The 115343-nt window shown below is 46.2% G+C and carries 94 protein-coding genes and 1 other annotated feature (1 of these 95 only partly in view); of the genes, 49 read left to right on the top strand and 45 right to left on the bottom strand.

Annotation, left to right across the window (positions count from 1 at the left end; all coding sequences use genetic code 11):
- Window positions 1-345 precede the first annotated feature (345 nt).
- Window positions 346-786 (top strand): hypothetical protein, encoded by a 441-nt coding sequence (locus L5L98_RS05480; protein ID WP_131523165.1) that lies wholly within the window; start codon window positions 346-348, stop codon window positions 784-786.
- A gap of 98 nt (window positions 787-884) precedes the next feature.
- Here the strand turns inward: L5L98_RS05480 and L5L98_RS05475 are convergent, their stop codons facing one another.
- Together L5L98_RS05475 and L5L98_RS05470 are read right to left on the bottom strand one after the other, a co-directional pair.
- A complete protein-coding gene (locus L5L98_RS05475; RefSeq protein WP_219251542.1) occupies window positions 885-1556 on the bottom strand; it encodes an RluA family pseudouridine synthase in 672 nt (223 codons plus the stop codon).
- A 75-nt stretch (window positions 1557-1631) separates the two neighbouring features.
- Window positions 1632-2255 (bottom strand): ACP phosphodiesterase, encoded by a 624-nt coding sequence (locus tag L5L98_RS05470; protein WP_219253881.1) that lies wholly within the window; start codon window positions 2253-2255, stop codon window positions 1632-1634.
- A 207-nt stretch (window positions 2256-2462) separates the two neighbouring features.
- On the opposite strand from L5L98_RS05470, the gene L5L98_RS05465 reads away from it, so the two are divergent.
- The 10 genes from L5L98_RS05465 to L5L98_RS05420 all read left to right on the top strand — a co-directional run bounded on the left by L5L98_RS05465 (window position 2463) and on the right by L5L98_RS05420 (window position 10940).
- Entirely contained in the window at window positions 2463-2672 is a 210-nt protein-coding gene (locus tag L5L98_RS05465) for a hypothetical protein (protein WP_263139167.1), read from the top strand.
- Window positions 2673-2734: 62 nt separating this feature from the next.
- Window positions 2735-3772, top strand: a complete 1038-nt coding sequence (queA, locus tag L5L98_RS05460) for a tRNA preQ1(34) S-adenosylmethionine ribosyltransferase-isomerase QueA (RefSeq protein ID WP_198572755.1) — start codon at window positions 2735-2737, stop codon at window positions 3770-3772.
- Window positions 3773-3933: 161 nt separating this feature from the next.
- On the top strand, window positions 3934-5058 hold the full coding sequence (tgt, locus tag L5L98_RS05455; RefSeq protein WP_006082277.1) for a tRNA guanosine(34) transglycosylase Tgt: 1125 nt from the start codon (window positions 3934-3936) through the stop codon (window positions 5056-5058).
- A 27-nt stretch (window positions 5059-5085) separates the two neighbouring features.
- Window positions 5086-5418 (top strand): preprotein translocase subunit YajC, encoded by a 333-nt coding sequence (gene yajC / locus L5L98_RS05450; RefSeq protein ID WP_007649452.1) that lies wholly within the window; start codon window positions 5086-5088, stop codon window positions 5416-5418.
- Between the two features lie 17 nt (window positions 5419-5435).
- Window positions 5436-7286 (top strand): protein translocase subunit SecD, encoded by a 1851-nt coding sequence (secD, locus tag L5L98_RS05445; RefSeq protein ID WP_028761073.1) that lies wholly within the window; start codon window positions 5436-5438, stop codon window positions 7284-7286.
- A 12-nt stretch (window positions 7287-7298) separates the two neighbouring features.
- Window positions 7299-8246: a protein translocase subunit SecF gene (gene secF, locus L5L98_RS05440; protein WP_028761072.1), complete on the top strand. Its 948-nt coding sequence runs from the start codon at window positions 7299-7301 to the stop codon at window positions 8244-8246.
- A gap of 235 nt (window positions 8247-8481) precedes the next feature.
- Window positions 8482-8799 (top strand): DUF2007 domain-containing protein, encoded by a 318-nt coding sequence (locus L5L98_RS05435; RefSeq protein ID WP_028761071.1) that lies wholly within the window; start codon window positions 8482-8484, stop codon window positions 8797-8799.
- A 128-nt stretch (window positions 8800-8927) separates the two neighbouring features.
- Window positions 8928-9287 (top strand): rhodanese-like domain-containing protein, encoded by a 360-nt coding sequence (locus L5L98_RS05430; protein WP_028761070.1) that lies wholly within the window; start codon window positions 8928-8930, stop codon window positions 9285-9287.
- A 19-nt stretch (window positions 9288-9306) separates the two neighbouring features.
- The gene (locus L5L98_RS05425; RefSeq protein WP_263139160.1) at window positions 9307-10218 is read left to right on the top strand and encodes a bifunctional precorrin-2 dehydrogenase/sirohydrochlorin ferrochelatase; all 912 of its coding nucleotides are present in this window, start codon (window positions 9307-9309) and stop codon (window positions 10216-10218) included.
- 176 nt (window positions 10219-10394) lie between these two features.
- Window positions 10395-10940 carry a YaeQ family protein gene (locus L5L98_RS05420; RefSeq protein ID WP_113941666.1) on the top strand — a complete coding sequence of 182 codons (546 nt, stop codon included), beginning with the start codon at window positions 10395-10397 and terminating at the stop codon, window positions 10938-10940.
- Between the two features lie 83 nt (window positions 10941-11023).
- Here the strand turns inward: L5L98_RS05420 and L5L98_RS05415 are convergent, their stop codons facing one another.
- Together L5L98_RS05415 and L5L98_RS22435 are read right to left on the bottom strand one after the other, a co-directional pair.
- The gene (locus tag L5L98_RS05415) at window positions 11024-13480 is read right to left on the bottom strand and encodes a S8 family serine peptidase (protein ID WP_263139156.1); all 2457 of its coding nucleotides are present in this window, start codon (window positions 13478-13480) and stop codon (window positions 11024-11026) included.
- A gap of 842 nt (window positions 13481-14322) precedes the next feature.
- Window positions 14323-14427, bottom strand: a complete 105-nt coding sequence (locus tag L5L98_RS22435; protein ID WP_371135015.1) for a hypothetical protein — start codon at window positions 14425-14427, stop codon at window positions 14323-14325.
- Between the two features lie 363 nt (window positions 14428-14790).
- Between L5L98_RS22435 and L5L98_RS05410 the strand changes: the two genes are divergently transcribed.
- Window positions 14791-16953 carry an alkyl/aryl-sulfatase gene (locus tag L5L98_RS05410; protein ID WP_263139154.1) on the top strand — a complete coding sequence of 721 codons (2163 nt, stop codon included), beginning with the start codon at window positions 14791-14793 and terminating at the stop codon, window positions 16951-16953.
- Between the two features lie 383 nt (window positions 16954-17336).
- Here L5L98_RS05410 and L5L98_RS05405 read toward each other — a convergent pair whose 3' ends face one another.
- From L5L98_RS05405 to L5L98_RS05330, 16 genes are all read right to left on the bottom strand, one after another.
- Window positions 17337-17753 (bottom strand): rhodanese-like domain-containing protein, encoded by a 417-nt coding sequence (locus L5L98_RS05405; RefSeq protein ID WP_028761065.1) that lies wholly within the window; start codon window positions 17751-17753, stop codon window positions 17337-17339.
- Window positions 17754-17862: 109 nt separating this feature from the next.
- Window positions 17863-18075, bottom strand: a complete 213-nt coding sequence (locus L5L98_RS05400; RefSeq protein WP_006082265.1) for a DUF2892 domain-containing protein — start codon at window positions 18073-18075, stop codon at window positions 17863-17865.
- A gap of 55 nt (window positions 18076-18130) precedes the next feature.
- The gene (locus L5L98_RS05395; protein WP_263139142.1) at window positions 18131-21361 is read right to left on the bottom strand and encodes an efflux RND transporter permease subunit; all 3231 of its coding nucleotides are present in this window, start codon (window positions 21359-21361) and stop codon (window positions 18131-18133) included.
- Window positions 21362-21397: 36 nt separating this feature from the next.
- Window positions 21398-22411, bottom strand: a complete 1014-nt coding sequence (locus L5L98_RS05390) for an efflux RND transporter periplasmic adaptor subunit (RefSeq protein ID WP_263139141.1) — start codon at window positions 22409-22411, stop codon at window positions 21398-21400.
- A 176-nt stretch (window positions 22412-22587) separates the two neighbouring features.
- A complete protein-coding gene (locus L5L98_RS05385; RefSeq protein ID WP_028761062.1) occupies window positions 22588-23304 on the bottom strand; it encodes an SIMPL domain-containing protein in 717 nt (238 codons plus the stop codon).
- A 143-nt stretch (window positions 23305-23447) separates the two neighbouring features.
- A complete protein-coding gene (locus L5L98_RS05380; RefSeq protein WP_173244012.1) occupies window positions 23448-23834 on the bottom strand; it encodes a VOC family protein in 387 nt (128 codons plus the stop codon).
- Window positions 23835-23936: 102 nt separating this feature from the next.
- Window positions 23937-25253, bottom strand: coding sequence for an OmpP1/FadL family transporter (locus L5L98_RS05375; protein ID WP_263139139.1), 1317 nt, complete (start codon window positions 25251-25253; stop codon window positions 23937-23939).
- Window positions 25254-25606: 353 nt separating this feature from the next.
- Window positions 25607-27058 carry a sodium/proline symporter PutP gene (gene putP, locus L5L98_RS05370; RefSeq protein WP_263139137.1) on the bottom strand — a complete coding sequence of 484 codons (1452 nt, stop codon included), beginning with the start codon at window positions 27056-27058 and terminating at the stop codon, window positions 25607-25609.
- A 157-nt stretch (window positions 27059-27215) separates the two neighbouring features.
- Complete coding sequence (locus L5L98_RS05365) at window positions 27216-27920, bottom strand: DUF3379 domain-containing protein (RefSeq protein WP_263139136.1); 705 nt, start codon at window positions 27918-27920, stop codon at window positions 27216-27218.
- Window positions 27913-28476: a sigma-70 family RNA polymerase sigma factor gene (locus L5L98_RS05360; RefSeq protein WP_173244017.1), complete on the bottom strand. Its 564-nt coding sequence runs from the start codon at window positions 28474-28476 to the stop codon at window positions 27913-27915. Before L5L98_RS05360 ends, L5L98_RS05365 begins: the two co-directional genes overlap by 8 nt.
- 72 nt (window positions 28477-28548) lie before the next feature.
- Complete coding sequence (locus L5L98_RS05355; RefSeq protein WP_263139134.1) at window positions 28549-30270, bottom strand: BatD family protein; 1722 nt, start codon at window positions 30268-30270, stop codon at window positions 28549-28551.
- Entirely contained in the window at window positions 30264-32324 is a 2061-nt protein-coding gene (locus L5L98_RS05350) for a VWA domain-containing protein (RefSeq protein WP_263139133.1), read from the bottom strand. Before L5L98_RS05350 ends, L5L98_RS05355 begins: the two co-directional genes overlap by 7 nt.
- Window positions 32324-33343 (bottom strand): vWA domain-containing protein, encoded by a 1020-nt coding sequence (locus L5L98_RS05345; RefSeq protein ID WP_131525283.1) that lies wholly within the window; start codon window positions 33341-33343, stop codon window positions 32324-32326. Before L5L98_RS05345 ends, L5L98_RS05350 begins: the two co-directional genes overlap by 1 nt.
- Window positions 33337-33981: a DUF4381 domain-containing protein gene (locus L5L98_RS05340; RefSeq protein WP_263139131.1), complete on the bottom strand. Its 645-nt coding sequence runs from the start codon at window positions 33979-33981 to the stop codon at window positions 33337-33339. Before L5L98_RS05340 ends, L5L98_RS05345 begins: the two co-directional genes overlap by 7 nt.
- 2 nt (window positions 33982-33983) lie before the next feature.
- Window positions 33984-34937 carry a DUF58 domain-containing protein gene (locus tag L5L98_RS05335; RefSeq protein WP_263139128.1) on the bottom strand — a complete coding sequence of 318 codons (954 nt, stop codon included), beginning with the start codon at window positions 34935-34937 and terminating at the stop codon, window positions 33984-33986.
- 24 nt (window positions 34938-34961) lie between these two features.
- The gene (locus tag L5L98_RS05330; RefSeq protein WP_028761051.1) at window positions 34962-35918 is read right to left on the bottom strand and encodes an AAA family ATPase; all 957 of its coding nucleotides are present in this window, start codon (window positions 35916-35918) and stop codon (window positions 34962-34964) included.
- Window positions 35919-36180: 262 nt separating this feature from the next.
- On the opposite strand from L5L98_RS05330, the gene fadI reads away from it, so the two are divergent.
- From fadI to L5L98_RS05315, 3 genes are all read left to right on the top strand, one after another.
- Entirely contained in the window at window positions 36181-37491 is a 1311-nt protein-coding gene (gene fadI / locus L5L98_RS05325; RefSeq protein ID WP_014610833.1) for an acetyl-CoA C-acyltransferase FadI, read from the top strand.
- Window positions 37492-37496: 5 nt separating this feature from the next.
- Complete coding sequence (gene fadJ, locus L5L98_RS05320) at window positions 37497-39623, top strand: fatty acid oxidation complex subunit alpha FadJ (protein WP_263139118.1); 2127 nt, start codon at window positions 37497-37499, stop codon at window positions 39621-39623.
- A gap of 379 nt (window positions 39624-40002) precedes the next feature.
- Window positions 40003-40203: a hypothetical protein gene (locus L5L98_RS05315; RefSeq protein WP_263139116.1), complete on the top strand. Its 201-nt coding sequence runs from the start codon at window positions 40003-40005 to the stop codon at window positions 40201-40203.
- A gap of 385 nt (window positions 40204-40588) precedes the next feature.
- Here the strand turns inward: L5L98_RS05315 and L5L98_RS05310 are convergent, their stop codons facing one another.
- The 3 genes from L5L98_RS05310 to L5L98_RS05300 form a co-directional block, all read right to left on the bottom strand.
- Window positions 40589-40996 (bottom strand): hypothetical protein, encoded by a 408-nt coding sequence (locus tag L5L98_RS05310; RefSeq protein ID WP_198572770.1) that lies wholly within the window; start codon window positions 40994-40996, stop codon window positions 40589-40591.
- A gap of 109 nt (window positions 40997-41105) precedes the next feature.
- Window positions 41106-45338 carry an EAL domain-containing protein gene (locus L5L98_RS05305; RefSeq protein ID WP_263139113.1) on the bottom strand — a complete coding sequence of 1411 codons (4233 nt, stop codon included), beginning with the start codon at window positions 45336-45338 and terminating at the stop codon, window positions 41106-41108.
- 284 nt (window positions 45339-45622) lie between these two features.
- On the bottom strand, window positions 45623-48412 hold the full coding sequence (locus L5L98_RS05300; RefSeq protein ID WP_263139110.1) for an insulinase family protein: 2790 nt from the start codon (window positions 48410-48412) through the stop codon (window positions 45623-45625).
- 169 nt (window positions 48413-48581) lie between these two features.
- On the opposite strand from L5L98_RS05300, the gene sixA reads away from it, so the two are divergent.
- Window positions 48582-49052, top strand: a complete 471-nt coding sequence (gene sixA, locus L5L98_RS05295; protein ID WP_028761045.1) for a phosphohistidine phosphatase SixA — start codon at window positions 48582-48584, stop codon at window positions 49050-49052.
- 99 nt (window positions 49053-49151) lie between these two features.
- On the opposite strand, the gene smrB is transcribed toward sixA, so the two are convergent.
- A complete protein-coding gene (gene smrB, locus L5L98_RS05290; protein ID WP_263139107.1) occupies window positions 49152-49682 on the bottom strand; it encodes an endonuclease SmrB in 531 nt (176 codons plus the stop codon).
- 80 nt (window positions 49683-49762) lie between these two features.
- On the opposite strand from smrB, the gene prmB reads away from it, so the two are divergent.
- The 6 genes from prmB (at window position 49763) to L5L98_RS05260 (ending at window position 55460) form a co-directional block, all read left to right on the top strand.
- Window positions 49763-50707: a 50S ribosomal protein L3 N(5)-glutamine methyltransferase gene (gene prmB / locus L5L98_RS05285; protein WP_011788895.1), complete on the top strand. Its 945-nt coding sequence runs from the start codon at window positions 49763-49765 to the stop codon at window positions 50705-50707.
- A gap of 124 nt (window positions 50708-50831) precedes the next feature.
- A complete protein-coding gene (gene aroC / locus L5L98_RS05280) occupies window positions 50832-51926 on the top strand; it encodes a chorismate synthase (RefSeq protein ID WP_028761043.1) in 1095 nt (364 codons plus the stop codon).
- A 66-nt stretch (window positions 51927-51992) separates the two neighbouring features.
- Window positions 51993-53168 carry an MFS transporter gene (locus L5L98_RS05275; RefSeq protein ID WP_263139105.1) on the top strand — a complete coding sequence of 392 codons (1176 nt, stop codon included), beginning with the start codon at window positions 51993-51995 and terminating at the stop codon, window positions 53166-53168.
- 61 nt (window positions 53169-53229) lie between these two features.
- Window positions 53230-54408 carry an ATP-NAD kinase family protein gene (locus L5L98_RS05270; RefSeq protein ID WP_131523505.1) on the top strand — a complete coding sequence of 393 codons (1179 nt, stop codon included), beginning with the start codon at window positions 53230-53232 and terminating at the stop codon, window positions 54406-54408.
- 4 nt (window positions 54409-54412) lie between these two features.
- A complete protein-coding gene (locus tag L5L98_RS05265) occupies window positions 54413-54697 on the top strand; it encodes a YfcL family protein (RefSeq protein ID WP_263139102.1) in 285 nt (94 codons plus the stop codon).
- The gene (locus L5L98_RS05260) at window positions 54687-55460 is read left to right on the top strand and encodes an RNA methyltransferase (protein WP_198572776.1); all 774 of its coding nucleotides are present in this window, start codon (window positions 54687-54689) and stop codon (window positions 55458-55460) included. The genes L5L98_RS05265 and L5L98_RS05260 overlap by 11 nt, the downstream gene beginning before the upstream one ends.
- Before the next feature lie 96 nt (window positions 55461-55556).
- Here the strand turns inward: L5L98_RS05260 and mnmC are convergent, their stop codons facing one another.
- The gene (gene mnmC, locus L5L98_RS05255; protein WP_263139099.1) at window positions 55557-57599 is read right to left on the bottom strand and encodes an FAD-dependent 5-carboxymethylaminomethyl-2-thiouridine(34) oxidoreductase MnmC; all 2043 of its coding nucleotides are present in this window, start codon (window positions 57597-57599) and stop codon (window positions 55557-55559) included.
- Window positions 57600-57737: 138 nt separating this feature from the next.
- On the opposite strand from mnmC, the gene fabB reads away from it, so the two are divergent.
- The 9 genes from fabB (at window position 57738) to purF (ending at window position 70020) form a co-directional block, all read left to right on the top strand.
- Window positions 57738-58949: a beta-ketoacyl-ACP synthase I gene (gene fabB, locus L5L98_RS05250; protein WP_168824238.1), complete on the top strand. Its 1212-nt coding sequence runs from the start codon at window positions 57738-57740 to the stop codon at window positions 58947-58949.
- Between the two features lie 160 nt (window positions 58950-59109).
- Window positions 59110-60240 carry a 4-phosphoerythronate dehydrogenase gene (locus tag L5L98_RS05245; protein ID WP_263139095.1) on the top strand — a complete coding sequence of 377 codons (1131 nt, stop codon included), beginning with the start codon at window positions 59110-59112 and terminating at the stop codon, window positions 60238-60240.
- A 2-nt stretch (window positions 60241-60242) separates the two neighbouring features.
- On the top strand, window positions 60243-61259 hold the full coding sequence (locus tag L5L98_RS05240; protein WP_263139092.1) for an aspartate-semialdehyde dehydrogenase: 1017 nt from the start codon (window positions 60243-60245) through the stop codon (window positions 61257-61259).
- Window positions 61260-61436: 177 nt separating this feature from the next.
- Window positions 61437-64874, top strand: coding sequence for a FimV/HubP family polar landmark protein (locus L5L98_RS05235; protein ID WP_263139089.1), 3438 nt, complete (start codon window positions 61437-61439; stop codon window positions 64872-64874).
- A gap of 102 nt (window positions 64875-64976) precedes the next feature.
- Window positions 64977-65762 (top strand): tRNA pseudouridine(38-40) synthase TruA, encoded by a 786-nt coding sequence (truA, locus tag L5L98_RS05230; protein ID WP_028761033.1) that lies wholly within the window; start codon window positions 64977-64979, stop codon window positions 65760-65762.
- Between the two features lie 44 nt (window positions 65763-65806).
- Window positions 65807-67078 (top strand): bifunctional tetrahydrofolate synthase/dihydrofolate synthase, encoded by a 1272-nt coding sequence (gene folC, locus L5L98_RS05225; RefSeq protein WP_263139085.1) that lies wholly within the window; start codon window positions 65807-65809, stop codon window positions 67076-67078.
- Complete coding sequence (locus L5L98_RS05220; protein WP_028761031.1) at window positions 67071-67844, top strand: SPOR domain-containing protein; 774 nt, start codon at window positions 67071-67073, stop codon at window positions 67842-67844. Before folC ends, L5L98_RS05220 begins: the two co-directional genes overlap by 8 nt.
- A gap of 115 nt (window positions 67845-67959) precedes the next feature.
- On the top strand, window positions 67960-68448 hold the full coding sequence (locus L5L98_RS05215) for a CvpA family protein (protein ID WP_028761030.1): 489 nt from the start codon (window positions 67960-67962) through the stop codon (window positions 68446-68448).
- A gap of 57 nt (window positions 68449-68505) precedes the next feature.
- Entirely contained in the window at window positions 68506-70020 is a 1515-nt protein-coding gene (gene purF / locus L5L98_RS05210) for an amidophosphoribosyltransferase (protein WP_028761029.1), read from the top strand.
- A gap of 126 nt (window positions 70021-70146) precedes the next feature.
- Here purF and L5L98_RS05205 read toward each other — a convergent pair whose 3' ends face one another.
- Window positions 70147-71625, bottom strand: a complete 1479-nt coding sequence (locus L5L98_RS05205; RefSeq protein WP_173244059.1) for an alanine/glycine:cation symporter family protein — start codon at window positions 71623-71625, stop codon at window positions 70147-70149.
- Window positions 71626-71892: 267 nt separating this feature from the next.
- Complete coding sequence (locus L5L98_RS05200) at window positions 71893-72180, bottom strand: hypothetical protein (protein ID WP_173244062.1); 288 nt, start codon at window positions 72178-72180, stop codon at window positions 71893-71895.
- A 166-nt stretch (window positions 72181-72346) separates the two neighbouring features.
- Between L5L98_RS05200 and L5L98_RS05195 the strand changes: the two genes are divergently transcribed.
- Window positions 72347-74446, top strand: a complete 2100-nt coding sequence (locus tag L5L98_RS05195; RefSeq protein WP_263139074.1) for a DNA topoisomerase III — start codon at window positions 72347-72349, stop codon at window positions 74444-74446.
- A 210-nt stretch (window positions 74447-74656) separates the two neighbouring features.
- Here the strand turns inward: L5L98_RS05195 and L5L98_RS05190 are convergent, their stop codons facing one another.
- On the bottom strand, window positions 74657-75946 hold the full coding sequence (locus tag L5L98_RS05190) for an alpha/beta hydrolase (RefSeq protein WP_263139072.1): 1290 nt from the start codon (window positions 75944-75946) through the stop codon (window positions 74657-74659).
- 255 nt (window positions 75947-76201) lie between these two features.
- Here L5L98_RS05190 and L5L98_RS05185 point away from each other — a divergent pair, with 255 nt between their 5' ends.
- From L5L98_RS05185 to L5L98_RS05140, 10 genes are all read left to right on the top strand, one after another.
- On the top strand, window positions 76202-76846 hold the full coding sequence (locus L5L98_RS05185; RefSeq protein WP_113940724.1) for an MBL fold metallo-hydrolase: 645 nt from the start codon (window positions 76202-76204) through the stop codon (window positions 76844-76846).
- A 145-nt stretch (window positions 76847-76991) separates the two neighbouring features.
- A complete protein-coding gene (locus tag L5L98_RS05180; RefSeq protein ID WP_028761018.1) occupies window positions 76992-78731 on the top strand; it encodes a methyl-accepting chemotaxis protein in 1740 nt (579 codons plus the stop codon).
- A 323-nt stretch (window positions 78732-79054) separates the two neighbouring features.
- Window positions 79055-80071, top strand: a complete 1017-nt coding sequence (locus L5L98_RS05175; protein WP_263139069.1) for an XdhC family protein — start codon at window positions 79055-79057, stop codon at window positions 80069-80071.
- The gene (locus tag L5L98_RS05170) at window positions 80071-80838 is read left to right on the top strand and encodes a nucleotidyltransferase family protein (RefSeq protein ID WP_411569204.1); all 768 of its coding nucleotides are present in this window, start codon (window positions 80071-80073) and stop codon (window positions 80836-80838) included. Before L5L98_RS05175 ends, L5L98_RS05170 begins: the two co-directional genes overlap by 1 nt.
- A gap of 3 nt (window positions 80839-80841) precedes the next feature.
- Complete coding sequence (locus tag L5L98_RS05165; protein ID WP_263139066.1) at window positions 80842-81345, top strand: (2Fe-2S)-binding protein; 504 nt, start codon at window positions 80842-80844, stop codon at window positions 81343-81345.
- Between the two features lies 1 nt (window position 81346).
- Window positions 81347-83593: a xanthine dehydrogenase family protein molybdopterin-binding subunit gene (locus L5L98_RS05160; protein ID WP_263139065.1), complete on the top strand. Its 2247-nt coding sequence runs from the start codon at window positions 81347-81349 to the stop codon at window positions 83591-83593.
- Window positions 83594-83853: 260 nt separating this feature from the next.
- Window positions 83854-84345, top strand: a complete 492-nt coding sequence (locus L5L98_RS05155; protein WP_113940728.1) for a DUF1097 domain-containing protein — start codon at window positions 83854-83856, stop codon at window positions 84343-84345.
- Window positions 84346-84449: 104 nt separating this feature from the next.
- A complete protein-coding gene (locus tag L5L98_RS05150) occupies window positions 84450-85901 on the top strand; it encodes a methyl-accepting chemotaxis protein (RefSeq protein ID WP_263139063.1) in 1452 nt (483 codons plus the stop codon).
- 485 nt (window positions 85902-86386) lie between these two features.
- A complete protein-coding gene (locus L5L98_RS05145) occupies window positions 86387-86755 on the top strand; it encodes an SMI1/KNR4 family protein (RefSeq protein ID WP_028761011.1) in 369 nt (122 codons plus the stop codon).
- Between the two features lie 187 nt (window positions 86756-86942).
- Window positions 86943-87368 carry an SMI1/KNR4 family protein gene (locus L5L98_RS05140; RefSeq protein ID WP_131523523.1) on the top strand — a complete coding sequence of 142 codons (426 nt, stop codon included), beginning with the start codon at window positions 86943-86945 and terminating at the stop codon, window positions 87366-87368.
- A gap of 992 nt (window positions 87369-88360) precedes the next feature.
- Here the strand turns inward: L5L98_RS05140 and xthA are convergent.
- The 16 genes from xthA to L5L98_RS05060 all read right to left on the bottom strand — a co-directional run bounded on the left by xthA (window position 88361) and on the right by L5L98_RS05060 (window position 106638).
- Window positions 88361-89173 (bottom strand): exodeoxyribonuclease III, encoded by an 813-nt coding sequence (gene xthA, locus L5L98_RS05135; RefSeq protein ID WP_028761009.1) that lies wholly within the window; start codon window positions 89171-89173, stop codon window positions 88361-88363.
- Window positions 89173-89472 (bottom strand): YciI family protein, encoded by a 300-nt coding sequence (locus L5L98_RS05130; RefSeq protein ID WP_028761008.1) that lies wholly within the window; start codon window positions 89470-89472, stop codon window positions 89173-89175. The genes xthA and L5L98_RS05130 overlap by 1 nt, the downstream gene beginning before the upstream one ends.
- Window positions 89472-90017, bottom strand: coding sequence for a septation protein A (locus L5L98_RS05125; RefSeq protein WP_028761007.1), 546 nt, complete (start codon window positions 90015-90017; stop codon window positions 89472-89474). Before L5L98_RS05125 ends, L5L98_RS05130 begins: the two co-directional genes overlap by 1 nt.
- Window positions 90018-90130: 113 nt before the next feature.
- Window positions 90131-91201: a siderophore-iron reductase FhuF gene (fhuF, locus tag L5L98_RS05120; protein ID WP_263139057.1), complete on the bottom strand. Its 1071-nt coding sequence runs from the start codon at window positions 91199-91201 to the stop codon at window positions 90131-90133.
- Window positions 91202-91324: 123 nt separating this feature from the next.
- Window positions 91325-93556 carry a TonB-dependent siderophore receptor gene (locus L5L98_RS05115; protein ID WP_263139055.1) on the bottom strand — a complete coding sequence of 744 codons (2232 nt, stop codon included), beginning with the start codon at window positions 93554-93556 and terminating at the stop codon, window positions 91325-91327.
- Between the two features lie 96 nt (window positions 93557-93652).
- Window positions 93653-95581 (bottom strand): IucA/IucC family protein, encoded by a 1929-nt coding sequence (locus L5L98_RS05110; RefSeq protein WP_263139052.1) that lies wholly within the window; start codon window positions 95579-95581, stop codon window positions 93653-93655.
- 9 nt (window positions 95582-95590) lie between these two features.
- Window positions 95591-96346 carry a GNAT family N-acetyltransferase gene (locus L5L98_RS05105; protein ID WP_263139051.1) on the bottom strand — a complete coding sequence of 252 codons (756 nt, stop codon included), beginning with the start codon at window positions 96344-96346 and terminating at the stop codon, window positions 95591-95593.
- A 2-nt stretch (window positions 96347-96348) separates the two neighbouring features.
- On the bottom strand, window positions 96349-97863 hold the full coding sequence (locus tag L5L98_RS05100) for a lysine N(6)-hydroxylase/L-ornithine N(5)-oxygenase family protein (RefSeq protein ID WP_173496381.1): 1515 nt from the start codon (window positions 97861-97863) through the stop codon (window positions 96349-96351).
- 732 nt (window positions 97864-98595) lie between these two features.
- Entirely contained in the window at window positions 98596-98880 is a 285-nt protein-coding gene (locus L5L98_RS05095) for a DUF2798 domain-containing protein (protein WP_263139049.1), read from the bottom strand.
- Window positions 98881-98951: 71 nt separating this feature from the next.
- Complete coding sequence (locus tag L5L98_RS05090) at window positions 98952-99383, bottom strand: glycerate kinase (RefSeq protein WP_105252115.1); 432 nt, start codon at window positions 99381-99383, stop codon at window positions 98952-98954.
- Window positions 99384-99629: 246 nt separating this feature from the next.
- Window positions 99630-100451 (bottom strand): tryptophan synthase subunit alpha, encoded by an 822-nt coding sequence (gene trpA / locus L5L98_RS05085; RefSeq protein ID WP_263139047.1) that lies wholly within the window; start codon window positions 100449-100451, stop codon window positions 99630-99632.
- A 5-nt stretch (window positions 100452-100456) separates the two neighbouring features.
- The gene (gene trpB / locus L5L98_RS05080) at window positions 100457-101647 is read right to left on the bottom strand and encodes a tryptophan synthase subunit beta (protein ID WP_263139046.1); all 1191 of its coding nucleotides are present in this window, start codon (window positions 101645-101647) and stop codon (window positions 100457-100459) included.
- 177 nt (window positions 101648-101824) lie between these two features.
- Complete coding sequence (gene trpCF / locus L5L98_RS05075) at window positions 101825-103303, bottom strand: bifunctional indole-3-glycerol-phosphate synthase TrpC/phosphoribosylanthranilate isomerase TrpF (protein ID WP_263139044.1); 1479 nt, start codon at window positions 103301-103303, stop codon at window positions 101825-101827.
- Between the two features lie 6 nt (window positions 103304-103309).
- Window positions 103310-104356: an anthranilate phosphoribosyltransferase gene (gene trpD, locus L5L98_RS05070; RefSeq protein WP_263139042.1), complete on the bottom strand. Its 1047-nt coding sequence runs from the start codon at window positions 104354-104356 to the stop codon at window positions 103310-103312.
- Complete coding sequence (locus L5L98_RS05065) at window positions 104353-104955, bottom strand: aminodeoxychorismate/anthranilate synthase component II (RefSeq protein WP_263139041.1); 603 nt, start codon at window positions 104953-104955, stop codon at window positions 104353-104355. Before L5L98_RS05065 ends, trpD begins: the two co-directional genes overlap by 4 nt.
- Window positions 104956-104964: 9 nt before the next feature.
- Complete coding sequence (locus L5L98_RS05060; RefSeq protein WP_263139039.1) at window positions 104965-106638, bottom strand: anthranilate synthase component 1; 1674 nt, start codon at window positions 106636-106638, stop codon at window positions 104965-104967.
- Window positions 106639-106735: 97 nt separating this feature from the next.
- Window positions 106736-106843: a sequence feature (Trp leader region), on the bottom strand.
- A 211-nt stretch (window positions 106844-107054) separates the two neighbouring features.
- Here L5L98_RS05060 and rnm point away from each other — a divergent pair.
- From rnm to L5L98_RS05030, 6 genes are all read left to right on the top strand, one after another.
- Complete coding sequence (gene rnm, locus L5L98_RS05055; protein ID WP_113940744.1) at window positions 107055-107915, top strand: RNase RNM; 861 nt, start codon at window positions 107055-107057, stop codon at window positions 107913-107915.
- Entirely contained in the window at window positions 107912-108532 is a 621-nt protein-coding gene (locus L5L98_RS05050) for an L-threonylcarbamoyladenylate synthase (protein ID WP_028760994.1), read from the top strand. Before rnm ends, L5L98_RS05050 begins: the two co-directional genes overlap by 4 nt.
- Window positions 108533-108691: 159 nt before the next feature.
- Complete coding sequence (locus L5L98_RS05045) at window positions 108692-109480, top strand: segregation and condensation protein A (RefSeq protein ID WP_263139035.1); 789 nt, start codon at window positions 108692-108694, stop codon at window positions 109478-109480.
- 3 nt (window positions 109481-109483) lie between these two features.
- Window positions 109484-110077: an SMC-Scp complex subunit ScpB gene (scpB, locus tag L5L98_RS05040; RefSeq protein WP_263139034.1), complete on the top strand. Its 594-nt coding sequence runs from the start codon at window positions 109484-109486 to the stop codon at window positions 110075-110077.
- Window positions 110074-110949, top strand: coding sequence for a 23S rRNA pseudouridine(2605) synthase RluB (rluB, locus tag L5L98_RS05035; RefSeq protein ID WP_028760991.1), 876 nt, complete (start codon window positions 110074-110076; stop codon window positions 110947-110949). The genes scpB and rluB overlap by 4 nt, the downstream gene beginning before the upstream one ends.
- A 101-nt stretch (window positions 110950-111050) precedes the next feature.
- Entirely contained in the window at window positions 111051-112016 is a 966-nt protein-coding gene (locus tag L5L98_RS05030; protein WP_028760990.1) for a hypothetical protein, read from the top strand.
- Window positions 112017-112162: 146 nt separating this feature from the next.
- On the opposite strand, the gene L5L98_RS05025 is transcribed toward L5L98_RS05030, so the two are convergent.
- Window positions 112163-112900, bottom strand: a complete 738-nt coding sequence (locus L5L98_RS05025) for a YciK family oxidoreductase (protein ID WP_263139030.1) — start codon at window positions 112898-112900, stop codon at window positions 112163-112165.
- 262 nt (window positions 112901-113162) lie between these two features.
- On the opposite strand from L5L98_RS05025, the gene L5L98_RS05020 reads away from it, so the two are divergent.
- Window positions 113163-115343 carry the 5' portion of a VolA/Pla-1 family phospholipase gene (locus L5L98_RS05020; RefSeq protein ID WP_263139027.1) on the top strand. 303 nt of this gene lie beyond the right edge of the window, so only the first 2181 of its 2484 coding nucleotides appear in the window; it begins with the start codon at window positions 113163-113165; its stop codon lies beyond the right edge, outside the window.

The raw sequence follows: 115343 nt of genomic DNA, 5'->3' as shown, positions 1-115343 counted from the left end.
TCCTGCTTTATTTTTGTTTTGTAGGGATATTGAAATATCACTTGGTCTTATTTGTGCGGTAATTCACTTATGGGTTATATCAGAAACCCTATTAAAATTGGCAATAAAAGATGTAACAAACTCATTCATCTAGGAAGATAAGTCTTTTAGCTGCCTTTACTTTAGCGATAAGTAAATAGTGATAAAGATCGCGTTTTTATTTTTAGATTGAGCTACACTGCCGATTAATTAGTCAAAGGTATTTATCTTTTATATTTTAAATATTTAGCAAATTTAAATTAACCAAAAAATTACATTTGACGGGCGATTTGAAGTAATTTGCTGCTGTGGGGAGTAAAGAGTTAAATGGGTTCTATGCTTAATGTACTACCACAACTGACATTCACTTTAGGTGATTGGGTATTGCATAAGGATATCAGGATGTCTGGGATTGAAAAACGCCGTCGCCTTCATTGGCGGGAGACAGATATGCAAAATCGTGAAATTATAGGTCGTTGGTTAGATGGGCGTCCTTTATTGGGTGACAAAATTACCCTCTATAAAGAAGACGATAAATATTTTTTAGAAACTTGGTTTAGCGATGGCTGCCATAGTTTAGATGAAGTCTATATGACGCAAACCCCTGAGGGCCATAAGCTAGAGGATGTTGGTGGCAATTTCTTTGGTGAATTCTTTATCGTGACATCGTCGCAGCAATTACAATTTTGTAATGAGCAGGGCTGCTATTTCCAAGCGGAAAAATTAGCGGCTGATGTCGATTTTGGTCAAGGTATACGCGTCGCTTAAACGACGACAGTCGAATCAGTAAATAACTAAGGTCGCACGATAGCTAAGAGCTAAGTCGCGACCTTTTGCTTTTATGGAATTGTAACGAGTGGCTTAAGTTATTCAGTAAATGGATGTTTGCTGCTAAAAAACAGCGATTTACCCGAATAGGGATGGGTCAAACTTAAGCTTTGTGCATGTAAACATAAACGCGGTTTGGCCTTGATAACCTCGGCATCACCATAAAACTCATCACCCAAAATCGCATGGCCTAGGGCAAGCATATGCACACGCAATTGATGGGTGCGGCCTGTTTCTGGCGAAAGCTCGACTAAGGTGCTGTTTTCTCGGCGCTCTAATACACGGTAGTGAGTGAGGGCGCTTTTGCCGCCAGTCTCTCCCGCCTGTAGCGTTTTTTGATAGGGCGGATGTTCAGTGTCTGGCACTATCGCGAGGTCAATAATCCCCTGATCTTGCAGCACATGTCCCATCACTTCGGCAATATAGACTTTCTTACTCTGTCTATCTTGAAACTGTGTTTTTAAATGCGACTCCGCTTTTTTATTACGGGCGAACACCATAATGCCCGAGGTCGCGCAGTCGAGCCTATGCACTAAAATCGTTTCTGGATAAAGGGCTTGTAAGCGGGTTAACGCGCAATCGAAGGTGTGAGCTGCTCGACCCGGATTAGATAATAATCCCGAAGGTTTATTGATGATAATCAGATCTCTATCTTTATAGCGTATGTCTAGCCAAGGAACAGCTGGGGGTTGGTAATCAAATATCTGCATCTTGTCCTCATTTTTGCACGGCCATACTAGCAAAATTTACGCAGGCACACAGCATAATCTCATGCTTGCTTATTCTTAGAGGGGGGAGGGCAAATATTCTGCAGGCGTCTTACGGCTCCAAATACGGGTATAAGCCATTAGTTGCGGATAAAAAGTGCGGAACGCGGTTTCGATTTCTATCTGCATTTTATTGACGACTTTATGGGCATCTTTAAACAGTGCGGCTTGCGGATGCTGTTTGGCCACTTGTGCTAAGGCTTGTTGTAATCCTTTTTCGGTGGTGTAGCTGCCTAGCCAATCGGCGCTGCGCATTGTGGGCAAGAGTGTAAATAATGCCTCTGGATGGTATGGATCAACGCCTTGCGTGGCGAAAGCATCTAACGCGTCATAGGCCTTGCTGCTGAATTCATCCAAGGGTTGGTGGTGATATTCTTCCCAATAGTAAGCTAAATAGTGATCGAAACTCACCGCCATGAGTTCTGCTGCTATGCTTCTTAAGGGCGCAGGGAAAGCTTCCATTAATTCAATCGTCAATTCATGGCTGGCGCAGAGGGTATTAATCTCTTGGTTTAGCCATAAAGCTTGGCGTAACTCCATTGGGGCTTGCGCAATTGGCGCTTGAATATAGTTACCTGCTACGTTGGCAGCAAGGTGGGTTTTACTGATGTCGGCGAGATGTAAGTGTGTAAGAAAGTTCATTATTTGTGCTTGGTTAACCACGTCGGTTCACGGTATCATGCACAAGCGCGCTTAGGAAAGCGCCGAAGCTAAAAATGCAGTATTTTTTCACTTTTTATTGATAATAACATTTGATTCGCCGTGAATAATTATGGCTGACTTAAACGTTGACATAGTAATCGATAAGGGAAAGTGAAATAAAATCAATAACCTTTTTTAGGATCATGGATGATGTGGAACTGGTTCACCAAAATGCTTGGTAAAGACGAGCAGCAGAAGCGCAAAAAAGTGCTAATAGAAATCCCCTTTGAACAACACCGTTTCAGCATGGATGACTTTAGTCGCTCGCGGCTAAAATTCGATGCCGATGACAATCAGCCCCAAGATGGCATCAATCCAGTGGAACCCGAGCAAGAAGTGGGCACTGGCAATAAGTAATCTTGATCTTATTGGCCTCTAACCATAGACTAGCCGCCGTTCTAAGCTATCTAGAGGCCAATATGCGCGTTGCAGACTTTTCTTTCGATCTCCCCGATGAGCTGATCGCTCGTTATCCTATGGCGCAGCGTAATGCATCTCGTCTGTTAACCTTAGACGGCAACTCTGGCGCGTTAGGCGACAAACAGTTTACCGATTTGCTGGGGATGATTAATCCCGGTGATTTAATGGTGTTCAACAATACCCGAGTGATCCCCGCGCGCATGTTTGGTCAAAAGGCCAGTGGTGGCAAGTTAGAAATTTTAGTTGAGCGTATGCTTGATGATAAGCGCATCCTCGCCCATGTTCGCAGCTCTAAATCCCCGAAAGTGGATTCGTTAATCCATCTCGACGGTGGCTATCAAATGAAGATGGTCGCCCGCCACGATACCTTGTTTGAACTTGAGTTGTTATCAGAGTTAACCATCTTAGAAGTGCTTGAAGCAGTAGGGCACATGCCTTTGCCTCCTTATATCGATAGACCCGATGAAGATGCCGACAAAGAGCGCTATCAAACCGTGTATAACCAAAACCCTGGTGCAGTTGCTGCGCCAACGGCGGGTTTGCATTTTGACGATGCCATGCTTGATGCATTAAAAGCCAAGGGCGTGAATGTCGCGTTTGTGACCTTGCATGTGGGCGCGGGAACATTTCAGCCAGTGCGTGTCGATACTATTCTTGAACACAAGATGCATTCCGAGTGGGCGAATGTGCCGCAGGATGTGGTTGATTTAATCGCGCAAACCAAAGCTGCGGGTAAACGTGTGGTGGCCGTAGGGACGACGTCAGTGCGCTCCTTAGAAAGTGCGGCACGCGCAAGCCTTGGCGAGCTCAAAGCTTTTAGCGGCGATACCGATATCTTTATTTACCCAGGTTATGAATTCCAAGTGGTCGATGCTATGGTGACAAATTTTCATCTACCTGAATCAACTTTGATCATGTTAGTGAGTGCTTTTGCCGGTTTTGATCATGTTATGGCGGCGTATCAACATGCTATCACGCAAAAATATCGCTTCTTTAGCTATGGCGATGCGATGTTTGTGACGAAAAAAGCCCACTAGACCAAGATTTTGTTTTAAAATAGCCGCCCAAAGTGAGATGGTGCGGCAATTTTTTTCGTTAAAAGATTGAACCTTTTAACGCTGTCCCCATCTCTATTGTTAATCAAAATGGCATTAGCCATTAAAAATGTAGTCAGACTGTTTATCTGGCGAGGTGAATTATGAAATTTGAATTAGACACTACCGACGGGCGTGCGCGCCGTGGTCGGTTAATTTTTGATCGTGGCACAGTAGAAACCCCCGCTTTTATGCCGGTAGGAACCTACGGCACAGTGAAAGGCATGACACCGGAAGAAGTACGTGCCACTGGCGCGGATATTTTGCTCGGTAACACTTTCCATTTATGGTTGCGCCCAGGCGAAGAAATCATGCGTAAGCACGGTGACTTGCATGACTTTATGAACTGGCAGCGTCCTATTTTAACGGACTCGGGCGGTTTCCAAGTGTTTAGTCTTGGCGATATCCGTAAGATCACCGAAGAAGGTGTGCATTTCCGTTCGCCTATAAATGGTGAGAAAATCTTCTTAGATCCTGAAAAATCAATGCAAATTCAAGATGCATTGGGCAGTGATGTGGTGATGATTTTTGACGAATGTACCCCGTATCCTGCCACTGAAGATGAAGCGCGCAAGTCAATGCAGATGTCTTTGCGTTGGGCAAGACGTTCGCGTGATGAATTTGACCGTTTAGAGAACCCTAACTCACTCTTCGGTATTATTCAGGGCGGTGTGTATGAAGATTTACGCGACGAAAGCTTAAAAGGCTTAGTCGATATTGGTTTCGACGGTTATGCCGTCGGTGGTTTGGCCGTAGGTGAGCCTAAAGCAGATATGCATCGCATTCTTGAGCATATTTGCCCGCAAATTCCTGCAGACAAACCTCGCTATCTGATGGGGGTCGGTAAACCAGAAGATTTAGTTGAAGGTGTACGTCGTGGTGTTGACATGTTTGACTGTGTGATGCCAACCCGTAATGCCCGCAACGGTCATCTGTTTACGAGTGAAGGTGTGATCAAAATACGCAATGCGCGTCATAGAGATGACACGTCACCACTTGATACTAAGTGTGATTGTTATACCTGTAAAAATTATTCACGGGCGTATCTTTACCACTTAGATCGTTGTAATGAGATTCTGGGTGCGCGTTTAAACACCATTCACAACTTGAGATACTATCAAATGTTAATGGAAGGTTTGCGCGGTGCGATTGAGACGGGTACATTAGACGCCTTTGTGGCGGACTTCTATACCAGTCAAGGTCGCGAAGTACCAGAGTTAGTCGATTGATTTTTTGCTAATAAGAAGAGAAAAACTATGTTTATTTCAAATGCATATGCAAGCGCTGCCGGCGCACCACAAGGTGGCGGCACGATGGAACTGATTTTCATGCTGGCGATTTTCGGCCTGATTTTCTATTTCATGATTTTCCGTCCGCAATCAAAACGCGTTAAAGAGCACAAAAATCTAATGTCTTCATTAGGCAAAGGCGATGAAGTGTTAACCAGTGGTGGGATTTTAGGCAAGATTGCAAAAATCAGCGACGAAAGCGATTACGTGTTACTGAGCTTGAACGACACAACACAAATCACGATCAAAAAAGACTATATTGCAGCTGTATTGCCTAAGGGCTCTATCCAGTCGTTGTAAGCCAAGAGGGCTCAGGCGTGTTAAATAAATACCCAATGTGGAAAAACATTATGGTGATGCTCGTCATCGCCATAGGTTGTTTCTATGCCGTACCTAACCTTTTTGGTGAAGATCACGCGGTGCAAGTGGTGGCGACTCGAGGTGCTGAAGTAACAGCATCTACCCAAGCCAGTGTGAACGAGCTGTTAGCCAGTAAGAGCATTGCGGTAAAGCGCTCTGAGCTTGAAAAAGGTCAGTTGTTGGTCCGTTTGCAAAATGCGGATCAACAGCTACTGGCTAAAGAACTGATTGCTGACAGCTTAGGTGATAAGTTTACTGTGGCACTTAACTTAGCGCCTGCGACGCCTAAGTGGCTCGAGTCCATGGGCGGTAGCCCAATGAAGCTTGGTCTTGACCTTCGCGGTGGTGTGCATTTCCTCATGGAAGTGGACATGGGCGAAGCGATTCGTAAGATGGAAGAAGCTAAAGTCGCTGATTTCCGTTCACAATTACGTGAAGAAACCATTCGTTATGCTGGTATTCGTGTTAATGCCACTGGAATTGAAATCAAGTTCCGTGATGCTGAAAACTTAGCGACTGCCGAGCGTTTTCTTAAGACTCGCAATCAAGATATGGTGTTCACCGATGCTAGCCGTGGCGAAGATTTCGCGCTGCAAGCTGTGATGAGTGAAGCTTATCTAAAGCAGATTAAAGAAGAAGCACTGCAACAAAACATTACTACCATTCGTAACCGTGTTAACGAGTTAGGTGTGGCTGAGCCTGTAGTACAACGTCAAGGCGCCGAGCGCATTATCGTTGAGCTGCCAGGTGTGCAAGATACGGCTCGTGCTAAGGAAATCTTAGGTGCAACCGCATCAATTGAATTCCACATGGTGGATGACAAAGCCGATCCGAATGCTGCGCAATCAGGCCGTGTACCTGCGGGTTCTGAAGTGTATCAGCGCCGCGAAGGTGGCACTGTGATATTGAAGAAAGAAGTGATGTTGACGGGTGATCATATCACTGGCGCACAACCTAGCTTTGACCAGTACAGTCGTCCTCAGGTCAGTATCAACCTCGACGCTAAAGGCGGTACCATTTTCTCTGACGTGACCAAAGACAACATAGGCAAGCCTATGGCGACTTTGTTCATCGAGTATAAAGACAGTGGTGAACGCAATGCCGATGGCAGCGTTAAGATGCTGAAAATTGAAGAAGTAATTTCGGTTGCTACTATTCAAGCACGTTTAGGCCGTAACTTTGTGATCACTGGCTTAAGTCATGGTGAAGCACAAAACCTTGCGCTATTACTGCGTGCGGGTGCCTTGATTGCCCCTGTATCAATTGTTGAAGAACGTACCATTGGTCCAAGCTTAGGTGCTGAAAACATTCAAAGCGGTGTGCAAGCTATGGTATGGGGTATGGCAGTTGTCTTACTCTTTATGTTGGTTTACTACCGTAGCTTTGGGCTTATTGCTAACCTGGCTTTAACCGCAAACTTAGTCATGGTTGTGGGCGTTATGTCTATGATCCCTGGCGCTGTGTTAACCCTACCCGGTATTGCCGGTATGGTGTTGACGGTCGGTATGGCGGTTGACGGCAACGTGCTGATTTATGAGCGTATTCGTGAAGAGCTTCGTGCAGGACGTAGCGTACAGCAGGCAATCCATGAAGGTTATGGTAATGCTTTCTCAACTATCGCCGATGCGAACATCACCACCTTCATCACTGCGCTCATTTTGTTTGCCGTAGGTACTGGTGCGATTAAAGGCTTCGCTGTGACCTTAATGATAGGTATTGCGACTTCTATGTTTACCGCCATCGTGGGTACTCGCTCAATCGTTAACGCGATTTGGGGTGGTAAGCGCGTGAAGACTCTGTCTATCTAAGGGGAAGTGACAATGATTGAAGTTTTATCCTTAAAACATACAGTAAACTTCCTCCGCCATGCACTGCCTATTAGCATTATGTCGGCAGTGTTAGTGCTGGGCTCGCTGGTATCGCTCGCAACTAATGGCGTTAACTGGGGTCTTGATTTCACTGGCGGTACTGTTGTTGAAATGGAGTTTACTCAGCCGGTTGATTTGAATGCGCTGCGTGTGCAACTGACGACGCCAGATTCCGAAGGTGCGATCGTGCAAAACTTCGGTTCTAGCCGTGACGTACTTGTACGTTTACAGGTGAAAGAAGGCGTTAAGAGTGATGTGCAGGTTAAGTCTATCATGGAAGCCGCGCAGAAAGTTGACCCACAAGTGCAGCAGAAGCGTGTTGAGTTTGTTGGCCCACAAGTGGGTAAAGAACTGGCAGAGCAAGGTGCATTGGCGGTATTAGTTGCGCTGATTTGTATCATGATCTATGTGTCGTTTCGTTTCGAATGGCGCTTAGCGTTTGGTTCTGTAGCGGCACTGGCGCACGATGTCATCGTGACCTTAGGGGTGTTTTCGTTATTTCAATTGGAATTTGACTTGACCGTATTGGCGGGCTTGTTGACTGTGGTGGGTTACTCACTTAACGATACTATCGTGGTATTTGACCGTATCCGTGAGAACTTCCTTAAGCTGCGTAAGAGCGATCCTGAAGAAATAGTTAACATTTCAATCAGTCAAACTATGAGCCGTACCATTATTACAACGGGCACGACTTTGGTGACTGTTGTGGCCTTGTTCCTTAAGGGCGGCACTATGATCCATGGCTTTGCGACTGCATTGCTGTTGGGGATTTTTGTGGGTACTTATTCCTCTATCTATGTGGCGAGCTTCTTGGCCGTTAAACTGGGTATCAATCGTGAACACATGATGCCAGTTGAGATTGAGAAAGAAGGCGCAGATCAACCTCCTATGATGCCTTAAAGGTTAATTTGGAGTTAAAAAGCCACCGACGAGGTGGCTTTTTTTGCATCAATTTTTTGAGGCGTATCTGACATTCTGCTAGCAAACTCACAAAGTTATAGTCAGTTATGCTGTAAAAAGTGAATGTTAATTTATTTAACAACTGATGTAAAAATCAGCGCTCGACAGCCTCGGCTATTTAGCAGTAGGATGTCGGCAACCCATATTCTAGAGAGTTGTAGCCGTAGGATGTCGCATGGAAGAACGTAAAGTGTTAGTTGCTGGTGGTAATTTATTGCAGGCCCACACATGGAAAGGTTTATTGGAGGCCTGTGGCATTCATGTTGAACTCAGAGGTGAAGCGTTATTAGGCGGCATTGGTGAACTCCCTACTGGGATGCAAAACGTCGAGTTATGGGTAGGTGAGTCCCAATACGCGTCGGCACAAGTTCAATTGAATGCGTTGGATGTTGAAAGTCCGCAATGGCAGTGTGTGCAATGCCATGAGACTAATGAAGGCAGTTTTGAGCTTTGCTGGCAATGTAGCTCAGAGCGCAGCGAGAGCCACAACTAGTCTTTCACTGGCAACTTTCTCAGCTTTGCGGTGAGGCTGAAAGATTGCGTCTGCAGGATGAGAAGATTACACTTTGCTGATAAGCTGACATTCATTATGTCATTCAATATCTTATCTAGGAGTTAGTGATGCAGCATCCCAATGCATTTTCCGCCCTTGTTGACGCTATTCTGCCTAATATCACCGAAGTGACAATCGAAGCTTATCAGGCCGATGACCGCTGGCACCTTGTTGATGTGCGTGAGGATCGTGAGTGGCTGCAAGATCATTTACCCCAAGCGAAACATTTAAGCAGGGGTATTTTAGAGCGTGATATTGAAGCGCGTTTTCCCGATAAAAATACCCCCATATTACTCTACTGCGCGGGTGGTGCGCGCTCCGCCTTGGCTGCTCATAATCTGCAACTTATGGGTTACACCCACGTTGCCTCTATGATTGGTGGCTATAAGGGCTGGATACAGCGTCAACTACCAGTGGTGCAGGACTAAGCGTTCAGGATCTCATCTAATGCAATATTTCCCCTTGTTTGTCGATACGGTTAACTTAAATGTCCTGCTGGTGGGCGCGGGCGATGTGGCGAGCCGTAAGTTAGCACTGCTGACACGTACTGAAGCCAATATCCACGTGGTAGCGCCAGAGGTGAACCCTGAGGTGCAACGTTATGCAGATGCTGGCCGCATTTTGTTATCCCAGCGTGAAGTCGTCCATGCCGACATTCAAAATTATGATTTGGTGTATTTAGCTACGGCAAACGACAGTCTTAATGCCGAGTTAGCGACCTTAGCTACCGCGCGTGGTATCTGGGTTAATGCTGTTGATAATCCCGCCTTTTGCCGCTTCATCACTCCTTCTATTGTGGATCGAGGTCGTTTAATGGTCGCGATCAGCACTGCGGGCGCTGCACCGGTATTTGCACGCACGATTCGCTCGCGTTTAGAATCTAGCCTACCGCAGTCACTCAAACCGTTATTCGATTTTGTCGCCGATAGACGCGTCGAAGTACAAGATAAACTCGATTCAACCTCGAAACGCCGCTTATTTTGGGAGCGTTTTTTCGATACCAATGGCGACCGTTTCGATAGTCGTACCACCGAGCATTACCATAATGCGTTTAATAACTTAGTCAGCCGCGGCGAAATCCTTTTGTTGGATGATGCAACGTCTGTGGACTTATTGCCGCTCGCCGCCATGCCATTATTACAGCGCCTCGATTGGATATACAGCCAAGGGGATTTGAGCGTCGAACTCACTGAACTTGTTCGCCGCGACGCAGATCGCGGTTTTTTACCCGCATTCAGTGAATTGAGTCAACAGTATGAGCTGGGTACGCGCATGCTACTGGTAGCGGATACGCAAAAAATCAGCTTGTTGAAAGCCCATTTTCCCATGGCTAAACATCTGCGACCCGGAGCGATTTAATTTCTTACCGATTCAGCCTTGGGTTCGATTTAACCTTCTGTTCGATTGCACGTTTTGTTCGATTTCATGGGCGTATTCTATTGTTCGTTTGAGCTAATGCCGAGTCTCAGGTAGACTCGGCAGCCTTATTTTAGGATTTCGCTGTTTCAGGATTTCACTCTGCATTTAGGATGACTATGGCCCTCAAGGCGACCGTGTTTAAAGTCAATTTACAGATAGCCGATATGGATCGGAATTATTACCAAGACCATCAATTGACGCTTGCCCAGCATCCTTCCGAAACCGATGGCCGCATGATGGTGCGTTTACTCGCGTTTATTGTGAATGCCAGCGAAACCTTAAGTTTTAGTAAAGGTCTGTGCGTCGATGACGAGCCAGAGCTATGGGACAAAACCCTATCCGGTGAAATTGATCTGTGGGTTGAGTTTGGTCAGGCCGATGAAAAATGGCTGCGAAAGGCCAGCGGCCGTGCCAAAGTCGTGCAGCTTTTTACCTATGGTGGTCGCAGTGTACCGATTTGGTGGAAACAGAATCAGCAAGCGTTAGAGCGTTATCAGAATTTAAAAGTGTGGAATATTGCCGAAGAGTCCGTCACGGCGATGGAAGCCTTTGTTGGGCGTAATATGGCATTGCAAGTTTCGATTAGTGAAGGCCAAATTTGGTTATCGGATAATGAAACCAGCGTGTTGATTGAACCTGAAATCCTCAAAGATATTGAATAACATGTTTTGTAAAAAAAGAGCCTGCAATTGCAGGCTCTTTCCGTTTATCACTTTTAAGTATCAGTAAGAGTATCGATTTTGATTTATTTGAAGCTCAGTTCCCAGCTATCGATATAACCAGCATCACCACGGCCACTGTCTACGGCTTTTAACTTCCATACGCCGTTCGAATTCGCACCTGTCATATCTGCGGTATAGCTCTTATTGATATTGTCTGCACCAAGACCTGTGTTGTTATGCAGGGTAACCGTTTTTCCTGAAGGGCTGATCAGCTGCACTTTTAAGTCACCAATGTAAGGGTGGACTATGTTCACGACTGCAGTCACAGTACCTGAATCACCTGTGCGAGTAACCGTGATTGGGCTAGTGATCCCCGCCGCTTTGTTATCAGGAATATTATAGTTATCAGTATTGCTATAGCTCGTTGGCGTACCGCCGCCATTAGACGCTGTGTAGCTCGCCGTTAACGACACACCAGTGAAAGCCGAATCGCCTTTCACCATGGCATAGTAAGTGCCTGATTGTACGTTGGTGATTGGACAAGACTCACTATTGCCACTTTTATACGGACGGCAATCGTAATTAGTGGTGGTTGGCGCCGCGCCATATTGCACATACAAGTCCGCATCACCTGTGCCACCGTTCATCACAAAGCCTAGGTTAGTTGCATCTGCTGGAACTTCAAATGAAAAATGTAATTCTTCACCTGTTGCGCCTGCTAAACCTGTTTTCGCCACACCGTTCACGAGAACACTATCGCCCGGTTCGGTTGGATCGACAGGACCCGTTGGACCAGTACAAGATGCGTCTAGGAAGGCTTTTGCTGCAACTGCATTAACTAAACCATAGCCATAGTAGTTGTCACGACCCGCAGTACCAAGATCTTCGGCTGTCATTTTCAATGCGTTACGGACTTGCGCCGCACTACATTCTGGGTGGTAGCTCCACACTAAGGTCGCAACACCTGACACATGCGGTGTCGCCATAGATGTACCGTTGTAGTACTCGTAATCTTTATTGCCTTGGTTGCTGACAGTGACTGTGGCGCCCAGTTGATTGCGCAGTGCTAAGCCTGTTGCACGATCAACAGATACAGAAACCATATTGATTTCGTTGTTAGCATCCACAAGGAAGGGGTTTTGTAAGCCGGGTAATGCCGCGTTACTGTAAACAATCGTCGCACTGGCACCCGCATTCTTACAGGCTTTAGCTGCGTTAATTTCAGGGTAGCTAGTGCCTTGATTACCAACACGTTCCACTAAACAAATCTTATTGGTCATGTTGCCGCAGTTGAAGCTTGTGCCGCTAACGGTACATTCTGCCAAAGTTGCAGTGCTGGTACCGTTAAATGGTGCGGGGACATAGCTGCCACCAGAGGATATCAGGCGATTGTGCGGCACGACACCTGAGTCAAAGTAAGACTGACTGCCGATAGTGATATCGGCTAAACGGCCTTCGCCACGGGTAACAGTCGATAGAACGGCTTCACCAGGGCCTGATATTTCCACTTGGTTAGTGTATTGGGAGAATGCTGAGTGGTCTTTATGGTTATCCACAGAGGCGACAGACATGACGCCATCGTAGGATGCTGGGTAGCTGTGAGTGCTATTCCCCGCGTTACCCGCAGCAGCAATCAGGAGAACACCATTATTATAGTGGGCGGCCAGAGCGTTACGCTCAGTGGTACTAGAACCTGAACCACCTAAACTCATAGTGACAACATTGGCGCCGTTGGTGACACAAGTGTCTACGGCAGCGACTAAGGATGAAGAGTAGCCCCAGCCAGATTCATTAAACACTTTGATCACATGAATATTGGCATTTTGATTTGGCATAACGCCGATCACGCCATCATTGTTGGCAATCGCCGCAATCGTCCCCGCAACGTGGGTACCGTGGGCGTTATTATTGCCCGGCTCAAACCAGTTACCCGTGCCTGAGTTATTGGTCCCTGTGACATTATTGCCACCTAAGTCGCTGTGACTACGGTCGTAGCCTGAGTCGATAATACAAATAGTGCGGTTGCCCGCTTGGCTGTCGCTTAGCTGGGTTGCTCCCACAAAAGTTTGGCCCCAAGGCGTACTTTCACTTAGAAAGCGGCGTGGCATATCTTCTTCGACATATTCCACATCAGCACGAGTTTTTAAGGCATTGATCCCTTTGGCATCGAGTTTCACCGAGTAACTGTTACTGCGGCCGATACGCTTCATTTCCTTCGCTTGTACTTTATTTAATGCGGTATGTTGGGCACTGATTTCAGCCATTTGTGGCTGATAATTCATTGTGGTTGGTAGCGTATCTGTTGTCGCGTCATTGAGTGACTGCAGATCACTCGTTGATTGCACACTATTGGCTGACATGATGGCCGCGGCATCAGTGTTTTTAAACTTCACAATGTAACGCTTTGGCAGTGGGGAGGTTTGTGCTTGTAATGCTGCGGCAAAACCTGGGGCTTGTGGTGCTGCTTGTACACCGGCTGAGATCGCAATAGCTAAGCTTGAAAGGCTTAACGCTATTTTAGTGGTTCTGTTGATTGTCATGTTCTTCTTCCATGGTCAATTTAGTGTTAATCATTATTATTTTATGTTTCATAAGAATAACTACGACTCAGATGCTACTCGGTTAGTGAATTTATCTGCGACCACAGTATTTGTAAATGATTTGTTAACAGTATGGCGGTTGGTAAGTATTTAGATTTAATAGGCATTTATAGTGCATATAAATTCAAATTGTAACGAGTTGTAACCAAATTCTATTAAAATATTTGTTTTTTTATGTGATAAACGTGAATAAGTGAATGCGAATTTACGACTTCATATACGGGTTTTTGATTGATTTTGCTGTTAGCAATGCATTGAAATTTATATATATATTTTTTTGTAATTAAAAATAACAAAAACAAACTTTAAGTTTTCATCATAATGATAAGATTTTCTCAAGTGATTGATTATGCGAAATTGTTGCAAAAGACTGTCAATAGGGTGGCAGTTGCCAATGGATTGACGACGGCTAATATCTCGGTCAGTTTGAAATAACTGGATTGCAACATTGTACTTTAAAGTACGTTGGTAAGACGTTTAGCTATTTGGGCTTTATGTACCGTGTTACTAAGTATTTTTGAATATCAATATTTTGCATAGGTAATCTTAGGTATTTTGAGATCCACAATCGTCCGTTATAGCACTGCTCTATTATTTGTTTGTTATGGCTAATAAGTTCATTTAATCGTTATAAGACTTCTGAAAGTGATAAAACGGTGGATGAATATCACTGCTTAGTGGCATAGCAAAAAAATTAAATTTCCAAGCTTATGATACAGATGATTCCGTAACAAATAGATTAATGTGTTGAGCACAACTTTTTGCGTATTGAGAGCCATATTTTATTTATGGATAAGGAAGGTTAAGTATTGTATGGCCACTTCAGTTTCCATCGTTTCAGGATGATACTCGTGGTGAACGTTAATAATTTTTTTGATCCAATGCAGGTAGTTTTTTCAGTTCTAATCTCTAATCCTGCATACGCATTTATTCTTGAATTAGGTGTAGAAACGGGTTTTTTATATTCATGATATCCGATTTTTTATACTGTTTATTTGCGCTAAATTAATGACTTTGATCAAGTTTCAAAGGAAAAAATAAAAATACTAGTGCACCTGTGCCATCCTTACATTCGATTAACATTTATGACAAATAACTTATGTTTTACAGCTTGAAACAATAGGTTTGGAACCCGCACATGCGCGTTTTGTCGGATGTTATATTTTAGGAAGCTGATAACTAATATGTAGTTAAAAATACGCATTTTTACTGGCCTTAAAGACTGCATAGGTCTCATGGGATAAACGCGTATGAGTACTTTACAAGATGTCTGCTTGCTATTTTACTCTTCAAACTTGAAAGGAAATCATATGCGACATAAAAATGTGTTTAGCCTGTTTTTGGTCGGAACGCTCTTTATCTGCGGTGACACTTTAGCAGCAGGTGGCGGAGGCGTGCTGGTAGACCCTGGTGCCATGGAAGGTAAGCATTTCGATCCCAAAGGTAAAATGCCGTCGACGTTTACGGTCGAACTGCAGAATGGCCTACGCAAGACCCTGCCTTTTGAAGATAAGCGTGATTTCGAGGAAGCCAAGAAGGGCTTCATTGTCGCGCCATCCTATAAGCAAATTATGGCCGAGGCTGGCAACGTGGCTTGGGATATGGGTAGTTACGAATACCTACTGCAGGGTAAGGATTTCGATAGCATCCACCCTTCGTTGCAACGCCAGGCCATCTTGAACATGGCTTATGGCCTTTATGAGGTGGTTCCGGGCAAGATTTATCAGGTCCGTGGTTTCGATCTTGCCAACATCAGTTTTATCAAGGGCGACACGGGTTGGATCGTGTTTGATCCGCTGACAGCGAAGGAAACTGCCGCAGCAGCGTTGAAGTTAATCAACGAAAAACTCGGTCCTCGGCCAGTAGTCGCGGTGATCTATTCGCACTCACATCTGGACCATTACGGTGGTGTACGCGGTGTAATTGACGAGGCTGATGTCAAGAGTGGCAAGGTGCAAGTGATCGCGCCGAGTGGCTTTATGGAACATGCTGTTTCCGAGAACGTTTACGCAGGCAATGCAATGATCCGCCGTTCATTCTTTCAATACGGCGTGCTACTTCCACGTAGCCCGTTTGGTCATGTTGATCAATCAATTGGGAAAAATACCGCTTCGGGTAATACAGGTCTAATTCAACCGTCACGCTATATAGAAAAAGACTTCGAGACGCTGACCGTCGATGGGGTCATTATGGAGTTCCAAAGTACTCCTGGCACCGAAGCGCCTGCTGAAATGAATACTTGGTTCCCGCAGCTAAAAGCGTTTTGGGCTGCAGAGAACATCACCGGTACCATACACAATATTTACACCCTGCGTGGCGCATTAGTGCGTGATGCACTGGCTTGGTCCAAGCACATCAATGTGGCACTGTATCGTTACGGTATTGAGGCCGAATACATGTTCGCTGCACATAGTTGGCCACGTTGGGGTAACGGACGCATACAGGAAATAATGCGCACCCAGCGTGATGCTTATGGTCACCTTAACAACAACGTACTGCACCATGCGAACAAAGGTGTGACGATAAACGAAATCCACAACGTCTATAAACAACCTAAGAGCCTGCAAGTACAGTGGGCGGCCCATAGCTACCACGGTTCTATCGAGCATAACAGCCGTGCTGTGATGAACAGGTACCTTGGTTACTGGGATGCAAACCCCGCGACTCTGATGCCGCTTTCACCCAGAGAATCAGCACCGCTTTATGTCGAGATGATGGGTGGCGCTAAGAAGATAATGACTAAGGGTAAGCAACTGCAGGATCAGGGCAAGTATTTCGAAGCTGTTGAGATCCTCAATAAATTAGTCTATGCCGAACCTGAGAATGTTTCTGCCAAAGACTTGTTGGCAGATGTCTATGAGCAGATAGGCTATCAGAAGGAAAGCCCGAGCGTGCGTAACAGCTTCCTGGCTGCAGCCTATGAACTGCGCCATGGTCTGCCAAGTGGTGTACCACCCAAATCTAGCGGTCCGGATACCATTCGCGGTATGACCACCGAGCTTTGGTTGAATTTTATGGGTATCAGCATGGATAGCACCAAAGTGGAGGGAGTCAAGGCAGTCATTAATCTGATCACGCCTGATAATGGTGAGATGTTTATCGTTGAGCTAAGCAATTCAACACTGACGAACATCAAGGGACAGTTGGCTAAGAATCCGGATCTGACTATTAGAGTCAACCGTGTAGACCTAGAAACCGTTATGGGGGGGAAAGCAACATTTGACCAGTTGATTAAGGAAGGTAAAGCTAAGCTTGAAGGTGACCGCAAGCCGTTTGATTTGCTGCGGAGTTCTTTGGTTAGATTTACTCCTAGTTTTGAACTATTGCCTGGTACCAAGGCAGTTAAACCTCATCAAGATCTTGTTAAAGACCCGTTTGAAGTTCAAGAGCCCGGTAATACTTCGGGGGGCTAATGCGTCTTTTCTCTCATCCTTTTGCAAGAATGTAGAGCGTTGAGGTTCACTTCCCCTGCTTACAATAGGTTGCAGCGGTGTCAATACGCCAGTGCTGCAACCTTAAGGTGATTTATTTTTGTGCCAACTGCAGGTTAACGACATCTTTTTGTGTTTTTAAATCTGCCACTCATTTTTAGGATGGATTATGTGTCTCTTCAAAAATGATTGTGGGTAGGTGCTTACTTATTTACCTCTGCTTAATTTCGATATTCTATTTAGACAATAAAAAAGCGCCCTAGGGCGCTTTTAGCCGTTAAGCCTTGAATGGCTAGAGCGAGGTGAGAGTACTAAAGTGATTTATCTTTACTTCCCCACACTAGAGCCAATTTGATGGTAGTAAATTACTTAGCGGGTGTTTTTTGCGCCTCAATTAAGGTGGAGTAACCGCCACCATTATAGGTTTGGGTGTATCCGGCAGCGACTAAGGCTTCGGTCGCAATACTGCTACGACGACCGCTGCGGCAATACAAGACGACGGGAGCATCTTTGGCGATGCCACGCTTAGCAAACTCCTCTGTCACTTGCTCAAAGGGAATATTGACCGCATTCGCTAAATGACCTTCGGCAAATTCTTCAGGCGTTCTAACATCGAGCACCATAGCGCCTGCGGCAATTTTATCCCATGCTATTGCAGGATCTTGGTCGGCGGCGCTGGCTATCATGGGCATTAGCAGTAGTGGCATGAGTACCAGTGATTGTAAGCTTAATAGGGCTAAGCGCATTAGGCTTTGGCCACGGGTTACGAGGTTGTGGGTCACTTTATCTCTCCTTGACGGCTTTTTGGCACGCTTGTATTAGGCCAAGCGTGTACTTGCTCACCTAACTCTTATCTCTTATTTTAACTCTTAAGCAGTGACTGTATGTGGCTTAGCTTTGTTTAGCAATTTCAGCCTCTGATTTTACACCCAATTTTCGTAAAACCATGGCGGCAGGACAAAAACCGGTAAAAGCACTTTGGAATAGGTTAGCGCCAACAAATGCGGTTAACCACAGAAAGTTGTGGTGCACATAGGCGGTTAACACCAGTGACAGTAACACCATAAATCCGGCAAAAGCCATAATACTGCGTTCTAATGACATACCTTACTCCTTGAAGCCATCTTGGTGATGGCCTTTGTTGTGGTTAATTTTGTGTTTATATCTGAACAGTATTCATACGGTTTTTCATGGCCGTGTAGTACAGCACAGGGATGACAACTAAGGTCAGTATGGTCGAGATAAAAATACCAAAGATCAGACTGATCGCTAAGCCATTGAAAATCGGATCATCAAGAATAAACAATGCCCCTATCATGGCTGCAAATGCAGTCAGCATGATAGGTTTAGCTCGCACGGCGCCAGAGTGGATCACTGCCCGCTCAAAGGGCACGCCGGATGCGGTTTCTTGATTAATAAAATCGACCAATAATATCGAGTTACGCACAATAATCCCCGCCAGCGCTATCATGCCTATCATGGACGTCGCGGTGAATTGTGCTCCGAGCAGGGCATGTCCAGGCATTACGCCAATCACAGTCAGTGGAATTGGCGCCATGATGATAAGCGGCACCAGATACGATCTAAACTGCGCGACCACCAATAAATAAATCGCAATCATACCGACCGCATAGGCGATACCCATGTCTCTAAAGGTTTCGTAGGTGATCTTCCATTCGCCATCCCAGAGCACGGTGACTGAGTCTAACCCTGTGGGTTGGTGAATATAATGCTGATCAAACCCTAAGCCATCGACGCCATCGATTTTGCCCGCCATATCGAACATGCCGTAGAGCGGGCTGTCCAGTGGTCCCGACATATCGGCGACAACCATGATCATAGGGATCATATTCTTATGGATAATCGGTGCATCGATTTTGCCGCGTTTGATGGTTACCAGCTCAGACACAGGCACGGATTGCCCCGTTTGGCTCAGTAACTTCATATTCAGCACTTGATCTAAATCGACTTTCGCGCCTTCGTTTAATTGCAGGCGGATCGGTATCGGTTGTTTTTGCTGGGCTTGATGTAAATAACTCACATCTTTGCCGCCAACGGAGGTGGCAATCAAGTCGACAATATTGCTGTAGGGCACGGCCATCAGGCTGGCTTTACTGCGGTCGATCATCACTTGCCATTTTTGCTGGGCTGCGGGCAAGAAAATATCGATATCGACCACATCTTTGGTTTCATGGAACAGCGCCTGCATCTCGTAAGCGGCTTGCTCGCGGATTGCGGGGCTTGGGCCATACACTTCTGCAACCAGCGGCGACCACACTGGTGGTCCTGGTGGCACTTCAACCACTTTGATATTGGCTTGATATTGCTCGCCAATTTGCTGCAGTTCGTCTCGCACCGATACCGCTATGCTGTGGCTGTCGCGCTTGCGGTGTTTCTTATCCACTAGGTTCACTTGGATGTCGCCAAGCTCTTGGCTGTGACGCAGGAAATAGTGGCGCACTAAGCCGTTAAAGTTCATTGGCGCGTTAGTGCCCGCATACAATTGCAGATGCTCGACCTCAGGGACGGTTGTTAGGTAGCGACTCAAATCCTGCAATACTCTTTGTGTTTGCTCTACGGGAGTGCCTTCTGGCATGTCCACCATCACTTGAAACTCGGACTTATTATCGAAGGGCAGCATTTTAAGCACCACGAGCTGACCGACAGGGAGCGCGACGGCGATGCCGATTAACACAAATACGCCGGCAGCCAGTCCCACTCTTGCCTTACGGGCATTTTTACCCAGCAGGAAAGGACCAATTAAGTGAGTAAAGAGGCGCACCATCTTAGTTTCAGCTTCATCCTCGTGCGAGGCTTGGGCAGTATCGTGTTGGTCATTATGTTTCAGCAGTTTACGACTGAGCCAAGGAGTGACCACAAATGCCACAACGAGGGAAATTAACATGCCCATACTGGCGTTGATGGGGATCGGGCTCATGTAAGGCCCCATTAAGCCCGATACAAAAGCCATCGGCAGCAAGGCTGCGATAACTGTAAATGTCGCCAGAATCGTCGGGCCGCCGACTTCATCGACCGCCACTGGGATAAGCTCGCTGAAGGACTTTTTGCCGAGCGCCATATGCCGGTGGATGTTTTCTACTACGACTATGGCATCGTCGACCAAGATGCCGATGGAGAAAATCAAGGCGAACAAGGACACGCGGTTTAAGGTAAATCCCCACGCCCAAGAGGCGAAAAGGGTGATCGCTAGTGTGATAATAATGGCTACACCCACGACTAAGGATTCGCGTGCGCCCATGGTTAAAAAGACCAGTACGACTACGGCGCTGGTGGCAAAAATCAGTTTTAAAATAAGGGTGTTAGATTTATCCGCCGCGGTTTCGCCATAGTTACGTGACACTGTGACTTCGACATTTGCTGGGATCAACACATTGTCGACTTTAGCTATCCGCTCAATCACACTGTCGGCGATGTCGACGGCATTTTGGCCTGCTTGTTTACCAATTGCGATTGTGACGGCGGGATAAATGTCGGTTTTATCTGCGTGCCAAACGCTCTGTTTCGGGATATCACTTTTTAAGCTGATTTCAGCAATATCCGCCAAATAAATCGGAATATTTTTGCCTTGTTTATCTTGATAGACACTGACGACTAATTGCTTGAGATCGTCGATGGATTGTAAAAACTGCCCAGCCTGAACTTTAATCTCTTGATTGCCTTGCACTAAGGATGCAGGCATAGAGACCATATTATTGTCATTCAGACTTTGTCTTAACTTATCGTAGGTCAGATTAAAGCTGTTCATCTTGGCGGGATCGATACGTATGTTGGCCACCATATCGTGCTGGCCAACGGTATCGATTTCGCGAGTGCCTGGAATACGCTTAATTTCGGTTTCTAATCCAAGGGCGACATGGGTTAGCTGCTCAGCAGACACTTGCCTGTCCTTAGACCACAAGGTCAAACTGACAATGGGCACATCATCGATGCCGCGGGGTTTAATTAGCGGATCGCCCACGCCAGCGCCCCTTGGCAATTTATCCATATTGGAATAAATCTGGTTGTATAAGCTGACGATGGCATCATTGCGCGCAACGCCGACCTTAAAGATGACGATGATCAGCGCGCCATCGGGTTGGGAGAACGAGTACAGAGTATCTATGCCTTTGATTTCGGAGATTACTTGTTCCGCTGGCAGAGTAACTAAGTTTTCAACTTCCGTGGGTGTCGCACCGGGAAAAGGGATAAACACATCGGCAAAGGTGACATCAATTTGTGGCTCTTCTTCTTTTGGTGTCACCAAAATGGCGAATAAGCCAAGTAAGAGCCCGAGAAGTGCTAATAGTGGCGTGATGGCGCTATTTTGAAAGGCAGCGGCAATTCGTCCGGAAATCCCAAGTGTGGTTTGTGGTACTGGAGCATGTTTCATAAAACAACCTCGACAAAGCTTAAGTCGCTAGGGAATTTATTGCTTCTTGCTGAACAACACTTGGTAGGCATCAAGGGCAACCTTGTCACCCGACTTCAGGCCCGCCAGCACTTCGACCTCGCCATCTAAGGGACTAGCGACACGGACTTGGGTGAGTACAAATTCTTCGCCTTTTTTAAGGTAAACGCTGCTCAGTTCGTTCATTGTCAGTAGTGCTGAGGTGGGCAGTTGGATTTTTTCTCGCTCGCCATTTTTAAAGGAAGCCTTTGCCCACGTGCCTGGTTGAAGATTGGCTTCATTTTCTGGCAGATTAATGCGCACTTGATAACTGTGGCTGACGGGATCGGCAAAGCTAAAAATAGTGAGATCGGTTGAGGTTAACTCGCGCCCATCACTTAAACGGACGAGAAATTCGGGGGAATTTTTAAGTTGGTTAATGTAACGCTGTGGTACTTGGGTAATGGCGCGCATTTGACTCGCGGAAAACCCTGAAAGTAGTGCTTGTCCTGGGCTTACGGTTTCGCCAAGTTCGACAAAACGCTCTGTGACTATGCCACTAAAAGGCGCTGAAACGACAGTGTATTTTAAGGATTCGTTGGCTTTGATGACACGGGCTTGTGCTGCACTGACGGCTTGCTCTGTTGCTTTAGCATTGGCGGTGGCTTCATCCATCGCGCCCTTAGAAATCGCGCCTTGGGGAAATAGCTCTTTATAACGTTTGTATTGTGCCTGAGCTTCGACATTTAAAGCCTTCGCTTTGGCTAGATCAGCCTCAAAGCTTGCCAGTTCAGCGCCTTGCTCTTTACTGGTAATTTCCAGTAGGGCGGCTCCTTCGGGGACGACATCGTTAACATCGTAGTTGAGTTTGACAATACGACCAGAGGTTTGCGCCGATACCGTCGCTGCTTTTACTGCTTCAATGGTGGCGTCTAAGGTGACCCAATTCGGATAGGGTTTATTTAAGACTTCGATGGTTTCGACTGAGGCTGCCTGAGCTTGAGTACTGGAAAGTGCCAGCAGTAAGAAAAAAGCACGAGAAATTGATGTCATAACTTATATCACCCCAGATGTAATTTATGAGAAAATTCTAATGGAGTTGTTTTCAATAGGCAATCAATATTTATTAGAAAAATTTAATGTAGTGTTTTTACCTAATTTAGGAATAAGGAATAAGGCCTATAGCGCCTTATTCCTCATGCTTCAGAGCTTCAAATTAAGCCTAAAATTTAGTCATTTAAATAATAGGTTAGTGTGGAAACGATGCGAATTTGTTTAATGTAAGGCGTGCTGCTGTCGCGGTCTGAAATGGTGAACTGGCCTTGACTCGCACTTTTAATTTTTCCGAGGCGAGAATCCGAATCCTTAGCAAATTTTTCAGCCACTTCGCGGGCATTTTGAGTCGCTTCTTGCACCATGATAGGTTTGACTGAGTTGAGATCGGTAAACAGAAACTCAGTGCGATTATCATAATCTTGGCTAGCGATCGCTATACCTTCTTTTACTAAGTTAATCATTTGCTTACGGGTGTTCAGCATGAGATCAATCTGTGGGGTATAAACCGATAGGTTCACTTTTGCCGAGTAACGGTATCTGACGTTAGGATCGACATAACCTTGGGCTTGGCGATCTTCAATTGAAGGCAAAGAGACAGTAATTTCGCTGTCGCTAAAGCCTTGTTCCTTTAAAAACGCCACAACACGATCGGTTTTTTGCTGAACCGTCTCATAGAGTTTAGGCAGATTGTTATCGACCTCAGTGAAATTGATTGGCCAAATTGCCACATTGGCTTTGACTTCTTTTTCCGCTAAGCCCTTTACCGTGACAGTGCGTTCCATGGCTTTCATTTGCAATAGTGCTGAGCTTGCTGTCTGGCCTACATAAACAAGTCCAGCGCAAAGGAAACCACCTAACAGCAGGGCAGGAAGGATGTTACTTTTTTCCATAAAAAGAATCTCTTGATTAGATGAACTCAGTCTACGATACCGAATAAACCTCAGTCATGCACTGGGTTTATTCGGAATAGATGCCGCTTAAGGCAGAGGAGATTATGTTGAGAGATGAGTTTTGAAATATCTGTTTAAAGCATTTATTTTTCAGGAGGGATGGCGCTTGGCTGCCATAATTCGACTTTATTGCCATCAGGGTCAATAAACCAGCCAAAGCGGCCAAATTCTGAATCTTCAATACCACCAATCGGTTGACCGCCACCTTGCTCTACTTGTAGGAGTGCTTGCTCTAAATCGTCAACGACAAAGTTGAACATAAACCCTTTATCTGAGGGGGCGAAATAGTCCGTGCTATGGGCGAAAGGAGTCCAAACATGGTAGCCAAGAGTTGATTTATCTGTGTGATAAAACGCGGCGCCTCCCCAGTTTTCAATAGGGACTTGAAGATGGGTTTTGTACCAAGTTGCCAAGGCAACGGGATCGACACTTTTAAAGAAAATTCCACCGAGTCCAATGACTTTAGCCATAGCCGTAGCTGCATTTACAGGAGTATGAATTAACTTTAGGCAATAAATGCTTAAGATACAAAAAAGCCGCAAAAAATGCGGCTTTGGTGTTAGGAATTTATCTTAGAACTGGTAGCTGTATTGAACTGAGTAGTACATACCACTTGATTCAGTAATCGCATTAACAGGGCCTGCGATTGCGCTGTTTTCGATCAGGTGAACTTCTTCACCTTTAATATAAGCGATACCAAAGTCAACCGTGTTTTGTGGGTTGATGTGGTAGCTCATACCCGCTGTATACCAGTTACGGTCAGAGTCTGGGAATGAAATAGAGCTGATTTCGTCCACAACGCCTTGGTCATGCATATAACCCGCGCGCACGGTGAATTGTTCGTTGATTGTGTAAGTGCCACCTAGGCTGAATAACCATGAATCTTTCCATTGGTATTCTTTCAGAGCAACGTCGCCAGCTTGCAGTTGAGTACCTGCACCCGCTTGACCTGGAATAATAGTGGCTACGCCATCTTTAGCCGTGATTTGTTCAAAGTTGCTCCACTGGGTGTACTGCGCAGTGTAGTGCACTGCAAACTTAGGTGTGAGCTGATGGAAACCAGCAACTTGGAAAATATCCGCAAGGGGTACGTCTAAGCTGTCAAAGCTTGTCGCTAGTGCTGTTTTTGAACCTAAACCAACGGCAGATAGATCTTTAGTGCTGATCGTGTTGATATCACCTTTAACATTCACTGTTGGGCTGAAACGGTAGCTGATACCGAAACGATTGTCTTTATCTAACTCAATTGTGGCACCCACAATACCACCAAACGCCCAACCGTCAGCGTCGACGTCAACCAGAGGTGTCGCGCCCATGTTACGGGTTAAACGACCTTCACCGTAAATGGCATCAATACCAGCACCGATACTGAACATGTCATTAATACGGTATGAAAGGCTGGTGTTAAAGTTAACCGTTGTTACTTCTGTTTCGCCAAGCAGATCATAAGGTGCTTGTGAGCCTGCTGGTAAACTCTTTGAAAGTGAGCTGGCATCGGTACCGGTACCAAAGTTAGAGAAAGCGGCAAAACCTACGGCGAACTTATCGTCGATTGGGTGGATGTAGAAAATATTAGGGATAATTTTAGAGCTACCCGCGTCATCGATGCTGCCTAAGTCTACGCCACCGGCCTTAAAGTTAACGTCTTTAACATCAACAGTAATATCGGCATAAGTTAAGCCGAAGGAGATCGCATCTTTATCGAATAATGCCATAGCAGCAGGGTTACGTGATAACACAGAAGCGTTATCGGCAATAACCGCATCACCCGCAAATGCACGGCCCATACCAGTTGCTGATTGGCTGTTTAGTTGAAAACCTGAAGCTAAGGTTTGTGTGCTTGCTAATGCCACAGAAACGGCAATGAGTGTCTTGTTGAATGTTTTCATTATTATTCTCTCTATTTTTTATAAGTATTGGATTTTTATTCGGTCCTAGTCCGCCGAAAGTATTTAAATCCATTTATTAGTCTCCGGCATCTTATGGATTCAATGTACCCTCAACAAGTCCGACCAGAAGCTAAATATGTTAATTTTCAGTTAATTAAAAGTCTTTAAAACAAGAGTGATACTTTAGTATGCTTGAATGGTCTGGCCAGATGCTTGATATGAAGGGCTTTGGGTGCTGCTATGGGTTTCAATTGAAGTTAACGGTTTGTAATGGTGTGTAGGGTATTTAAAAGGATACAAAATGTAAAAAGCGCACACTTGTGCGCTTTTAAACATATGGAAGCATATCTAGATTAGAGTGCAGACTTAAATTGTTCGAACTCTGTCGTTATTTTTTCACTTGGAGCAGAGAATTTACTGACTAAAATACCCGCAATAGTCGCGAATATAAACCCAGGAAGGATTTCGTAGACTTCAAAAATGCCACCAGTGAGTTGCTTCCAAATCACCACAGTTAATGCACCGACAATAATAGTGGCGATAGCGCCATTACGGCTATATTGCTTCCAAAACAAGGATAACAAGACTACGGGACCAAAGGCCGCACCAAAGCCTGCCCAAGCATAACTCACTAGGCTGAGTACGCTACTTTCAGGATTGAGTGCTATCACACCTGCAATCACAGCGATAGCGAGTACACCTAAACGACCTACCATCATTAGCTCGCGATCATCGGCTTTTGGGCGCAACCATTTACGGTAGAAATCTTCGGTGATGACACTTGAGCAGACTAAGAGTTGTGAGTCGATAGTACTCATGATTGCCGATAAAATAGCGGCGATTAATAGCCCACCAATCCATGGGTTAAACGCTGCTTGAGCTAAATGGATAAACACTGTTTCAGAATTGGCTAATGGCTCTTTGGCGAAATAGAGCGAGCCTGCGATACCTGTGGCTAACGCGCCAATGAGAGATAACACCATCCAGCTCATGGCAATACGGCGTGACAAGGGCAGGGCATCGGCACTGCCTATCGCCATAAAACGCGACAAAATATGTGGCTGACCAAAATAACCTAGGCCCCATGCGAGCAAAGATAACATGCCGATGGCAGTGGTTTTGTCATTGACCAATGCCAACATTGCGGGATCAATCGTTTCAATACCTGCATGGCTTTCGGGGTGAGCGAAAACGGCGAAAGGGACAATCAATAGGGCGATGAGCATTAAACTACCTTGGAAAAAGTCAGTCCAACACACGGCAAAGAAACCGCCAATAAAGGTGTAACCGACTATGATGGCCGAGCCAATCACGAGGGCTGCGGTGTAATCAAGCCCAAAGACTTTCTCAAATAAAATCGCGCCACCGACCATGCCAGAGGAGGCATAGAAAGTAAAAAACACCAGAATAGTGATTGCGGAAACGAGTTTGAGATAGCCTTGGGTATCGTGGAAACGTTTCTCGAAAAAATCCGGTAAAGTGAGGGCGTTATCTGCGAGTTGGGTATAAATGCGCAGTCGTTTGGCAACAAATAACCAGTTTAGCCAAGCACCAATAATTAATCCTACGCCAATCCAGGCTGCACCTAAGCCGCTTAAGTAAACTGCGCCGGGTAGCCCCAGTAACAGCCAACCTGACATGTCAGATGCACCCACGCTGAGTGCGGTCACTGCGGGGCCCATTTTGCGGCCACCTAAAATATAATCATCAACAGTATCGGTAGCACGGTAAGCCCAAAAACCTATGCCCATCATCAATACTAAGTAACCAACAAATGTGATTAAAATCGGGGTTTCAATCGTCATCTTGCCTTTTCCCATCTTTTTATTATTAAAAGTGGCAAGCATGCTACCAGATGTTTGAACGTGCGCCCATTAGCAGATGTAAGTGTGATTGAAATCTAACCTCCGATAACATGAAAATATCGGAGATTGATTTTTAAATGCAATTTATAACAATAGCTTAAATAAATATATTCTTGATTTCGTCTTTTATATAGCGAAGGTCAGCTTGATCCTCACCTATGAGCAAAATAAATGCATCGGGCGTTTCAAAGCCCATTCCTTGATATTTACCGTCGGCGAAGGTTTTATCCAACACCATACGTTTCTCGAGTGGCACGATAAAGAGCGTCACCTTACTTTGCTCGCCCTGAAGTACTAAGTGCAGGCTTTTTACCCCTTGAAAATCGCAATAAGAGGTGTAATACACTTTGCCCGGTTGTTGGGTAAATTTGGCATTGCCAAAGTCTTTTATCGACGCAAGCTGGGCATTGACTTGACTAAAATTGACATTTTGATCGACATGCAAGGCAATATCTTCATGGTAGACATGGGCCAGTGCATGTTCAGCCAAATCAATAGGCCCTAAGCGTAATAGGCTGAAGCAGATGCCTACCACAAACGCAACCGAGGCAGCCATGGCCACTAAAAAAAACGTTTGCCGGCGCTGTTTATGGTGCTGTTGTAACTGCTGACGCAAAATGAGTTTGTCGGCGAGATCCTCAGCCACATCCACTTTTAATGCATTGCTCAGTTTGGCATCAAGGTTTTTAAGCTCATTGATTAGGGCTTGGTTTTCTGGCTTGGCATTGATCTGCGCCAGAAAGTCAGCATCTTGATTATGAGGATCTTCATAAGCTTGACGTCTAAATTTAAGCTCATCCATTGGATTGACCTCTCACATCATTCTTCTCAAGTAATTCTTTCAATTGGCTCCTCGCCCGAAATAAACGCGTCATTACGGTGTTGCGATTGAGCTCCATCAGCTCGGCGATTTCATCGCCGCTAAAGCCACCAATGAGCTGGAGTAAGAGTGGTTCGCGGTATTCGATATCCAGCTTGCCAATTTGTCGACGGATCAGATATTGCTCGGTCTGCTCTTCACTGCTATTGGAGATATTGTCTTCCAATGTATCTTGCTCAACGTCGGAATAATCGAACTGTTTACGCTCGAAACGCCGCGCATTTTCACGCCTAAGAATCGTGATCAGCCAAGCTTTCGCCGCTTTATCATCCTTGAGGGAATCCAAAGCGCGCCACGCCCGCAAGAAGGTTTCTTGGGTAATGTCTTCAGCCACGTGTTTATCGCCGCATAACCAATAGGCGTAGCGGAAAATGTCTGCATGTAGCGCCTTGACTAGGCTGTTGTATCGTCGTTGTTTACTTAGCATGTCAGAAGAGACCGCGGGCTCGACGGATTTCTTACGCCAGTTAGCAAACATTTTTATTTTTTCGGCTTGTTGGCTGAATGTTTAGCATAGTTGAGCTCGCTTCTCTCTCATTAAATCCTTAATTTACTTAGGATTCAGTGGGCTTAATGGCGCTGATTTAGGTGCGGAATGTTTATGCTCACAAGCCTTAACCGCGTTAAGTAAGGCGGTACATTCGGCGCTTAAGTGGCTATTTGTATTGTTAGAATTCGCACTGCTCGTATTAGCACTGTCAGTATGGTGGCTCTTATCGGCCTTCGCACTGTAGGCTTTGATTTGCAGTTGCTGTATCGCTGCTGCCAGTTGTGGTGACTGCTCAGCAATCTTATCTAATGTCATAGGCGTTTGCTGTAACTCACTGAAATATCGCTGCAATTGCAACATAATTCGACTCACATCGCCACTGGCGCAGGCTTGCTCTAATCCTTTCAAGCCGGAGGCAGTCACTGATTGTGCTGAACTGATTGAAGAGTTTACTGAAATTTGGGCGGCCGTTTGATTTTTTAAGGCGCGGCGCCAAGCGACTAAGGTGATAATCCAAGCGACTAGAGTGACCAGCCATAGAGCAGCAAAAACCATGGTTAGCCAAGACCAGCCCTTATCGGCCGCGGAGTTGGTTTCCCATGTTGGTTGAGCTGGCGTATCACTGACAGCACCACCTTCAACGATTATGGTACGCGCGGGCAGCGTTGCAGTTTCTTGACGTTTAAGGCGCGGATTCCACCAAGGCACTTTGATTTCGGGCAAGGTAAAGGTGCCTGCTTTGCTGGGAACGATTGCCGAAGTAATACTGTACTGCGAAACAATTTGTGCATCGCGCACAAAGGTCTGCCGCTGAGGTTTTTCTGGGTATGACTTAAGCTCATCGGGCAGAGTTTGCACTATATCAGGCAGACTATTTTCATCGGCATTGGAAGCCAACAGTGTAATAGTGCGGGTGATAGGGCTACCGACGGTAAACTTTTTAATATCCTCAGGGAAGTTTTCTTTTAGCGCTACTAAATCGGCAACCAGCCATTGGCCTTGGAAGCTTGTTGGTGCAGGATTCACTTGAACTGTCAGTGAGGGCGCGCCTGCTTGCATTGGGCGGCTTTCATTAAAGCCAAACATGCCGCCGCGGCGTTGGGATTCTACCAGCACATCGCCAGCAAAGGTTGCACCTTTGATATTCACTTGGCCGGGCAAATCGGGAATGATGCCATAGGTGCGTTCAATCACGCGGTAACGTCGGCCATCGACTATCTCTGAACCATCCCTATCTTCTCCGATTTGTTTGATCTGTGCGCCTTCGATTACTGGTGCACTCAATACGCCCCTTTGTAATTCTACCGCCAGATAGAGTTTCACTTTGTAGGTAATGAGCTGCCCAACATAGGCTTCGTCGGTCGAGACTTTGGCGTCAATGAACAGATTGTTCATTTGCGCGGGCTGGCTACCAGTTTCGACCACTTTGAGTGGAATAGGCGATGAGCTGACGCCGTCAATACTAAAGGCTGGAATGGTTAACTGGCCTTGTTGTTTTGGCGCGAGCAGTACTTGCCAGCGGGTTTCTTTGACCGCATCGAAGTTCATGATTTGCGTGCTGCGGCTCACGCTAGTACGGCCGACAATAAAATCTTTCAGTAGGGCGGATGTGTCTAGCTTACCGGTATCGACTTCGTCATCGACACTGATGTTGAGCACAAAGTATTCGCCCTCCATCACTGGGTTGCGATCGACCGAGGCCTCAATTTTGCTAAGTGCAAAGGCGGGATGGGCTACTCCGATGGCAAGGAGTAGCAGGATAAAAAATTGTCTCGTCACCACTGTTCGTTATCCTTTGATATTTGGCCATTTTGACGGCGTTTTTGATATTCCAACTGCATCTTGTTGCGCAGTAACACTTGCGGGTCTTCACTCACGCCCCTCAGTGCTCGTTGCATTTCTGCGGGCAGTGGCTCGCTATTGGTTGGCGGTGCCTCGACCGATTCACTCATAGCAGCCTCTTGTTTATCTTGCGCATTTTGCTCAGGAGCTTCTTTGGCGGCAACGCTTTGCTTTTCTTGTTTTGCTGACTTTTGCTCTTCAGCATCGGCTTTAGCCTGCGCTTGCATCTTAGCTTCATTTTCTACAGGTGAATTGTCTACCGGCTCATTTTCCTGCGCATCCTGCTCGCCATTTTGCTGCTTGGCTTCATCCTGCTGATCCTGAGCATTGCCATTTTGCTTATCTTGCTCAGACTGTTGCTCATCCGTTTTTTGCTGCTCAGGGCTTTGATCCGCGTCGTCATTGTCCTGTTGATCCTGAGATTCTTGTCCCGCTTGATCTTGCTTATCTTTCTGAGCGGTATCTTGGTCAGATTGCTGTTTATCCTGCGATTTTTGGTCACCGGATTGTTGGTCGCCAGACTGCTGATCACCTGATTTGGGATCACCGGACTGCTGATCCCCTTGTTGATCTTGGTTCTTATCCTGTTGCTCGTTTTTACCTTGCTGTTGTTGCTGTTCCTGCAATAACTTTTCAGCAAGTTCAAGGTTGGCCTTCGCCGCAGGGAAATCAGCTTGTTTCTCAAGCGCGGCTTGATAGCGCTCCTTGGCCTTATCGGGTTTACCGAGTTGCATCAACGCATTGCCTTGATTGTAGAGGCCTTGGGCTGAGCTATCTTGCTCGAAGGTTTTTAGTGCTTGCGCAAAATCACCAGCTTTATATTGGGCGCTGCCACGCCATTGGGGCGACTCAAACTGCTTAGCGGCGTTTGCGTAATCTTGGGATTGATAGGCCTGCATCGCTTGTTGATCTGTGGTTTTCCACACATTGTCCCAGGCATTGTCCCATACACTGGCATGGGCTGGCTGAGGCACAGCCGCGAGCAGTAAGCTGCCAGCAAGAGTGACAAATCCAACACTGGCCACGATTCCTTGTCTAAAGCTGAAAAGGGCGGGTAGCAGTAATAATAAGGCGAGGTAAGGACCGAGATCCTGCCAAGTTTCACCATCAAGATCTGTGGCTTTCGCATCGCCAGCATCGCTTAACCATTGCTGTAATTGGGCGAGATCATTACCGTCGGTGCGATTCTGGATCAGAACGCCTTTGTTATTCACGGCCAGTTTTTGTAGCAGAGCGAAATCAGTGCTGGCCACAACGACTTCGTTGCTGCTGTCGCGTTGTAATTGTCCATCGGGTAGACGGATTGGCGCACCTTGGCTAGTGCCAAAAGCGACGACGGCGAGGCGATATTGGGTGCCACTTAATGCCGAGTTAGCCTCATCAAACTGGGCAGCAGTTATGCCATCTGTCATCAGGATAATATCACCGCGAATATGCCCACCCTGAGCCAGTAGCATTTTAGCTTGGGTCAAGCCTGCCGCTAAGTTTGAACCACGAACGGGCATAATCTCAGGACTTAACGTCGGCAGTAAATTGAGTAATGTGCCGGTATCACGGGTTAATGGGCTGATAGTAAAGGCATCGCCGGCAAAGGCGACTAAACCAGTTTCACCTTCTTTAAGATTACGCAGAAGATCCGTTGCCCTAAATTTTGCTTGGGTTAACCGATTCGGCGCAAGATCGGTGGCGAACATAGATACGGACATGTCCATCACCAGTACGCGGCCTTGCTCGGCGGCAAACACAGGTAAGGATTGTTTATTCACGGCAGGTCCGGCGAGTGCCAAGGTTGCAATCAACCAAGTGAAGGCTAATAAATGCAACGGACGGCGGGATTTTTTATTACCTTGGGTGACCAATACCTTGGCTAAGTGCGGCGCAATATAACGATTCCAAGCGCTGTGGCTCTCGTGTTGCCGCCATAAACTCAACAAGGCTAAGGCTAGCGGTACTAGTGCGAGTAGCCATTCGGGACGAATAAAATGTAGGCTCATTATTTGATGTTCCCCTGTGAAGTGGTTGCGACAGAGGGTTTAACGCGGCGCGCTGCAAACAGTGGCAATTGACCTAAGGCAATCCACAGACTCGTCAGTAATGCCAGTGCCAGCGGCCAATAGAACAGATCTGCCTGCGGACGATAGCTTAATTGATCGCGACTCACAGGTTCGAGTTTATCGATTTCTTGGTAAATCTGGTCTAGCTCTTGGCTGTTACGGGCGCGAAAATAACGGCCGTGGGTGACGTCGGCGATATGTTTAAGTTGGTTTTCATCCAGATCCATCGAAGGATTAACCCGCTCGCGGCCAAAGAGTGTACGGCGCTCCATTACATCTGCGCCCACACCAACCGTATAAATAGTAACTTTACGATTAGCGGCAATTTGCGCTGCTTGCTCTGGTTCTATATTACCCGCGTTGTTAGAGCCGTCGGTCAATAAAATCAACACTCTATTACTCTCGTCCATTTTATCGAAGCGTTTTACCGCTAGAGCGATAGCTTCACCTATGGCGGTTTGCTTACCGACTAAGCCAATTTGTGCTTCTTTTAAAAATTGCGCCACTGAACGTCTATCTTGGGTGAGCGGCGCCTGTAAATAGGCGTGATCGGCAAAGAGGATCAAGCCGATACGATCACCCTTGCGGCGCTCGATAAAGTCACTGACGACGTGCTGAATTAAAGTGAAACGATCGACGGTTTTGCCATTCACCACCATGTCTTCAATCTGCATACTGCCGGATAAATCCACCGCCATCATCAAATCGCGGCCTTGGCTTGGCAGTTCGATAGGTTCACCAAGCCATTGAGGACGAGCAATAGCGAGCACTAACAGGCACCACATCAGCCAGTAGCGTTTGCGACTTTGGCGCGTGTTGGCCGCTAAGCTTTGTTTACCCGTTTGGCTTATTCCGGGTAATTGCAGCCGGCCACCATCCACTTGTACTGTGTGTTGGCGCCAAAAAATCAAAGGTAAAGGCAATAATATCAATAGCCAAGGCCATGCAATTGTTAACATTGTTCCTCCGCTTTTTCAGTGTCAGTTTGCTGGGTTGGCGCTTGGCTTTTAGCTCGAGCGTCGCCACTAGCTTGAACGTAGCCCTTAGCTAAAACAAGAGTCGGCTCAGGCGTACTCAGTTTTGCTTTCGATGCCAACCAAGCCTGCGCCAGTTGATGTAATTCATTGGCTTCAGCTAAGGTCAATGGCGTTGCCTGATGGCGTTTTGCTAATAAGGGGCCGATACGTTGGCGTTTATGCTCAGGTAAATAGCTGTCTAACCAAGCCGCCCAAGCTTCACCATCTAAAGAGGCTATCGCTTCTCTGCTGAGGTAACTCATGGCGGTGCGCTTTAATAGGCTGTTGACGTCAGAGGCATAGGAAGTCGCTTGTTTATCGAGCTGATTGAGTAACTGCTTCGCGGCTTTTTTCGGCGCTAAGTAACGGGCGCGTTTTCTTAGCCAGATAACTAAGAGTGTGATGAGGGCAATCACAAGTGCTAAAACCAGCCAATAACCGATTGCCCAAGGCCAAGCGCCGATCGGTTCGGGATGAATAATATCCTGCAGTTGTGCAAGGGCTGGATTTGGCGCCGTAGAAGGCATAGGTACTGTTGCCTGTGGATTTGCTATTTCTGAATTCACTGTTGCTGGATCCATAGTTAACGCAATAATTCCAATTGGTGGGCTAGGGGAGCACCCGCATCTATGAGCTGGGTGCGTACGCGCAGTTGTTGCATCATGGCGATAAAGTCCTTTTGCTGACGCAACTGAATGTCGAGCCAAGCCTGATAACTGTGGCGGGTAAGCACTAAGTCCTCATCCCCATCCCGTACCGGCAAATTAAAGTTGTGCGGTAACGGCAGTGTGCCTTGACGCAGAGGATCGGTAATAAGATAGGCACCCACATCGCAATGACGCTTAAGCTCGGTGAGGGGCGCGATACATTGGGGACTAAAATGGCTGCCATCTGTCACTATCCAAACTAAGGAGCCGGGTTTGGCGATACGTTGTAATCGCTGACAGGCACGCAGGATATGGTCAGGATCGCGCTGGCCAGTGCCAACATGATTGAGCTGATTTTCGTGCACACGGCGCAGGCCTGAGATCAATTGCAATATGCCCTGACGACGGCTGCGGGGTTTGAGCTCTAAATGCTCAGACTCGCATGCGATCAAGGCGCCGAGCCGATCGCCATGGTTAATCGCATTCCAACCTAAGGTGGCCGCAAGGTGTCCTGCTTGCACCGATTGCAGCAATAAACTCGAACCAAAATAGAGGCTTTGGCTCAAGTCGATTAACAATAAAATAGGGCGCTCACGTTCTTCGACAAATAACTTAGTGTGAGTTGTGCCCGTACGAGCGGTAACGCGCCAATCAATGGTGCGCACATCGTCGCCCTGTTGGTAGTGGCGCACCTCGGCAAACTCCATACCGCGGCCTTTGATTAAGCTGCTGCGATGGCCCGCTAAATTAGCGCGGGCACGGCTATAACGCTCAGGCATAGCACGGGCGATATTTTGGCACGCCAGCAGCTCTTGCTCGGTTAAATACAAGCCATCGGCAAAAAGCGGCAAGCCATCGACCGAGGCTGAGAGTCGCGCTGTGTCACTCATCTTATTTCACCTTTATCTTCACCGTTAAGGTACTGCAACTTGACTTAAGATGTGGTTGATCACGTGATCGCGGCTGACACCTTCGGCCTGTGCTTGGTAGCTAAGTAGCAATCTGTGTCTTAACACGTTCGGTGCGACGGCTTGAATGTCTTCTGGTGAAACAAAGTCTCGCTCGTGCAGCCAAGCACGGGCGCGGGCGCAGCGTTCTAATGAAATAGTTGCGCGCGGGCTGACGCCGTACTCAAGCCACTTAGCTAAGTCTTCGCTGTAACGTAAAGGCTCACGGGTCGCCATCACGATTTCGACTATGTACTTTTCGAGCGGCTCGGCAAGATAGATTTCCATGGCTTCGTCACGGGCGGCAAACACATCTGCTTGTGCAATCGGCTCAGTGGTTGGCAATTCGTGGGTCAGCGCTTCTTTGCGGGATTGACGCAGAATTTCGATTTCAGTCTCGCCGCTTGGGTAATCAAGGTTTAAGTGCATCAGAAAACGGTCAAGCTGTGCTTCGGGCAGCGGATAAGTGCCTTCGTTCTCTAATGGGTTTTGGGTGGCCATTACTAAAAACAGCGGTGGAAGTTTATAGCTGTGCTTACCAACTGTGACTTGGCCTTCGGCCATGGCTTCTAATAAGGCTGACTGAACTTTGGCTGGGGCACGGTTAATTTCGTCCGCCAAGATTAAATTGTGGAAAATCGGTCCGGCTTCAAATTCGAAGGTGCCAGTTTGCGAGCGATAGATATCTGTACCGGTTAAGTCGGCGGGCAGTAGATCTGGGGTAAATTGAATGCGGTGAAAATCGCCCTCAACCCCGTCACATAAGGCTTTCACTGCACGGGTTTTTGCCAGTCCCGGAGGTCCTTCAACTAATAAGTGGCCATTGGCAATTAAGGCAATGAGCAGATTTTCGGTCAATACTGGCTGCCCTAAAACAACCTTATTTAGGTAAGTGCGTAATGCGTGGAAGCGACTCAAAGGCATGATGCTACTCGTTTTATTATGTTGAAAATACGTGTGTGGGCTATAGACAACAGCTATGGTAAAGAATTCCCTTAGGGTTTGGCTAGTGTTAAAAAAACAAACAGGTGTTTAAAACTTGCTGACAAGAAGTTAGAATCAGATCACACTTTAATGGTCAGACCTGTTATTGGGCGTTTTTCGCCGTAAAACAATGGGTCAAACACGGAAATCGATAGCGCCGCCTGAAATCTCTCAGCGATTGCGCACATAAAGAGGGTGACAAATGAGTGATAGACAACAGGTTACGAACGCCAAGGGTGAACGTATCGCCATAGTAGCGGGTTTAAGAACGCCCTTTGCAAAGCAAGCCACGGCATTCCACGGTGTATCGGCGCTCGATATGGGCAAAATGGTGGTCAATGAATTATTGGCGCGCTCTGAACTCGATCCTAAGCTGATTGAGCAATTAGTCTATGGACAAGTCGTGCAAATGCCGGCTGCACCTAACATTGCCCGTGAAATCGTACTCGGTACTGGCATGAATGTGTCGACCGATGCCTATAGTGTCACTCGCGCCTGTGCAACTAGCTTTCAATCTGCTGTCAACGTGGCCGAATCTATCATGACAGGCAATATCGAAATCGGTATTGCGGGCGGCGCCGACTCTTCCTCTGTATTGCCTATCGGTGTATCGAAAAAATTAGCCCATGCGTTAGTCGATCTGAATAAAGCCCGTAGTTTTGGGCAAAAATTACAAATTTTCCGTCGTTTAGGTTTAAAGGATTTATTACCTGTGCCGCCTGCGGTGGCAGAGTACTCAACGGGCTTGTCTATGGGACAAACCGCCGAGCAGATGGCAAAAACCTACAATATTAGTCGCGCCGATCAAGATGCCTTAGCACATCGCTCACATACCTTAGCGAGTGAAACTTGGGCTTCCGGCCATTTGCGTGACGAAGTTATGGTCGCGCATATACCGCCGTATAAGCAGTTTATCGATCGTGATAACAATATCCGCGAAAACTCAGTATTGGAGTCATATGCTAAGTTGCGTCCTGCATTCGACAAACAACATGGTACTGTGACGGCGGCCAATAGTACGCCACTGACTGACGGTGCCTCAGCGATTATCCTGATGAGTGAAGGTCGAGCCAAAGCCTTAGGTTATCAACCTATTGGTTACATTAAGAGTTACGCCTTTAGCGCCATTGATGTGTGGCAAGATATGCTGATGGGGCCATCCTACGCGACGCCACTGGCGTTAAAACGTGCCGGAATGGAATTAGAAGATCTTACCCTGATTGAAATGCACGAAGCCTTTGCGGCACAGACATTAGCGAATATGCAGATGTTTGCTTCGAAAAAATTTGCCGAAGAAAAACTCGGCCGCAACCGCGCGATTGGCGAAATCGACATGAGCAAGTTTAACGTGCTCGGTGGCTCGCTCGCTTATGGTCATCCTTTTGCGGCAACGGGAACCCGTTTAATCACCCAAGTGTGTCGTGAGCTTAAGCGCCGTGGTGGTGGAACTGGCTTAACGACGGCCTGTGCGGCCGGTGGTTTGGGTGTGGCTATGATAGTGGAAGTGGAGTAATCGGCATGGAAAAGACCTTTAATTTAACCCGCCGCGACGACGGCATTGCCATTTTGACTATGGATGTTCCTGGCGAAACCATGAACACCCTAAAAGCACAGTTTGGCCCTGAAATCAGTGAGATTCTGGCTGAGATTAAAAGCGATCCTCATATTCGTGGGCTCGTGCTGATCTCGGGCAAGAAAGATTCTTTCGTCGCGGGCGCGGACATTTCTATGCTCGATGCCTGTAAAACGGCGGGCGATGCCAAAGCCTTATCCCAGCAAGGGCATGTGGTTTTTAATGAGTTAGAAGCCTTAAAAATTCCTGTAGTTGCGGCAATCCATGGTGCCTGTTTAGGTGGTGGTTTAGAGTTAGCCTTAGCCTGCCATCAAAGGTTATGTAGCGACGATGGTAAAACCATGCTCGGCGTACCGGAAGTTCAACTTGGCTTATTACCTGGCGGCGGTGGGACTCAACGTTTGCCTCGTTTAGTCGGCATTACCACCGCCTTAGACATGATGTTGACCGGTAAACAAATCCGTCCTAAACAAGCCTTGAAAATGGGCTTAGTGAATGATGTTGTACCGCAGACCATTTTGCTGCAAACCGCAGTTGAGATGGTGCTTGCTGGTAAACGTGCACCGAAACCTGTTAAAAAGTCACTCGTTAATCAAGTGCTTGAAGGCACGAGCTTTGGCCGTAACATTATTTTCGATCAAGCGACTAAACAAGTCGAAAAGAAAACCCAAGGTAATTATCCAGCACCAGCCAAAATTATTGACTGCGTGCGTCAAGGGATTGCGAAGGGGATGCAAAAAGGGCTAGAAGTCGAAGCGAGTCACTTTGCCGAATTAGTGGTATCAAAAGAATCTGCAGCGCTGCGCAGTATTTTCTTCGCCACCACAGAAATGAAGAAAGAAACCGGCGCTGAGGGTGCTACGCCGCGTAAAGTGAAGAAAGCGGTGATCTTAGGTGGCGGTTTAATGGGCGGAGGCATCGCCTCTGTGACTACCACTAAGGCTAAAATCCCCGTTCGCGTCAAAGACATCAGTGAAAAAGGTTTAAGCAATGCATTAGCCTACGCTTATAAGTTGTTGGATAAAGGGGTAAAGCGCCGCCATATGACGCCTGCTGCCCGTGACAACTTAATGGCGCTGATGACTACAACCACGGAGTATAAAGGCGTTAAAGATGCCGACATCGTTGTGGAAGCGGTATTTGAAGACTTAGCGCTTAAGCATCAAATGGTGAAAGACATTGAGCGTGAGTGTGGTGAGCACACGATTTTTGCGTCAAACACCTCATCTTTACCTATTAGCCAAATCGCCGAGGCGGCGACGCGTCCTGAAAATGTGATTGGTCTGCATTATTTCTCGCCAGTGGAAAAAATGCCGCTGGTGGAAGTGATTGCCCATGCTAAAACGTCGCCAGAAACCATTGCGACTACTGTCGTATTTGCCCGTAAGCAAGGTAAAACACCGATAGTGGTGCAGGATGGTGCGGGTTTCTACGTGAACCGTATTCTGGCTCTGTATATGAATGAGGCCGCGCAATTACTACTCGAAGGCCAAAGTGTTGAGCATTTGGATAAAGCTTTAGTGAAATTTGGCTTCCCTGTGGGACCTATTACTTTGCTCGACGAAGTGGGTATCGACGTGGGCGCAAAAATTTCACCGATCCTTGAGAAAGAATTGGGTGAACGTTTTAAAGCGCCAGCGGCATTCGACAAGCTTTTAGGTGACGATCGTAAAGGCCGCAAAAATGGCAAAGGCTTTTATCAATACGGCCAAAAAGACTCTAGCAAGAAAGCGAAAGTCGTCGATGAGAGTGTTTATGGCGTGTTAGGTATTAAGCCTGGCACCAATAAAGATGTAAAAGCGGTTGCTGAGCGTTGTGTCGTACAAATGCTCAATGAAGCGGTGCGTTGTTTAGATGATGGTATTATTGCATCGCCAAGAGATGGCGATATTGGCGCCATTTTTGGTATTGGCTTCCCGCCATTCCTCGGTGGCCCATTCCATTATATTGACACTTTAGGCGCCGCGAACTTAGTGCGAATTCTTGAAGGTTATCAAAGTCAATTCGGTAACAGATTCGAACCTTGTGAGCGCTTAAAAACCATGGCTCAAGAAAACGCGAACTTTTTCTAAGTTTCAGTGAATCTAAGTCATAGTTAATCTAGGTCTTAGTTAATCAAAATTGAACAAAAAAGCGGCAGTTTGTTGCCGCTTTTTTTATTGCCACAAGGCATGCTTTTGCCTAAAAAATGTTCACATTGGGGATGTGGATCTTGTATAATCCGAGCCCTTTATCGAGACTTCGGTGTTACCTGTTCTGTACTGAGAGCGTAGCGATGAATGAGTGTTGCTCGTTTATGCATAGTGCGGAAAACTTTTTATCCTGCCGTTAAAATGACGTATTTAACATGTGCATCAATCACCAAGACTACGCGAGTAGCATTCGCATTTTGATGAGGAATTAATTTCTCTACCTTTATGATTTATTTAGTTGTTTTTAAAGAGGTGGTTTGTGGTTTTGCTGGTTATCTTTATCGCATTAATCTCGGCTTGGTACTTCGGCTTAGCTGCATTTACCGCAGGTCTTACTGTTAAGCATTGGGTGCTGCTGGGTTTTGTGCTCGGGCCTCTGGCTTATCCGCTCTTTACGACACACCGCCATTTAGCTTTGAGGAAAATCCGTTGTAGTGAGGAAGAGATATTAAATAGCTAATTTATCAATCTGTTATGTAATTTACATGGCTACATGGCTACATGGCTACGTGGCTACATGGCTACATGGCTACGTGGCTACATGGCTACATGGCTACATGGCTACATGGCTATATGGCTATTAGTACTTTTTATATTCACTTAAAACTAAAGGGAGCCAATGCTCCCTTTATTGTTTCTAAGCCGCGCTAGCTTAATTAACTATCACTGTACATGAGTTAGACTCATGGCTACAGAACTTAAATTAGTTCCACCAACCTTTTGCTGAAATCACTTCAAGGTGATTCAAGCCTTCAGGCAACTTAACTTTTTTACGCGCTGGCTTGGATAAACCGAGTGCTTTTTTGATTGAATTCAGCATTTTAGCTCCTTAATAAAAATTTTTATTAAGCAAAAGTTGTTTCGGTAAAACGAACATTTGGTACCGCAGCAACATCAATTGATTTGAAGCGAACATTTGGTACTGCAGCAACTTCAGTTTGTTTGAAGCGAACGTTTGGTACCGCAGCAACTTCAGTTTGTTTGAAGCGGACATTTGGTACAGCAGCAACTTCAGTTTGTTTGAAGCGAACATTTGGTACAGCAGCAACTTCAGTTTGTTTGAAGCGAACGTTTGGTACGGCAGCAACTTCAGTTTGTTTGAAGCGAACGTTTGGTACGGCAGCAACTTCAGTTTGTTTGAAGCGAACATTTGGTACTGCTGAGAAGGTATCTATGCTATCTAAGGAAGTAAGATTGCTTACAGCAGCAAGCGATGATGTTAATGCTACAACAGTTAATATTCCTTTAATCATTCTAATTATCTCTCAGGGTAGTTAATATTGATTTATTATTGACACTAATAGCGCTGTTGCACTTGTTGTGCCAATGTTGTAAATCAAAATCAAATTGAGAGTTAAATGATTAAGTAATGTTGCTATTAGTGTTTGGCTTTACCATGTCTTCTTGAAGTAGCTGAGTAAATTCGGTCTCTTTTATGGCCTTGCTAAAAATATAGCCTTGAATTTCTTCACAGTTAAGTGCCCGTAAAATGTTCAATTGTGCTGCTTGTTCTACGCCTTCACCCACAACAGAAAGCCCCATGTTATGGGCGATGGTGATAATAGAATCGACCATTTTGAGATCGCGATCAGATTTATCTATATCGTCAACAAAGGCTTTGTCAATTTTTAAAGTATGAATAGGAAAGCGTTTTAAGTATGAAAGGGACGAGTACCCAGTGCCGAAATCATCGAGTGCTAAACTGACGCCCATTTTAGCCAATTGCTGCATGACAATAATTGCCGTTTCAGGCTGTTTAATGACGGTGCCCTCAGTTATTTCTAATTCAAGATGACATGCAGGTAGTTTGGTGAGTCTTAAAATTGACTCTATTCGTTGTTGAATATCGGGCAGAGCAAATTGACGTGACGATAAATTGACGGCGACTCTGCCGCTGAATATGCCTTGTTCACGCCATTTTTGCGCTGCGAAACAAGCCTTGCGTAAGACAATTTCACCAATTTCAACAATCAAACCGTTTTCTTCAGCAAGTGGAATAAAGTCATTGGGGGGAATTAAACCATGTACTGGATGATTTAATCTGACTAAAGCCTCCATGCCTGCAATTTTACCGCTTTTAAGATCAACCTTAGGTTGATAATAAACTTCAAATAGATCATCTTTTAAGCCTTCACGGATAAGATTTTCTATTTCTAATTGCCTAATTGCATGTTGGTTCAAGGACTCAGAATAAAACTGGTAGCAATTACCTCCCGCAGACTTAGCATGGTACATAGCAATGTCAGCCTTTCTCAGTAATGCTTGCTCGCTTTGTTCATCTTCTGGGAACAGCACGATACCAATACTTAATCCTAGGACTAGTTGTTCATTGCTAACGTCAAATGCAGGTTTTAGCCCTTCAATAATACGGTTAGCTATTGCTGCACTGGCGCTTATATCTGAACCCTTGTCTAATACAATGGCGAATTCATCTCCGCCTAGACGATAAATACTGGTATTTTTAGGAAGTAAGGACTTAATGCGGGTAGCAACGAGCTTTAATAAAGTATCCCCAATTTGATGGCCTAGGGAATCATTAATACGTTTAAAATTATCAAGATCAAGCACCATAAGCGCATGAGCTATTTCTCGATTCACTAGGTTATTTAAGGTCACTTGTAAGTTGGAGCGATTAGGTAGTCCGGTTAAGAGATCGTTATTGGTTAATTTTCTAAGTTCTTCTTCTTGCTGCTTACGTCTTGATATATCAGAAAAAACACCGACATAGTGTGATAATTCGCCTAACTCATCATAGATCGCATCGATAGTGAGTTCCATATGGAAGTGACTGTCATCTCCTCTGGCTGCTTCGACTTCATTTGCCCAGCGACCTTGCTGTTTTAACATGGTTCTAATTTGGATGGAGAAGGTTTCTGGATATAAATCAAATGTGAGTAAGTTGCCAATAAAATCAGTTCGATTACGCAATGAAATTTTACAGCAAGCTTCGTTGACTTCGACAAAACGGTATTCGTTGTCGAGGATAAACATACCTTCCGAAATGTTTTCAATTGCTTTTTCAAAGAGTTTTAGTTGTTCTTCCTTTTGTTTAAACTGACTAATATTTTTAATCGTTCCAGTCATTCGCAGGGCATTATCTTTGTCATCCCTCTCTACAATTTTGGCACGGTCTAAGATCCATACCCAATTGTCGTCTTTGCCTTTTACCCTATATGCGGCTTCAAAATGATCTGTTTCACCATAAAAATGCTTATTAAGCGCTTCACGGACACGTTCTTGATCCATAGGATGTATATTACTCTCTTCATCCGATTTTCCAGAACGATGCCCATCACGGGGAAATTCAAGAGCTCCCCAGATATTGGAGCGAAAAATATTGCCAGTTTCTATGTCCCAGTCCCACATTTCATCACCACTTCCCCAAAGGGAAAGTTTTAATCTTTCTTCGCTGAGCGCTATTTGGCGTTGCACTTCTCTTTTTCGTAATACAGCTTTAATAATAAAAAAAGTTATTAGCAATGTAGTTATGAAGTAAATTAATTTTGCCCAATAAGATAGCCACCATGGAGGCGATATATAAATGTTAAGGGAATTTACTGGACCTTTTGCTCCGGTGACAGGGTTTTCACCAAATACATTAAAAATATAATGACCAGGTGAGAGGTTTGTGTAGGTTGCAGAGTTTGTACCTTTTGCAGTAATCCATGTATCAGATAGGCCATTTAGGTTGTAAAAGTACTCAATATGTTTATGACTTGACTTCGGAGAGTTGAACTTCAATGTAAATGGATAGTCTGAATATTTTAATTCAATCATTTTTGATTTTGATATACTTTTTTCTAGTGGGTTATCGCCTATATTAACCGTTTTGTTAAATACTAAAAGCTCACTGATATTGGTGTTTATAACATTGTTTTCAATGTAAGATATTGCATTAGCTTTATTTATGGCACTAATGCCAGTTATTCCACCAAAAAAGAAACTGCCATTCCAGAATATCCCACTCTGATTATTGTATTCTTCTTGACTACCATAGTCAGTCGTTAGTGTTAGTAATTTCCCATTTCTGCTTAAAATCAATTCATTTATGGAAGATGCCATAAAGTCATTACTATTATCAATTGCGATTGAGTAAATTGGTTTGTTTGAGTTATAAATTTTATTGATTTCTAACGTTTCTTTATTAGTCGAATAGATTGAAGTTCTAGTTCCAAAAAGATATTCATTTGGTGTCTCAGTTATGCAATAAACAAAATCATCATCAAAAATTGTTTTTTCGTTGCCGTTAGTATCTATACTTACCAGTCCACCTTGAGTAGCAAGTAGAAGTGTGCCATCCAGAGTCTGTTGAATTTGGAATATTGGGTGCTTATTCTTTAGTGATAGTTTACGAATGTTTTTTCTATTTAGTAGATCAATTATGTATATGTCAGACTTACTTGTTCCTACAATTAACTCGGTTCTTTTTTGGTTTTTAAATAGAGTGACAATGCTATCGCTTAATATTGTTGTTTTTAAATCCCCATTAAACTCATAAAGGCCATTGTTACCTCCGATGATAAAAGAGTCTCTGTTTCTTATAATATATTTAGGTCCTGATATTTCTGTGTCTATTCTATCCTCGAAGATAAAGTTTGAATTATATATTTCTACTTCACTACTATCATCAGATGTCACAATTCGTTCATTGTCTAATAAGCTTATTGACCAGATATTTCCGATAGGGTTTATTAGGGACTTTACAACATTGCTGCTGTCTCTGATTAGAATGAATCCCATATTTAATGAAGGAATTATTGTATAGTTATTCGTCCTGTAGGCTTGAATTTGATTAGTGATTTCTTTCTTTTCTAATACATAACCTTTTGATGTTACCTCTGATGATTCAAGGTTTGTTTGTATTACTTGACCATCAATCACGGCTAGACCTGTATACTCACCAGCAAGAAATTTCGGTATGTCTTCTGATATTTTTTTATAAATACCATCTGATGTTAAAATATAAACTCCACTTTTGCCTTTTACTATGTCTACAGATTGTAGGGATAAAATAGTAGTTGTTGAATCTTCGTGATAATGAATAATTTTACCATCATGATTTCTTACAATGTAGCCGTTATTAGTCTTAATTGCTTTCTTTATGAAGCTAAAGCTTTCATCTTGATATGTTTTTATTATTTCTAAATTATCTTTTCTAATATCAATGATCTTATTTTTAGTACCTATAGTATAAATTTCACCATTGTCATTTATAGACCATATGGCTTCATTTATTTGTTCCTGTTTTTTGAAGGATTCAAGTTCTGAGTCGTAAATATTTAAACCATTGTCAGTTCCAACTAACATTGTTTTATTGTCAAATAATAGGCTTTGAATAAATGAACTAGATAGACCAGAGTGATCATGTGCAAAAAAATGCTTAAATTCTTCACCGTCGAATCGATTTAATCCGTTCAAAGTACCAATCCAGATGTAACCATCATTATCTTCAATGACCGATGTGACTGTACTCTGGGATAGGCCTTCTGGGACGCCATAAGACTCAGTTTTTAAAGCTATTGGTAATTGTTGCGCTTCTGCGGTCGATAGGGAAATAGCTAGAAGAAAGAAAATTCTCAAGAGTGCTTTAGGCATAGTGTTTGTTCTTATTATCCGAGGATGCCATGAAACAATTGTGTTACATCACTTTTCCAGAAAGTGAGCGGTTTGTCAAAGTGGAGTCTGCAGAAAATCCTTTTAACAGCATGTAGATGCAGTAAAATTGTTCGGTGCTGAAGTGGTAGAACATAGGCTAGCCATGTTTTACATCAGGATTACGCCCAACACTGAAAGATACGACTATAGTTGGACTGATTTGTAGCGGTTCTGTTTGTTTACCTAACTTTGCTCACAAATGTGTGAGCAAAAGTGTTTTTTGTTTAGAAATTAAACTTTTCTGCCGTTTGCTTAAAAACTTTAAGATCCGTGATCATTTTGTCTGACATCAGCGCGGCTTGGGTTCTGTGTTGTTCACCTGTGCTAAATAACACTAAGCGATCGCTGTGCTTAGTACGCATTTTACGCATCATGAATTTGAGTAAATCAGTGCGGGTGAGCTTAGTGATTTCGTCTACGACGAGTTCTCTTTGATTAAATTGATAATCTCTATTGCCGACACTGACCCAATAACGTTGACTGCGAGTTTTGAGGTTCGCGTCGTGCTCCATGATTTGATTAATCAGACCTACCTTTGTGCTTTCCCATTCTTCGTTGGTGATTTGCATCACTGCATAATTAAAGTCGGCAATAAACTCGTCGATGGCCTCTAATAAATGCAGTGGCCCAGTTGTAGGTGACTGAATATAGAAAATAAGTCCAGGATGACGATTGAGCGGCAGGTAACCTGTGCCTACCATATAGCCCAACTGTTTTTCAGTACGCAGCTCATGGAAGAAGGTGGACGACATAGTGTGATTCAGTAAGCTAAATAGCGCCATTTTTTCAGGTGTTGCCACGGCAGATTGGTAATACACAATAATTGCGCTATCTTGATGATCTATTGCGAGCTCTCTCAGTAACGTGCCTTGGCCTGTTAAATTCACTAATTCTCTGGTGGACTCTGCACTCGGCGTCGAAACTAAAGATAAAATGTGCTCTAAACGTTTGCCGAGAGCTTGTGCTTCAGAGACTAACCAATCCCCATAGACTAACCCTTCAAGGTAGATCTTTTCGTAGAAGGCGCGTACATGGTTATGTAAATCTTCTAGGCTAATATCTTCCAACATTTGTGCCATGCGTGCTGGTTCATAACTGCTTTTTTGCAGAGTAACAGTCAGGCTAGTAAATAATTGTGAAATCGGTTTAGCCTGTGTCTGATTCTGCCAACTGCGCAGTAGCTGAGATTTTATGAGGGCAAAGCGCTCTTCGGTAAAATTGCGCTCTCTGGCTTTATGGATTAATAGCGCTAATAACGTTTCTTGATTGCCGGTAAAGCCCGATAAATGCAGTGTAATTCCGCCTTGATGCGGATAAATGTTATAGCTTAATCCAGCAACTTCGGCCTGATAGGTTGGCTCGGTTAGATAATCGAGTAGCATTTCAACATATAAGCGGGTGAGGGCGGCATGCCTTGGCGTTTTACTTGCCTGCTCTGAATCTAGCGATAAATACATGTGACCTTTTGGCACATTAAACTCATCATCTTTCTTATGCCAAATGCGGTATCCAGTTGATTCTGCAACTATCACTGGCACGTCAACATCGCTCTTATCCGGACGGGCAATCGAGTCGGCGACAATAAAAGGATTTGCAGCCGGTAGCTGTAATTCAGGGCGAATATTGTTCACTTGCCAACGAGCGAGGGACTGTGGCGCAATTGGGCGGACTTTGTACGGTGTGTGATACCAGTTAGCTTTACGATCGGTTTTAACCGATTGGGCGATAAGCTGCAGGCGCATATTCTGTGGCACCATGAGCTCAAGTAGCTCAATGGTTTCAGGGATATCCAGCCCATCCATCCGATAATCGCCAAAGACCAAGTCTTCGATCTCATAGTGATGCATATTGATGCTGAGATGGCTGGCTAAATCGAGTGATTTAACTTGCTCTTGATAACGAAACGCCATTTTGAGCAGGTTTGCACGCTCCAAATAACGCCATTCATCTAAGCCTTGGGTTTTGATAAGTTCAATATACTCAAAACAGCAGCTGATAATTTCATCGAGATTGCCTAGCCCTTTATCGGTTAACTGTAAACCGATACTGTAATCCTTGAAGTTATAACCATTTACACCGCCGCCCGCAGACAAGTTGTTCACTAATCCTTGTTCTTTCAGATACGACAACAGACTGCCATGACTCTCATTGCCTAAAATATGGCTGATATAAGTCAAAGGCTTACGTTTGTAGTAGTGATCAATTCCTGGGAAATTAAAACTGATGCTTAAGCGTTTTTGCTCCTTAAGCGGCACAATATCGATTTGCCTCAACAGTTCTTTTTCTGAAAATAGTGGTACTTGAGGATAGTTTTTCACTAAGTTCAAGTTTCGGATCCCACTAAAATAGTGGCAGGCTAAATCTTGTAATTCATCAAGGGAAAGCGGAGCGACTAAGCACAAGGTCATTAAGTTGGCGCTGTAATGGCTTTGATAGAAATCGAGTAATTCACTACGTACCTGTGCCTGTTCTCCGCCTAAGGTGACTAAGTTACCCACGGAAAATTTCGAAAATGGATGCCGTGGGTTGACTGTCTCTTTGAGTACTTGATAGGTCCGACGGATATCATCTTTTAGCTTTAAACTAAATTCAGATTCAATAGCTTGGCGTTCTCTATCGACTAAATCTAAATCAAATTTTGGGGCGATAAAAAATTGGCTGAATCTGTCTAAGGAGTCGGCAAACACTTCTTCATTGATGGTGAAAAAGAAGTTAGTGTGCTCTGTGCCCGTCCAAGCGTTATTGCTGCCGCCATGCTGATTAATAAAGGCGTGATACTCGCCTGAGTCTGGGAATTTCTCAGTACCTAGAAAGAGCATATGCTCTAAAAAGTGCGCCATGCCGGGTCTATCTGCGGGATCATCAAAATGACCCACGCCTACAGCCATAGATGCGGCAGCTTGGCTAGCATCTTGATCTTCAACCAATAACACCCTGAGCGCATTATCTAATACAAGATAACGATACTGGCGGTGATCATTTGGACTTTTATATATGGACTGAGAGGCTTGCAAAGAGACACTCCGGTAACGATAGCTTGTTATATATTGATAGTCTTAATGGTTTTTAGCAAATATCTCTTGTGTTTATCGACTAAAGATTAAGTCTTGTGAGGTTTGTTGAAACGGATTTTAGGGCTACAATTGGGATAAAACAAAAACAAGTTTGAGTCGCGAGAGAAGTATGCAGCTATTTTTGATGAGACATGGTGACGCCGGATTTAATGCTCAGTCTGATAGAGACAGAACACTGACCGATGTTGGAAGGCACCATACTGTGTTGATGAGCAACTGGCTAGCTCGTAGTGTGGCTGATTTCGATCTTGTTTTAGTTAGTCCTTACTTACGAGCACAGCAAACGTGGCAGGAACTGAGTCAGCATTTTCCTGAGCCGCGTAAGTGGTTAGTCGCCGATGATCTTGTGCCTTCTGGCGATCCCGCCAATGTAGCCGCCTTGGTTGTGGCTTATGCTGAGTTATACAAGGCGGATAAAGTACTCGTGATTGCTCACATGCCGTTACTGGGCTACTTAGTCAGTGAGTTAGTGGCTGGCGTTGAGCCGCCATTATTCGCGACGTCAGGCATTACGCTCATTGATAAACATGCCGAGCAAGCCTCAATCGTGTGGCAGCACGCCCCGCATAGTATTAGCTAATCTAGGTTTATATCTCTTTTACAAAACAAACGGCCCACATTAAATGGGCCGTTTGTTTTCAGCTAAATAGGAAATGTTAAAGCCTAAGCCGATAGCGAGCTAACGTCTATGCGGTTGCTCACCAATATCAATCAGCACTAATAACGCCGCATCGCCGCCCCATTCTTTAGGGGCCTGATGGAAAGCCTTCACCATAGGATGCTGCACTAACCACATGGGAACTTGTTGTTTCAATATACCACTGCCATAACCATGCATAATGCAGCAGCACAGACTCTGTTGTTTGACGCAGGCTTGAATCAATGCTGCTAGCTCAAGTTTGGCTTCTGATTGGCGATAGCCGTGTAAATCCAGCAGTAAATCTGGCTGGTAATCGCCACGTCTGAGGCGTTTGAGTTCTAAACTGTCAACACCTTCTTCTAACCAACGCATCGGCCCTTGTACAGGCAGTAGTGGTTGATAAGTATCTGAGAAATAACTGTTAGCATGCAGTTGCTGCTCTTTCAGTTCTATTACCTGTTTGGTTTTTAAGGGCATGCGAAAGTGTCGCTTATTTTGGGTGATGGGTTTAATACCATCGATAAGCGCTGAGAACATCGCCAAGCCTTCTTTGTCGTCGTCTTTATTCATGGCGGGTATTCTATTGAATCCTATGAACTCTGAATAGAGTTCAGTTACAATGTTTGCGAACATACTAGCGGGAGCACGTTTTGGATAAGATCTTTGTAGATGAAGCTGTGACAGAATTACGTACTATTGGCGATATGTTACGTTGGGCCGTGAGCCGTTTTAACGATGCCAATGTGTATTATGGTCATGGTACTGATAATGCGTGGGATGAAGCCATCGCCTTAGTTTTCCATGCCTTACACTTACCCGAAGAAATCGGTCAGCAAGTGATTTTAAGTAACTTGACCAGCAGTGAAAAGCATAAAATTGTCGAGTTGATCATTCGTCGGGTGAGAGAGCGCTTACCTGTGCCTTACTTGACCAACAAAGCGCGTTTTGCTGGGCTTGAATTTTACGTCGATGAGCGCGTGTTAGTGCCACGTTCACCGATTGCCGAAATGATCGCTAATCGTTTTAGCCCTTGGTTATATAACAAGCCAGTTACACGTATTTTAGATTTATGTACTGGCAGCGCTTGTATCGCGATTGCCTGTGCCTATGAATTTGAAGACGCCGAAGTCGATGCGCTGGATATCAGCGAAGATGCCTTAGATGTGGCGCAAATCAATATCGAAACCTTAGGTGTGATGGACAGAGTATTCCCGATGCAATCGGATCTGTTTTCGGCCATTCCAGAAGGGCCTCAGTATGATTTGATTGTTTCAAACCCACCTTATGTGGATGCCGAAGACATTGGCGACATGCCAGATGAATATCACCATGAGCCTGCCATCGGTTTAGCCTCAGGTCGCGACGGGTTAGATTTAACCAAACGCATACTGGCCAATGCCGCGCAATACCTAACACCAACGGGTTTGCTCGTAGTCGAAGTCGGTAATTCTATGGTGCATTTGATTGAGCAGTTTCCAGAAGTGCCATTCACTTGGATTAACTTTGAAAATGGCGGCGATGGTGTATTTGTATTGACCCGCGATCAACTGGTCGAAAATCAGTCAGTGTTCGGCATTTATCGCGACGCACAATAGCCTAAGATAGCAAATTAGGTTGAGACTTTTCCCGCTGCCAGTTAGGCTTGCAGCGGGAAAATAAATTGTCCAGTACTCGCTGGGCGCGGAGCGATGAACAAATAACCTAAGGTGTACAAAGCGGATGTCTGGAAACAGTATTGGTCAAAATTTTGTAGTGACGACGTTTGGTGAGAGTCACGGTGTTGCACTGGGTTGCATTATTGATGGTTGCCCTCCTGGGCTTGAATTAACCGAAGCCGATATGCAGCATGATCTTGACCGCCGTCGTCCTGGGACATCCCGATATACCACGGCACGCCGTGAGCCCGATGAAGTGCGGATTTTATCCGGCGTCTTCGAAGGTAAAACTACGGGCACCTCGATTGGACTCTTGATTGAAAATACCGATCAACGCAGTCAAGATTACTCTAATATCAAAGATTTATTTCGCCCTGGGCACGCCGATTATACCTACCAGCAAAAGTACGGTATGCGTGACTACCGCGGTGGTGGCCGCTCTTCAGCCCGTGAAACTGCGATGCGGGTTGCGGCGGGTGCTGTGGCTAAAAAGTATTTAAAGCAAGTTCACGGTATCGAGATCTACGGCTATATGTCGCAGCTGGGTCCTATTTGTGCGCAGACCATTGATCTTGACCAAATCGAGCAAAATGCCTTTTTCTTCCCCGATGCTAGCAAGCTTGAAGCGCTCGATGAATACATGCGAGAGCTGAAAAAATCCGGTGACTCGATTGGCGCGAAAATCTCCGTTATCGCGACAGGTGTGCCAGTGGGTTTAGGTGAGCCAGTATTTGATAGACTCGATGCCGATATCGCCCACGCGCTGATGGGTATTAATGCCGTCAAAGGTGTTGAGATTGGTGATGGTTTTGGTGTCGTGACGCAAAAGGGCTCCGAAGGGCGTGACTTAATGTCGCCGCAAGGCTTTGAATCTAACCATGCGGGCGGTGTGCTCGGTGGGATTTCGTCGGGTCAGCCGATTATTGCCCATATTGCGTTAAAACCCACCTCCAGCATCAGCGTGCCAGGTCAAAGTATGACGGCACAAGGTGAAATGGCTGAAGTGGTCACTAAAGGTCGTCACGATCCTTGTGTTGGGATCCGCGCGGTACCGATTGCCGAAGCTATGCTTGCCATTGTGTTGATGGATCACTTGCTAAGACACAGAGCGCAAAATCAGGATGTGCGTAGTCATACGCCAGTGCTTGGTATGCGATAAGTCGCATGAAATAGCTGGTATGCGATAACGATACAATGAGTGGCATGAGATAAATGGAATGCGTTAATGTCAACTTCTTCTAGCACAAGCCGGCAATTGCGCTGGCTTTGTGCCTGCTATTTTTTCTTCTTTTCTATTCTCGGCACTATGGTCCCTTATCTTGGGGTCTTCTTCGAAAATCGCGGTTTTAATCCTCAAGAAATTGGCTTTTTACTCGCCATCCTGATGGCGACGCGCATCGTTGCGCCGAATGTGTGGGCTAAAGTGGCTGACCGAACGGGGATGCGTGCCGAGCTGATCAAAATGGGCGCAGGGGCCGCCGCGCTGGCGTATTTGAGTTTCTTCTACCATGGTGGTTTTGTGTATATGGCGCTGAGTTTGGCCTTATATACCTTCTTTTGGAATGCAATCCTCGCCCAGCTTGAAGTGATCACCTTAGAAACCTTAGGCGAGAATGCCAGCCGCTACGGTCAAATTCGCAGTTGGGGTAGTGTCGGTTATATTTGTCTTGTTGTCGGTGCGGGCTTTGCCATTGGTCAGTGGGGCACAGAAGTGCTGCCTTATATTGGTTTGTCATTATTTATTGGCATGTTAGCCAGTGCGTTGCCATTACCTGCAAATCGTTTAGTGCGTGACACCAGTCAAGTGCGGCCGCCATTGCAATGGAATCGGGCGATTATTTGGTTCTTAGTCTCGGCCATGTTGCTGCAAATGAGCGCGGGACCTTTCTACGGCTTCTTCGTCTTATATTTAAAGCAAGCAGGTTACTCCGAATCCTCGGCGGGCATATTTGTCGCCCTTGGCGCTATGGCCGAGATCGTGATGTTTATGTTCGCGCCGCGTTTACTCGGCCGCTATGGCGTGAATACCTTATTGATTGTCAGCATCGGCATGACTTGCTTGCGTTGGTTATTGGTTGCCTTTGGGGTAGATAGCGTGTTGTGGCTTGGTTTTAGCCAATTATTACATGCCTTTACCTTTGGCTTAACCCATGCGGCATCGATTCAATTTGTGCATAAACATTTCGATGCGAGTCACAGAAGCCAAGGTCAAGCCCTATACGCCAGTTTAAGTTTTGGGGTTGGCGGCGCGCTCGGTACTTGGATTTGCGGCTATATTTGGGGCGATGGTAGTGGGGCGGTTTGGTCTTGGGTATTTGCCGCAGTATGCGCCTTTGCCGCTATGCTGGCGGTATTCTTTATCCCTAAGGATAAACCGAGTGTTTCAGCCCATACGGCCTAGTCATATCCATTAAGATAAAAGTATAAAAAAAATCAAAAGATTGCGTTAAGTGAGGTAAAGGGTGATTCGGTTTCGTTTAGGGTTAGTTATCAATCCATTAGCTGGCTTAGGTGGCAGTGTTGGCCTTAAGGGCAGCGATGGCGTTGCTGAAGAAGCGCTCGCCTTAGGCGCTGAACCCAAAGCCGCCTTGCGTATGATGCAGGCCCTCGAGGTTATCCGTGATTATAGTGATGACATTGAAGTCATTACTGCTTCAGGCATCATGGGTGAAGACGCCGCTAAAACACTCGGTTTTACCACGCGAGTGGTGTATCAAACTCCGGATAAAACTCAGGCACTGGATACGCAGGCCGTTGTGCGTGCGCTGCTGGATGAACCGCTGGATTTACTCCTTTTTGCCGGTGGCGATGGCACGGCCCGCGATGTTTACTCCGTATTTGAACAAGCCACTATCGACGACAAACTCCCCGTACTCGGCGTGCCTGCTGGGGTGAAAATTCATTCCGGCGTTTACGGTATTACGCCCCATGCGTCTGGCATGGTGGTCAAGATGTTGCTCGATGGCGAACTTGTCAGTTTGATGTCCGCCGATGTGATGGATATCGACGAAGTGGCTTTTCGCCAAGGCACAGTGCGCGCTAAACGATTTGGTGAGCTCTTAGTGCCCGCCGAGCCGCGTTATGTACAAGCGGTGAAGATGGGCGGCAAGGAAGTCGATGAACTCGTGCTGGCCGATATCGCCGCCGATGTGATCAATCAAATGGAGGATGAATTGTACATCATGGGCTCTGGCAGTACGGTTGCCTTTGTGATGGAAGAGTTAGCTCTGGATAATACCCTACTCGGTGTTGATCTTATTCAAAATAAAAGTTTAGTCGGCAGTGACTTAACCGCGAATGAATTACTCGAACTGACCCAAGATAAGCCGACTAAGTTGGTGATTACCTTAATTGGTGGCCAAGGCCATATCTTAGGGCGTGGTAATCAACAGTTGTCGCCCGAGCTGATTCGGCGCATCGGAAAAGACAATATTATTATCCTTGCCACAAAAACTAAGCTAAAAGCACTTGATGGACGACCACTAATTGTGGATAGTGGCGACCCTAAATTAGATAGCGAGCTTGGCGGCTATTATAAAGTGACGACGGGCTACCATGATTACGTCATGTATCAGGTGGCCAATCCAGATTTATTGGTCGCAGCAGATGTGTCGGCCAATCCAGTATTAATGGAGAGTTAGACCCATGTTAGAGCATTACGAAGACGCATTAGAACAGTGGATCGCCAGCGTTGTTAGTCATGGTGATGACGATGCTTTGTTTGCCTGTGGCTACTTACAGGGCCATGTGGCCGTAGTGTTGTCACAATTGGAAGCACAGGGTGAAACGGATCTTGATGCTTTAATGCTAAAAATGACCGACTGTCTAGCACTCGCGCGCCAAGAATTAAACGATGCCGATTATGCCTTGGTTGAACAGGCATGGGCACAGCTGAAGGCAAAGATTATAGGCGAATTGGATGTTGCCTAGCTCCCAGCCGATGACTGACAACGAGCACGTGACTAATACCGAAGTAACGAGTGTAGAAATGCCGAGTGCTGAATTAGCCTGTGAGCAAACGCTCGATGCCAGCGCGGTATTTATCGGTTTAGTGAATCCTAAAACGCCCGTTAACGTCGGTGGCATTATGCGCGCATCGGGTTGTTATGGCGTCGATGGCGTATTTTACACTGGCAGGCGCTACGAGTTAGCCGCGCGTTCGGGTGCAGTGCAATACCATGTCGATACTAAAGATGCTGGCGAGCGCATTCCGCTCACTGGCGTCACTTCATTGTTAGCCGCGGTTCCGGCGGACACTCAGCTTATCTGTGTCGATTTGGTGGTGGGCGCGACGCCGCTGCCGGATTTTGTTCATCCCGCGAAAGCCTTTTATGTGTTTGGTCCTGAAGATGGCACCATTGGCCAAGAGATTATCGATAAAGCCGATGCCGTAGTGTATGTGCCTACGGTCGGGTGTATGAATCTTGCGGCTTCGGTCAATGTGTTGCTATACGACAGATTGGCTAAATCCCACCGTGAGGCTGCAAGCCTGACATCGAGCCTAGTATCTGGTCTACCTTCGAACTTAAGCGGCGATGCGCTCATCCGTCAGAGTCGTGATAACAACAATCGTACTCGGGTGAAAGGGCCCAGAGCGCCGCGAAAACCTCGACATGTTGAATCCAGTAGTGTCGGGTCTAGCAGCCTTGAACCTAGCAGCATTGATAACGCGATAGCCATCACAGCAGCTTAATTGGTTTAAAAATAACATTTTTAAAAAGGGATTAAGCCATGGCTTAATCCCTTTTTTATAGCGCTCAAAAACGTTATTTTTCTAGCGATTGATTGCCTAGAGCGCTTTGCCCTTGAGCAATTTTCGCAGCCACATACGATTAGGGTTGAGTTTACACAGAGTAGCTTTATCGAGTGGTATTGGCTCGCCGCAAAGCTGCGCCGCGAGACATTCGGCGGCCAATGGCCCAGAACTTAACCCCCGTGAGCCTAACCCACCGAGAATATACAGCCCTTGATGCACCGGCGCTGGCGTGGTTTGCCAGTAGTGACGACTCTCTTTCGTGAGTTGATGTTGCGCATAATCCTTAATAATTTGCGCCACATCGGGTGCGCAGCCCATCATAGGGAAATGATCCCGCGTCACCATACGCACGCCAACACGGGCATTGTTGCCACTCATGTCGATATCTTCAAGCCAAGGCTGATTGGGATAACTCTCGTGCATTTTGGCGAGGTTTTCTTGTTGCTCCTGCGGGCAAAAATCTAGATGCTTAGGTTCTTTAACGTAACTCGCGCCAAGGCAGTGGAGTCCTTCGTGACTCGGGGTTAAATAACCGTTGGCGCACAGCACAGTCGCGAGCTGACTCAATTGAAATTGAGCGGGCACATGGCTGACTTGGCCGCGAAAAGGGCTAATTTGTAATTTGTTGCTGGCATCAAATTGCGTGAGCGCTGCGCCATTGGCGAGCACAACTTGCGCAAAGGGGCCAAAGCGATGCTTAGCGGTGATTAAATACCAACCTTCACTTTGATGCTCAATTTCAAGGATCTCAGTCTCCAAATGGAGTTTGACCTCAGAAAGCTGCTGCGCTTTTTGTATTGCGGCTTCGGCATATTCGTAGGGACAAACCCAGCCAGCCAGCGGATAGAAAAAGCCTGATTTGTCAATATTAATGTTCGCAAGAGAATTAGCCTGCTGCGCATCGACTCGATAGGCAATTTCACTTGGCCAGTTCTGGCTTTGAATAATTTTATCGAGTCGTAATTGGCTGCGTTCATCGTGGGCAGTTTGCAATACCCCGCAAAAATCATGGGAAATCGGCGTTTGATTTGGGGCGGGGACAGATGTCAGCGCCTGTACTCGACGGCGGCTAAATAAAAATGCCTGCTGGAAGAAGCGGCTTAATTCATCATTTTCCGGTGTCAGCAGTGGATAAATCGCTCCTTGGCGGTTGCCCGAGGCGCCTTGGCCAAGCTTGGCATCTTTACAAAAGAGCTGCGTACTTTGGCCGCGTTCCGCCAAAGACAGCACCAAATGCGCCGAGGCTAACCCGCCGCCTATGATGGCAATCGAGCTGGGCGGCACCGAGGGTAAGATTGCAGCCATAGGATTAAAGGCATAGGCTTTAGCGTCTTGCTGGCGTAAGACGTGGCGCTCGTGTAACAAAATGGCATCAGGCTGATGGTTTGTCTGTATTGCAGCGCAGGTAAAATCCCTCTCCTCAAAGCCGCAGGCTTGGAAACGGCTCACAGGAGTTTCGCTTAATCCGCTTGATTCGTTTAATCCAATAGTTGCCACAGTGGCGCCATCGTCACTGAGTTTTGCCATCTGCCAATGGATCTGCTGATTTAACCCATTTTGTAGATGGGGCAATACCAGCCAGTGCTGAACGGGGTGAAGCGGAGAATGGATGAGTGAACAGAGCTGGGATTGAATATCACCAAAGTGCAGGTCGATTGTGATACGACCATCATCAAAAATTAATCTCTGACAACCTATAATAGCCGTCGGCTCTGTATGAAGTAAGCGTTGGGCAAGTGGCTCAAGTTCAGGCACTTTGGTTAAACAGGCGGATTGATCCCAAAGTAATTTAAGTTCGTAAGCATTAATCGGATTGGGTTCGAATACGTTAAGGAGTAATCGTTGGTTAGGGTTCGTCTGAGTGCGCCACCAAGATAAGAGTTCAAGCCCGTTACCTAAACCAATTTGCCCTAATACTAAGAGTTTTTGCTGTGAATGAGCCTCAAATACCCGCTGCTGATAAATGCTCAATTTGCTGAGATAGTGTGCATCAGTGTGAGCTGTTGCGGGATAAAGGTTGATTAATTGCGGGTAATCGCGCTTAATTTGGCAAGGTTTATTGGGCTCTGCAGTCAAAGAAATTTACTCTCGGTCTCATAATTGGCATTATTTTACTCGCCTTTATGGAAAGCTGACCACTTAATTGAGTCAAAACAGATACTATTGGCTCAGCGAAAAGTAGGTACTGACATGTACACAATGGATAGCAATAAAATGAAAAGAGTCGTGATCACCGGAATGGGTGTTGTTTCAAGTATCGGTAATAACAAGCAAGAAGTGACCGAGTCACTGAAAGCGGGCCGCAGTGGTATTACGCATTCAGCTCAGTTTGAAGAGATGCAATTACGTAGCCATGTATGGGGTGACATCAAGTTAAACCCTGCTGAGCATATCGATCGTAAGGCATTGCGTTTTATGGGTGATGCGGCAGCTTATGCCTACATTGCTATGCAAGAAGCGGTTGCCGATGCCAATTTAACTGAAGAGCAGTATTCAGATCCGCGCGTAGGTTTGATTGTGGGTACAGGCGGCGCATCATCGTCTAACCAAGTACAATCTGCCGATACATTGCGTGAAAAAGGCGTTAAACGCGTAGGTCCGTATATTGTGCCTCGCATCATGTCGAGCACGGCCAGCGCTTGTTTAGCCACGCCATTTAAAATTAAAGGCATGAATTATTCTATCAGTTCAGCCTGTGCAACCAGCGCCCACTGTATTGGTCACGCCGTTGAACTTATCCAAATGGGTAAGCAAGACATGGTGTTTGCCGGTGGTGCTGAAGAAGTGGATTGGACACTGACCATGGGCTTCGACGCTATGGGCGCACTGTCAACCAAGTACAATGCCACACCCGAAAAAGCCTCTCGTACCTATGATGCAGACCGTGATGGTTTTGTGATTTCTGGCGGCGGCGGTATTTTAGTGGTTGAAGAGTTAGAGCATGCTCTGGCTCGCGGCGCAAAAATTTACGCTGAAGTGATTGGTTATGGCGCGTCTTCAGACGGTTATGACATGGTGGCGCCATCGGGTGAAGGCGCTGTGCGTTGTATGCAAATGGCGATGATGGATGTCGATACCCCAATCGATTACATCAACACTCACGGCACTTCAACGCCAGTGGGCGACGTGCGTGAATTAGAAGCGCTACGTGAAGTTTTCAAAGACAAGTGCCCACCGATTGCATCGACTAAGTCTATGACAGGTCATGCATTAGGCGCCGCAGGCGTACATGAAGCGATTTACAGCTTAATCATGATGGAAAACAGCTTTATTGCCCCAAGCATCAATATCGAAAATCTGGACGAAGCGGCGAAAGATATGCCTATCGTGCGTGAGTATCGTGATGCTGAGCTGACTACAGTCATGAGTAACAGCTTTGGTTTTGGCGGTACAAACGCCACGTTAGTGATGCGCAAATTCAAATAAGTTTGTTTATCAAACACGATAGAAGGGAAGCTTAGGCTTCCCTTTTTTATGGGCGTTTTTTGTAAACCTGTTGCATCGACAAGGATTTATCCCATTAGTCTTGTTAGAATACCGAGCATCTTGATGCCTTCCATTCCCACTTTTTTTAGATCAGGTGCCCATGAAGATTTTAGTCGATGAAAATATGCCCTATGTTGAACCGCTATTTGGCGATCTCGGGGAAATTATTCCTGTTAATGGCCGCACGTTAACCGCAGCGCAAGTGCGCGATGCCGATGTGTTATTAGTGCGCTCAGTCACCAAAGTGAATGCCGAGTTGCTCTCGGACAATCATCAACTGAAGTTTGTCGGCAGTGCCACTATAGGCACAGATCATGTGGATTTAGCCTACCTTGCCGAGCGTAATATCCCCTTCTCTAATGCGCCAGGTTGCAATGCGACTGCGGTTGGGGAGTTTGCTTTTATCGCTATGCTGGAGTTGGCGCAGCGCTTTAATTCGCCGCTTAAGGGCAAGGTCGTCGGCATAGTGGGCGCGGGTAACACTGGCACTGCAACGGCAAAATGTTTGCAAGCCTATGGTATTAAAGTACTGCTTAACGATCCCATTAAAGCTGCAGAGGGCGATCCGCGTAGTTTTGTGAGCTTAGAAACCATCATGGCGCAGGCCGATATCATCAGTTTGCATGTGCCCATCACGCGAACGGGAGAGCATAAAACCAAACATTTATTCGATGAGGCGCACTTAAAGGCGCTCAAACCCAATACTTGGTTAGTGAATTGCTGCCGCGGTGATGTGATAGATAACAAAGCACTTATCAGAGTTAAACGCCAGCGTGATGATCTTAAACTTGTACTCGATGTGTGGGAAGGCGAGCCAACACCGATGCCTGAACTGGTGCCACTGGCTGAATTTGCCACGCCGCATATTGCAGGTTACAGCTTAGAAGGTAAGGCGCGCGGCACTTTTATGCTCTATCAAAAGCTGTGTCAGTTACTTAATATTGCTGCCGATAAAAGTCTGCTGGATCTCTTGCCAAGCTTTAACATTAAGGCGGTCGAACTTGCGACCGCGCCGAATGAAAAAGCGTTATTACAGCTCGCGCGTTTTGTCTATGATTTGCGCGATGATGACAAGATGTTCAGAAATACATTCTTAAATGAGAATGGCTTCGACACTATGAGAAAAAATCACCAACATAGACGCGAATTTAGTGTATTGGCGCTGGCTTATGACGGTCAATCTGAGGTAGATTGGTTGTCCAATTTAGGTTTTTCAGGAGTCGGTCAGTAGCTATGTCACAGGAATTTAATGTTGTCGTTTTAGGTGCATCGGGCGCAGTGGGTCAAACTATGATAGAGATCCTCGAAGAGCGTAATTTCCCGGTTGCCAATTTGTACCCTTTAGCCAGTAGCCGCAGCGCCGGTGAAACGGTCAGCTTTCATGGCAAACAAATTACCATTCTCGACGTAGAAACCTTCGATTGGACCCAAGCTCAAATTGGTTTCTTTTCTGCAGGTGGTGATGTTTCCGCCCAATGGGCACCGATTGCCGCTGAAGCAGGCTGTGTTGTGATTGATAACACCTCTCACTTTAGATACGACATCGATATTCCTTTGGTTGTACCTGAAGTGAATCCGCATGCTATCGCTGATTTCCGCAATCGCAATATCATTGCTAACCCAAATTGCTCAACGATTCAAATGCTGGTGGCACTTAAGCCTATTTATGATGCCTATGGTATCAGCCGCATTAATGTGGCAACGTACCAGTCAGTATCGGGCACAGGTAAAAAAGCCATTGAAGAATTAGCGCATCAGTGCACTAAATTACTGCAAGGTTTACCTGCTGACGCTGAAGTCTATCCAAAACAAATTGCTTTTAACGTATTGCCACAAATCGATAAATTTATGGATAACGGCTATACCAAAGAAGAAATGAAAATGGTCTGGGAAACCCAGAAGATTTTCGGTGACGATGAGATTTTAGTGAATGCGACCGCCGTACGTGTGCCTGTGTTTTATGGTCACTCAGAAGCCATTAATATCGAAACTCGTCAGCCTGTTGATGCCGAAGACGTTAAAGCTTTACTGCGTAATGCCGAAGGAGTGGTATTGTTTGAATCCGATGATGATTATCCAACAGCAGTGACAGATGCCGCAGGAACCGATCCGGTTTATGTGGGTCGCATTCGTAAGGATATTTCTCATTCTCACGGGATTAATTTGTGGGTCGTGTCAGACAATATTCGTAAAGGTGCAGCCTTGAACAGTGTGCAAATTGCCGAGATCTTAGTGAGAGATTATTACTAAGCATTAGATTGCATTTGATGCCCATTGAAAAGCCTGCTGTCAGCAGGCTTTTTTTGTTTTACAATTGTGAACAGTAGCAGGGCGGGGATTTCTGGTTTATAGTAATCTCAATAAATACAATTGCCTAAAGCCTGTTATCAGTGAGATAACTTTATAGCGCTTCAAAGGGAAGGATTGATGAAATTTCGCACTTCGTATCTTGTGGGTCTAATGGCCACTGTTTTAGCTGTTTCTTCTACCGCTTATTTTATTGAACCCGCCGTTGCTGCAGATACACCAAGATTAAAACCCTTAAAAATCATGGGGCCAGACGGACAGATCCGTCAAGTTAACCATCAATATGGTCCAACGACATCGAAAGACACTTTTTGGAGCATAGCGCAAAAAGTCCGTCCTGATGCCAGTGTTAGCGTCTATCAGGTGATGGCCGCCTTATACGATGCTAACCCTCATGCGTTTAACTCTGCCAGTTATAACAGTTTAGAACGCGGTATGATCCTGCTCATTCCGTCTAAAGAAGTCATGCTGTCGATCCCCAATCGTATGGCGATAGCCAGAGCAGAGCAAAGTGATAGACAATCTCGGGCTCCGGCGAAAGCAGCATCTAAACCGCCAGCTAAGGTGACGACAGCAAAAGCGCCAGTCACGGCTCCTGCGGTGATTGTTGAAACGAAAGTGACACCACCTAAAGCGGTTGTTGAAACACCTGTTCCAGAAAAGCCCAAGATGCTGAGTTCAGATGTGACGGCGCGGTTAGAAGCGGCAGAAAGCAAAAATCTGTCATTAACCGATGAATTAGCCCGCACTCAAGATCAACTGTCAGTGCGCACTTCAGATGTTGAAGCGCTAAAAGTTAAAGTTGAAGAATTAAATCAACGGATTGCTGTGCTGGAAGAAACACTTCAAGCCAGTAAACTACAAAACCAAGCCTTGAAAGCCGAAGTTGAAGCTGCGCAAGTGCCAGAGACGACAGCTGTTGAAGCTGAAGTAGAGGCAGAGGCACCGATTGAGCCCGATGACTTGTGGCGCAATATCCTTAATAGTCCTGTGTTATTGATTGCCGCGGCTGTGATCCCTGCCTTGTTCTTACTGCTTGCTGTGTTCTGGTTCCTGCGCCGTAAACGCAATAAAGAACGTCGTGAAATGCAGACACAAGAAGCGGTTATGGCCGCCAGTGCCGCTGGGATTGCAGGTACCGCCATCATGGATATGGATGATGACGATTTAGACGATATGGCGGTACATTTAGATTCTGATCATGCGGACTCCATCGATAGTCTTCTTGATATGGGCAGTGTCGATTTACAACCTGAGCAAGATTTGACTGACTCCCACGATCAGATGGATATCGCGTCAGAGATGTTTGTCGATCCCGGTACGACTGCCGAACCTGAGGTTGAAGACGAAGGGCAATCTCTTGATGATCTGTGGGCCGAAGCCATGGGCGATCAGGAAGAGGATATTGTTGAGGAGAAACCTAAATCTGGCAATATTCTTGAGGAAGCCGATCTTGATGCACTATTAGCGGGCCTAGGTTCTGACGACAGCACTTCTGAAGACAGCACCGAAGCCGAAGAGGATTTAAGTGAATTAGAGCGTAACTTTGCGAACGATTTAGCTCAAGAAGATGACAGTAATGATGTTACTTCTAAGCTGAATGATGTTGAAGTCGCAGACACTAAACCTGCCGATGAAGCCATCGCGGATGACGATGATCTTGATGCATTACTTGCCGAGTTTAGTGTTCCTGCAGAAGATACTGAGATTGCACAAGCGCCTGCACCAGACGTTGTTGCGTCTGATGATGAAGATCTCAGTGCTGCCATCGCGGCAGAACTCGGTGATGAGCTAGATGATGAACTTAGCGGAGAAGACATTGATGATATCGATGCCTTATTAGCTGATTTCGATAAACCAACGCCAGCCGCTGAACCTGAAGTCGAGCCTGATCTTGGCGCTGAAATTGCTGCTGAACTAGATGCGGAGCTTAATGAACTGGGCGTAGAAGACACCGATGACATCGATGCCCTGTTAGCCGATTTCGATAAACCAGTAGAACCTGAAGTTGAACCTGATCTCGGTGCTGAAATTGCCGCAGAGCTAGACACTGAGCTTAATGAACTGGGCGTAGAAGATACCGACGACATTGACGCCCTGTTAGCCGATTTCGATAAACCAGCAGAACCTGAAGTTGAACCCGACCTCGGCGCTGAAATTGCCGCAGAGTTAAACGCTGAGCTTGATGAGCTGGGTGTGGAAGATACCGATGATATTGATGCTCTGTTAGCGGATTTTGATAAACCGACGCCAGCGGTTGAACCTGAAGTCGAGCCCGATATTCGTGCTGAAATTGCCGCTGAGTTAGACGATGAGCTTAATGAATTAGGCGTAGAAGAATCCGATGATATTGATTCACTACTGGCGAGTTTTGATGCTGAGCCTGAACTCAAAGTCGATGCCGAAGATGATGATATCAGTGCAGAAATCGCAGCAGAATTAGAAGCTTCGTTACCGGAAGACATAAAAGGTGAAGCGTCAGGTGATGATGATTTAGATGCACTCTTAGCTGAGTTTGATGTGCCGGAGCAATTGGATGCCGATGAAGATGAATTCGACTTCGATATGGAAACGGCGCAGCTCGATTCAGAAGACAATTCAGTTGACGAAGATAATTTACTTAAAGGCATTGGTGCGGCTCACTCTATCGATGGCACCGATGATACTTTTACATTAGTCGAGGAATTGAGTGACGATAACGACGCAGATGTATTAGCGACGGCCGCAGTCACTTTGGCCGCTGCTGCAGCCGCGGCCAGTGTTAAAGAAAAAGAATCTTCTTTCTTTAATGATTTAAAAGCCAATAAGAGCAAAGATCCCCATGTGCTCGATTGGGACTCAGAGCTAGATTTTGCGCCTAAGGCTAAGCCTGCGGCAACGCAAGCAGATGTAACGGCTAATGATGTTGAGCCTAACAAAGATGCCACAGCGGTCGATTATGCTTCTCAAGAGAAGCCCATTAAGGCTACGCGTAACGATATTGATTTTAGTGAAGATTTTAAACTTGATATCAAAGAAGACGCGGATGATTTGGACCTTGAGCAAGGGCTAGACTTAAGTGACGATAATGTGCTCGCCGCTTTTACAGCCAATACAGATTATGACGATGAAGATGTGTTGACGTCGGAAGACAGTTTCTCTCTGGTCGATGATCATAATCTTACCGTCGATGAAGCCTTGGCTGCACTCGATGCCCAGGAGTCGCGAAAAGCGCAGAAAAAGTTTGTTCCTGACCATGATTTAACCAGTTTTCAAAATGAAAACGGTTTTATCGACATCGACAAGTTGCTGAATGATGCCGATGAAGAGGGGGCTGATACCGATTTGTATTCGGAAGTTGACGTTGAGATGAGTGATGTCGGTGCCTTAATCGGTGATGCCGCGATGATCGATGTTGATGATGAAGAAAACTCAGTCAACGCTAAGCTGGATTTAGCGCGTGCTTATATCGAAATTGACGACAGCGACAGTGCGAAAGCCCTGCTCAAAGAAGTGCAAATTGACGGTAACGAGCGCCAGCAGGATGAAGCTGGACGTTTGCTCAAAGAGATTAGTTAATCCCGGTTGAGAGTGTTTCAATCTAACGGCGCCTTCAGCGCCGTTTTTTTTATGGGCTGCTGTGATAAAATGCGCCGCTAAATCAATTGTGAGGATAAGTGGATGCGGATTGCATTAGGTATTGAATATGACGGTAATGGTTATTTTGGCTGGCAACGTCAGGCCGAAGTCGATTCAGTACAAGGGCAATTAGAACGGGCGTTATCGATAGTGGCCAATGAGCCTATCGGCGTCTTCTGCGCTGGCCGTACCGATGCGGGCGTGCATGCCACAGGCCAAGTGGTCCATTTTGAAACCAATGCTATTCGTAATGAAGGCGCATGGACCTTAGGGGTGAATGCTAATTTGCCCGACAATATTGCCGTTCGTTGGGTCAAAGAAGTCGACGACAGTTTCCATGCGCGCTTTTCGGCCACCGCCAGACGCTACCGCTATGTGATTTATAATCACACTTTTCGGCCTGGGATTTTACGCCATGGTGTAAGCCATTATCACGGCAATATCGATGCTGACAAAATGCACCAAGCGGCACAGGCACTCTTGGGTGAGCAGGATTTTACCAGCTTTCGCGCTGTCCAGTGTCAGTCGAAAACACCGTTTCGTAATGTGCATTGCGTTAATGTCACGCGCCAAGGTATGTATGTGATTGTTGATATCGCTGCGAATGCTTTCTTGCATCACATGGTGCGCAATATTGTCGGTTCATTGTTAGAAATCGGTCTAGGTAATCAGCCACTGACTTGGATGGGCGATTTGCTCGCGTTAAAAGACAGAAACCAAGCCGCAGCAACGGCTAAACCCCATGGACTCTATTTAGTTGATGTGACTTATCCAGAACAATATCAATTACCTAAGCTCGCCCTTGGGCCATTATTCATGTTGGATTGAAAAGATCTTATTTGAGAGATAATCGAATACGAGGATATACGGACATGCTTACAGTACCAGCGTCAAATGCAGCATTGGAACAGTGGTTGGATTATTTGCTATCTATACATCCAATCGAAATCGATATGGGGTTAACCCGTGTCTCTAAGGTCGCGCAAACCCTTGGTCTTTTGGATTTAGGTCAAACCAAGATAGTGACAGTGGCGGGGACGAACGGCAAAGGCACCACCTGCGCCATGCTCGAAAATATTCTGCGCTTATCGGGTTTGACTGTGGGCGTATACAGTTCGCCACACATGCTGAAGTACAACGAGCGAGTGCGTATCAATGGTAGCGATGTCAGTGATAGCGGTTTTGTTACGGCATTTGAGCAAATTGAAGCCGCGCGCGGCGATATTTCTCTGACCTTTTTTGAGTACGCTACGCTTGCAGGCTTGATACTCTTTAAAACCGCTCAGCTTGATGTGGTTATCTTAGAAGTCGGTTTAGGTGGACGGTTAGATGCCACCAATATTATCGATGCCGACATTAGCGTACTGACGTCGGTCGATTTAGACCATGAAAGTTATCTCGGTAATACCCGTGAGCTTGTGGGCCGTGAAAAGGCGGGCATTTTCCGCCGTGGTAAACCTGCCATTGTCGGTGAACCCAACTTGCCACACACTGTCAATGATGTCGCCAATGAGGTTGGCGCCATCTTGTATCGCGTCGGTAACGAATTCAGTTATCAAGCCCATGGCAATCTGTGGGATTTTCAAGGTCAAGTGCTCAAACTGCACGATTTAGCGTTACCAACTTTGCCATTACCTAATGCGGCGACTGTATTGGCAGTGATTGAGCAGGGCTGGCCGGATATCACGCCTTCAATTATTGCTGAGGGTATTAGCACGGCTCGGTTAACGGGTCGATTAGAGCGGGTGAGTGAGCAGCCGTTAGTGTTACTCGATGTTGCCCATAATCCCCATGCGGCGCGGTTTTTGGTACAACAGTTAGCGCCAATCGTTGTGGGTAAGCGCGTGTTCGCCCTTTGCGGCATGCTGAAGGATAAAGATATTGCAGGTGTGTTGCCTGTGATCAATCCACTGATCGACACTTGGTATTTGGTCAGTCTGCACGGTGAGCGTGGCGCGAGTTCGGCCATGCTACGCAAAACATTAGCCACTGAGGCTGCTGCATTTGAGTTTGAGGACATATCTGAGGCTTGGTCTGCATTAAAAGCGCAAATTAACCCAGATGATGTGGTAATTGTGTTTGGCTCCTTTTACACTGTGGCAGGTTTTAAGTCTCAATTTATGCAGGAAGTCAGTTTTGTCTAGCCAGTTTCATAATCGTTTAGTCGGCACTGTGGTGCTGGTTGCGCTTGGGGTAATTTTTTTGCCGGATATTTTGGATGGCAAAAAAGATCGCCAAGAAGAGCAGTTTTCCGAAATTCCTTTGCGCCCGACCGTGATTGAGCAGCAAAAAGCCGACGATGATATGTTTGAAGTCTTGTCAGCCGAGGATGCTGCCGCGCTGAATGGGACTGAGGTCGCCTTAGCCGAAATGCCAGTTAATGCTGACAATGAAAAGTCTGCCGTTGCGCCAGTAATCGAAGTCGCAAAGCAAGATGTTAAGAAAGACGTTAAGCCTGATGTTAAAAAAGCAGAGCCTAAGCCTGAAACGAAACCTGAAGCTAAAAAAGAGCCGCCTAAAGCCACTGTAAAAACTGAGCCGGCTAAAAAAGCGGACGCTAAAGCGACTACTGTGGCTAAGGCTGAAAAGCCTAAAGCAGAAACGCCCAAAGCCAGTGCAGCCAAAGAGGATGCCGTTAAAGTGGTCAGCCGTGACAGCTTGAAAAGTGGCTTTACCTTGCAGCTTGGCAGTTTTAACAACGCAACGAATGTTAAAGCCTTGGTTGCACAGCTGCGTAAGAGTGGTTTTAAAGCGTACACTATTCCTGAAAACCCTAAAGATGGCGTATTAACTAAAGTGTTTGTCGGACCCGATGTGTCTGAGGCAAAGCTGAAGAAAGTACAAGTTGAGGTGGAAAACCTTACACGTCTCAAGGGCTGGATTGTTCCTTTTAATCCCTTAGAATCTTAATGGTGATACAACACTCGAGACTGAAAATGATTTATTTACCTCACTAGGGGTGAGAATCGTTTCAGTCTCTGGTAGAATCGCGCCGTCTTAAAGCCCATGTCGGAAAGCCATCTCAATGGTTTGGATTGATTACGCTATCATATTCGTCATCGGATTATCGACTCTTATCAGTCTGATCCGTGGATTTGCCAAAGAAGCCATGTCCTTAGTGGTATGGTTTGCGGCTTTCTTTGTTGCCAGCCAATTTTACCAAGATCTTGCCGTTCACTTAACACAAATGAACGATGAGATGCTGCGTAATGGCGTTTCTATTGCCATCCTCTTTATTACCACTTTGGTACTCGGTGCCTTAGTTAACTATATTCTCGGACAACTTGTTGTCAAAACCGGATTATCTGGCACTGACAGGCTTTTGGGCTTGTGCTTCGGTGCTATTCGAGGCGCGCTTATTGTGAGCGCCTTGTTGTTTTTCATGGATGCTTTTACAGGCTCTCCCAACTCCCAATGGTGGAAAGATTCTGTGCTAGTACCCGAATTTGGCGTTGTTATTCAATGGTTTTTTGACTATTTGGAAAATACCTCCAGCTTTGTACCCAAACTATAAGAAAGAAAATAAAATAATCCTAAGTGATAGAACATCTTACAATGAGGAAGCTTACCCATGTGTGGTATCGTCGGAATAGTTGGCCAATCATCGGTTAATCAGACCATTTATGATGCACTGACAGTGTTGCAGCACAGAGGTCAGGATGCGGCAGGTATTGTGACCATTGATCGTGGTGCTTTCAGACTACGTAAAGCCAATGGTTTGGTTAAAGACGTTTTTGAAGTCAAACATATGCAACGCCTACAAGGTAATGCTGGTATTGGCCATGTGCGTTATCCAACTGCGGGCAGTTCAAGCGCATCTGAAGCGCAGCCTTTCTATGTTAACTCGCCATTTGGGATCTCATTAGCCCATAACGGTAACTTAACCAACACAGTCGAATTAGCCGAAGGACTGATCAAAAAGCGTCGTCATGTTAACACCACTTCGGATTCTGAAGTCTTGTTAAACCTGTTGGCCGACGAACTGCAAAAAACCACGAGTTTAACCCTGACGTCGGAAGAAGTGTTCGATGCGGTCGCTAACGTACACCAACAAGCTCGTGGCGCCTACGCGGTTGTTGCCATGATTATTGGTCAAGGCTTAGTTGCGTTCCGTGACCCATTTGGTATTCGTCCTTTAGTATTAGGTAAGCACGAAACCGCCACTGGCACTGAATACATGGTGGCTTCTGAAAGCGTGGCACTCGATGCTGTTGGCTTTGAAGTGATGCGTGATGTGGCACCGGGTGAAGCGATTTATGTTTCAATTGACGGTCAGCTGTATACCCGTCAATGTGCAGCCGAGCCTAGCTATGCACCTTGTATCTTCGAATTCGTCTATTTTGCCCGTCCAGATTCGACGATCGACAAAGTGTCTGTATATGCAAGTCGCGTCAACATGGGCGCTAAGCTTGGCGAGAAGATTAAGAAAGAATGGTACGATCACGATATCGACGTGGTTATTCCTATTCCTGAAACCTCTTGCGATATCGCGCTGGAGATTGCCCGTTGCATGGACTTACCGTACCGCCAAGGTTTTGTGAAAAACCGTTATATTGGCCGTACCTTCATCATGCCTGGTCAACAGGAGCGTAAGAAGTCAGTGCGTCGTAAGTTGAATGCGATTAACACTGAGTTCAAAGGCAAAAATGTCTTGCTGGTGGACGACTCTATCGTTCGCGGTACGACCTCAGAGCAAATCATCGAAATGGCCCGTGAAGCAGGTGCTAAGAAAGTGTACTTTGCCTCTGCCGCACCGGAAATTCGTTTCCCGAACGTGTACGGTATTGACATGCCAACGTCGAATGAGCTTATTGCACACGGTCGTGATGCCGATGAAATCGCCAAGTTAATTGGTGCTGATGGCATTATTTTCCAAGACTTACCCGATTTAATTGAAGCGGTAAGAATGGAGAATCCTGCAATTAAACGTTTCGAAACGTCCGTATTTGATGGTCACTACATCACGAACGACGTTGACCAAGCGTATTTAGATCACTTGACGCAACTGCGTAATGATGATGCTAAAGCCGATCGAAATAAAGATATCGGCACTAACTTAGAGCTGCATAACGTCTGTCACCCATAAAGATTGTGGGTCATTCAGTATCGTAAATTTTGTGTTATTTTTGTTCTAAACGATACAAAAAAGCCAGTGAGAAATCACTGGCTTTTTAATGGCTTATATTTGCTTAACGGATCATCGTGATAACGTCTACGTATTTATGCGTTGTGTTGTTTCAGTCATTACATTTTCTTCAGCGTGTTTACGTTCAACCCAGTAATCCGCATTTTTAATACCCAGTTTTACCGGGTCAAAAAGTGGCTCTATGCCGAGTGCTTGCTGTGATTCATAATCTTTTAGGCAAGTGAATGCGGTTTTCCTTAATAGAATAATGGCAATAATATTGAGCCATGCCATGAGTCCAACACCAATGTCACCCATTCCCCAAGCCATATCAGCCGTTTTAACTGTGCCGTATACGGTTGAGCCAATGATCACGACTTTGAGAACGACCATGAACCAAGGATGATTTACTTTACGGTTGATATAGGCAATGTTGGTCTCGGCAATGTAGTAATAAGCCACTATGGTCGTAAAGGCGAAGAAGAAGAGTGCGATAGCCACAAAGATATTGCCAAATCCTGGCATCATACTTTCCATTGCCGTTTGTACGTAGCCTGGTCCTGCAGCGACTCCGGCAATGCCGGTATAGAGCGCCGCACCGTCTGGGCCCTGAACATTATACAGTCCTGTAATAAGCAGCATGAAACCAGTTGCAGAGCAAACGAATAAGGTGTCGATATACACAGAAAAAGCTTGAACTAACCCTTGTTTGGCTGGATGGCTTACCGCCGCTGCAGATGAGGCATGTGGCGCTGTACCTTGACCCGCTTCGTTGGAGTAAATACCCCGCTTTACCCCCCACATGATGGCTAAGCCTAAAATGGCACCAAAACCCGCATCAAAGCCAAAGGCACTTTTGATAATTAACCATAAAATACCCGGTAGCTGGCCAATATTTAGCGCTATGATGACACAAGCCACTATGATGTAACCCAGTGCCATAAAGGGGACGACGGCACTGGCAAAGTGAGCGATACGTTTTACACCGCCAAAAATGATAAAGCCAAGAAGCATAGCCAGTATGGCTGCAGTCACATTAGGATCTATGTTGAAAGCGGTTTTTAAACTTGAACCTATCGAGTTAGCTTGTACGCCCGGCAGCAGGATCCCGCAAGCAAATATGGTCGCAATTGCAAATACCCATGCATACCATTTCATGCCTAAGCCTTTTTCAATATAAAAAGCAGGCCCACCACGATACTCGCCATTGATTTTTTCTTTATAGACTTGACCTAAGGTAGATTCAACGAAGGCGGAGCTGGCACCGAGAAAGGCAACCATCCACATCCAAAATAAAGCGCCAGGACCACCAAAGGTGATTGCTGTGGCGACCCCTGCAATGTTACCTGTACCGACTCGACCCGCTAATGTCATCGCGAGTGCTTGAAAAGACGACACTCCCGCATCAGTACTCTTACCATCAAACATCAGGCGGATCATTTCTGGCAGATGGCGCAGCTGTAAAAATCGAGTGCGAAGGGAGAAATAGAGCCCGACACCTAGGCAAAGAAAAATAAGTGCAGGGCTCCAAATTACACTATTGATCGCGTTGACAATCTCATTCATAGACTCCGATTCCTTTATTGTGTTGTTTTAGCAGAGTTTTTAGGTTTACGGTTATTCAACAGATGTTGAGTTAGGACATTCACTTTTGATTAAGACATTTTTTGTAAATATCCAAGATACTCAACATAACTATTTTTTAGGGAGCTTCATAGTTAAAATGTTAAATATTTGAAATCAATGTGTTTTGAAATTGAGTTTTAGCATGGATAAATAGAGCAGAGGGGCGAGTTAACTCGAAATACGGTAGTGATTTATTATGAATGTCAGTTATCCCATTACCCAAAGTAGCATCCACACGCCGAATAAGCTGCTTAAGCTATGGCGCGTGATTTGATGGCTGAGTAATAGAGATAAACTCACAGCAATAGGAATGACGAGAATGAATCCCCATGCTAACGGCATATCGATGATTTTCATTTGTCCCAGCCAGGTACTGGTGAGCATGCTTAATGCGAGTAACATTAAGCTATGGAATATCAATAACTGATTGAATCTTAATATTAATGCTGGAGTTATTGTCATTGCTTGTCGCGCATTTATTGCAAATTGTCTCATAGTTACTCCTTAGTCATTTAATGTATCTTATGCCTTGTTGAGAATCATTCGCAATTAAATTTACACTTAAGCTTTGACATTTAAGCACGGTTTACTACAGAAATTTGCACTCAACAGGCGTTTGGGCTAAATTATACTGTAATTATATCCAGTGTTTGGTGTTTGTATGATCCTTTATATCGCAGAAAAACCTAGCCTAGGGCGGGCCATTGCCGATGTATTGCCTAAACCCCATAAAAAAGGCGATGGATTTATCGAAGCCGCCAATGGCGATTGTGTGTCTTGGTGCGTTGGTCACTTGCTCGAGCAAGCAGAACCTGATGCCTATAATCCCGAATTTAAGTCTTGGAAATTCGAGCATTTGCCAATAGTGCCAGACAAGTGGCAACTAAAACCTAAGGCTGCGACCCGCAGCCAACTCACAGTGCTAAAACGATTAGTCAAACAAGCCAACACGCTGGTTAACGCGGGCGATCCCGACCGCGAAGGGCAGTTACTCGTGGATGAAGTGATTGCCTATCTTGGCGTGACGGGGGACAAGCTACATCAAACCCAGCGTTTACTGATCAGTGACTTAAACCCACAAGCTGTAAAACGGGCTCTAACGCAGCTACGCAGCAATCGCGAGTTTATTCCTTTATCCACATCGGCCTTAGCTCGCAGTCGTGCCGATTGGCTCTATGGCATGAATATGACGCGTGCGTACACCATCCAAGGTAAAAAGGTCGGTTATCAAGGCGTGTTATCCGTCGGCCGAGTACAAACGCCATTGCTTGGGCTAGTGGTGCGCCGTGATGAAGAGATTGCCCACTTTCAATCTAAGCCTTTTTATGAAGTACTGGCGCATTTGGCGACCGAGAAGCAAGAAACCTTCAGCGCCAAGTGGCAACCTAGCGAAGCTTGTCAGCCTTATATGGATGAAGAAGGACGAGTGTTAGTGAGAGGGTTAGCGCAAAATGTGGTGAGTCGCATCAGTGATAAACCCGCTTTAGTCACTCAATTAGTGGCTAAGGACAAGAAACAGAATCCACCATTGCCCTACAGCTTATCCGCGTTACAAATTGATGCGGCGAAACGGTTTGGCATGAGTGCTAAGGATGTGCTCGATACCTGCCAAAGTTTGTATGAACGTCATAAACTCATTACTTACCCACGCTCCGACAGTCGTTATTTACCCGTTGAGCAACATAACCTTGCGCCTTCGGTACTTAAGGCGATAAGTGACGGTGCTGCTGAGTTATTGCAAGGTGCTGATGCCCCCGAGCCCCGTCTTAAATCTAAAGCATGGGATGATAAAAAAGTGGACGCCCATCACGCAATCGTCCCCACAGAGAAGACGGCTAACTTATCTAGCTTGAGTCAGCGTGAGAGGCAGTTATATCTTCATGTTGCTCGCCAGTACATAGCACAGTTTTATCCGGCTTATTGTTACAGTGAAACCACTGTGCAAGTGACAATCGAGGGTGGCTTATTTAATACCAAGGCGCGTCAGGATAAATCCCTCGGCTGGAAGCAACTCTTTGCCCGCCAAGAGCCAAATGGCAGTAAGGCGAGTGGCAACAAGTCGACGGAAGAAAGCACAGGTAAGGACGATGAGGAGAATGACGAGTTTATCGGCCAATTACCGCCTTTGAAATTGGGACAGGCTTTGCATTGTACTCGAGGCGAATTGTTGGAGAAAAATACTCAACCACCAAAGGCCTTTAACGATGCCACTTTACTCGGTGCTATGACGGGTATTAGCCGTTATGTGACCGATCCTGAGATCCGTAAAATTCTTAAAGAAACCGACGGATTAGGTACAGAGGCCACCCGTGCAGGTATTATCGAATTGCTGTTCAAACGCGGTTTTTTACAACGCTTAGGTAAATCTATTGTCTCGACAGACGTGGGGAAAGGATTGATTAACAGCTTGCCCGCGAGTGCGACTACGCCAGATATGACAGCGCTTTGGGAAGCGAGCTTGAACGGCATTTGCCATAAAGAAACCTCTTATCAAGCCTTTATGCAGCCACTGCTCGGCACCTTATCCACGCTTATCCAGAATGCAGGCGCACAACTGCCAACCGCGCTTAATGGTTTACAAGGCCAAGGTTATCGTAAAACGGCAAGTAATAAATCCGGTTATCGTAAGTCGCCTTACCGCAAAGCCTCGAGCTCGGCAAAACGGGCAGGCACTGCAAGTACAGCTAAAAGCAGTGTGAAGAAGTCAGTGGCTAGTGCTGGCGCAAGGAGTCGAACACGCAAAATGGCTACAGAGGTTTAATCGTCACGAGTGCGTTGTGATTCTGTTGTAGGGGATATTCGACCTTAAGCTATAACGTTTTCATAGCACTGAATTTGGGCAAAAAAAAGAGTAAACCAAAACGGTTTACTCATACGGAAATAGGTCGTTAAAGCTTGCCAAAATCACTCAACTGATGAGGAGCAGGCATATAATCCCAGCATTAACTTAATTAGCCCTTAAAGCTCATATTTATCTTAGGGTGTCGCCTCGGTTTAAGCTGATGAGCTTATCCAGTATGCGTTCTCCATCCATGCGGATGCCGTTATGTTCATATTCTGATGTTAACCAATACTTTAGCCTGCCAACTTGTTTTGTAGTTTCTAAACTGTATTGCATCTCTACAAACATATCTTCACTGTAAATGGCCGCTGCAACAGGGATTCGGTTTTGTGCCAGTTGCTCTAGATTGTAAAGTGCTGGCCAATCTGATTTATGGGCGAGGATTTCTGCCGCAGCTTTAAGCGGCACTAAGTGACTAAATTGGTCAAACATCCATGGGTATATCATCTCACCTGTGAATAAAAACGGTTTACCTTGTTGATAGTTAAAGGCGGGGAATTGCTGTCTAACCCTGTGTGCAGACCATTGTGAAGCTGAGTGTTGGCAGTAAATGGCCTCATGCAACAGGGCAAAAATTGGGTTAGTGTTGTAATCGAGCATTTGACCGAAATGATTTAAAAATAACGGATTGACTACTGCCCCTGAAGCCGTGTTGATCAAGGCTTGTTCAAGCAAATAATAAACCGATTCAGGCCCTTGCTCCATTCCAATATTAATACCTAGCAGTTGCAACATTTCAACCGTGAGGCGTTCACCCGTTGCCAAATACACTTCATTTTCAAGCAAATGTTTTGCTAAGCGAGTGACGAGATGTTGAGCATCGTGGAAGCGTTGGAAAAATTGTTTATTCTTCGCCAGTACGCGTTGATAAGTCGCAAGATAGACGTCGTCGCTGCTACGGGTTAATGATGGTATGCCACCCGTGATATAGGCTTCACTGACGCCTTGAGGGGCGGCGCTTAAATAATGTAACACGCAAAATCCCCCGAAACTTTGGCCGAGAATCGCCCACTTATCGGCGGGACAAAGCTGGGCACGAATCGTTTCGGCATCACGAATGATATTGTCAGCCCTGAAATGGCTTAGGTAATCCGCTTGAGCTGCGGGATCTAAGTGTTGCAGGCTTTGGTAATTAATCGGTGTTGATAAGCCTGTGCCACGTTGATCGAGTAATAACACCCGATATTCTTTTAATGCGCGGCGGATCCAGCCGCTGTTGCTGGCGGGACGCATGGCCGCAAATCCAGGGCCGCCTTGAAAAAATACGATATAAGGTAGTTTTTTATCTTTGTTTTCTGGGCTACAGAGTTCTCTGGCAAACACTTGGATTTGCTCTGCAATTGGATTTTGATAGTTGAGGGGCAAGGTAAAAGTGTGTTTCTTCGCCAGCACTCCGGCGAGAATAATATCGGGTTTCATCAAACAACCTTAATGGCAGAGGATCATGTTATTGTGATTGGCAGATTGTATACCCAAATAAGCTGAAGATGCAGTAACCTAGGCTACCTGAAACGCGTATCTTCAGCTAACTTGGGTATAGACAAAATAGTTTATGTCGTAAGCTAGGATTATTTGATTAGCTTTTGGTGAAGATCAATTTTTTGGATATAAATTTGAGCCATGATGAGTTTCTTAGCGTAATCTATCGCTTATGGATAACACGAGATTGAAGCTATGAAGTATCAGATTATTCCAGTGACACCTTTTCAGCAAAATTGCAGCTTGATCTGGTGTGAAAAAACCAAGTGTGCTGCGGTCGTGGATCCCGGCGGGAATATTGACAGGATCCAAAACGAAGTGGCGAAACTTGGACTCGTCCTCGAAAAAATCCTCCTTACCCATGGGCATATCGATCATGTCGGTGGTGCAAAAGCCTTAGCGAAAGCCGCCAATGTGCCGATTATTGGCCCGCATATTGCCGATAAATTCTGGATTGATAACTTACCTAAGCAAAGCCAAAATTTTGGTTTTCCCCATTGTGATGCCTTTGAACCGGATCAATATCTGCAGGATGGTGATATTGTTAAAGTGGGCGAGCAAAGTTTATCTGTGCTGCATTGCCCTGGGCATACGCCGGGACACATTGCACTTTTCTCTGCCCAATCTAAGTTGGCGTGGGTGGGGGATATTTTGTTTCGAAGTTCTATCGGTCGCACCGATTTCCCCCAATCAAATCATCAGGATTTAATTCACTCGATCACCGAAAAACTGTGGCCCTTAGGTGCCGAGGTTGAATTCATTCCTGGGCATGGTCCTATGTCGACCTTTGGCGAAGAGCGCGAGCATAACCCCTTTGTCGCGGACCAACTTTTACTGTAATTGAGACGCCATTCAGCATTGCTTGATTTGTGAGCGATAATCACTCGCAAATCAAATGATTATTTCAGCTAATAAACCAACCTTTTTTATGTTTTCTGTTTTTCCTTCTAGACTTAAAGCAGTTCTTCCGTCTACTGGGGTAAGTATGAAAACAAAAACAATGATGAGCGTGGTCTTTTCGACCATAGTCGCGAGTGCCGTGATTTCTGCGGTATTGAGCTTCAATGTTAAGTCTAAAATCGATCTCTTTAATGATGCGGCTAGCGTCCGATATCAGTCCTATCAAGTTGCCGATGAGTTAAGACAAAGTTCCGATGACCTAACGCGTCTCGCTCGAACTTACGCTGTTACGGGTGATGAAAAATACGAAAAAATGTATATGGATATTTTGGCTATCCGTAATGGTGAGAAGTCTAGACCTGAAAAATATCATCAGATTTACTGGGATTTGGTGCTGAGCTATGGCGATAAGCCAAAACCCGACGGTGCTAGCATTGCGATAAACACACAAATGAAGTCCCTCGGTTTTTCTGATGAAGAATTCCGTTACCTTGAACAAGCTCAGCAAAACTCAGATGCGTTAGTCGCCCTCGAAGTGAAAGCCATGAATGCCGTCAAAGGTATTTTTATGGACCCCAACACCCAAACTTACACGATCAAAGGTGAGCCTAACTTAACTATGGCGAGGGAGTTATTACATAGCGACCAATACCACAGAGAAAAAGCTAAGATCATGCAGCCGATTGATGAGTTTTTTACAGCATTGGATAAACGTACCGATGGTGATGTGAATAACCGACTCGATTCCCTGCATGCAGCATTAAACTGGTCCCAACTGGTGTTATTTATCGTGATTTTAGCCGCCGTTGGCGGATTTATTATCGTTAAGAGCAGGATTGTGACTCCCTTAGTGCAGACCTGTGTTGAATTGCTCGATATTCAGCGCTCTAAAAATCTTGCGCGGCGGATCTCTGTTACGACTCAGGGGGAAATTGGTGAAATCGTTAATCAAATCAACTTGTTTATCTCTTCCCTTGCCAGTTCATTATCGACAACGGATGGTATTGCAAAAGAGGTGGCTGATTTAGCGAAGCAAACTAAAGCATCAATTCAAATTTCGCGTGAAAGCTCAAATCGAGTGGCGAGAGAACTGGACGCCAGCGCCAGTGCGATGGAAGAAATGACCACGACCTTAGTACATGTGAGTGAGAGCACCTCGAATGCTGAAAGCCGCGCCGCCGAAAATGAAACGCATGTCACTGTAGGTAAACAGACAGTATCGGAAGCGTTGAAAGCCATGTCGGTATTAGAAACTGAGTTTAGGAATACTCAGGACTCTATGTCACACCTAGTGAACGAAAGTACCCAAGTCAGCAATGTGTTGAGTGTGATTAAGGCGATTGCTGAGCAGACGAATTTGCTGGCACTGAATGCCGCGATTGAAGCCGCACGGGCCGGTGAGCAAGGACGAGGCTTCGCTGTGGTAGCTGATGAGGTTCGATCATTAGCCCAGCGCACTCAAGATTCCACCAAGGAAATCGATGATATTGTCGCAAGCCTTCAAAGCCGTACCAATCAAGTGGGTACATCTGTGACTCAAGCGGCGACGCTAATGCAAAAGGCGGGGGTAGAACTGCAACGTATCGTGGCAGTATTTGAGGATATTCGCCATAGTACGGAAGCGATTCATGGGATCAATACTCAGGTTGCCGCTTCAACTGAAGAACAATCCTTGGTTTCTAAAGAAATCGCTTCGAGCATGATGGTGATCCGCGATAATTCCCGTGAAGTATCACAGATTATCGAACAGATTGAATCGACATCCATTAGTCTAGACAACCAATCCCAGATACTGCGCACTAAGGCGGGCGAATACCAGTTTTAGATAAATGTGATTGATTTGCGAATAAACGCTACTCAAGACATGGACGTCAATTCTTACTCTTTAGCTTCCCCTGAACATATTTTATGCTTCAACGCTTTTTGAAATCTATTACTCCTTTCAATACGCACACGCCTTTGCTAACTTGGTTGTCCATATGTTTAATGCGAGCGTTTGACGAAGCGGTTTTATTTGCTGATAAAACTTGCGTCAAGCTTTGATGACAAATAGTCGTCGATAGCTGCGTTATTAACGGTTGATAGTTTCAATAGCGATAAGCGCATTAAATTTTTTTAAATCTCTCTAACCCAATGGAGTCCTTGCGGATGGATCACCAAATCGAAGATTTACTAGAGCATTGGCTACCACTGGCGGATGACGCTTGGGTGCTTGCGGTGATCACCAAAATTCAAGGTTCGGCCTATCGCAAACCTGGCGCCATGATGTTGTTCCATGAGTTTGGTCAAGGCGTGGGTATGTTAAGTGGCGGCTGTTTAGAAGCCGATTTACGCCGCCATGCTCAAAATGCCATGCAGACTAAGCAAGTCATGTGTGTCACCTATGATGCAAGCGATGAGTCCGATGCCAGCTATCGACTCGGTTGTGGTGGCATAGTAGATATCATGTTGATCCCTCTGCTAAAAGAGAATCATGATCTTGGCTTAGTTGAGCTAGTGCAGGCATTTCGCCACGGTCGGTCGGGTTTTTACCAATTGCCTTTAGTCAAAGCGGGGACGGATGCGCGCCAGTATCACGCTGCGTTTTATTCTGAGGAGTTGACGCCGTTCCCCGCCAGCGATTTTGTTCGCACGGGCGTCTTCACCCAAGACGCGGGAGAATCACTGATTATTCCCTTGAGACCAAGATTCCATCTTGGGATCTTTGGCGGTGGTATCGATGCTAAGCCCGTTGCCGCCATGGCCCACACTTTAGGTTGGCTAGTGACTGTTTTTGATGGTCGTACCGCCTATGCCAGAGCGGCGGATTTCCCCCATGCCCATATAGTGAAACTGACCGCGGGGGAATTAACCGCGAATCATATCGCTCAATTGGATTGTGCCGTGGTGATGAACCATAACTTGGGCTTAGATGCTGCGGCATTAAAGGTCATTCAAGCGCATCCGCTAGCCTATATCGCCTTGCTTGGTCCTGCCCATCGACGGGATAAAGTGCTTGGAATGGCAGGGCTCAGTGCTGAATCTTTTACTGGGGTATTTTCTGCTCCCGCGGGGCTTGCCCTTGGCGGCGAGTTACCGAGTGCCGTTGCGTTAAGTATTTTGGCCCAGTGCCACGGGGTGCTCCATGGCGCAACCTTAAAACATCTCGATGAGATAATGCGTTGATGATGTTGCCGCCAGTGCAAAAGCCTTCTGTACTAATGTCTTCAGCACCAAAGTCGGCAGCGCTAACGTTGACAGAGCAAACGCCACTTTCATCCAAGCGGCTGCTGATTGTGGTACTTGCGGCCGGCGAGAGTAAGCGCTTTGACGGGGTAAAGTTAGCGCAACTTCTACCATCACATAGCGCTACGGAAATTCGCGAACAAACCATCATTAACACTCATGTTGAGCGTTTACAGCAGCTTAGTTACCAAGATTTAGGTTTGGATCGCCAAGACACTCATTCGCTCCAGCATACGCCTTTGTTAATCATACTCGGTGCTCACCAGCACATATTGCAGCCATTATTAGTCGAGCTTCATTCCCGCCAACCCTTTGATATTTTAGTTAATCCACAGTGGCAAACAGGCTTGGCATCCTCAGTGAGTTTGGCGGCAAGCTATGCCAAGGAGCAGGGCTTTGATGCCATGCTGCTGACATTGGCAGACCAAGTGGCCTTGAGTGCAGACGATTATCGACAACTGATTTTGACATGGCATGAAACCGGTAAAGACGTTGCCGCCCATTATTTGGATGATTTAGGCGTACCTGCTATTTTTAATGCCTCTACATTACCGCAGTTCACTCACTTGAGTGGTGATCGCGGGGCAAAATCGATTCTAAAACAACAAGCACAGCGGGGAGCGTTAGTCGCTATAACACTACCCCGCGCCGCAATTGATATTGATACCCAAGCCGATCTTGCGTCGTGGTTGGCACTTAAGGAGTGAGTTATGGCAGAAGTATTATCAACCACTGCAGTTATCAAGGAAGCCAGTACCGCCGCTTCCATCCAAACACTTTTCATCAACGGTAAATCATTTACCTTAGATGCCGATCCTAAGATGCCAATCCTGTGGGCGTTACGGGATATTTTAGGGCTCACGGGCACTAAATATGGTTGTGGTGCAGGGTTATGCGGTGCTTGCACTGTGCATTTAGACGGCCAACCTGTGCGCGCCTGTTTAACCAGTTTGGGGCAGGCACAAGGAAAACGTCTGACAACAATTGAAGGGCTGGATAATCAAAAGCTTAAAAATGCTTGGGCCGAACATAACGTGCCCCAGTGCGGCTATTGCCAAGCGGGACAACTGATGTCGGCTGCGGCGTTAGTGGCGCAGCATCCGAAACCTTCTGCAGAACAAATCAACTCGGCCATGTCGGGTAATCTCTGCCGCTGTGGAACCTATCCTAGGATCAAAGCTGCACTGCAAAACTATGCCAAACAGGAGGGCTAATATGAGTACTTTTACTGCCGTAGAAAATATCAGCCGCCGCGACGTGCTAAAACTGTTTGGCGCAGTGGGTGGCGGATTAGCATTAGGGGCGAGCGGACTAACATGGAGCCCCATGGCGCTGGCGCAGGATAAAGAAGCGCGGTTGAATCTGTTTATTGCCATTGGTGAAGACGACAAAGTGTACCTCACTTGCCATCGCTCCGAGATGGGACAGGGGATCAGAACCGGCATTCTGCAAGTCTTAGCCGAAGAGTTAGAAGCGGATTGGGATAAAATTGTCCCTATTCAAGGTTTAGCTGATAAACGTTATGCCAGCCAAAACACCGACGGTAGCCGCAGTATTCGCGAAAATTACGACCGCATGCGCCAGATGGGGGCGATGGCAAGAACCATGCTAGAACAGGCTGCCGCCGCACGTTGGAAAGTTCCCGTGAGCGAGGTGCATACCGCCAGCCATAAAGTGCTGCATGCTAAAACGGGCCGCTCGGCCAAGTTTGGCGAGTTAGCGTTAGCCGCATCAGAGCAGCCAGTACCTGCAGTTGAGTCATTAACCTTTAAAGACGTTAAAGATTTCAAGCAGATTGGTGCATCACGTCAAATCGTTGATATGGATGCCATGTTAAGTGGCAGCGCGATTTATGGTTACGATATCAAACTCGATGGCATGCTTTACGCCAGCATAATACGCCCGCCGGTGCTCGGGAGCGATGTGGCAAGCTTGGACGATACCGCAGCGCGTCAAGTGGCTGGGGTAGTGGATGTGTATCGTTTGCCAGCCGCTAAGGGCGCTCCCGCGTTTCAGGCTTTGGGCGGCGTAGCTGTTATCGCCACAAACACTTGGAGTGCCCTCGAAGGGCGCAAAGCCTTAAAAGTCACTTGGACTCAGGCCGACAACAGTCAGCATGATTCAAGTCTTTATTTGAAGTCACTGGTCGAGCGGGTACAGCAAAGCGGTAATGTCGTGCGTCAAGCTGGTGATGAAATCAAAAACTGGCCCGAGGCGAATACGTTAAAAGCGGTTTATACCGTGCCTTATTTAATTCATTCCTCTATTGAGCCGCCCGTTGCCACCGCCCATGTGACTGAAAAGGGCTGTGAAATCTGGGCATCGACCCAAACGCCGCAAAGTACCCAGCAAAATGTGGCCGCAGCGCTAGGTATGGAAGAAGATGCGATTAAAGTGAATGTCACCCTATTGGGTGGTGGTTTTGGGCGTAAATCTAAACCTGATTTTAGCGTTGAAGCCGCACTATTATCGAAGCAATTCAAGCGTCCAATTAAGGTGAGTTGGAGCCGCGAAGATGAAATTCAAAACGGTTATTACCATGCTATCAGCGCCCAGTCCTATCAGGCACTGTTTGATGCCAATAACAAACCGACCGCGCTTTTAGCCCGTACCGGATTTCCATCCATTAGCTCGACCTTTGCCGAAGGGGTGGAATATCCCTCTGGCGGTGAGTTGGATTTAGGCTTTGTGGATGTGCCCTTTGCTTTGCCAAATTTAAGATACGAAGCGGTAAAAGCGCAGGCGCATAGCCGTATTGGTTGGATGCGCTCTGTGTGTAATATTCAGCACGGTTTTAGTGTCGGCAGTTTTGTCGATGAAATGGCTCATCGTTCTCAGGTTTCTTGCCCTGCAATGTGGCGTAGCCTTTTAGGTGAAGCAAGGCGTGAGACCTTTACCGACCAACAGTTCACCTACGGCAACTATGGCGAAGAGTTCAATCGTCACCCTGTGGACGTCAGTCGCTATTTTGGGGTAATCGACGCGGTCGAAAAAGCCCAAGCTAAGGCGCCCAAGGCGGGTAAAAATCAGGGCTGGGGTTTTGCCGTACACCGCAGTTTTGTGAGTTATGTCGCCGTGGCCATGCTGGTGGAAGTGAGTGAGGATAAACAGCTTAAAGTGCTGAATGCCATCGCTGCTATCGATGCGGGCACGATAGTTAACCCAGATAGGGTAAAAGCACAGACAGAAGGTGCGATTGTATTTGGCCTGAGTTTAGCCTTGATGGGTGAAATCACTTACAAAGAGGGCAAAGTGCAGCAATCGAATTTCCACGATTATCCTTTGCTGCGACTTCCCCAAACCCCCGATATGGAGATCATCATTATTGCATCCGATGCGCCGCCCGCAGGCGTGGGTGAGCCGGGTGTGCCGCCCGTTGCCCCGAGTTTAACCAATGCGATTTTTGCGGCGACGGGGCAGAGGATCCGCGATCTTCCCGTGAATAAACTATTGCGAGTGTAAGTGTCGGCAAGAGGGTTAACTGAAAGCCGTTTGAACAAAAAAGCGCCTAATAAGCGCTTTTTTCGTTTTTTTACCACAAAAAATTTGCTTGTTAGCGATTTTACGGGCATTAATGCCGAAAATTAGCAATAGATCAGGTTTTTGTTACTAAAATAGAGGTAATTTAACCAATATGTTTACCCAAGCCACCTCAAAATATACATTTTAGAGCGCCCAAGGGTATTAAACTTCCGTGAATAGAATTACTAAAGGGGTCATCCATGGAAAATCGTTGGCAAGTCGCTATTTCTGCCGGCCTATTGGCGGCTATTTGGTGTGGCGTCGCAGATGCTTTTCATCTGGTCACTTGGATCGGCTTTTTAGGTTGTAGCACTTTTTTTGCTCAACCTAAGGCTGGCTTTCAGGGCGTGATGATGGCGTGGTGCACAAACCTGTCCGGTGTATTTTGGGCTTGGCTCATTATCTCGGGTAGCAGCTTTTTTATTTCGCCCGTATTTGGGTATATTTTTACCGGCATAGCCACTTCGGCCATGTGTTTACAGGCAAGTTATCAAAAGCTTAGCTTTATTCCCGGCGCATTTATTGGCTGTTGCACTACCTTTGCTATGGCGGGTGATGTGGCCAATGTCGTGCCGTCGTTGATCATTGGTGGCTTATTAGGTTTTAGCATGAGCCTGTTAACGGGGCAGTTGGTTACTCTGACACAAAAGTGGTCTGCCGCCACACGTAACCAAGTTGCTAGCACGGATTAGCATAATACCTGCTCAGATCTTATGACTGACATAGTTGTCGTGACAATCTGAGCTATACTGCTGATTTAGTGCCAAATAGTATTTTGTTCTTAGGAATTATCAAGATGAAACAAATCCAGTTTCGTACCATTGATGCCATATTGATCAAGTTCAGTCTCAACGGAAAGTTTTGGGTAGTGTGTTCTATGGTGGCGCTGATCACGGCCGCCGTGGCGCTTGTCAACTATCAACATGCGCACCGTAACCTTGAGCAGGCCTCAATCGCTCGGGTTCAAGCTAGCGTCGATACCTTAGCGCAAGTTGCAACGGCGCAAAAGCTACAAGCTGACGCCTTATCTCAATTTGCCAGCCAATACGGGTTAACTGTAACTTCAAGGCAAAGTGATGCGCAGCGTCAAGGGGATAAAGTGACGGTCAGCGCCAGTGTGTCAGGTCAAGCCTTACAACTGACGCAGAATGTCCATGAGTGGGAAGCCGATGCGCGTAGCGATGCTAACTTTATGTTCTGGTTAGCGTTAGTGGGTTTGTTGCCTTTATTCCAACTGAGTTACTGGATTTCGACTTCACTCGGTGGTGGATTATGGGACATGTACTTAGCCATCAAACGCTTAGCCGATGGTGATTTGAGCTTTAGATTAAACTTCTTTGGTACTGACGATTTCAGTTTGATTGCTCGGGAAATCGATCGCTGCGCCGACAATATGAGTGAAATGGTGTCAGCCATTGGCAAAAATGCACAGACCTTATCATTGGCATCCGATGAATTTAATCAACAGGCGGCCACCAGTGATAAACTGATTGGGTTCCAACATCAATTCCTCGATTCCGTTGCCGTGGCGATGGCACAAATGACCTCAGCGATTGAAGAAGTCTCTGTTAATGCGAGTAATACTTCGTTGCAAACCAAGGAAAATTCAAGCCAAATGTTGGCCAGTCGTGGGCGTATTAGCCATACAGTGGAAAGCATTGGTTTACTCTCAACTAAGATTGGTGCGGCGTTTTCATCGGTGGAACAATTGTCTAAGGATGCGGCGAGTATCGATGCTGTAGTCACAACCATTAACAGTATTTCCCAGCAAACCAATTTGTTAGCCTTAAATGCGGCCATTGAAGCGGCCCGTGCCGGTGAGCAAGGTCGTGGCTTTGCTGTGGTAGCCGATGAAGTGCGTACCTTAGCGGGTCGAACTCAACAGGCCACGGTAGAAATTCAGGCCATGATTGAAGGCTTACAATCTGGCACGACTCGTTTATCTAGCATTACCATGGAGATAGTCGATCAGGCCGATGAAGGTCGCAGTGCGATTATCGCCGTCGGTGATGATGTTCAAGGTATGGCGCAATCGGTCAATGCGGTATTTGATATGAGCAGCCAAATTGCCGCCTCGGCGGAAGAGCAGAGTGTCGCCGCGCGGGATATTGCCGGACAATTGAATGAAATCCGCCATCAGTCGGAAACTATCAAACAAACAGCCCAGCGCAGTGTGACCTTAGCCAATGATCTGCACCATGCCTCGGTCGAGTTAGATGGCATTTTAAAGCAGTACCGCACGAGTTAATGTGTCACCTTTAATGTGAGTCGTCGGCATGGGGTGTTGAGCAATAACGCCCGATACTGAGTCTCATGTTAAGTAGTAACGTATCATCAGACAATGGCGGAAATCGTAGATTTCCGCCATTTTAATTTGGAAGTACCCAAAGAACTATTTAGTTATATTGTCCCATTCTGTTCTATCAGCGTGACATTATCTAAATTGACGGTCATAGATTTCAGGGGAGAAAGTTATGTCTGAAAATGTCCTTTTTGCGGAGGGTATTTCACTGTGGTTGGCGGTGGAAATCTGTGTTTTGTAAAAATAGAATTTGGGGAAATTGATGGTTTCTATATGGCTGATTGTGTTAACCTTTATCGGAAATATTTAAGAAAAATATCAAGCAATTTTAAATTGTTTGTTGATGATAAACGTTCACCAGAGTATCACTTGTTCGCCTCGGTCAATTAAAATTGGCTTGGGACGCCGCTTAACGTTAGGCAACAATAATTATGAATAACGATCCATTTCGAAACCCGACAGATACCGAAATAGCTAGCGCAGAAAGCAAACTGGGCATCAGTTTTCATGACGACTACCGATCATTTTTGAAGTCTGGCAGCGATGTTGCAAACGCTACCTTTGAGCCTGCGGTAATTTTACCCGGCTCTGGCCATCTTGATATCTTTGACATTGCTGAAACAGCCTGGAATGTCATGGGTCTTCCAAGAGACCTTTTGCCATTCATCGAGGATAATGGCGACTATTTCTGCATAGCAAAGACGGGTGAGATAATTTATTGGTCTCACAACGGCAGCACTAAGGAAGAATGGCCGAATCTTTCTGCATGGCACAAGCAGGTTTGTGTAGACCTTGAGTAACTGTGATAGCCTAAATAGTGGTTCAAATCGTTCGCTCCGCTCTCAGTGATGGGTTAAAGCCTGCCCCTTAGCCAAACGTTAACCCATACAAGCATTTAAAGCGGGACTGCTAACAGTTTGCTCGACTTCGCTTCGCTACACAATTTTAGCAAACGATTATCAGCCCCTTAAATGGGCGTTAAGCATTATGAGCAAATATCGAGATAAATTCGAATATCCGGAAAATCCAGCAAGTGCTGAAGAAATTCAGGCTCTTGAGAAATGGTTAGGAACAGATCTTCCGAGTGAGTATAAGAAGTTCTTGCTTGAAACTAATGGGGCAGAAACTCCGATTGGCGTGCAAGAACCAGATGACTCAGTTGTGCTCTGGAGCGCTAAAGAGATATCCGAATTAACAGAAGCCTATTGCTACGAGCAATACTTGCCTGGGTTGGTTGCTATTGGTTCAGATGGTGGGGGAGAGTCAATTGTCTTCGATACCACACATAATATAAGTTCAGAAGACTGGCCAGTTTATAGGGTACCTTTCGGCGATTTAACGAAAGAGTCTATGGTATTGTTGGCGGAAAATTTCAATGAGTGGGTTTCCAGTGGTTATTCGCTCAAGTTCTAAAATGTTTAACAAGGCCAGTCAATCTGACCTCCGTAAACTGTCTTCTTTTTTGCAAAAAGACGTAAAAAAGCTTCCAACTCACTCCGGCAGTTGCTGGCGGCGTTATGTTTAAAGCGGTAGTAATTAGAAAGAGGGCATCAATATGTCAGGAGAGCGAATATCGGGTGATGGAGAACGAGAACGATGTCCTGTACATGGGCATACGAGAAGGCTATCTAGCAAAGAAATTAATGAGATTAAGCACGCTGTAGAAGTTGCTAACTCACAAGCTAAACGTAAGGGAGTTACACCTAAAGATCCTCAAATTGGTCTTTTCAGTTGTAAATGTAATTGCTTCTATGTGAAAGTTGAATAATGGTCCATCAATATGTTGATAGTATTATCAGAATGCGAACATAACAAATTGTTGTATCTGAAATTTTTCCGTTCCTTCTTTTTTGTTTGATAACACAAAAGCTTCTACTCCAAAAATGCAGCTGAGCAAGGCGTTACACCATAGAAATTTCTATGCGAAATTCACTTGTTATAGCTGATGACCTAATACGCTTTTGTCCCAAAGCATGCTACCTATTTCTTTAAAAACAAACAGGTTTCGCCAATGCTAAACAGGTGAGCCTTGGTGATTTGTGAGACGACCGTCTGCCCCATGGCCGCTCTTTGGCGTCCATGCCATCGCGGCATTTGTGAATCCTTTCACATCAGATGGGGCGGTCGAGCATCCACGGATGGACTGGCTGCGAGTCGACGAGCAAATACCATGGCAAGCATGTGTGAGTGGATATCTGCAAACGCTAAACTCCTCACAACTAAAATTATTGGTCCCCAAACACTCGTCTTCAAGACATATCTGTCCAAAAGTGAATTACGTTCAGTTTCAAACCTGACTCATTAACTATTCATCGAACGACAAAGATAAAATATGTTTCGCCCATAAAAAAACATCGACCTAAGCCGATGTTTTATATCTACTAAGATGATCGAACGTTAGCTGATTAAGCCTCTTTGAACGTGCTCCAGATGGGGGCGTGATCTGAGGGCTTATCTATGCCGCGTAGATCGTAATCGACGTCGGATTCGACTAAACGTGCTGCTAGTGAAGGCGTTGCTAAAATCACATCAATTCGCAGGCCACGGTTGTCATCGAACCCTTTGCTGCGGTAATCGAACCAAGAATAACGTTCGATGCGCTCTGGGTGTAATTGACGGAAAGTGTCGATTAAGCCCCAGTCTTGTAAGGTTTTTAACCACTCACGTTCTTCCGGTTGGAAGCTACATTTGCCGGTTTTTAGCCAACGCTTACGATTGACTTCACCTATGCCTATGTCTAAATCGGTCGGCGAAATATTGATGTCACCTATGATGGCGATATCTTCATCGTTGCTGTGATTTGTCTGCAAGTAGTGCATTAAATCCTGATAAAACTTACGTTTAGCAGGATATTTTGTTGGGTGGTCTATGCTTTCGCCCTGGGGGAAATAGCCGTTGAACACAGTCAATGGACGACCATTCGCTTGGGTAAATGTGCCGATAATCATGCGGCGCTGGGCATCTTCATCATCGCTTGGAAAACCCTTTTGCAGTTTTTCTGGTGCGACTTTAGACAGCATGGCAACACCATAGTGAGCTTTACCGCCGTGGTAATGCACTTGATATCCCATAGCTTCGACTTCGGCTAATGGAAACGCCTCATCGTGCACTTTGGTTTCTTGCAGGCCGATAATGTCGGGCTGGTGGCTATCGATTAAGGCTTGCAATTGATGCAAGCGTGCCCGCAGACCATTGATGTTAAAGGACACTATTTTCATTAAGGCAGAACTCGTTTAAAGGGTTTAACCACAACACTTTGGTAAACGCCCGCTTCGATATAGGGATCGGCATCGGCCCAGTGTTTTGCTGCCACTAAGGATTCAAAATCTGCGACAACCAGTGAACCACTAAAGCCTGCATCACCTGGGTTTTCGCTGTCGATGGCTGGGTGTGGGCCAGCGATCAGTAAACGACCTTCATCGGCGAGGGCTTGCAGGCGAGCTAAATGGGCTGGGCGTGCGGCTAAACGTTTTTCTAAACTATTCTCAAAATCTTGAGCTGAAATCATATACCACATTATTTGAGTTCCTTGCGTTGATCTTCGGGAAGGTGTTTATAAAGATAAAATACGGTCAGGACAGTATTAATTAAGGTTAAAGCGGTTAAACCAAACACTTTAAAATTGACCCAAGTTTCTAATGGCAAACTAAAGGCGACATAAATATTGACTAGGCCACAAGCGGCGAAAAAGATCACCCAATACCAAGTTACACGAGCCCAAATTTTGTCGTCTACTTGCATTTCTTTGCCTAACATCGACTTTAATATCGATTTATTGAGCAATTGACTGACACCTAAGGCGATGGCAAATAAACTATAGATGATGGTCACTTTCCACTTGATAAAAGAATCATCGTGAAACACTAAAGTGAGTGTGCCAAACACTGTCACCATCGCAAAGGTGATTAAGTGCATCTTTTCAAGTTTCTTATATAGCGCATAGGTCACGATCAATTGAAGCGCGGTGGCTGCGATCAATGCGCCGCTGGCGATATAAATATCGAAAAATTTATAGACGGCAAAAAAGATGACGAGGGGCAGGAAATCAAGCAGTTGTTTCATAAATAATCATGTTAAAGAGACATGGGCTTGAGTGTAGCATGTGCAACATAAGGGCAAAAGCACCATGGGCCTAGGATTGCGATCTTGCCCATTAAATGGGTTTAATGGGCAAGTTAGACTTGTGCTTGTTTGGCGGCGTTTGTCTTAGCGTTAGGGCGACTTAGTAGTGGGCAATCGTGGCATTGGCCGGTGTTGGCGAGTTGATACCTTAGGCAGCAAGTACGGCGAATGCATTGGATGTTTGTGCTGTCTTCTTTGGGTTCAACAATCAAATTGATGCTGTTATACAGTGGATTTTGGGTGCCATCAAAAAAGGTCGTTCGGCGAAACAGAGCTTGCTTAAGTTGCTGACTTTGTTGCTGAGATAATCCCAACTCTCCTAGATACCAGTGGATCAGATAGCCTAAGTGACTCCAATATAATTTAGCGGGCACGGGGCTCAAAGTGAGTAGGCGCTCAACACTCGGTTGCAGTAAGTTTAAGATAAGGCCTTGTAGGGCGAGTTCTTTATCAACTGGCAGCTTATATGGGGTTAATGGCGAGTGTACCTTAGTGTCTGTCTTGAAACTTGGCTTAGTGTTTATTTGGGAAAGTGGCTCGATGCCGTGGTATTTTTTAAAGGTTAAAGCGGTATTTGGCTGTTGCTTTGTTATTTTAAATTCAAATTTTGCCACTCGGCCACTTGCGTGTATCTGCATAAAAACGGACTGTGGCTGCCAGTGAATAGGCTCGAAATCGGCTTTTTTTGCGTTAAAAATCCACTCCATCACAGGCGGAACTAAAAGGCCAAAATACCATTGACCCCAAAGTGAATGCAGCGCTTTGCGAGTGTCTTTTCTACTGGCCGTAGCACTTTTACTGGCGAAAGCGTGCGCTCGGCTGTTTGCAGTTGTTTTATCAGTTTCGGTTTCATCTTCAGTTATAGCTTCAGTTTCACTCTGAGTTTCTGCGCTAGGGTGTGCGATGGCAAAACGTGCAATGAGTTTTTGATAAGTATCGGCGCAGCTCCATTCATTAAAACTGAGCCCAGTAGGGGACTGCGTTGCGCTAAGGTGTTCGCCATAGAAGGGGGCCCGTTGATGTAACAGCTGATTGAGTGACAAAATAGTTTGATTCAACGCGTTGTGGCTTGGCGCTGTATCGCACAATGTTTGCAGTCTGGTGTCTCTCCGTTGGCTTGCCATAGTGACTCCTTAATGGCTGTGATTGATTGCCGCGGTTATCGATAAGTCCATGTAAATGATTACCTTGCGAGCCCAAGATTTGGGCTCACAAGGTTTTTTGAACGATCTCAATATAAATCTGACTTAGAAGCGATAGTCTAAGGTTAAGCTGGCACTTCGCGGCGTACCGTATTGGAATTGGCTGTATTGACCGACTTGGCTGTAGTAGCTTTTATCTAAGGCGTTGTGCAGGTTTGCGCTGAGCTTAAGTTGCTCTGTGAAGGCGTAACTCGCCATTAGACTCGCTAGCGCGTAAGAGCCTTGCTCTACTTCGACTTTAATTGTGTCTATACCATTGCCTACAGGTTTATCGGCATCTTGGTAGACGCGGCTCTGCCAGTTAACCCCTGCACCAATTTGCAATTTATGCCAATCACCACCAAAGGTATAAGTGGTGAAGAGTTTTAACTGCTGACGTGGTGACGTGGTATTGATGCGTTTGCCCTTAGGATCTTCGGTGGTGAACTGGGTGTAGCCTAAGTAAACATTCCAGTCATCAGTGATTTTACCCGTCGATTCAAATTCGAAACCCCGAGTGTTAGTGCCATCGACTTCTTTGTAGATAGGAGTGGTGGTGCCAGGAATGAGTGTGCGAGTGTCTATGCCTATGTTGTCTTGCTTGATCTCAAACACCGACAGCGACATATCTAAAGCCTCATCGAATAAACTCGCCTTAATTCCGCCTTCGTAGTTTTTCCCTTTGACCGGATCTAGATAGCTTTTATCGATTTTTTGCTTAGTTTGTGGTGCAAAAATATCCGTATAACTGGCATAGAGCGAATATTGATCGGTCAGGGCGTAGGTGAGGCCGAAGTAAGTAGTGAGTTCGTTGTTGATGCTAAAATCGTAGCGGCTGCCAAAGTTATCTTGGTCGGTTTCCCACTCATTGAGGCGTAATCCGACGAGGACAGCTAACGCGTCGCTGAGATTAAGCTGAGTTGCTACATAGGCTGCACTCTGTTTGGTTTCGCCAAATGAACCCGTGGTATAAGTTTCCTTCCATTGAGGTTTTGGATATTGGAAGTTCGGATCGCGAAAATCCCCTAAAAGCGGTACTGCAGCCGTGGGGTAATAATAGGGATTGGCGAACTCTTGGCGTTGGCCATTCCAGCCAAACATCAATTGATGTTCTAATCCAAAGAGTTGGTATTGTCCTTCGGCGCGCAAATCCACATTGTGTTGGGTGCGACTGCCGTCGACATAGGCGATAGACCCAGCCTTTGCGCCGACATTGGTTACAGGATCGGGATAGCCCATGGCCCATAGTACATCGAACTCCAATGAGTTGTCGCCGTAGGTGTAAGTCCCTTTTAGGTTCCAACCGTTATCTAATCTGTGTTCGAGACTCGCAAAGGTGTTGAGGCCTTGGGTATGCGCCGAGCCCCAATCGGGCGCCGTTGAAGTGGCACGATCATAATTAGTGCGACTGCCATCGCTGTAAAATAGCGGTAAACCGCCCGACATAGTGCCGCTCGGCGTAGCATCTTGGTAATCGACACCAAGGGTGAATAAGGTGTTATCACCAATATCGGTTTCGACTATGCCGTATAGCGTAGTGCGCTGCTGCTCGTACCTGTCTTGGAATGAATCTTTATCCTGATAGGCGGCTACCACGCGACCGCGCACAGAACCCGAATCATTTAAGCCGCTGGAAACATCGACCATACCGCGCACATTATTCCATGAGCCCACACTTAGGGATGTGTTGCCCATAAACTCTTGAGTCGGGCGTTTACGGATAAGGTTAATGGCCGCCGAGGGATTACCGGCTCCCGTCATGAGGCCAGTCGCGCCGCGTACCACTTCTACTCGCTCGTAGATGGCGGTGTCGATCAGATTATCCCCATAGTTGAAGCGGGTATCGTAGGTGGTTGGCACGCCATCGTACAAAATGCTGGTCACGGCAATGCCGCGGGCACTAATACTGTATCTGTCGTTATCCATTGGGCGGGCATTGATCCCCGCAACGCTGGTCATGGCATCAATCACGCTATTAAGCTGCTGATCATTCATCATTTGGCGGGTGATAGAAGTGACCGACTGCGGCGTTTCTAGATAGGATAAATCGAGCCCAGTTGCCGTGTTCATCGCTTGGGTTTTATAACGGTTGTCGTGTAAATCCTTAGCGCCAATGACATTGATGACTTCAATTTCTTTCTGGTGCTTTTTAGTTTTACTATCCGCATCGACAGTGTCAGCTGTGGCATAGGGAACCGTGGCTAACATGGCTAACATGGCTGAGCACAGCAATAGCTTCGGGTTAACGAGGGCTTGCCGACAGACGAGTGCGATGTTGGAGAGAGGAAAAGTCTTCATAATGTTGATCTTTAATTCCGTTTAGGTTGGGGGTTAAACAAGCTGGGCCAACATTGGCCCATGCTAAAGTTTCGGGGTTATCCACTTTGTGGTGTGTTAACGTGTCCTTTGCTCAGCGCTGCTAAGCATAGGGCGCTTAAAGGCATGGCTCTGTCTAAAGGCCGCCAAGGGATTGTCGATGCCGCCGGCGAAACGCAGGTTTTTCTCCCTGTCGGCGAGGTCTATCATTTGTTGGTTATTATTCAATTGGATACGATTGAGGCACGTGCGTACAAAGCTGTCCTTAAACAGATCGTATTGGGCAAACTTGTCGGCCAAATGTGGATGCTGGGCTTGGTAATCACGTACATTGTCCGCCACTAACTCCCAGAATTGGCTTTCACTGACACTGGTTTGCTCATCGAGCAGCGGTGCTAAATAGCGGAAAATACAGTCAAAAATATCCAGTAAGATGTAGTTAAGCTTCATCTCTTCTTCAAGGCTCACCGCAAGGCGTTTTACATCATCAGGTAGCGGCTTCGCGCCATTGAGTACCGCGACTTCTTCGCCTATGTCTTTCATCAAAATCTTGACTGGCACATATTCATCGAGTACTAAGATCAGGTTTTCACCATGGGGCATAAAGACCAGATCGTAGGCGAAAAAGGCATGTAACAGCGGCGATAAATACAGGTTTAAGTAGCGACTGACCCAATCCTTTGCTGGTAAGCCTGAGGCGGCTATCAAGGCTGCAATAAGGGCCTTATCTTCATGATCCGTATGCAGTAGCGCAGCCATGGTCATCAGATTTTGCTTAGGATCAATGTGTGGCAGTGGGCTTTCGCGCCACAGGGCAGAAAGCATTTTTTTGTAGGCGCTATCTTGGGTGAGTGCTTGTTCGTAATAGGTGTGGTGATAACCTATGGCGGCAATTTCCTTCAGGATCACAAACCCTTGCTGAGTAAAGTAAGGGTCGCTCTCTACCAAGTTCGCCACCCATGCATTTATTTGCGGTGTGCAGCTCATGTAAAGGGGCGACAGGCCGCGCATAAAGCCCATATTTAAGATGGAAAGCGCGGTTTTGACATAGCACTTTTGTGGCGATGAAAGATTGAAGAAAGTGCGTATCGATTGCTGCACTTGGTATTGCTCATTGCCTTCACCAAGATAAACCAGATCGCCACGAGCTATGTCGCCGGCAAAGACGCGGGCGATTTTTTCACGCCACTGCCAAGGGTGCACTGGCATAAAGTAGAAGTCCTGTGGATCATGCTGCTGCGTTTTTAGACGTTGTTGGAAGTCAGTGAACTGTTGGCCAAGCTCCTCCTTGAGTAACGCGTCGTGACTCAAGTTTTCGAGGGCGGCAAACGTGGTTTTGTTTTTGCGGACTCCAAGCCAGACTAACTGCATCGGCATCGCGCTTTCAGGGGCAAATTGACGGTAATCCTGCATATCAAAACCAATCCGGCCATTATTGGCAATAAACACCGGATGGCCTTCTGTCATACCCGCTTCTATGCTCTGATAATCGGCTCGCGCCAGCGTGGCGGCGGGGATCGCCTGATGCGCTAACTTGTATGCCTTACTGTAAAGGGTGCTGGTGATTTCTTCTAAATAGGTTGGTAGTAAGGTTTCGCTGATCCCTAAGTCATTTTTAAGGGAAATAATCAGCGACATCGCATCGAGGGTTTGTTCTTTGCCTGCAAGTGAAACGCGGATGGTATCGGCATCAATCGCGAGATGATCTAGCTGATAGTGCCGCGCACTAAAATAATAAGTGCTGTCTTTGAGCCTGAGTTCATAGTGATTTAGCCCCGCTTTTTGCCCGTATAGGGTCGGCGTAATGAGCTTCTCGTGGGTGAATTCGCAGAGGATTTTCTTCACTAAATGACGATTAGCCGCTTGCCAATAGGCGGGGGTTAAATGCTCTGGCATAGAAGTCGATGTTGTCGACAGCGCCGAGCTTTGCTGAGCATGTACTGCTTGGTCATGATGATCTTGCGTTGGCAATGGTTTCATTAATAAGGCTTTTGTGGGTAAGTTCATCTAATTCACCTAAAGAGTCGATAATGTCATGGGAGAGGTTGCAGATGCCGCGTGCGAGCTTGGCTTTGCTAGTGTTGGGCTTGCTAAGTATTGTTCTGCTAAGTTTGGCAGAGCAGACGTTGACTGAGCTGAGCTTGGCAGGGTTGAGGTTGTTTGGGCTAGGCTCGTCAAAGAGGGCGTGCTCGATGGTTGAAGGCGCTGGGCCGCAGTGCAAAACCCGAGGAAAGCAGCTTTAGTGCTTAATTGAATCGCTTTTTCATAGCGAATGCCTATCAAGCTATTTAAGCGATGAATTTTGCTATTGAGTTGATCGGGTTCAACCACCAGGCGATTAAAGGTCAGTTTTTCAAGCACGAGCTGCGCTATCGCATCCATCACCTTTAAGGATAAGCCGCTGACGGGTTTGCCATCTGGCGGCGCGATAATCAGATGCATACCACAATCACCCGGCGCAACACGATAGTGCTGACCGACTTCATCGTGGACGGGATCGTAGAGTTCCACCATAAATAGCGCTTTGGCCTGCCATTCACCTATCAAGGCAAACTTGTGCTCTGTAGTTGCTAACAGATTTTTTATGGCATCAAGGTTCAAGCCCTGCATACCCCAAAACTTGGCGTAATCTTGGTTAAACCAAGACTGTAGTGTTGGAATGTCTTGTGTAAGGTCTAACGCTCTGAATTGGAAACCATTAATGCTCGAAATAGCGGATAGTTGCGTTAAACATAGTTGCGTTAAACAATGGTTGCTAAATTGGCTTGCCATTATTATGCCTCCTGGTTCGGCGCCATTAAGACCGGCATATTGGTTCCCGCGCCTGAACTCACGGTTGAACTTGCGCCAGAACTTGGAATCTTGGTTGGAGGGATAGTTTGTGGCGCATCAACTTGAGTTTTTCTGTGCGGCGCCTTAGGAAAATGTCTTGGATTAAGATCCAGCGTGTTAATTGCATTGGCGCCGCAGGGCTGATGACTAGCAAGTTTGGCCGGATCGAAGGTTTGAAACGCGATATGTTCCTCAATGTGGTAGGGTGCATAACCGAGCACGGCTTTTAAGATGGTGCCGTTGCGATAACAGCCCATACCCAGATCTGGAGAGCTTATCCCATGGGTATGCAAACCGACATTCTGGACAAAAATATCCCCTCGAATATCTATGCTGTAATCACGCTGCACGCTAAGTTGTCCGGCGTCATCGAATTCGACTTGTTGTTTAATACCACTGATAAACTCGGGTAAACGATAGTGGTAACCTGTGCCTAAAATGACGGCGCCCGTTTCTTGCTCAAAGGTGTGATTTTTTTCATTGTGGTGGAAATGCAACTTGAGCATATTGGCTTGGGGCTCGATATGAGTCAGCGCCGCATTCGTCATCAGTCGGCATTGAAAATCGGCCAATAGGCGCTTTTGATATAACAAATCGTAAATGTCGTTTATCAGCTCAGAATTTATCCCTTTGTAGAGCTGTTTCTGGCTGGCGATCAGTGAGCATCTTTGATTAGGGGTCAACTCGTGGAAGTAATCGACATAATCTGGCGAGGTCATCTCTAAAGTAAGCTTGGTATATTCCAAGGGATAAAAACGCGCTGAGCGTGTCATCCAATTGAGTTGATAACCATAGGTATCAATATCTTGCAGTAGATCGTAAAACACTTCAGCCGCACTTTGGCCACTGCCAATTACAGTGATGGCACTCTGACTCTGCAGGTAGGTTTTTTGCTGCATATAGCTGGCGGTATGCATGACCCGTGCATCTTGGATTGGGCAGTCTTTTGGTAGATAAGGTTCAGTGCCAGTGCCTAGCACTAGCTTTCGGCATTGATAGGTATGGGTTTTACCACTGCGCCTATCAAAACCTGTAACTCGATAAATACTTTCACCTGCGTTGTAATCCACTTGAGTGACCTTAAAACCAAATTTAAGGTTGCTGAGTTGTTGGCTCACCCATTGGCAATACAAGTTGTATTCGTGGCGAGGTAAAAAGAAATTCTCACGAATATAAAAGGGATAAAGTCTGCCCGTTTGCTTGGCAAAATTAAGGTAACTGTAGCGGCTGGTGGGATCGGCCATAGTCACCAGATCCGACATAAAGGGGGTTTGCAGTCTTGAGGATTTGAGTAGCATGCCTGGATGCCAGTCAAAACTGGTTTTAGCATCTAAAAATAAGCAGTTAAAGCCGTCAATAGGTTCTGATAAGGCGGCGAGGCCAAGATTGAATGGGCCAATGCCTATACCAAGTAGATCAAAGATTTCGCGATCCATTTCCCTTTGCTGTGTACTCACTTACGCCTCCTTGGCAACATGCTGCTGCGCGTTGCCGATCCAGTAATCAGTTACCTAAGGACGCAAACCAAAGTGAATGCGGTTATCAAAATAGACTGTTTGGCTATTTATCTTGTGTTGTTCAACTCGCTATTTTTAGCTCAGTCCTTAGGCCATTTCCTGCTGTCTCTGTCCCGACAACGGTAGGTAAATTAGCATGTGAAAATATTCAAATGCAAACCATTCTCATTTGGGTGGGCTGTAGGTTAATACTTTTAACTGATAAATAAGGGGGGCGGATACGGTTAATGGTACAAATAAGTAAATGATAAAGGGGTGATAATTAGGCAGCGTTTTGGGGATATATCATTTAGGGTTTTACGAGCTCTATTTTTATAAAAGATATAAATACAGTGGGTTACATTAATGCTTGAGTTGGTTCGAGAGCAGAGGAAAATTGATTTAGGTGGGAGTCATGTCATCCTTATACAATAAACATAGGTGCCGCTAAACGGTCAGTGTAAATCCATTGTAAAGCGTGGACAGGAGGCTCAATGAGCGCTTTGATTTAATACGATTGGTATGGTGTAGGTCGTACTGTTTTAGTTTAAGTGAATATGGGCAGGGTAACAGATCGAGCAATTATCGATGTAATTTTTAGTCGCTGTACGCATAAGAGAAGGAGTTCAAGATAAAGCCGTCCTAAAACGGCTTTGAAATAAAATAGTTAAATCGGAAGATTAAGTCGTAAAACTAGCGTAAATCGACAAAATGAGCTGTGATTTTACGCACCAAAGGTAACACCATCAGCAGTGTCGGAAAGGCGACAACCCATGAGATCAGCCAAGCGCCGAGCCAGAGTTCGAGAAATTGCGGTGAAGCGCCAACGCCATTGAAAGTGCTGATCCCAGAAACGATACAACTCATGAGAATAGAGAGAAAAAATGGCATCACCACAGTGGCATACTTTGCCGGTAATTTGGGTGTCCCAAAAAAAGTACGAGGTTTGTCATCGGGTAAAGATTTAGAAATGGTCATCGGATCCTCTAATGGATATGTATCAGGCGAATGATTTGTTACAGGCTAGCACTATACCTTTTTTTATCGACTCAATTCATCCAATTTGTTACCCAAAGCTCGCCTGTTACATTGACCCAATGGCCTAGCGAGATAGGGGATTTCCCAAGTTCATTATCAAAGGGGAGCGGTAGGTTTGATTGCAACAGGTAAATTGTATCTTCGGGTGTTTGGCTGATGTCGATGATTTGTCCTGAAGCTTCAAAGTGACAGTTATGCAGCGGGAATTTCAGATGCTGGTGTGGCGTTTGTTTAATCATATCAGCTTGAAGACTGGCACTTGCTAATCGGCCAAGCAATTCAACTGTGACCCATTGGTTAACCGGAAAGCGAATTTCGGCCTGCTGATCGCTACCTTGGTAGTAAAACCAAATTGGCGCACCATTATCGCATTTACCTGCAACTTCACCTTCAAAACCACAGCCCCAAGGCGTTAATTCGAGAATATAGATCCGATACTGCATAAAAAGTCCGTTTTTCTTCGATAGGGCATTCTATCGAGGAACTGTGACTAAATAAATACGCTGTCAGTGTAGTACTGGGTGAGTGTCAGTATTGCCTTGATAGATTATGTTTGAGGGAGATAAAGGCTGAATAAACATAGAGCTTGGTAAATATAAACAAAATAAGCGAGGCGATGAGTCTACCTCACTTATTTTATTTGTAATTGAATTCTTGATTTATATTGGATTAGTTAAATCAAGACTCGCTTAGGTTGCAGCCTTCATAGCGCGAGTAAAATCGCCAAGTGTCGCCAGTAGCTTAGCTTCATCGTGCTGGTGGGTTTCGATGATTTTCACGACGGCAGAGCCAGAAATTGCCCCTGCAGCGCCCGCTTTGATGGCGGCGCTTACCTGTGAAGGCTCGGCAATACCAAAACCGAGGAGCGGTGGTGGGGCGTTAAAGGTTTTTAATTTAGATAAAATTTCCTCTACCGGCACGCCAGCTTTCGTGTCTGTGCCTGTGACTCCTGCGCGGGATAAGAGATAGGTGTAACCTTCACCACTTTTACTCACTTGCTCCAGGGTTTCACTGTCAGCATTGGGCGGCGCGATAAAAATCGGCGCAATACCATGGGCTTTAGCGGCTTCGCTAAAGGGCGCTGATTCTTCCACTGGCACATCGGCGATAAGTACTGAATCCACACCCGCTTGCTGCGCTTTGGCGTAAAACGCATCTATGCCGTTAGCAAACACCAAGTTCGCATACAGCAGCAAACCGATTGGTAGTTCTGGGTATTTTGCACGCACTTGCGCCAGTAATTCAAAACACGCCGTTGGAGTCGTGCCAGCGGCTAAAGAACGCAGGTTAGCGCCTTGGATCACAGGGCCATCGGCCAAGGGATCGGAAAACGGAAAGCCCAGTTCTAAGGCATCGGCACCGTTTTGCACTAATGTATCGATAATTTTTAGCGATAACTCAGGGCTAGGATCACCAAGGGTGACGAAGGGGACAAAAGCGCCACGGCCTTCGGCGTTGAGTCTGGCAAAGGTGGCTTGGTAACGGCCAGTGTTGGTAGACGTGTCACTCATGTTTATTATTCCTCTTTACCATTCAAAATGTCAGAAACGGTGAAAATATCTTTGTCGCCACGACCGGAAAGATTGACCACTAAAATGGTTTCTTTGGTGCACTCGCGCGCCATTTTGACGGCATAGGCGATAGCATGCGCCGATTCCAATGCGGGGATAATCCCTTCACAGCGCGCCAGTTGTTGGAAGGCTTCTAAGGCTTCATCGTCGGTAGCCGATTCATAACGGGCGCGGCCTGTGGCATTAAGATGCGCGTGCTGCGGGCCAACGGAGGGGAAGTCCAATCCGGCTGAAATCGAGTAAGATTCTTCGATTTGCCCTTCGCAGTCTTGCATCAAAGGCGCTTTCATGCCGAAGAAAATACCTGTCTTACCGTGTTTAAGCGGCGCGCCGTGCATTGGCGTGTCTATGCCTTTACCCGCAGGTTCGACGCCAATCAGTTCGACACTTGGCTCGTCGATAAAGTCAGCAAACATACCGATAGCGTTGGAACCGCCGCCAACACAAGCGATAACGGCATCGGGCAGGCGACCTTCACGTTCCAGCATTTGTTTCTTGGTTTCTTCGCCAATAATGCGTTGGAATTCACGCACTATGGTTGGGAACGGATGTGGCCCCGCAGCGGTGCCCAGAAGATAGTGGGCCTTTTCGTAGCTGCCAGACCAGTCGCGCATCGCCTCGTTACAGGCATCTTTTAGGGTGGCAGAACCTGAGGTGACAGGGATCACTTCCGCACCCATCAAACGCATTCTAAATACGTTAGGTGATTGGCGCGCAACGTCTTTGGCACCCATATAGACTTTACATTTTAAGCCTAACAGCGCGCAGGCAAGGGCGGTGGCAACACCGTGTTGTCCTGCGCCGGTTTCAGCAATAATTTCCTTTTTACCCATGCGCTTAGCAAGGAGGGCTTGGCCTAACACTTGGTTGGTTTTATGGGCGCCGCCGTGGAGTAAATCTTCCCGTTTAAGGTAGATTTTCACCATAGGATTTGGGCTTAAATTGCGAGTTAAGGTGAGTGCTGTTGGGCGACCCGCATAGTTTTTCAATAAATCGGTAAACTCGGCTTTAAAGTCTTCATCTTCCTGTGCTTCCACAAAGGCAGTTTCTAATTGCTTAAGGGCTGGCACTAAAATCTGTGGCACATACATGCCGCCGTATTCGCCGAAATAAGGGTTAAGCTTTAACTTTGACATACCTTTTTCCTTATCTTATCAATCAGTTTGTCAGTGGCTTGATGGTGCTAACAGCATCTTGGGGTTAACCGTATCGTTATCTATTTGGCCACTGGCATTAATAGGTTCATATTTTTGTCGAGCATCACGCTTGTCGAGCACCAACTGCATCTAGGGCTTCTTGCTTAGCGCGATAGGCTAGAGACGTAAATGGGTAAAAGCCGTTTGGATCAGTTGCGCCGATTTAATTCCTGCGGCGGTTTCTAGGCCAGAATTAAAATCTAAACCGTAAAATCCTTGGGCATTGGCACTGGCCGCATTGTCGGCGTTGAGTCCGCCCGCCAACATGGCATGGGCTTTTTGTGGGCAGAGGGATTTCGCATCAATGCTTTGCCAATTAAAGGCTTGGCCCGAGCCGCCAAATTGGTCTGCCGTTTTACTATCAAAGAGATATCGCGATGCTCCCTGAGGTAAGTTACCAAGCTCACCCGTTTGCGCATCGACGCTGACGGCTTTCCAAATTTGAGTAGTGAGTCCCGCTTGCTCAAGTCGCTCTGCGAGTTGTGCGATTTCAAGTTCAGTTTCAGTGCCATGCAGCTGTACGGCAGATAACTGCAAACTGGCTGCGGTATCCGTAATGGTGCTTGGCGCGGCATTAACAAACACACCGACGAATTCAATGGCGGGAGCCGCGGATGCGCGATATTCCCTGAGCAATTGTTCAGCGGCGTTAAGGGTTAACGCGCGCGGGGATTTTTCTGCAAAAATCAGCCCGGCGTAGACGGCGCCTGCCGTTGCTGCGGCGCGAATATCTTCCATGCGGGTGAGGCCGCAGACTTTATTGTGACCGAAGATCAATTTACGGCAGGCTAAGTCGATATCAGCCTCGGCCATTATCGAACTACCGACGAGGAAACCATCAACCAGTGGACTCAGGCGGCGTACTTGCTCATTGTTGTAGATGCCTGATTCGCTGATCACCACGCGGTCGCTGCCAATGTGTGGCGCTAGCGTTTCTGTGGTGGCGAGATCGGTACTTAAATCCCTTAAGTTACGGTTATTGATCCCAATAATCGGCGCATCTAATGCGATGGCGCGTTTAAGTTCTTCTTCGTTACTGACTTCAGTCAGCACATCGAGTTGATACTTAGCGGCTTCTTTCGCTAGGCGGTGATATTGTGCATCATCGAGTACGGACAGCATTAACAGAATGGCATCGGCGCCTTGGTGGGCGGCGAGTTTAATTTGGTATTCATCGACAAAAAAATCTTTGCACAGAATAGGTAGGTTCACCCGAGCGCGTACCTTAGGGATATAGTCCATATCCCCTTGGAAAAACTGCTCGTCGGTTAATACTGAAATGCCCGCCGCATATTTTCCGTAAATATCGGCAATGGCTTCTACATCAAAAACATCGCGGATAAGCCCTTTAGAGGGGCTGGCTTTTTTACATTCAAAAATGTAACCCGCCTTGGGCGCCTTGAGTGCGGCAAATAAACTGCGGTCAGAGATTTTTGGCGACAAGCTTGCCTCGGGGAAACGCAGCTTCAGGGCGGCAATATGGGCCGCTTTGGTATCGACTATACGGGTTAACACATTACTTTTTGGCATAGGGTTTGTTTCTGCCTGTGGCTGAGTTCTCATATCTTGGCTATTTGTTATCAGTTCTTGAGTCATTGCCACTTATTCCTTTGTTTCACTGCTGACTTTAGCTAATTGGCTTAACAATTCAAAGGCTTTACCGCTTTGTATGGTACTGAGCGCAAGTAAGGTTCCTGTTTTCACTGAATCAGCAATCCCACACACATATAAAGCACAACCTGCATTAATGGCGACCGCATTGGCATGCGCATCTGTGCCGTAACCTTTTAAAATTGCCTCGGTGATCAAGGCATTCTGCGCGGGTTCGCCGCCTTCTAAGTCACTGATTTGTGCTAAAGGCACACCTAAATCGGCGGGCGTGAGTTGATACTCTATGATGTCGCCGTCTTTTAATTCGGCCACTTGGGTGTTGCCGTGCAGCGCGACTTCATCTAAACCACTGCCGTGCACTACCATAGCGCGTTTTGTGCCAAGCGCCTTTAATACTTTCGCTATCGGTAAGACTAACTCAGGGCTATAAACGCCAAGTAACATAAATTCGGGGCGGGCAGGATTGATAAGTGGCCCTAACACATTGAATAAGGTGCGCGTTTTCAGTGCTTGCCTGACTGGCCCCGCATGTTTTACTCCGCCGTGGTAGTGGGGCGCAAATAAAAAGCACAGGTTCAATGCGTCGAGGCAACGACTGGCGGTGTCTGGTGACATGGTTAAGTCAATGCCAAACTGCGCCAAAAGATCCGATGAACCCGATTTACTCGACACGCTACGATTTCCGTGTTTGGCGACCTTGGCGCCCGCCGCCGCGGCAACAAAGGCCGCAGTGGTGGAAATATTAATGGTATTAAAGCCATCGCCACCCGTGCCAACTATGTCAACGATTCCATTGCTAAGGTTATCGCCATTTGAGTAGGGAAACGTCTTGGCGGCGGCGCGCATCGCATCGGCGGCGCCGCTGATTTCATCAATGGTTTCGCCGCGCATCTTGAGCGCGACTAACATGCCAGCCATAGTGGCTTCACTCATTTCACCGCGAATTAACGCGCTAAAAATCTCAAAGGTGTGCTCGCGACTTAAACTCTTACCTTGGTATAAAAGGTCGAGTAAAGGCTGAATATTGTTTGTACTCATGCATTTACTCCTGCTGTAATGTCTTGGGTTAGAAATGCCAAGGTTTGAATGAGCAGTGTGCTGCCCAACGTCGTCAGAATTGATTCTGGGTGGAACTGAAACCCAACGGCTTTATGCTCAGGGTGCAAAATCGCCATAGGCATAGCGTCAGTGGTTGCGATCACTTGCAAGCAATTCGGTACTTGAGTGGCGACGAGACTGTGATAACGGGCAACGGGCAGGGGAGAAGGCAAACCGGCAAATACGCCAGTACCGTCATGGAAAGTCGGACTTGCCTTGCCGTGTACCACAAAAGGTGCGCGCGCCACTGTGCCGCCGTAATATTCCACCATGGCTTGATGCCCAAGGCAGATACCCAGCATAGGTACCTTACCCGCAACTTTGGCGATAAGTGCCATCATAGAACCTGCCTCATGGGGCGCACCTGGTCCTGGTGATAACACGAGGGCTGCAGGCTCTTGTTCGTTAAGCAGTTTTTCAGCGATATAATCGGCGGCAACATCGTTGCGGTAAATCACCACTTCACAGCCAAGGCTGCGAAATTGATCCACTAGGTTATAAGTAAAGGAGTCAAAGTTATCGAGTAGATAGAGTTTCATGTTTGGCTCCTATTTATATTGCACTGAAGAGAATTGTGCTGAAGTGGATTGAGTTGACGACTCATTCACTGGTGATTCAGTTACTAGCAGTCCAGCGCCCATCTTGATGGCCGAAATCACGGCTTGGGCTTTTTGACGGGTTTCATCTGCCTCGCTTTGGGGATCAGAATCAAATACCACGCCAGCGCCCGCTTGAATAAAGGCGGTGCCATTTTTAACAAAGGCGGAGCGGATCACGATGCAAGTGTCCATGTCACCAAGGGCATTAAGGTAACCCACGGCGCCGCCATAGCTGCCGCGGCGGGCTTTTTCTGCTTGGCGTACCAGTTGTGATGCACGTACTTTTGGTGCGCCCACTAATGTGCCCATATTCATACAGGCCTGATAAGCATGCAGGGCATCTAAATCTTGACGCAGTTGACCCGTTACACGGCTGACGAGGTGCATCACATGGGAATAACGGTCAACTTTTAATAGTTCGGCGACTTTGCGGCTGCCGCTTTGGCTGATGCGTGCGATATCGTTGCGAGCTAAATCGACCAGCATTAAGTGTTCCGACAGTTCTTTTTTATCTAAACGCAGTTCAAGTTCAATACGGCTGTCTAAGTCAAAATCAATCTCGCCCGTGGCGGTTTTACCGCGTTTACGGGTGCCAGCAATCGGGTAGACTTCCACCTGATTACTACTGGCATCAAATTTGAGCGCACTTTCTGGTGAGGCACCAAAAAGCGTGAAATCTTGGCCTCTGAAATAAAACATGTAAGGGCTAGGGTTCGTCAGGCGCAGGGCACGATAAGCCCCTAAAGTATTCGGGCAAGGCAAACTAAAGCTACGGGATGGCACTACTTGGAAAATATCGCCCGCAATAATGTGTTCTTTCAAATCGATAATGGTTTGTTTGAACACCTCATCGGAAATATTGACTTGCTCAGTTGCGTCGATGGCGACCAGTGTCGGTATATCGGCAGGTGAATTACCGAGGGTTTTACACTCTGCAGTTAAACTTTGTACCCGCTCACTTAGCGTTGCGGTGATGGCGGCATATTGAGCTGAATCGTGACTGAAGTTATGGGTAATGATGTCGGCTTGTTTAAGTTTATGATCGATAAGGATTAAGGTTTCAGCGAGGTAAAATAGGTAATCAGGGCAATCGTTATCGCGGTTCGGTACGGCTGGCAGCGGTTCGACGGTATCAATCAAGTCGTAGGCCAGCACGCCACCTAAAAACAGATCCTCAAAGGCGGGCTTGGTCTGGCTGTCAGTATGGGCGCCACAATCAATCTGCTGGATAAACATCCGCAGACCATCGAGTGGCGAGGTCGATTTTAATCGTGCATCTTCATCCTGCAGCTGAGTGTCTTTTTGCAGTGTCACCACTAAGGTCAAGTTATCACGGGCCACATTGACAGCAGTACTGAAAAAGAGCGCGATGGGAGCAAGTAAGCTCGCGCCATTGTCGGTCAGTGCGGTGAAGGTCAGCTGATAACCGTCACAGCGGATCATCATGGCTGCATGGGTCATTACCATGCTTTTTAAGTGATCTTTACTGTCGATTTCGGCCGATTCGAGCAACATAGAATGGGGCGCATCTTGGGTGATGTGCTGATATAAGCGTAGTGGATCGCTGTGGTAGGTTAATGCCGCCTTGAGTGTGCTTGAGCGTGCGAATGTCTGTTTGGGCATCTTCATATTCCAGCTACCTTATAAAATGTCTTTAACATCATGAGTTATCTCGCTTTCTTAATTTTTTACCCGAGTCTGCCGACATTTTTCGCACCTAACAAAAAAGCCCGCATTTCTGCGGGCTTCTTGTTGATTCTGGCCACTTTCAAATGAGCACAGAGCTTCACACCACCCGCTACGTTGGGAAGTGCCACCACCAAATGATGTTTAATGAAGCGTTAATGTGTGTCATTCAAAAGGGTCTCGCTAATTCAGTCAATTGGTGTATAGAAAACCTTAGCTGGAGCTGAATGTCAATTGAATATTTTTCACTTCCTGCGATTTATTCGCTGCAATGATGCATAAAATTGATGTTACTCAGCCACAAAATACGAGATAACAGCGCATTTGTTAACAAGTTCGCGTACAATAGCGCCATGAATACTCAAAGCATATTGGCTGATCTACACAGCCACACGACCGCGTCCGATGGTCAGTTAACGCCGTCTGAATTGGTGGCAAGAGCCCTTGAAAAGGGGGTGCAGTTATTTGCCATTACCGATCACGACACAGTGGCTGGTTTACCTGAAGCCCGTGCCTTTAATCAGGCTCAAGCTACTCCATTGAAATTGATTTCTGGCGTGGAAATCTCTACTCGCTGGAACAGTTACGATATCCACATAGTGGCGCTTAACTTCGATGCTGATAATCCAGCGTTATTAGCATTTTTAGAAAACCAGCGCGAATTACGTGAATTACGGGCTCAAGAAATTGGTCATAGATTAGCTAAAGCCGGCATTGAAGGTGCCTACGAAGGTGCTAAGGCGTTGGCGGGTGATGCGGCATTGAGCCGTGGACATTACGCTCGCTGGATGGCTGAAAATGGTCATGCTGTGGATATGCCCAGCGTCTTTAAACGCTATCTTGCCCGCGGTAAAACCGGTTATGTGCCTAATAATTGGGGTGATATGGCCAGTGCCATTGATATCATCCATAACGCAGGTGGATTAGCCGTGTTGGCGCATCCCAGTGGTTATAAGTTATCGGCTAAGTGGCTTAAGCGCTTAGTGCGTGAATTTAAAGAAGCGGGTGGAGATGCCATGGAAGTGGTGCTTGGCCAGCAAACGTTAGACGACAGGGCCAATCTTGTGGCGCTGAGTGTCCAAAACCAGTTGCTCGCATCGATAGGGAGTGATTTTCACTTTCCGAGCAGTTGGATAGAATTAGGTAAAAATCTGTATCAGCCCCAAGGTATTGATTGGGTCTGGCAATCGGAATCTTGGATGGAACGACCATGAGTCAGTTTTTTTATGTACATGAAGTAAATCCGCAAACGCGGCTTATTAGTCAGGCGGTCGCCGTATTGAAAAGCGGCGGTGTGATTGTTTATCCCACCGATTCGGGCTATGCCTTAGGCTGCTTGATTGGTGAGAAAGACGCGATGACGCGGATGGCGAGAATTCGTCAAATTGAGAACGATCATAACTTTTCCTTGATGTGCCGTGATTTATCCGAACTTGCGACTTACGCTAAAGTGGATAATCAGGCGTATCGCATCCTAAAAAGTTGCACGCCTGGGCCTTATACGTTCATTTTCAAAGCGACTAAAGAAGTACCGCGTCGCTTACAAAATGACAAGAAAAAGACCATAGGTATTCGTGTGCCCGACAATGTGATCGCACTGGCGTTACTTGAAGCCTTAGATGCGCCGCTGATGTCGACCAGTTTAGTGATGCCGAATGCAGAATTTGCCGAGTCTGATCCTGAACAAATTCGTGATTTGCTCGAGCATCAAGTGGATGTGATTATCCACGGTGGTTATTTAGGCGAAAAGCCAACGACTGTGATTGATATGTCTGAAGATGGCGCCGAGATTTTACGTGAAGGCGCGGGTGATATCACGCCGTTCCTCTAAATCTGCCGCATTAGATTTATCGCTAATGGATGCGGGTAAGTGATTCGGATAGTGGTAGTCAACATTTGGCAGTTTTATCGTCGTAGATTTACAGGTATAATCGCGCGTTTGGCGTTAGCCTAGGTTGGATAGCGCAGTGTTAACGGAGCAAGATAGCGGATGCAGGGCACGCAACAAAGTTTACCCTTAGCCGTTATTCGTGGTCAGGCAATGACCGAAATGCCGCTGGATTTGTTTATTCCGCCGGAGGCATTAGAAGTATTCCTCGAGTCCTTTGAAGGGCCATTGGATTTGCTTTTATATTTGATCCGTAAGCAAAAATTAGACGTTGTCGATTTACCCATTCAGCAAATCACCGCGCAGTATTTAGAATATATTACGTTGCTGACTCAGGCTCGAATTGAACTTGCCGCCGATTACTTAGTGATGGCGGCAACGCTTGCCGAGATTAAATCCCGTTTGCTGCTGCCGCGTATGGTGGCTGAAGATGAGGTTGAGGAAGATCCTCGGGCTCAATTGATCCGTCAGTTGAAAGCCTATGAAGTGATTAAAGAAGCGTCGCAAAAACTCGATGATTTGCCGCGGCTCGAGCGGGATGTGTTTCAAGCCAAAGCAGTGGCAGCACCTGACATTAAGCCGTTAATGATCCCGCCAGAAGTTTCGTTGTTTGAAATTGCCCGCGCCTTTGGTGATGTACTCAAACGTATCGATGCCTATGAAGATCATCATGTTAAGCGTGAACAGTTATCGACCCGTGAGCGCATGAGCCAGATTTTAGCCATGTTGAACTCGGAAGATTTTACGGCATTTGAACGTTTATTTACCATAGAAGAAGGCCGTGCCGGCGTGGTAGTCACCTTCTTAGCTTTGATGGAATTAGTCAAAGAATTATTGGTCGAATTGTACCAAACAGAGCCGTTTTCAACTATTTACGTTAAGGCCTATTAATTGATGCAGATAAATCCGACTCAATTAAAACAGCTTATTGAAGCGAGTTTGTTTGTATTGGGGAAACCCTTGTCGGCGAAAATGTTGAAAGACACTGTATTGGTGGATTTCACGGTTTCTAGAGACAAAATAAAAGCTGCATTGGATGAGCTGCAGCAGGATTATCAAGACAGAGGTGTGCAACTTGTGAAAGTCGCAGGGGGTTATCGCTTCCAGACCTTAGAAGTCTTGAGTCCTTTTTTGCAACCCCTGTGGCAAGAAAAGGCGCCTAAATATTCGCGTGCGACATTAGAAACCTTGGCGGTGATTGCTTATCGTCAACCTGTGACTCGCGGCGATATTGAACAGGTGCGCGGTGTGGCTATAAGTAGCCACATCATAAAAAGTTTGTCAGATAGACATTGGATTAAAGTAGTTGGCCATAAAGAAGTACCGGGGCGACCCGCGTTATATGCCACTACCTTAGAATTTTTAGCATATTTTGGCTTAGATACCTTAGCGGATTTACCGCCGTTGTCGGATACTGAGTCATTGCAGGCGGTTTTTTCAGGTTTGAAATCAACGCCAGAACAGTCAGAAGAGCAAAATACTAAATGAGTGAAAAATTGCAGAAAGTCTTGGCCCGTGCAGGCCATGGCTCCCGTCGTGAGATGGAGGCATGGATTGCTGCAGGCCGAGTTAGTATTGATGGTGAAATTGCTAGCCTTGGGGATCGTATTGAAGCTGATGCTAAAGTGCGTATCGATGGCAGAGCCATTTCGTTAAAGTCTGCCGAAGATGTGATTTGCCGTGTGCTGGCATATCATAAACCTGAAGGCGAAATTTGTAGTCGTAAAGATCCTGAAGGCCGTCCAACGGTATTCGATCGCTTACCTAAAGTGCGTGATTCACGCTGGGTAGCGGTTGGTCGTTTAGACATTAACACCTCAGGCTTATTGTTGTTTACGTCAGATGGTGAGTTGGCGAACCGTTTAATGCATCCATCGAACGAAGTCGACCGCGAATACGCAGTGCGTACCTTTGGTGAAATCCCTGAGGCGACAGTGCAACGTTTACGTACTGGCGTCATGTTAGAAGACGGCCCTGCGCAGTTTGATAGCATCAAACCAGCGGGCGGCGAAGGCATGAACCAGTGGTGGCATGTGTGTTTACGCGAAGGTCGCAACCGTGAAGTGCGCCGTTTGTGGGAATCCCAAGAAGTGCAAGTGAGCCGTTTGATCCGTATTCGTTATGGTATGGTCGAACTGCCAAAATCACTGCCTCGCGGTGGCTGGGTTGAATTGCCCGTAGAGCAAGTTAACTACTTGCGTAAGCTGGCAGGTCTTGAGCCCGAAACTCGTACTATGCTCGCCGCTGATAAACACAGCGTAGCCCGTGCTCAGGTGAAGAGTGCTAAAATTCGCCGCGCCGTACGTAAGCATAAAGTGACCGGTTCGGGAAAACCTAAGCCATCGCGTCAGCGCAGCTAAGTTGTTTTATCTCAATGAAAAAGGCCGCTAAGCGGCCTTTTTGCTTTCTGTTATTTGCAGCTATGTTATAACAAGTCTCAGTTGGATTGAGGAGTGAATGAATGAAGCTAATTTCAGTGAAACGGATTTGGGAACACGCTGCCCATAATGCGTTTACCGATTTAATCACGTTTCAGGGGGCACTGTTTTGCGTTTTCCGTGAAGGGACAGCCCATGTGTCACCCGATGGTGCGCTACGAATTCTACGCTCAGCGGATTTAGGCGACACTTGGCAGAGCGTGGCGCTGATCCGTTCGGATGAGGCGGATTTACGCGATGGCAAACTGATTGAGTATCAAGGAGAATTACTCTTACTCGGCGGCGGGACTTTACACGATAAGTCTGGTTTACAATCACATCTTTGGCGCTCAGCCAATGGGCTAGCGTGGTCGGATGCGTTAAAAGTCGCTGATAAAGGCTATTGGTTATGGCGCTTAACCGAGCATCAAAATGCACTCTATGGCGTGGGTTATCGCGCTGGGCCTGATGGCGATACTCGCTTGTATAAAAGTGATGATGGGGTGCAGTTTGAGACTTGGTTAAAGGTGTTTAATAATCAAGGTTATGTCAACGAAACTGCCATTGTTTTTCATCAAGAAAACGGCTTTTGTCTATTGAGGCGCGATCCCGTATGGGGCCCAGAATTTGTCGGTTTACTCGGCCGCAGTCAAATGCCATTCACTGATTGGCAATGGCAAGAACTCGATAAGCGCATTGGTGGGCCAGTGATGTTAATGTATCAATCCCGTTTGTTGGCTGTAGTGCGTTTATACGATGAGCAAGTTCGCACGGCTTTAGTTGAAATTCATCCAGATACTGGCGTGGTTCAAGAACTACTGACACTGCCATCGAAGGGCGATACTAGTTATGCGGGCGTTGTTATTGATGGAAATGAGTTGTGGGTAAGTTATTACTCCAGCCATGAGTTAGCTGACTCACAGCTGGATACGCAAAATTCGCTTGATGAATCAAACAGAGTCGCCAAAGCTAAAACGATGATTTATTTTGCAAAAATTCAGTTAAGCTAAGATTGGCGGTGCGCTATCTTTGTCGTACTTAATATCATCGACAAGTTCTGGGTTTCATTTTGAGAATATCTAAAATAATAAAGAGCCATAAATAGGCCCTTTAATATTGCTGAATCATACCGGCAGAAACTCAATAAGCGATTCGATTACTGTGCGTTAAACTGCTGTCCGTTGACGGCACTAGAATCTTGACCCATCAAATATAGATAGGTCGGCATGATCTCTTCAGCGGTTTTGAGATCCAGTGGATTCTCTGCAGGGTAGGCTTTAGCGCGCATCTCAGTGCGGGTAGCTCCTGGATTGATGCTGTTAACTCGAACTGAGGTGCCATCGCATTCATGGGCGAGAACTTGCATCATGCCTTCGGTGGCAAATTTAGAGAAAGCATAAGGTCCCCAATAGGCGCGGCCTTGACGACCCACACTGCTCGACGTAAAGATAATAGATGCACTGGGTGCTTGGCGCATCACAGGTAGTAATGCTTTAGTTAGCATGACTTGGGCCGTGACGTTCACTTTGAGCACGTCTTCGAGTGATGTAATATCTATGTGTTCAAACGGACCTAAGGCACCGAGTAAGCTAGCGTTATGTAATAAGCCGTCTAAATGATCGAATTGCTCGGCTATGGTATCGGCCATATCGCGATAATTTTGTTCCGTTGCGCCCTTAAGATCCAATGGCACTATGGCAGGTTTGGGATAACCGGCTTGTTCTATTACGTCGTAAACTGCTTCCAATTTTTTCACTGTTTTACCAAGTAAAATCACAGTGGCGCCGTGTTTTGCAAACTCAATGGCGGCGGTTCGGCCTATGCCAGCACCAGCACCTGTGACTAAAATCGTCTTGCCCTTGAGTAAATCTTTTGCTGCTTGATATTCCAACATGAGTCTCTTTTTCCTCTTGGCGAGAATGCCCGCCACTTCTAGAGTCGCCGAAGTGATAAACGCATGTTTCAAACAAATGAATGAAACTTTGTTATCAATAGCTAAAATCTTTGTGACAAACTTGTGGCTAACTCAATATTTTTACGTTAACTTGAAATGAGTTAGGGGCTAACATAAGCCCTATTGGTCACAGATCTAAAAGCTATTGTGACTAATTTCTTGGGGAAAACAAAACTATTACAACAAGATTTGGGGAAAAAAGATGAAAAGACTCATTTTGGGTGTTGCGATTGCATCTGCACTGGGCCTCACAGGATGTGGTGAGGACAGTTTTAATGAACTCAAGGATAAGACAGAAGTGCTCATCCCTGAATCGCACATGGTGTTCGACCCTGCTAATTCAAAAGTTCCATTACCGAATGATTTGCTGTTCAGTGGCACCAAAGATGGCACATTATCAATTCCGGGTGAAAGCTCGGGCAATTATGTTGATCCACAAATAGCGCTTGGGGCGTTAGATGGGTGGTCGACAACATCACCGATTTCTATTGATATCGATTTGGCGAAAAAACATGACGGTACACTGCTGACCTTAATGGCGGCATCGGTTTCACAACCGGGTGCTGTCAGAATGTTTGAAGCCACAGTAGGCGGCGCATTATCATCTGATCCCGAATGTAAGGCTAAACCTTCAGTTTCAGCCTGTAAAGTGGGCGCTGAGTTGCAGTTTGGCGTTGACTTTATATCAACCGCTTCGGGCAAAAAAGTGGTAATAATTCCGCTTAAGCCACTCAAAGCTGGGCAATCTTATATTTATGCGACAACGAATCTTATTCAAGATTCTGAAGGTCGTGGTATCGCTCCTTCAACGACCTATGGTTTGTTGAAGCTGGATATCAATACGTTACCTTTAGAAACGCCAGACCAATTGATGCTGCAAACCTTAGTGAATAGTTATGAGAAAGGGATTGCTGCGGCCCATAAGGTCGATCCTTTAACCATCAGTTACTCTGGCTTATTTACAACTCAGTCTGTTGCTAACGTCTATGAAACCACCAAATTGCTGATGGCGAAGGGTGCTCCCTATGCACCAAGCTTTGCCCAGATGCCAACACCGACTGGATTGACTGTGGCTCAAGTGGCGGGCTTAACACCAGCTGCTGGAGCTGCCTATGTTGCCGCAAACTTGGCTGATGTGTATACGGCAAAAATTAAACTGCCTATTTACGGTGATTGTTCTTCAGTTGGTTGTTTATCCGCTGAAGGTAAACCATTAATTAATGGTCATTGGAAAGCACAAGGTGATAGCCCTGTATCTGTGCTACTAGCACTGCAAGCGGGCACACTCAGCCAGAATAATTTTGGTATGCAAGCGGTGGCTAATGGTATTGCTAACCCTGCTGATGCTTTAGCCAATCCCTCGTTAATGGCGGGTAAAACATGGGTTTTAGACGATGGTACGGCAGTTGATAAAACCAAACATCTGACTAAATTCAATCCTATTCCAGCAATCAAAGGTTATGAAACAGTATCTGTACTGATTTCTATGCCCAATGCAACGAAATTGGCCGCTTTTTATCAACAGCAAGGTCGTGAGTTTATTCCTCCTACATCTGGTTGGCCAACAACAATTGCCCTTCACGGTTTAGGTGGCGGTAAAGAAATGTCATTGGCCTATGCCGGCACGTATGCGGCAATGGGGGTTGCGACTGTTGCTATTGATATGCCACTTCACGGTGCGCGTTCATTTGATGCTAACGGAGATGGGATTTATGAAGTCTCTGCGACAGATCCTGCCTTCGGTGCAGTTGTTGGTAAACCGGACGCCTTTAAAAATGGTAACCCGTTGGTGTTTGTGAATATTTCTAGCACTTTGTCGGTGCGAGATAATTTCCGTCAAGCGACGATGGACCATTTAGGGGTGCGTCTTGCTCTTACGGGCTTAGCACAGGGCTTAGCACAAGCAGGTCAGCCGCAAGTATTTGATGTGGCTAAAATCAGTGCTCAAGGTCTGAGTTTAGGCGCCATTGTGGGCACCGATTTTGCGACCTATGCCAGCACAGGTATGAAGAATCCAGCAACCGGCGATGCCTTGCCAAATGCTTATGCTATCAATGCTGTATCCTTAGTTGCGCCAGCAGGTGGATTAGCAGGATCATTCGCAGGTTCTGCAACCTTTGGCCCAGTACTGTTTAGTAATATTACGGCATCTGCAACTTTCCAAGCACAGGTCGATGCGGCTAATACAGCAGGTTATGAGCCTGGTAGCCCTGAATATGCGGCACTGGTGCAGGCGGTATACGCACAGTTTATTCCGACGTTTGCCTTTGCGGTTCAAACAGCGGTAGATTCTGCAGATCCTGTTAACCATGCTGCTATGTTAAAAGCGACTGGCTTACCTGTGCACTTAATTGAAGTGGCGGGTGATGGTAACGGTAACTTA

It is taken from the genome of Shewanella sp. SM23, assembly GCF_025654295.1.
GTDB classification, from domain to species: domain Bacteria; phylum Pseudomonadota; class Gammaproteobacteria; order Enterobacterales; family Shewanellaceae; genus Shewanella; species Shewanella oncorhynchi.
Note: the sequence above shows the minus strand (reverse complement) of the source record. Positions and strands in the feature narration are given on the sequence as shown.

Coding starts and splice junctions, on each gene's coding strand:
- L5L98_RS05480 (WP_131523165.1), top strand. CDS start 346: ATGGGTTCTATGCTTAATGTACTACCACAACTGACATTCACTTTAGGT.
- L5L98_RS05475 (WP_219251542.1), bottom strand. CDS start 1,556: ATGCAGATATTTGATTACCAACCCCCAGCTGTTCCTTGGCTAGACATA.
- L5L98_RS05470 (WP_219253881.1), bottom strand. CDS start 2,255: ATGAACTTTCTTACACACTTACATCTCGCCGACATCAGTAAAACCCAC.
- L5L98_RS05465 (WP_263139167.1), top strand. CDS start 2,463: ATGATGTGGAACTGGTTCACCAAAATGCTTGGTAAAGACGAGCAGCAG.
- queA (WP_198572755.1), top strand. CDS start 2,735: ATGCGCGTTGCAGACTTTTCTTTCGATCTCCCCGATGAGCTGATCGCT.
- tgt (WP_006082277.1), top strand. CDS start 3,934: ATGAAATTTGAATTAGACACTACCGACGGGCGTGCGCGCCGTGGTCGG.
- yajC (WP_007649452.1), top strand. CDS start 5,086: ATGTTTATTTCAAATGCATATGCAAGCGCTGCCGGCGCACCACAAGGT.
- secF (WP_028761072.1), top strand. CDS start 7,299: ATGATTGAAGTTTTATCCTTAAAACATACAGTAAACTTCCTCCGCCAT.
- L5L98_RS05435 (WP_028761071.1), top strand. CDS start 8,482: ATGGAAGAACGTAAAGTGTTAGTTGCTGGTGGTAATTTATTGCAGGCC.
- L5L98_RS05430 (WP_028761070.1), top strand. CDS start 8,928: ATGCAGCATCCCAATGCATTTTCCGCCCTTGTTGACGCTATTCTGCCT.
- L5L98_RS05425 (WP_263139160.1), top strand. CDS start 9,307: ATGCAATATTTCCCCTTGTTTGTCGATACGGTTAACTTAAATGTCCTG.
- L5L98_RS05420 (WP_113941666.1), top strand. CDS start 10,395: ATGGCCCTCAAGGCGACCGTGTTTAAAGTCAATTTACAGATAGCCGAT.
- L5L98_RS05415 (WP_263139156.1), bottom strand. CDS start 13,480: ATGACAATCAACAGAACCACTAAAATAGCGTTAAGCCTTTCAAGCTTA.
- L5L98_RS05410 (WP_263139154.1), top strand. CDS start 14,791: ATGAGTACTTTACAAGATGTCTGCTTGCTATTTTACTCTTCAAACTTG.
- L5L98_RS05400 (WP_006082265.1), bottom strand. CDS start 18,075: ATGTCATTAGAACGCAGTATTATGGCTTTTGCCGGATTTATGGTGTTA.
- L5L98_RS05395 (WP_263139142.1), bottom strand. CDS start 21,361: ATGAAACATGCTCCAGTACCACAAACCACACTTGGGATTTCCGGACGA.
- L5L98_RS05390 (WP_263139141.1), bottom strand. CDS start 22,411: ATGACATCAATTTCTCGTGCTTTTTTCTTACTGCTGGCACTTTCCAGT.
- L5L98_RS05385 (WP_028761062.1), bottom strand. CDS start 23,304: ATGGAAAAAAGTAACATCCTTCCTGCCCTGCTGTTAGGTGGTTTCCTT.
- L5L98_RS05380 (WP_173244012.1), bottom strand. CDS start 23,834: ATGGCTAAAGTCATTGGACTCGGTGGAATTTTCTTTAAAAGTGTCGAT.
- L5L98_RS05375 (WP_263139139.1), bottom strand. CDS start 25,253: ATGAAAACATTCAACAAGACACTCATTGCCGTTTCTGTGGCATTAGCA.
- putP (WP_263139137.1), bottom strand. CDS start 27,058: ATGACGATTGAAACCCCGATTTTAATCACATTTGTTGGTTACTTAGTA.
- L5L98_RS05365 (WP_263139136.1), bottom strand. CDS start 27,920: ATGGATGAGCTTAAATTTAGACGTCAAGCTTATGAAGATCCTCATAAT.
- L5L98_RS05360 (WP_173244017.1), bottom strand. CDS start 28,476: ATGTTTGCTAACTGGCGTAAGAAATCCGTCGAGCCCGCGGTCTCTTCT.
- L5L98_RS05350 (WP_263139133.1), bottom strand. CDS start 32,324: ATGAGCCTACATTTTATTCGTCCCGAATGGCTACTCGCACTAGTACCG.
- L5L98_RS05345 (WP_131525283.1), bottom strand. CDS start 33,343: ATGTTAACAATTGCATGGCCTTGGCTATTGATATTATTGCCTTTACCT.
- L5L98_RS05340 (WP_263139131.1), bottom strand. CDS start 33,981: ATGGATCCAGCAACAGTGAATTCAGAAATAGCAAATCCACAGGCAACA.
- L5L98_RS05335 (WP_263139128.1), bottom strand. CDS start 34,937: ATGAGTGACACAGCGCGACTCTCAGCCTCGGTCGATGGCTTGCCGCTT.
- L5L98_RS05330 (WP_028761051.1), bottom strand. CDS start 35,918: ATGCCTTTGAGTCGCTTCCACGCATTACGCACTTACCTAAATAAGGTT.
- fadI (WP_014610833.1), top strand. CDS start 36,181: ATGAGTGATAGACAACAGGTTACGAACGCCAAGGGTGAACGTATCGCC.
- fadJ (WP_263139118.1), top strand. CDS start 37,497: ATGGAAAAGACCTTTAATTTAACCCGCCGCGACGACGGCATTGCCATT.
- L5L98_RS05310 (WP_198572770.1), bottom strand. CDS start 40,996: ATGATTAAAGGAATATTAACTGTTGTAGCATTAACATCATCGCTTGCT.
- L5L98_RS05305 (WP_263139113.1), bottom strand. CDS start 45,338: ATGCCTAAAGCACTCTTGAGAATTTTCTTTCTTCTAGCTATTTCCCTA.
- sixA (WP_028761045.1), top strand. CDS start 48,582: ATGCAGCTATTTTTGATGAGACATGGTGACGCCGGATTTAATGCTCAG.
- smrB (WP_263139107.1), bottom strand. CDS start 49,682: ATGAATAAAGACGACGACAAAGAAGGCTTGGCGATGTTCTCAGCGCTT.
- aroC (WP_028761043.1), top strand. CDS start 50,832: ATGTCTGGAAACAGTATTGGTCAAAATTTTGTAGTGACGACGTTTGGT.
- L5L98_RS05275 (WP_263139105.1), top strand. CDS start 51,993: ATGTCAACTTCTTCTAGCACAAGCCGGCAATTGCGCTGGCTTTGTGCC.
- L5L98_RS05265 (WP_263139102.1), top strand. CDS start 54,413: ATGTTAGAGCATTACGAAGACGCATTAGAACAGTGGATCGCCAGCGTT.
- L5L98_RS05260 (WP_198572776.1), top strand. CDS start 54,687: ATGTTGCCTAGCTCCCAGCCGATGACTGACAACGAGCACGTGACTAAT.
- fabB (WP_168824238.1), top strand. CDS start 57,738: ATGAAAAGAGTCGTGATCACCGGAATGGGTGTTGTTTCAAGTATCGGT.
- L5L98_RS05245 (WP_263139095.1), top strand. CDS start 59,110: ATGAAGATTTTAGTCGATGAAAATATGCCCTATGTTGAACCGCTATTT.
- L5L98_RS05240 (WP_263139092.1), top strand. CDS start 60,243: ATGTCACAGGAATTTAATGTTGTCGTTTTAGGTGCATCGGGCGCAGTG.
- L5L98_RS05235 (WP_263139089.1), top strand. CDS start 61,437: ATGAAATTTCGCACTTCGTATCTTGTGGGTCTAATGGCCACTGTTTTA.
- truA (WP_028761033.1), top strand. CDS start 64,977: ATGCGGATTGCATTAGGTATTGAATATGACGGTAATGGTTATTTTGGC.
- folC (WP_263139085.1), top strand. CDS start 65,807: ATGCTTACAGTACCAGCGTCAAATGCAGCATTGGAACAGTGGTTGGAT.
- L5L98_RS05215 (WP_028761030.1), top strand. CDS start 67,960: ATGGTTTGGATTGATTACGCTATCATATTCGTCATCGGATTATCGACT.
- purF (WP_028761029.1), top strand. CDS start 68,506: ATGTGTGGTATCGTCGGAATAGTTGGCCAATCATCGGTTAATCAGACC.
- L5L98_RS05205 (WP_173244059.1), bottom strand. CDS start 71,625: ATGAATGAGATTGTCAACGCGATCAATAGTGTAATTTGGAGCCCTGCA.
- L5L98_RS05200 (WP_173244062.1), bottom strand. CDS start 72,180: ATGAGACAATTTGCAATAAATGCGCGACAAGCAATGACAATAACTCCA.
- L5L98_RS05195 (WP_263139074.1), top strand. CDS start 72,347: ATGATCCTTTATATCGCAGAAAAACCTAGCCTAGGGCGGGCCATTGCC.
- L5L98_RS05190 (WP_263139072.1), bottom strand. CDS start 75,946: ATGAAACCCGATATTATTCTCGCCGGAGTGCTGGCGAAGAAACACACT.
- L5L98_RS05185 (WP_113940724.1), top strand. CDS start 76,202: ATGAAGTATCAGATTATTCCAGTGACACCTTTTCAGCAAAATTGCAGC.
- L5L98_RS05180 (WP_028761018.1), top strand. CDS start 76,992: ATGAAAACAAAAACAATGATGAGCGTGGTCTTTTCGACCATAGTCGCG.
- L5L98_RS05175 (WP_263139069.1), top strand. CDS start 79,055: ATGGATCACCAAATCGAAGATTTACTAGAGCATTGGCTACCACTGGCG.
- L5L98_RS05170 (WP_411569204.1), top strand. CDS start 80,071: ATGATGTTGCCGCCAGTGCAAAAGCCTTCTGTACTAATGTCTTCAGCA.
- L5L98_RS05165 (WP_263139066.1), top strand. CDS start 80,842: ATGGCAGAAGTATTATCAACCACTGCAGTTATCAAGGAAGCCAGTACC.
- L5L98_RS05160 (WP_263139065.1), top strand. CDS start 81,347: ATGAGTACTTTTACTGCCGTAGAAAATATCAGCCGCCGCGACGTGCTA.
- L5L98_RS05155 (WP_113940728.1), top strand. CDS start 83,854: ATGGAAAATCGTTGGCAAGTCGCTATTTCTGCCGGCCTATTGGCGGCT.
- L5L98_RS05150 (WP_263139063.1), top strand. CDS start 84,450: ATGAAACAAATCCAGTTTCGTACCATTGATGCCATATTGATCAAGTTC.
- L5L98_RS05145 (WP_028761011.1), top strand. CDS start 86,387: ATGAATAACGATCCATTTCGAAACCCGACAGATACCGAAATAGCTAGC.
- L5L98_RS05140 (WP_131523523.1), top strand. CDS start 86,943: ATGAGCAAATATCGAGATAAATTCGAATATCCGGAAAATCCAGCAAGT.
- xthA (WP_028761009.1), bottom strand. CDS start 89,173: ATGAAAATAGTGTCCTTTAACATCAATGGTCTGCGGGCACGCTTGCAT.
- L5L98_RS05130 (WP_028761008.1), bottom strand. CDS start 89,472: ATGTGGTATATGATTTCAGCTCAAGATTTTGAGAATAGTTTAGAAAAA.
- L5L98_RS05125 (WP_028761007.1), bottom strand. CDS start 90,017: ATGAAACAACTGCTTGATTTCCTGCCCCTCGTCATCTTTTTTGCCGTC.
- fhuF (WP_263139057.1), bottom strand. CDS start 91,201: ATGGCAAGCCAACGGAGAGACACCAGACTGCAAACATTGTGCGATACA.
- L5L98_RS05115 (WP_263139055.1), bottom strand. CDS start 93,556: ATGAAGACTTTTCCTCTCTCCAACATCGCACTCGTCTGTCGGCAAGCC.
- L5L98_RS05110 (WP_263139052.1), bottom strand. CDS start 95,581: ATGAACTTACCCACAAAAGCCTTATTAATGAAACCATTGCCAACGCAA.
- L5L98_RS05105 (WP_263139051.1), bottom strand. CDS start 96,346: ATGGCAAGCCAATTTAGCAACCATTGTTTAACGCAACTATGTTTAACG.
- L5L98_RS05095 (WP_263139049.1), bottom strand. CDS start 98,880: ATGACCATTTCTAAATCTTTACCCGATGACAAACCTCGTACTTTTTTT.
- L5L98_RS05090 (WP_105252115.1), bottom strand. CDS start 99,383: ATGCAGTATCGGATCTATATTCTCGAATTAACGCCTTGGGGCTGTGGT.
- trpA (WP_263139047.1), bottom strand. CDS start 100,451: ATGAGTGACACGTCTACCAACACTGGCCGTTACCAAGCCACCTTTGCC.
- trpB (WP_263139046.1), bottom strand. CDS start 101,647: ATGTCAAAGTTAAAGCTTAACCCTTATTTCGGCGAATACGGCGGCATG.
- trpCF (WP_263139044.1), bottom strand. CDS start 103,303: ATGACTCAAGAACTGATAACAAATAGCCAAGATATGAGAACTCAGCCA.
- trpD (WP_263139042.1), bottom strand. CDS start 104,356: ATGAGTACAAACAATATTCAGCCTTTACTCGACCTTTTATACCAAGGT.
- L5L98_RS05065 (WP_263139041.1), bottom strand. CDS start 104,955: ATGAAACTCTATCTACTCGATAACTTTGACTCCTTTACTTATAACCTA.
- L5L98_RS05060 (WP_263139039.1), bottom strand. CDS start 106,638: ATGCCCAAACAGACATTCGCACGCTCAAGCACACTCAAGGCGGCATTA.
- rnm (WP_113940744.1), top strand. CDS start 107,055: ATGAATACTCAAAGCATATTGGCTGATCTACACAGCCACACGACCGCG.
- L5L98_RS05050 (WP_028760994.1), top strand. CDS start 107,912: ATGAGTCAGTTTTTTTATGTACATGAAGTAAATCCGCAAACGCGGCTT.
- L5L98_RS05045 (WP_263139035.1), top strand. CDS start 108,692: ATGCAGGGCACGCAACAAAGTTTACCCTTAGCCGTTATTCGTGGTCAG.
- scpB (WP_263139034.1), top strand. CDS start 109,484: ATGCAGATAAATCCGACTCAATTAAAACAGCTTATTGAAGCGAGTTTG.
- rluB (WP_028760991.1), top strand. CDS start 110,074: ATGAGTGAAAAATTGCAGAAAGTCTTGGCCCGTGCAGGCCATGGCTCC.
- L5L98_RS05030 (WP_028760990.1), top strand. CDS start 111,051: ATGAAGCTAATTTCAGTGAAACGGATTTGGGAACACGCTGCCCATAAT.
- L5L98_RS05025 (WP_263139030.1), bottom strand. CDS start 112,900: ATGTTGGAATATCAAGCAGCAAAAGATTTACTCAAGGGCAAGACGATT.